This window comes from Desulfomicrobium apsheronum (assembly GCF_900114115.1).
Classification (GTDB): domain Bacteria; phylum Desulfobacterota; class Desulfovibrionia; order Desulfovibrionales; family Desulfomicrobiaceae; genus Desulfomicrobium; species Desulfomicrobium apsheronum.
In genome coordinates, this window is record NZ_FORX01000013.1 from 1 (window position 1) to 115,343 (window position 115,343).

A 115,343-nucleotide genomic window follows, 5' to 3' on the forward strand; every position below is an offset into this window, starting at 1 on the left:
GCTTCAATGAGGCCGGGGCATCGGAGCCCCGGAAATGAGATGTCTCGTCAGCCAAGAATCCACGAGCCTCGAAAGGCTGATTTTCGAGCGTCCATCTGAAGGAACCGGCGGACCGGCCACGAAATCCATAAACAAATATTTCTGCATTCTCAACTTTATGATTTTCAAGGAACTGTCCCATTCGAGCGCCGACGGCATTTGAGACGCCACCTCACCTCTCGCGCTTCGACGGCGGGGTCAAACCACGATGGACTCCGTGGATACCGGTTTGAACGGCAACCCCAGGCTTTGGATTTTCGGCTTGATGGTCCCGGCAACCCCCAAGTCCATGATCAACACATGGTCCTCGTCATGCTTGATCTCCTGCTCCAACGCTCCGCGCAATCGCACCAAGCGCATTTTCGACAGCTGGCACTGAAATATGGAGAACTGCAGCCATTCACCATATCCCTTCATAATCTTGAACACCTTGCGCCATCTGCGGCCGCTGCGGATGTCGTAACTGACAATATACAGGTGCTCGTCCATGATCACCTCGTCATGAAGCAGGGATATTCGTTGATCTCCCCACTCAGATAACGCACCAGAAGTCTGGCCTGAACCTCAAGCAACCGCCTGTACGAAATGCGATACTTGAATATCGGATGCGTCACTTCCTGATTCATGCGGCGTTCAAAGGCGCGGATGAACGATTTGCGCCCCTTGTCGGTCAGATTGCAGCTGCCGGCCGCTTGGACGAAATCACCGGTCTGAACCTCACCGTTGTTGACGACGGTAATGACGACAGAGTCCGCAACGAGGGGGCGAAATGGCTCCATCATGTCCAGGGCGAGGGCCGGCCGCCCGAACCTGGGTTGGTGATAAAAACCCCGATACGGATCAAGGCCTACGGCCGACAGGGCTACGCTCAATTCGCGCACCAGCATGGCGTAGGCAAAGGAGAGCATGGCGTTGACCGGATCCTTGGGCGGTCTTCTGTTGCGGCTGACGAAGTCGAATCGCCACGAGTCGGGCCCATCCGATTTGAACATTGCCGCAAACAGGCCGAAGTACCGGCTCGCCGCCGTGCCCTCATGTCCGAGCAGACTTTCCAGATTCGATGCGGTCCGGGCCATGCGGACATCCCGCCCCAGCCCCTCCAGCGCATCCTTCGGAGCGCCCTCCCCCCGATGATTCCGGCGCAACAGGGTCCGGCTGTTCGCGATCTTGGCCGCCACCAGGGACCGCGCCAAGCCCAGACACATGGCCTGATCGAAACTCGCGCGGTATTGCGCCGTCCGCGTCTCAACGTTTCGGTGTCCGGTTCCAACGGTATGTCCAAGAAACCAACCGCCATAGCTCAGGTACGTGACCGGAATTTCCCTTCGGAAGCACTCGTGCAAGGCCGGCGTGGTCAGCATGGAGCTGCCGAACACGGCCAACTGGCTGACCTCTTCCAGACGCGCTTCGGCCACGATCTCCCTGTTTTCCTCCACCAACAGACGCATGCCGTTCTTGCGGATATACGCCTTGGGCGACTGCACATAGAGCGGCGAGGCCTGTTCCACTCCGGCGAAAATGGGACGGATCGCCATCTCCCTGCCCCGAAGGAAGCCGGTCTCGTCGGGGAGGCAGATGCCCACGAGTGAACAATGCGGACATTTCGGACTGTCAATCAACGGTTCCGGAGCCATGGCCTGCCCGGCCAGCAAGGCGAGTTCGGCTATGGATCTGCGGGTCAGGGCTTCGAGGTCATCGTCGAATTCCACCCGTACCCGCTCCTTGGATGCGACAAAATACAACACACCGCCGTCGCAGTGAAAACCATGTTCGCGGAGCAGGAGCCCTTGGGCGCACAGCTGCACCCGCTCCGGGTCATAGGCGCCCTTGGACGTGTGCGGACGTTTGCCGCGCTTGTAATCCACCGGGACGACATCGCTGCCCCTGCCTTCGACCAGATCCATCTTGGCCGTGATGCCGAGGGATTCGCTCGACAGACTCACGGACCGGGCATGGATGGTTTGCTCCTCAGTCAGCGGCTCGTGGAGCGGCTTGCCCGGAGTATCGACGCGTCTATGCTTGATGACGCCGTCCGTCGTGAATTCGTTGTGGGCGAATTCCGCCTGAACCCACATGAGATGGGCGAGTCGGGGGCAGTACACGTATTCGTTGAGCATGCGGACGGGGATGAGAGGTTGTTCGATCATATGTGTTTCCTGAATACGCAGAGAAGGTTTGACACGCGCTGCGAGCATGCGTACATGTTTTCTGTACAACTTAACGGGAGGAGTCCCATGCTGCAAACCACCTACACCGACGCCCGCGCCAATCTGGCCAGCCTGTGCGACGAGGTCACCGAAAACCAGGAAATCGTCGTCATCCGCCGCCGCAAGGGGAAAAGCGTGGCCATGATAGACGCGGCGGAGTTGCAAAGCCTGGTCGAAAGCGCGCACCTCATGCGCTCGCCCAAAAACGCCGAGCGCCTACTTGCGGCCCTGGACAGAGCCCTCAAGGGCCAGGGCGAGGCGTCGGACATCAACCGGCTGAAGACGGAGACGGGCCTTGCGGAATAAGGACCGGATAGCGGTCTTCCAGTCCGAGTTCCGCGAAGACCTGCGCCACTGGGTGCAGACCGACCGCCGCGTGGCCCTGCGCGTCCTGGAACTGGTCGAAGCCGTCATGCGCGACCCATTCCAGGGCATCGGCAAACCCGAACCCCTCAAATACCTCGCCCCCGGCGTCTGGTCCCGCCGCATCACACAGGAGCACCGGTTGGTGTATCTGGTGCGGGATGATCGGGTGGATTTTGTGCAGGGGCGGTATCATTATTGAAGGCAACAGCGCTCAATACAGAGGAGAAAACAAACCCAGACCAAAATGACTCCCGTAGCCCAAACAAATCGGACCACGAACCGGTTCATTGAACTGAATCCGAACCGAAAAACTGCAATCCACCGGCGGTTGAGGGCCGAATTTCCTTTTACGCGAAAAATGTCTTTGCCTGAGCAGTATGGGGTGACCACGCGGATCAAGCAGTTCTATTTCCACTGGAACAGGTAGCCCCCTCGAATCGCACTCTGCCATAATTTGCCCTTGCAAAGTGTTCCTGCCAGATTTTTTCAAATAACGTGGCGGTACAAAAGGCGTATGAGACATCCAATCGCAAGAGGGCTGGAGCCCCAGACGCATCTGTAAAGCTTCTCCATATTCGCCGGGAAGTCCGATAAGCTCTTCCACCTCACGGCAGGTTGCTGCTATGGCAATATGCAATGACTTCAAGCCTTTTGAGAAGGAATTACGCAGAGTTGCAAAAGCCCTTTCCGCCTGTGCGTCCAAACCCGCTGGAGCCCAGATTGTGAAGTGATCCAAGTGCCCATCATCATCCAGGTCAAGAGGTAGGATATGGGCATGCTCATGCATCCCTTTTAATGGTGAGGCGTTTTCATCACATCCAGACAGGACGGTGTGATGCTGGCCAATTTTGCCAAGCACGAGTTTGTGCAACCGTTCCCCATGAATGAGCGTGTGGACCACTGGCGGCAAGGCATGCTTGTTTCCCTGTGCCGTTGCCATGGCTAGAACTATGATTTTGACGGAAGGACTTGAACACGCCTTGGATGTGACCATGGGCTGAATCTGCAAGGCATCGCTCTTCCGCCAATACAGCACGCGTTTACTGCCAGGGGCTTGGATCCATCTGTACTGCTTCCAGTCCGCAGTATCCCAGTGCAGAGCGTCAAAAAGACTCTTAGGGTACGGCTTCATGGCCTTTTCCAGTGCAGATTGCCGTGCTTTCTGGATTTTCTTCTCTTCCTTTGATAGCTTTGGCTTGGTTTCATCAACAAAATCGAAATGCCGAATGACATCGTCACGGGCCTGATTTATCCAATTCTCATAATCGTCAAACGAAAGTGGCACGAAAACGGAAACCTGCTCCCAGCCAAATCCAGGAGCACTATCATTGGGATAACAATTTGGCATCCACATGACTGGACTGGTTTTTTCAAGACGAGCTTCAACCCAGCTTTCAGCACGCCCCAGATACCCAAGATGGTCGGCAAGCGCGGCGAGCAACTGAATTTCTTCCTCAGTCAACTCCACGTCCCAGCTTACAGCCAAGCACCCGGCGTCAATCTGCGCCCATGTATCGAAGACCAATGTGCGTTTTTCCGCACGGCCTTCATTCACAGGCATGTAATGCCGAGTATGAGCACCAGTCGCAGCAGGCAGCATATATGTAGGCATCACGCTGGCCAATTTTTCAAACAAAGAACGAACCGCGTCAGGAAGACTTTCGTAACTCCATCCGCATTTCGTGTACCCGACGCTAAGAAGCGCTCGTAGCAAACGCCAGGGTGACGGTGGCCATTCAATCAGCCCTTCGTTGACGTGATGCCCCCAAGGCGTGGCGTGGTAACGCCTGCCGGGGAAAGTCATAATTATTGTTGGCATGGCTAGTTCTCGTCAGGTTCAGTTTGCTCGCCGCCTGCGCTTTCACCTTTGTCTTTACCCTTTTTGAGTTCATCATTGAATGTGACGACTGTTATCTTCATGTTATCTTTGCATGCAGCAATGGCCTTAGTGAGTTCGCTTTCTATTTCTTCGACATTTGGTAGAATAAAACCGGATGGCTTTGTCGCCGCAATAACATCGTTCACAACTCGCAAATCACAAGCCGTGCGTAATCGAAGGTCGCTATTAAGCAAAACTCTAATTTTATACAAAGCAAGTGTGATCAAGAGCTTTGTGACATCTTCGCCAAGCCCATATCCACGGATCTGCGCTAAATCGACCTTTGCATATAGGGTAATAAAATCTGCAGTATATTCATCGCGTGCAAATGGAACGTTACCAAATCCACTTTTAGTATCTCCAGAAGGATTGACATGGTCATTTTTTACCCCACCAGATGCTGCAACCCGTACGCCGTCTGCTTCTATAAATGCCTCGACAGATCGAGATAAACGCAACCTTCCCCCTGCAAGTTCTTTCTTCGCCAAAAAGACACCGTGCAGAAGGGAACAAATATCATACTTGAGCAACAGCTTGGAAAGCTTGCTACGATTGATCGGGCCTGTTTCCAAGACATCCAATTCACTCTTGATTTGGTTAAAAAATGTTTTGTCGGAACCTTCGAGAATATATGGACTGTTGATACGATGAGATTCAAGAAGCGAGTCCGTCAAAAATTCTTCGCCTCGTTTAACGCGGATATGCGACAGGCCAAGCAAAGCTGTCTTCACATCATTTTTGGTTTCGTCCCAGATCGTCAATTCCAGTCTATTGGCCATGCTTTGTGCACTTTCAACAAGCAGCGACGGACCATATTTGGTTGAAAACGTGGCCGCACCCAAGGCAGGAAAGCCCGTAGGCTGGAAGCGATGCCCCTGCAGTGGTTCAAGGGGAATCGAGAACAGCAGACGATTCACGCCATCAAGAGCAGAAAGATCCAAAGTCATGACATGTACTCCTTATCAGATGAAGTGTTGGGATCAATTCGAGACACGAAATTTGCCAAGTAATTCTTTGATACCGGAAACGCCAAAGCCGCCGCCCAGAGTCGAGCTGTTTGTGGTGAAACAGTTGCAAATTGGGCAATTGTATGCACACCAGCTGCCCGCAGTCGCCTTTGGGCAATAGAGAATGCAGATGTTGCATCGCCGCTTTCCAGCCTTCGAATGATGGCCGGATCAGCTCCAACAACCTGACCATTCGGCAAGACCCAAGGACTGTGGGCAACTCGAATGGCTAGCCACGTATCACTAGGGTAGTCCAATGGAAACATTGAAATGGACGGATGAAATGCGTTCCACATGCGAAGATCTAACGCCATAAATGCACGAGCCAGCAACATCGTCCTTTGCAGGTCAACTTCTCCGGCCAGCACGCGGCACAAGTCCGCTGGTTGCGCTGAAGCGCCCCGCGTAGGAATCAGAGGAAAGAGCCGCCCACCGTTTTGTGCAGATTCGACCATGCGCCTCTTCATAACCGCGATGGCGTCATCAACAGCGTCCCGTCCAAATGCAACCACGTCAGGCTTCTTATCCAAACGGGGATTCATGGTATCACCGTTCGTGGCAAACCGTGTTTGCGTTTTGAGTGGCAACCAGTGGCGACGAACCCCATCAAAATTACTGGACGAATTTTGAAACGAACCTTGGAGAGCAAAGGCCAAAGCAAGCCTAAATTCTGGAGAATTATCATTGGCAGCACTGACCCATTCCGGCCGTAATGGCGGAATTGGGCCAGAATGAAAGCCATTTCCGGTTGCCATGACAGTTTCAAGATCCGTCATGGCGATAAGTACTTGCTGCCAGAGAGAGGGGTCTGATGGACGCGCAGATAGATCAAATAGTTTGTGTCCGAGATTCTGCTCAATTTGAAGCAATCTTGACGCAGCCTTTTTTTGGTGCGCATTCTTTCTTAATTTGGAAATCCAGTTGTTCTTTTCTAGGTCATCAGTGCATGCAAGGATGGGCAAATGTTTTTCAGGAACCCTATAGCGCCCCAATGGTACTGCAAAATGCGTCGCAAGATTATTTCTTTGAAGATATCCATAGCGGATAAATTCAGAGATTCCCTGACGAATTCCGCGGTCTGTGATCGCACGGACCATGGCCCATCCGTCGTCCGCTCTACGCCGTTTGGAAGCGGCCCTCCCTTCAACAAAAATATGAGCCAGCTCTTGGTAAGTCATGGGAGATGGCCAGAGTGGAAACCACTGCTCTCCATTTCCAGGAAGTTCTTTGCCCTTATTCATCTTTATTTCATCAATTCGCGATTCGCCAGCGTATCCATATGCTGATCCAGATATGTAAAATGGAGATGACATCCAGCGAACACTGTCAGTCGTATTCCTAGAAGTTATTCCAGAACGAATCAAACATGCGCCTTCAAAAGAAAGAAGAATGTCCCATGGATTAATGATTCCCTCAGGAACAAACTGTCCAACATTTTGATCCCAACTGCTATTACATAAGTTGTGCCCAAAAAGCACTTGCTCTAGGGAAGCGTCCAATTTTGGATCTAAAATACATTTTTTGATGGCGGCCATATAAGCAGAAGTATAGCTACCGCTCCCTTCATTTCCTCCTGTTCCAAAAATTGCAGGATGCATAATATCAATACGATCACCCGAACCGACTATTGATGATACCGTGTCCATCCAAAGAATTGATTTTCCACGAACAGAATTTCTTAGAGACAAAATAAATTTGCCTTTCAATTCATCTTTTGGCTTTTGTTCACCTGCAACATCCCGAATTATTTTTTGAATAAGAATTATTGTATTTCTGTATGTTTCGAAACGAGGCGAATCTGAAGCAACTATAGAATCGAGTACTTCACGTGCTGATTTTTCAGAACTTCCATTATAAAAACCAGATCTTCCTCCCCAAGGATTGAAAATTGGAGTCGGCTCATATTTTTCACGGAAAAATGAAATGATCGCATTCATATCAAACGTTGTTGAAATGGAAAAACAATTCCCTACCCACCAGCCTCGCACATTTATATCAAGCTGTTCAGCTAAAAGACGTAATATACCCAAAGCCTTCAAATAATTTATTAGAGGAGTAGGCGCACACCCATCAAGCTTATACACATGTATCATTGTCCACCTCCCAACAACGGATCCTTAATGACTCGTGTAGAAGCTCTTTGATCAGCAGCCCGCATAATCGCCTCCAACCAAGCCATGTTAAAGTGCCCGATGGTGACTAAAAGATTCAAAATTCTCTCAGTCCATCCAAGTCCAGTATGCGGATTCAAGCCAGCAGCAGACGGAGCCAGATCAAGGCAACATTCCCTCACTTCGGAAAGTTCTTGTTCCTTGGTGTAAAGAGGAATTGAAGGTAGGGTCGCCCCGTCCATAACACCCCGGATCCAAACTTTGCCGTCTTTGTGTTTTTGATCAGCGGGGCAGGGATGCCACACAAGGCGAATTTTGCCGTGATGAGCACAGACCAAATAGAGAAGCAGATTAAAATCCTCGGCATCCAAATCAAGAATTTCCCGTTCTATATCAGTTGGTGGCAGCTGTACCTCAGGCACAGGGGCGACAGTCATGCCCGCAGCATCAAGCAACTCTTTCCATGGTCCCAACAACGCCTCATGATTTTGATCATGCCGTTGGAGTATCGCAAACAAAGCGAGTGTGCTTGCCAGTTCATGCCGCAGGCCTCGCGGGCGCTGTCTTGTATTCCAGTATAATTTTGGAGCCTTAGCGATGTCAGTCCGGGCATGGAAGATACTATCCCTTGCGCGTTGAATCTGAAGCTGGAAGTCAGGATAGGCTTTTCCGATGTCATGAACTCGTCCAGCCAAGTGAAAGATATGGGCCAATTCTGAAACCAGCATTTGGGCAATATCACGGGCCTCTTCTGCGACCGCCAAGCTGTGACCAGCGATGGTTTGCCAGCCTGTTTGACTCAAAGAGTCATCATCCTGAGCAGAATCGGCCTTATTTGCATCCGTGACGGGTTGGCCTGCAAGCGAAACAACATGCTTCATTGATGCAGGAGACCACCCGCATGCTGTGTCGTAACCACCACAGTTCGCTGCAACCAGTACTGTTTGACCGGGATATAAGTATGTACTTCGAGCTGTCCGCCATACTCCCTCCTGCCAGTCCCAGACCCAGGCACGATTTCCAGCAGCAAGCCTTTGCGTTTTGCCGCACAACCATTCCCTGGCACGCATAAACGGCACGGCGCATAATTCTTTTCGTGTCGGTTGAATGCTATCGGCGGGTTGCTCTTTTGGAGGTATGTCTACCCAAAATACGTACAGATCCCGCTCATCACCCGAGCGGATGAAGCGACTGATGTCGATGTCGGCACCACTCAAATCCGGAGAAGTGTCAAATAACTCCTCGATTTCATGGCGGAGCAGGAGGTGTGACGGTTCGTAAGGATAAAGATCGCGAATATTGGCGTACGCTTCTTCAAATTCTTCGAGGCTCTTAGGTGACACGTCTTGAAGATCGCTCAAAGCTGTCCGAGCTGCGGCCAATTCTTCGGGACCATACGGCAGTGCCTTTTTGATATCGTCAGGTTTATCTGCGTTAAAATCTACAACAACAACCTGTGCTGCACCTCCCCAACGAGCGCAGCGTCCAAAACGCTGTACAAGACTGGACCAAGGTGCGAGTTCCGTGAAAAGCAGAGTCGATGACATATCCACGCCAGCTTCAATGACCTGAGTTGCCACAATGATGCGGTCCGTTCCGGGAGTGCAAGCAGCCTTATTCAAAAATTCTTCGCGCCATGATTCGCGTTCACTAGGACGAAAACGGCTGTGCACCAAACGAAGAGTTTCTGATGCGACGTTACCCAACAGCTCTTGGTATACCTCCACGGCTCGATCCACAGTGTTCATAACGACAAGCGTTGGCGCGCTTCTACTCTTATCGCGTTCAACATGTGCCTTGTGGACGCTTCTTGCCAGTTCCTTGGCTGATTTCATAGATATCGTGCGGCATGTTTTGCGAACATCCCAAAGGTTCCCGCTACGCTCAGGAGCAGGTATTGTTGATACTGGCATGCCCAGCATCAGATCTTTGGTATCCGGGCTGGTGCAAAACCAATCGGGTTGCAGCGTTGCGCTCATCCACCAGCTAAACGTCGGGCGCAACATTTTTGCTTCACAATCGTCATCGTTGCGAAATGCCTGAAGCTGAAAAGAAGTCGCCAAGCCGACATCCATGAGTTGCACTTCGTCCATGATCCAGAGTGTATCACTATTGAGAAGGCCGAATTCCATGGGCCATCGAGCTCGCGAAGCTGCATAGCCTCGGTTTAATGCGCGTGACAGAAGCATATCCTGCGTACCGATCAGCACGGCACATTCTTCGGGATAAAGCGCCCAATCGCCACAGTCTGTGCCGCCCATGAGCACGTGAACTCCGACCTTGCCCTCATGGGAACCAGTTCCATTCCAGTAAATGCCAAGACGTTTCAGAGCATTCCGAACTTCCATTTCCGTCTGTTCCACCAGAACACGCATTGGCAGACACCAGACCAAACGACATGGACAACTCCATTCTTCTTTCTCAAAACGATTCCACAACCACGCACCCAATACTCCGACTGTTTTCCCAAGGCCGGTAGGGATACGGATCAGGCGATTTCCAAAGGCATCATCTAGTGCCAATTTTATTTGCCACGACCAAGGATCAACTTGGTCGGAGCCGTACATTTTTTGAAAAAATTCTTTGAACTCCATGTGATATTCCACCTTGTATCGTTTGCTATTCGGTCACTGCGATGCTTTTGGATTCTCGCCCCCCCATCCCATACCTCCCCACCATCCCCCTCACCTTCTCCATCGCCTCTTCCCTGAGCCACTCCGGCTCCAGCACCTCGAAATCCGCTCCCCAGCGCATGGCCCACCACAGCACTTCCCTGGGTTCCGTCGCCCGTACCTCGTAGACCAGCGAGTCGTCGGGGTTGTCTGTCAGGAGCTGGCTGGGGTTGTGGTACTCCTCTCGGATGTACGGCGCCGCGAAGGGTGAAAACCAGATGCGTACGGTCTCTGGCTCGCGTTCGGTGGCGAAGACGCGAAACGAGCTCAGGCGGCGCTCGTGGTAGGCGTAGTCGCGGTTGTTGGTGAAGGTGATTTCCGTCAGCCGTGCCCGGCGGATGCGGCATGCCTTGAAGCATCGCACTGCCCTGCGACCCCAGTGGTAGCCGTCCAGGTACAGCGCCCCATCCAGTACGTAGAGCTGGTAGGGGTCGACCTCGAACTCCTCGGGCTCGGCATGCGGTTTGGCGTAGGAGACCGCAATCCGCCTACGCTCGGTGACCGCCCTGAACAGCGTGTCCACGACCTGGCCCCGGCCGCCGACGTGCGCCGGCATTTCCGGCCCGCTCAAGAGCGCCGAACAGGCGGCGGCGACCGAGGCCTCGTTCACGGCCAGGAGCTTGGTGGCCGCCTTTCTCGCCCGCGAGGCCAGGAAGGATTCCTGCAGACCGCCCAGCCGACCCATGGCCAGGATGATGGCCAGGCGCTCGTCAAGGGTCAGATCCGGCGCTGTCAGGAAGGCGTCCTTCTCGATGACGTGCCGACGGGCCTTCCTGTCGAAACGAAAATCCATCCCGAGCCCCTTGAGCAGCGCACAGTACCTGCCGTAGGTCGACGTCCCGACGCCGAGTTCCTGCCGAAGCTCGCCCGGTGATTTTCCTGGTGTCGCCTTGATGGCCATGTACAGATACAAAACCCGCTCCAGCTTCGAAGAATCAAAACCATTTGCTCCCATCTCCTCGCTCTCCGTCCGGTTTCGCGGCAAGCACAAAAAAACAGATCTTCCCAGGCAGTGGGGATGATCCGTAAATCACAATGCATCGACAATAAAATATTCCTGAATTTGTTGCCGAATACTGTAGGGAATAACAAGAACAAAATTATGTATGACACAACTACAATACATAATACGTATCTAATTGATTACGGCCTGATATACATACTTAAAAATATTTAATCATTTAAAACTAATAACATAAACAAGATTTGATAGTATACAACGTCACAGAAATTTATCCGAAAGTTACGCACAATGCGGACTCCCTCCAGAAAGACATTCAATCGGAATCATCGTATCCACGAGTTTATCAGCATACGCAATCAAATGCTTACGAATATCGACCAGTATTGAATCTCTATAATACCGATCAATACTTAGTATATTTTGTATAAAAATACGGACAATGCAGTACTGGCGGAGGATTTAGCCGATAAGTGGTCGTTCTATCAGGCAATCCTCGAAAGGACAGACAGGTCTTGCGGGAGGAAGCGAGTCTGATCGTGGAAACAAAAAAGACCCCCCTGGAAACGACTTCCAGGGGGGTACAAGGAGGGGGAGGGACTTCTTTTTTCTCTACTTCAGGACGCTCAAGGTGGCCTTGGCTATGGCCAGTTCCTCGTTAGTGGGGATAACGAGGATGGCGACCTTGCTTCCGTCCGCCTGCACTGCCGTCGCGACTTTCTTGCGACCGGCGTTGAGGGCGGGATCAATGCTGATGCCGAGATGTTCGAGATTCGCGCAGACGCGGGCGCGGACGATTTCGTCATTCTCGCCGATGCCGGCGGTGAAGACCAGGGCGTCCAGAGGACCGGTCACGGCGTAATAGGCGCCGATATATTTCTTGATGCGGTAGACGAACATGTCCACGGCCAGGGCGGCCTTCTTGTCGCCCTTATCCGCCGCGGAATGAATGTCGCGCATGTCGTTCATGCCGCAGATGCCCTTGAGGCCGCTCTGCTTGTTCAAAATGGAGTCAACCTCATCCATGGAGAGGCCCTTTTCCTTCATGAGGAAAGGCAGGATGGCGGGATCGATGTCGCCGCTGCGGGTGCCCATCATTACGCCGGCCAGAGGGGTCAGACCCATGGAGGTGTCGATGCACTTGCCGCCGCGCACGGCTGCCATGCTGCAGCCGTTGCCCAAGTGCAGAGTGACCAGGTTCACTTCGTCCTCGGCCTTGCCGAGCATGGCCGCCGCCTGCTGCGCGACATAGCGGTGCGAGGTGCCGTGGAATCCGTAACGGCGGATCTTGAGCTCTTCGTACAGCTCGTAGGGGATCGGATACATGAAGGCTTCGGCGGGCATGGTCTGGTGGAATTCCGTGTCGAACACGGCCACCTGCGGCACACCGGCGAAAAGCTCGCGGGCGACCTCGATGCCGACCAGGTTGGCCGGGTTGTGCAGAGGCGAAAGATGACAGTTCTCGCGGATCTTCTCCACCACGTCGTCATCGATGAGCGTGCTCTGAAACAGAGTCTCGCCGCCCTGAACGACACGATGCCCGATGGCGTTGATTTCGGCGGAAGAGGCGATGACGCCGGTGTCCGCGCCCGTGACCAGATCGACCACGGTGTGCATGGCCGCGCGATGGTCAGGGAAGGCCACTTCACGCTCGACCTCGGCCTCGCGATCCGTGCCCGGCCAGGACTTCTGGCTGACCTTGCCCATGGTGTCGCCGATGCGCTCGACCAGGCCGGTGGTCATGACCGCGCCGTTATCCATGTCCAGAAGCTGGTATTTGAGGGAAGAACTCCCTGAATTGACTACAAATATCTTCATAATATCCTCTCTATATTAAACCTTTTTCGGCCTGGGCCTGAATGGCCGTGATGGCCACGGTGTTGACGATATCGGCGACGGTGCAACCGCGGCTCAGGTCATTGACGGGCTTGTTGAGGCCCTGCAGGACCGGCCCGATGGCCACGGCGTTGGCGGCGCGCTGCACTGCCTTGTAGGTGTTGTTGCCGGTGTTCAGATCCGGGAAGATGAAGACCGTGGCCCGGCCGGCGACCTGGCTGCCCGGCAGCTTCTTGGCGCCGACTTCCGGATCGATGGCCGCGTCATACTGGAGCGGACCTTCAAGGAGCAGGTCCGGAGCCTTTTCGCGAGCGATGCGGGTGGCCTCGATGACCACGTCCACGTCTCCGCCCGCACCGGAATCGCCGGTGGAATAGGACAGCATGGCGACACGCGGTTCAACGCCGAAAATACGGGCCGTCTCGGCGGAGTTCATGGCGATCTCGGCCAGCTGCGGCGCGGTGGGATTGGGGTTCACGGCGCAGTCGCCGAAAACCAGCACGCGGTCTTTAAGACACATCAGGAACACGCTCGACACGATGGAAGCGCCGGGCTTGGTCTTGATGATCTGAAATGCGGGACGGATGGTATGGGCCGTGGTGTTGATGGCGCCGGAAACCATGCCGTCGGCCTGGCCCTTGAAGACCATCATGGTGCCGTAATAGGTCGGGTCGACCATGCAGTCGCAGGCCACTTCCTTGGAGACGCCCTTCTTCTTGCGCAGGTCCATGAAGGTGGAGACGTAATCGCCGTAGTCGGGGGAAGCGGCCGGATCGATGATGTTCACGCCGGTCAGGCTGAGTCCCAGCTGGGAAGTCATGGATGCGATGGCCTTGGGATCGCCAAGGATGGTCAAATCGACCACGCCGCGTCGCAGCAGGATGTCGGCGGCACGCAGGATGCGGTCATCGCCGCCTTCGGGCAGGACGATATGCTGCTTGTTGCGCTTGGCCTTTTCGATGAGACCGTACTCGAACATCTGCGGAGTGACCTTGGTCGATTTCCGGGTATCGAGACGCTGCCGAAGCTCGTCCGTGGCCACGTTCTCCTCGAACACGCCAAGGGCGGAAGCGATCTTCTTCTGATCGCCCGGCTCGATCTTGCCGTACATGTTGTACAGGCGGCGCGCGGTCTGGAAGGTGGCCTCCTTGCCGAGCAATACGGGCACGGGCACGCCGGTCCAGCCGTCGATGAGCCGGGCCACGCTCTTGCCGGGGGCGATGCCGCCGGTGAGCAGGATTCCGGAGATGTCGGGATATGAGGACGACTGCCGGGATGCCAGGCTGCTGACGATGATGTCCGAGCGGTCGCCAGGAGTGACCACCAGGCTGCCGCGCTCAATGTAATTGAGAAAATTTTCGATCTGCATGGCGGCAACGACGATGTCGTCGACCTGGGTGCCCAGATTTTCCTTGCCGTAAAGCACTTCCGCCCCAACCCACTTCATGACGTCGCCCACCGTGGGCTTGCCCAGAATGGCCACCTCGGGGATGATGTAGAGCAGCATGTCGGGCTTGTTCATGGACTTCTTGAGCGCGATGCGCAGGGCTTCGCGATCCGGGACGTCGGTGCGGTTTATGACCACGCCGAGAATGTCCACGGCCTTGTCGGCAAAAGATTCCACCGCAAGCTTGGTCGTGCTTATGATCTCGTGTTCGGTCTTCTGGCAGGCGTTGGAGATGACCAGAAGCGGGCTGCCCAGGTTGGCGGCGATGTCGGCGTTGATGTCGAACTCGAACGCGGGGCTGGTGCCCTCGAAATCCGTGCCTTCAAGCAGAACGAAATCGCACTTGCTCTCCAGCTCTTTATATTTATTGATGATTTTTTCGATCAGAAGAGAATGCTGACCCGCGTTGACCAGTTCCTTGGCCTGCTGCATGGTCAGGGCGTAGGTCTCGCTGTACTGCAGGCCCAGGTAGAACTGGGACAGTACGAGGTCGATGTCGTGGTCCTTGCGGTCAGGCACATCGTTGATGATGGGTCTGAAAAAACCGACACGCCGAATGTCGCGCAGGAGCATTTGCATGACGCCCAGAACGATGGCTGATTTTCCGCTTCGAGATTCCGTTGCCGTAATGTATAGATTTCTGGCCATAGTGCTTCCCTTGAAAGCCGGTTTCTTCTGGGACGCGCACCGTGAATGATTCGTGGCGACCCGTCAAATTGGTTGGTTACACAATCCGGTTGTTTGTGAAAAAAAGAGAACGATTAGTCAATGCCTTTTTTTCGACGGAATTTCAACCAACTGCATTATTAATTGAAAAGGCGTCGACACCGGGGTCAAAACCCCGCGCGCCGACGCCGTGTCTCATTAAAGCGTTTCCGCGTAGATTTCCATGACGTGTTTGACCGCGACATTGTCCTTGTTCTGGGAGAGCATGTCGGAGATCTGCATCATGCACGCAGGACAACCAGTGGCCACAATCTGGGCTCCGGAAGCGACGATGTTGTCGCGCTTCTGGGTCCCGATATCCTTGGAGACCTTGTAGTGCTGCAGGTTGAAGCTGCCGCCGCAACCGCAGCAGCGGTCGGCGTCGGCCATTTCAACGAATTCCACGTTCGGGTTGGTCTTCAAAAGCTGCCGGGGCTGCTCGGAGACCTTCATGGACTTCTTCAGGTGACAGGGGTCATGGTAGGTGATCTTGGCCCCATGACCTTCGACGGGCATGGCCACCTTCAGCACATCTACCATGAACTGGTTCACGTCCATGACCTTGGCGGACATGGCCGCGATGCGATCCTGCATGCTCTGGGTCTTGTCCCCGGACATGAGCGGCCACAGCTCGTGCATGGTCGCCGTGCAGGTGGCGCAGGCAGTGAGCAGGTAATCGAAGTTCTCCTTCTCAAAGACCTCAAGGTTGCGCTTGACCAGCTTGTCGAAGGACTCCTTGTCCCCGGAAGCCAGGGCCGGAATGCCACAGCAGGCCTGACCGGAAGGCATGTAGATGCCGACCTCGTGGTGTGTCAGGGCCTTGAGCACGGCCTGACCGACCCGGGGGTAGATCTTGTCGATGACGCAACCGGGGAAGAAGGCCACGCGGTACCCGCTCTTTCCGGGGCGGGTATTGCGGGTCGGCTCCAGCTTGCGCAGGGGCTTCGGGGCCAGGGGCATGAAATGCCGCTCGCCGATGACCGGAGCGTTGACGATGCGCGAACAGGAAGACCCGATGACATCATTGGCCGTCTTGGTGAACACGCCCTGGAACTTGGAGGCCACGTCCAGCACGGAGTTGAAGAGCGCCGGCTTGGTCAGAAGACCCTGGAAGATAACCTTCTTGACGGTGGGCAAACCCATGTACGTGTTCACGATGACGCGGGCTTTCAGGAAAATGTCCAGCACCTTCACGCCGCTGGGACAGTTGGCCGCGCATGAGCCGCACAGCAGGCACATGTTCAGCTTGTCCTGCACTCCCTCGGGATCCTTGATCATTTCATGCGACAGGTTTTCCAGGAGCGCGATCTTGCCCCGGGCCACGTCGCCCTCATTCATGGTTTCGGCAAACACCGGACAAACCGCCTGGCACAAGCCGCACTTCATGCACGCGACCATCTGGTCGTCGAGTTCATGCAGCATTTTGGCCAGTTGATGAACGTCTGCAGTCATGACTAGCCTCCGATGATTTTGCCGGGATTGAGCAGGTAATTGGGATCCACTGCTTTCTTGAGCCTGCGCGAGTAAATGATGGTCGCCTTGGAAGTTTCCTTCTCCAGCCACTTGGACTTGGCCGTACCGATGCCGTGCTCGCCGGACAGGGTGCCACCAAGGGACAGGGCCACGTCGAAGATCTCGTCAACGGCCTGCTCCACGCGATGGAATTCTTCCTTGTCGCGCCTGTCGGTCAGGATGGTCGGATGCAGATTGCCGTCACCGGCATGGCCGAAGGTGCCGATCTGCAGCTTGTACTTGGCGCCGATGTTGTTGATGGCCGTGATCATGGCCGGAATCTGGCTGCGCGGCACGGTGGCGTCTTCGAGCACGGTGGTCGGACGGGCGCGCGCCAGGGCAGGCAACGCGTTGCGGCGGGCTTCCCAGAGCTTGTTCTTCTCGGCGGCGTCCTTGGCCATCTGAACGCGTTTGGCGCCGTGCTTCTTGCAGATATCAAGAACCTTTTGAGCGTCGTCCTCGACCAGGGCGATGTGGCCGCCGTCGACCTCGATCAGCAGAATGGCGGCGGCGTCACGCGGCAGGCCGGCCTTGGTGAAATCCTCGACGTAGTTGATGGTCGCGTTGTCGAGCAGTTCCAGGGTGCAGGGGACGATCTTGTTGGCGATGATGGCAGCGACGGTCTCGGAAGCCTTGGCGATGTCGTCGAATTCGGCGAGCATGGCCTTGGAGGCGACTGGCGGCGGAACGAGCTTCAGGATGATCTCGTCGAAAACGCCAAGGGTCCCTTCGGAACCGACCATGAGCTGGGCGATATTGAGGCCTGTTACGCATTTGACGGTCTTGCCGCCGGACTTGATGTATTCGCCCTCGGCGTTCCAGAAATTGACGCCCATGACGTAGTCTTTGGTCACGCCGTACTTGAGGCCGCGCAGGCCGCCTGCGTTCTCGGCGACGTTGCCGCCCAGGGTGGACACGGCCTGTGAGCCCGGATCGGGCGGATAGAAAAGGCCACGCTTGGCCACTTCGGCCGCGAACTTGGCGGTAACTGCGCCGGGCTGGACCACGGCGTAGAGGTCCTGTTCGTTGATTTCCAAAATTTTGTTGAGACCGTTGGTCAGGATGACGACGCCATGTTCCTTGGTGGGGATGGTGCCGCCGCTCAGATTGGTACCGGCGCCGCGAACGGTCATGGGCAGCTTGTTCTCGTTGCACAGGGCCACGGTTCTGCCCAGCTGCTCGCTGTTTGTCGGACGCAGGACCAGCTCGGGGATGACCGCGTCAAGCACTGCGGCATCATAGGAATAGGAGTGCCGGTCGGACTCGCTATCGAGGACATTATCTTTGCCCAGCAGGGTCTTGAACTCAGTGAGCAGACTCGTCGATATCATTATTCTCTCCTTGCGTGAGATTCTTATGGATTCTCATTAAATGCGGTCCCGAAAGCCTTGCGCGAACCTTCGGGACCGCCAGGTAACTTAGAACAGATGCGGCAGGAAGACGAAGCTCATCAAACTGGCAACGATGCCTACGACAATGCCGTAGATCAGGAAGGGCCAGAAGGTGCGCTTCAGGATCATGCCTTCGCGGCCGATGAGGCCGGTCACGGCGCAGACAGCCACGATGTTGTGGATGCAGACCATGTTGCCCATGCCGCCACCGACGACCTGAGCGGCGACGATGATCTGACGGGGCAGTTCAAGCTGCTGAGCGACGCCCCACTGGAATTCAGCGAACAGAAGGTCGGAGACCGTGTTCGATCCGGTGATGAACGCTCCCAGACCGCCTACAAAAGAAGCCAGCATCGGCCAGGCGTTGCCAGCCATGGCGGCAACAGTCTTGGCCATGGCCAGGGGCATGGAGGGATAGCTGTTGGGGTTCAGGGCGATATCGGCCACACCGGAACCGCGGAAGATGGAAACCAGGGCCACTGCGGCGAAGAGCGCGATGGTCGGGGCCTTCATCTTGAAAAAGGACTCAGTCCAGGCCTGCTTGACGGCGGAACCCTTCATGCCGTGGATCAGGATGGTCAGCAATGCGACCAGCATGAAAGGAATGGTGCCGGGCAGGTACAGGTACTGGATGGATGCGGAAACACCCTCGTAACCAAGGATGTGGTTGAAGGGAATCTTCTGGGCGGCCAGGATGCCCTTGAGGCCCAGTTCGGGGATACGGGTCACGACCAGGATGGCGCCGATCAGGATGTAGGGCAGCCATGCCTTGAACTGACTCATGTGGGGCTTGAATTCAGTGTTGGTGCTGGTGGCGATGGTGCCGGTCCATTCAGCGTCCCATGTGGACTGAGGACCGAAATCCCAGCTTTCCTTGGGCACGCAGAATCCAGCCTTGGCGCCGGCGACGATGATGCCGAGACCGACAAGACCACCGATCAGGGACGGGAATTCAGGGCCGACCAGCCATGCAAAGATCAGGTAAGGTACAAGGAAGGCCACGGACGCGAAAACACAGAACTGCCAGGCAGCAAAGCCTTCGCTCCAGGACTTGTTCTTGCCGAAGAAGCGGGTCAAAAAGCCGAGCATGAAGATGGGCAGAATGAAAATCATAGGGCCATGCATGACGGTCGCCCACTGGCCGATGACCTTACAGAAGGTGCCGAAATCGGCAAAATTCAGACCGACCACACCGGAAGTGACAGTCATTTCGACCAACTGCTTGAGCGGAGTCAGGCCGAGTAAAACAGGCGTTCCGACCGCGCCGAAAGATACGGGGAAGGAGTTGAAGACCAGACAGATGACTGCGGCGGCCAGGGGCGGGAAGCCCAGGGACAGGAGCAGCGGAGCGGCCAACGCGGCGGGCGTGCCGAATCCGGCCGCACCTTCGATGAAGGCCGCGAACATGAAGCCGATGATGATGGCCTGGATACGTTTGTCACGGCTGATGCCCTGCATGCCGTACTGAATGGTTTCCATGCCGCCTGAATATTGCAGTGTGTACAGAATGATGATCGCGCCAAAGACGATGATCAAAACGCCGATGGCGACCACGATACCCTGAAGCGACAGAGCCGCGACATAGCCTACCGGCAGATTCCAGGCGAGAATTGCGCCAAGGGCACACACAAGCCACGCAAGGGGCATGGCTTTGGTAGACGGCCAGCGCATGCCGACCATCAAGACAAGAGCCACCAAAATGGGCAACAGAGCCACCATTGCCAAAGCAGTAATTGACATATCTCCCTCCAATAAAACTGATGAATGGACCGCCGGTCCGAAAGGGACCCCACCCTCTCGGACCGGCAGCTTGCCTTTACCTATTTGCCGGCGCGGCCGTCATCGCAGGGCTCGGCAGGCTTGTTGGCCCCCGCATGCTCCGCCGTCGCCGTCAATGTACAACCCTCGCCCGCCGCAGGCGCGGCGACGGGAGCGGAAGCCGCCTGGCCCGTCGTGGGCACCTGCTTGGCAAGGTACTCGTACATTTCAAAACGCTGCAGATAATCCTGCTCGATCTGGGTCCGCAGTCTCTTGGAGTCTTCGGGCGCAATCTTTTCGAGCAAGGCGTATCTGTTTTCGCCAGCCAGGAATTCCTGGATGCTTCCGTCCGGAGCCTTGGAATCCAGGATGAACGGATTCTTGCCTTCATCCGCGAGCAGGGGGTTGTAGCGATACAGCGGCCAGTAGCCGGACTGTACTGCAAGCTTCGATTCGAGCTGGGTCTTGCCCATGCCCTTGCGAAGTCCCTGGTTGATGCACGGAGCGTAGGCAATGATCAGGGACGGTCCGGGATAGGCTTCCGCCTCACGCAGGGCCTTCAGAAGCTGCTGCTTGTCGTAGCCCATGGAAACCGTGGCTACATAGACATAGCCGTAGCTCATGACCATGCGTCCGAGATCCTTCTTCCCTGTCCGCTTTCCTGCGGCAGCGAATTTGGCGATGGAACCAAGCGGCGTTGCCTTGGAGGACTGTCCGCCAGTGTTGGAGTACACTTCCGTGTCCATCACCAAAACGTTGATGTCTTCGCCAGAGGCCAGAACATGGTCCAGCCCGCCATAGCCGATATCGTAGGCCCATCCGTCACCGCCGAAGATCCAGAAGGAGTTCTTGGCGAACAGCTCTTCGCGCTCATAGATGGCGTCAAGCAGTTCGTCGCGGTTCATGAAGGCCAGGATGTCACGAATGTTGTCGCCGTATTCCTTGCATTTTTCGGCGTTGGCGCGATTTTCGAGCCAACCCTTGAAGGCTTCGGCCAGATCTTCAGGCAGCTCGCCTTCCAGGGCCTTGACGACCAGGTCGGCCAGCTTGGCCTGACGCTGGGCATAAGCCATCTGGATACCGTAGCCGAATTCGGCCGCATCCTCGAACAGGGAGTTACCCCAGGCAGGACCATGACCGTCGGCGTTGACCGTGTACGGAGTGGTCGGAGCGGAAGCGCCCCAGATGGAGGAGCAGCCCGTGGCGTTGGCGATGATCATGCGCTCACCGAAGAGCTGGGTCATGACCTTGACGTACGGGGTCTCGCCGCAACCGGCGCAGGCGCCGGAGAATTCCATCAGCGGCTTCTGGAACTGACTGCCCTTGACGGTGTCGCGGCGGGTCAGGTTATCCTTGAAAGGAACGGTGACCGAGAAGTCGTAGTTGGGCACTTCGCGTCCGGTCTGAGTCTCCAGGGGCTTCATGACCAGGGCGGTGGTCTTGGCCGGACAGATGTCGGCGCAGTTACCGCAACCCATGCAGTCCAGGGCGTTGACCTGCATGCGGAACTTCATGCCCTTGAATTCCTTGCCCATGGCGTCGAGGGTCTCGAAGGTCTCGGGAGCGTCGGCCATCTCTTCTTCGGTCAGCAGCACGGGGATGATGGCCGCGTGCGGGCAGACAAAGGAGCACTGGTTGCACTGGATGCAGTTGGCCGCGATCCACTCGGGCACGTTGATGGCCACGCCGCGCTTTTCGAACTGGGAGGTAGCCACGGGGAAGAGTCCGTCGGGCTCGAAGGCGGAGACAGGCAGGCTGTCGCCCTTCTGGGCCAGGATGGGACGCATGACGTTCTTGACGAAATCAGGAACATCCTGCTCGGTGGCGCAGTCGCAAGCCGCGTCGGCCCAGGCGGCCGGTACCTTGATCTCGATCAGATTGGCGGAAGCCTGATCCACGGCGGCGACGTTCATATTGACGATCTTGTCGCCCTTCTTGCCATAGGCCTTCTTGATGGCCTTCTTCAAGAGAGCAACGGCCTCTTCGAAGGGCATGACGCTGGCCAGTTTGAAGAAGGCGGTCTGCATGACCATGTTGATGCGGTTGCCAAGACCCACTTCCGCAGCGATCTTGACCGCGTCGATGTTGTAGAACTTGAGATTCTTCTTGGCGATGGTGCGGCGCATGGATGCGGGCAGTTCCTTCTCCATGTCCTCAGCGGTCCAATTGGAATTGAGCACGAAGGTGCCGCCGTCCTTGATGCCTTCGAGCACATCATAGGTGTGGACATAGCTGGCCTTGTGACAGGCGATGTAGTCGGCGGCGTTGACCAGATAGGTGGACTGGATGGGCTCCTTGCCGAAACGCAGGTGGGAAACGGTGATGCCGCCGGACTTCTTGGAGTCGTAGGCAAAGTAACCCTGTGCGTACATGTCGGTGTTGTCGCCGATGATCTTGATGGCTTCCTTGTTGGCGCCGACGGTTCCGTCGGATCCCAGGCCCCAGAACTTGCACTGCACGGTGCCGGCCGGAGTGGTGTCGGCGAAGACCGGCACGTCGAGGGAAGTATGGGTGACGTCGTCCTCGATGCCCACATTGAAGTGATGCTTGGGCTGGGCGAACATCATGTTGTCATACACGGCCTTGACCATGGCCGGGGTGAACTCCTTGGAGCCCAGGCCATAACGGCCGGCGACGATCTCGGGCATTTCACCGCGTTCCATGTAGGCGGTGCAGATATCCTTATAAAGCGGATCGCCCTTGGCGCCGGGCTCCTTGGTGCGGTCGAGCACGGTGATGACGGAAGCCGTGGCGGGCAGAACCTGCAGGAAGTACTCAGGCAGGAACGGACGATACAGGCGGACCTTGACCAGGCCGACCTTCTCGCCCTTGGCCAGGAGGTGACGCACCACTTCCTCGATGGTTTCACAGGAAGAACCCATGGCCACGATGACACGCTCGGCCTGAGGATGACCGACATAGTCGAAAGGCTTGTAGGACCGGCCGGTGATGGACGTGACCTTCTTCATCTGCTCGACCACGATGGAAGAGAGCTGATCGTAGTAGACATTGGAAGCTTCGCGGCCCTGATAATAAATATCGGGATTCTGGGCGGTGCCGCGAATGGACGGATTGGCCGGGCTCATGGCGCGTTCACGGAATTCGGCGATGGCCTCGTGATTGACGACCTTCTTGATGTCTTCGTAGTCGATGACTTCGATCTTCTGAATTTCATGGGAAGAGCGGAAGCCGTCAAAGAAGTGCAGGAAGGGGATGCTCGATTCAATGGAGGACAGATGCGCGACCAGGGCCAAATCCATGCATTCCTGCACGGAGCTGGAAGCCAGCATGGCGAAACCGGTCTGGCGACAGGCCATGACGTCCTGATGATCGCCGAAGATGGACAGAGCATGCGCGGCAACGGCGCGTGCGCTGACATGGAAGACGCCGGGAAGCAATTCACCGGAAATCTTGTACATGTTCGGGATCATGAGCAAAAGGCCCTGGGAACAGGTAAAGGTGGAGGTCAGCGCCCCACCGGCCAAGGAACCGTGCACAGCACCGGCAGCGCCAGCTTCGGACTGCATCTGGCGGACCATGACCTTCTGATCGAAAATATTCAATCGCCCTTGCGCGGCCCACTCATCAGCGATCTCGCCCATGGTGGAGGAAGGGGTAATCGGATAAATTGCCGCCGTATCGCTCATCGCATAGGCGATATGAGTGACTGCGGTATTTCCATCCATGGTTTTCATATTTTTTGCCATGTATCTTCTCCTAAAAGCCAAGTTGTTGTTTTCAAGCAATATCGCAACTTTTCTCGTGCTTCAGATCGCTTTAAACAAGTTTTGTGCCACATAACCAAAAACACCTAAACAACTGAAATAAAAAAAACTTATGAGACAGTGATCGTATTTGTCATAGCCCCCCTTCCGGTTTGTCTGAAAAAAAAGACAATATGTATTTTTCCTTGGAAATAGCACGTTAGTTCGGGAATGCAAACATACAACTTCAATCCGGTTAACGCGCTTAATTGGCTGGTTAATGGTCAAAAACGCACTTTTGGACAGGCGTCCGTTTTTTCGGACAAAAGTTTCGACAACTTCCTCAAATAATCTCCGACAAAGGAAGATTGACGCTCAACCCCGAAAATCCCCATGCCCGCCGGGCCCTGTCAGACGCGCAGCATTAATGATCAGAGCCAAGCCGCCGTCCGATTTTCCGGACACGAATTGATCCCGAAAGTGTAATACAATTTGGTTGACTAAACAACCATTTTTCTTCAGTCTCGCTTCAGATTCGCCCTGCGGGACCTTGAACGACCAATCCCATGGACCAGCGAATGTTTCAAATTTGCAATAATCGTATCATCCTGACGCGCCCGGTGTTTCAAATTTGCACAAAAATTCTTATGAAATATTGCATCCCGGGAGCGAAATCAAAAATAACATCCGCGACAATATCCTGAAAAAACAGCTTTATTTGGATGTCACGGAAGAATGATACGCGATACCGTAAAGTCGTTGGCAGCAATTTTGCACAAAAAATGAAACAGGCGGCTTGCCATGAAGGCAAAAGCTGCTTTATATATGGTTATCTGGAGGTTTAACATGAAAGGAAAAAGCATAACAAAAAATGGCGTGATTCGAGGATTGTCGCGAAACGAAACAATGCAGCTGTCACAACTGCTGACCTCGATGCAAAAACAGCGCATCAACGACGGCGACAGCGTCTTGGTCAAGACTGAATATATCGTTGATTCCTGGAAAGAATACTGGCTCGGCAAAGAGCAGGACGAAGAACAGGATTATTAGGCTTCGATATCGTGCTTTTTGAGCATGGCATAAAGGTGCGACCGTGAAAGCCCCGAGACTGCCAGCATCTTCTGAATATCCTTGCCGTGGCTGCCCACGAGCCTGAGCAGATATTCCCTCTCTTTGGACGTTTTGAAGTCCTTCAATGTGGGCAGGGCCTCCTCCACTTCCTCTAGCGCTTCCTCCGGCCCCGCTTCCCCATCCGCTCTTACCTTGCCCAATATGGTCTTGGCGACCCGAATGCGCACCGCCTGAGGCAGGTGCTGGGCATAGACCGTTTTCTCGGCTCCCGACAGCACAAAGGCCTGTTCAATGGTATTGAAAAGCTCGCGCACGTTGCCGGGCCAATCGTAACGCTTGAGCATCTCGACCAGTTCCGGATCCATCTCCTTGATCGGAATGTTGCGTTGCCGGCACAATTTGTCGATATGGTGACGGGCCAGAATGATCACGTCCTCCTCGCGATCACGCAGGGCGGGCAGATGCAACTGGATGGTATTGATGCGATAGAAGAGGTCCTGTCTGAACTCACCGGCCTTGACCATGGCCGCAAGGTCCCGGTTGGTGGCCGAGATGAGCCTGAAATCACTCTCCAGTTCCTGATTCGACCCCACCGGCCTGAAGCTGTGCTCCTGCAGGACGCGCAGGAAGGTCTTCTGTGCCGAGAGCGGCAACTCCCCTATTTCATCCAGAAAAAGCGTGCCCTGATCGGCAAGCTTGACCAGTCCTATCCTGTCCCGTGCGGCGCCGGTGAAGGAGCCCTTGGTATGGCCGAAGAGAATGCTCTCAAGCAGGGACTCGGTCAGGGAAGCGCAATCCACGACCACAAAAGCGCGCTCCGAGCGCAGGCTGTTGCGGTGGATGGTGCGGGCCAGCAACTCCTTGCCGGTTCCCGTCTCGCCGGTGACCAGCACTGTGGAATCCGATCCACTGGCCTGCGCGATGCGCTCGTAGCACTGGCGCATGACGCTGCTCTCCCCCACCACGTCTTTCAGATCCAGGGCCAGGGACTGGCCCATGGCACTTTTCTCCTGACGGTAGGCAAGGGCGCGGTTCAAGGTTTCCTTGATCTGCTTGATGGGCGAAGGCTTGACCAGATAGTCCCAAACCCCGCCCTGGATGGCCAGTTCGGCACCGTCTGGATCTCCCTGACCGGTCAACACGATGACGTCGGGAGGAGCCTCGTGGTTGCGAATCTGCCCCAGGGCCTCAAGCCCGTTGCCGTCAGGAAGGCGCACGTCAAGAAAGACCAGATCGAACTCCATGCCGGCCAGCCGCGCCAGCCCGTCTTTAAGCGTATGGGCGGCATGACATTCGTGACCAAGGCGAAAAATGAGGCTCTCAAGCGTCTCGCAAACCTGCGGGTCATCGTCGATAATGAGTATCCTGGCCATCATACATCCTTGTCCAGGACATCGCGGATGGCTCGTCCGACCATGTCCCTGTTGTACGGTTTACCGAGAAAAAACTTGATGTTGTCGGCCTGGCCCAGGAATTCCTCTGCCTGTTTTCTCCCCGACACCATGATCACCGGCAAGTCGGGACGCCGCTCCTGCAGAATCCCTGCAACATCGAAGCCGTTCATGCCGGGCATGTCGTAGTCGGTAATGACCAGATCAAAGGGCAACTCTTCGTCGCAAATGGCGAAAATGGCTTCGGCTGGATTCTGAAAGGAATGCACTTCATAGCCGAGCTGCTCAAGAACACGAGGGATGAGCATCAACTGATCCTCGTCGTCCTCGATGAATGCCAGCCGCTCGTTGCCCATGACCAGGGCACCCGCGCACTCGCCGGGCAGGAGGCACAGGTCGTTCATGGTCGGCAGGAGGATGTCGAAGCGGGTGAATCCGGGGGTGCTTGAAAGCCTGATTTCCCCGCCGTGGTTGCGCACTATGCCGTGCACCACGGCCAGTCCGAGGCCCGTGCCCTCGCCCTTGCCCTTGGTGGTGAAAAAGGGATCGTAGATCTTGTCCTGGATGTTCTCGTCGATGCCCGGACCGTCGTCTTCGATGCACAGCCTGCTGTAGATGCCCGGGGCAAGGTTGCCGAGCTGCGTGTCGTCGCGGTCCAGCGTCATCCGGCTCAGGTGGATGGAAATATTGCCGCCGCCCTCGCCCAGCGCCTGAAACGCGTTGGTGGCGAGGTTCATGACGATCTGATGAACCTGGGTCGGATCGGCAAGGCAAAGCGGCAAGTCATCGTCAATTTCGGACAGGACCGTGATGTTGCGCGGCATGGAGACGCGAATCAGCGCCACGGCCTCGCTGACAACCTCGCGCAGGTCCGTGGGCAGAAATCCTTCCTGGGTCGGACGGCTGAAGGTCAGGATCTGCTTGATCAGACCGCTGCCGCGAACGGCGGCCTTGAGGGAGCGCTCCAGATCCTTCCAGTTCAGGCTGTCTTCGGGGATATCCTCCATGGCGAGCTCGGTGGAATTCATGATGGATGTCAATATATTATTGAAATCATGAGCGATTCCACCAGCCAAGGTGCCAATTGCCTCCATCTTCTGGGATTGCAGCAGCTGCTTTTCCAGATTCATGGTCTGGGTGATGTCCTCGGCCGTGCTGAGGATGCCCACCACCTCCCCGCGTGGCCCGTGCAGGGGCACCTTGTTGACCAGCAGCCACATGTTCTCGCCGTCCCGGTTGCGGGTCTCCAGGCGCAGCCTGAAGCGTGGCCCGTCGGTCTCGACCACTTCCTCGTCGAGCCTGGAAATCTGTTCAACTTCATGGGGATAGCTCACAACCTCGGCGTACTTTCTGCCATAGATGGCCGAGAGCTCGGTCTGGCCGACATGGGCCAGAAAATTTCGATTCGCGCCGATGATCCTGAGTTCCCGATCCTTCCAGTGCACAAGCTGGGGAATGGTATCAAGGACCAGCTGCAACATGGCCTCGGAAGCGGCCAGGGCCAGCTCTGCGGCCTTGCGGTCCGTGATGTCCTCGACGAAACCCTCGAAATGACAGAAATCATCGTTGCATCCGCGCACGGCACGGGCGTTCAGATTGGCGGTGATGATATCCCCCGCGCGGGTGCGGAAAAGGACCTCGAACTCCACGCTGCCCCTGTTCTGCTGGTACAGGTCGACGACCCTCTTCCGGTCGCTCTGCTGAAAATACAGGGAGGATATATTCGGATTGTCCGCGATCAGATCCTCGGGGCTTGGGTACCCGAGCATCCTGGCCAGGGCGGGGTTCGCGACCATCCAGGAGCCGTCGGGGGTGGTCTGAAAAATGCCCAGGGCGGAGTTTTCGAAGATGGTGCGGTATTTCTCCTCGGCCGCGCGCAGGTCGTCCTCGGCCTTCTTGCGATCCGAAATGTCGTAGATGACGCCCACTATCCCGGCGTTCTCGCCCTGGGCGTCGGCGTAGGTGGCCTTGTGCAGCACCGCCGAGCGCAAGGAGCCGTCACCGTGCCGGACCTGGGCCTCGTAGGAATCCATGCGCAGGTCGAGCAGGGGTGCGAAACGCGTCTCGGCCAGGGCCAGTTCCTGGGACTCGAAACCCTTGTCGTGCTCCCAACTCACCCCGAACCAGTGCTCGAACGCCCGATTGATGCCGGCGATGGCCCCGCCCCGATCGGTGAAATAGATGGGGATGGGCAAGGTATCCATGAGGGTGCGCAAAAACGAGAGCTGGTTCTTGATCCGCACCTCGATCTGCTTGCGTTCCCAGATGTTGATCACCAGCAGGATCAGCACCAGCGACAGGATGACAAGGCTGATGATGATGGTCCAGAACTGGTGCCTGTTGATGGAATAGAACGGCGAAGGCTGGTTGATGAGGATGCTCCCCGCGGGCAGGAGCTTCTGATTGATCCCAAGCCGCATGAGCACGCGGTAGTCGAACTTGGGCGGATCGTCGGGGCTGACGGATATCTCGATGTCGGCCGGGGATTCGCCGTCCAGAATGCGCAGCCCCATCTCGGCCACGGCCTGGCCGTGACTGTAGCCGCTGATCATCTTTCCGCCCACCATGCCGTGGCCAAGCAGAAACTCCCATGCGCTGTAGAGCGGCACGCTCGTCTCCCGCCAGACGATTTCAAGCAGATCCTGGGCCGAATACACGGCCTCGCCCACATCCTTGTAAAAAGGGATGAAGAAGAAAATGCTGTCCGGCGAGGCGAAACGCACCTTTGATATCAGTTCGTCGAGGGTGAACTCGTCCAGAAACTCAACTTCAATTTCAGAGGGCAGGCCGGGAACCTGCGCCCGGACCTGATTGGCGATGGCCACCCCGGTCATGCTCTGATCGCCGATGACCACCAGGCGTTTCTTGCCCGGATGAAATTTGAGAGCCAGCTCGATGTTCCACGGGACTTCGAATTCTTCCAGCACTCCGGTCATGCGTGAGCGCATGGGCACCTCTCCGGCCTCCACGTCATTGATCCCGCAAAAAACTATGGGCACTTCGGGAAACAGGTCCTCGCCGTGCTCTGAAATAAACTCATAGGCATTGTTGTCAGACGTGACTATGAGATCAAAATGTGTCGTCTTGAATTTGAATTTATAATAATTAAAGAGTATTTCATTTATCTTCTCTCCAGAATATCTTTTGGAATCCATATATTCTATCTGAAGATATATATTGAATGCGGACATTTCATCATAACCCAGGAAGCGATGGGCATCATGCTGACCAAGATCGAACAGCTGTCGCAAAAAGCCACCATATCCTATCACAGGTGCAGATGGCCCAAGTCCCAGCTTCTCGACGAACAGGCCCAGCAGGATGTCGAAATTCAGGTCGCCGCGGAACTCGTGGAAACAATCAACAAAAGTTCGCGTAAATAGCACTTCGCGATTCCATCGAAAAAAGCCGCACTTCGCGGCTTTTTTTTGGACTTGCCTCCGACTAAAGTCAAACCCCCCACGCCGCCGATCCCGGCGGTATTTTTTTGCCCCCGCATACATTTATCAGTGCATTTTTCTCTCCAAGAGTAAGGTACGTATCCGTAACGGTATTCTGAAGGATGTCTGCTTCATCCGCATATTCCCTTAGTCAACATACGTATTCATCCCGATAGACAAAATTGATTTATTACGGCCGTATTCGGCCCTTCCCAAATTCCAAAAATCCAAAATTAAGCACGAAAAACCCTTAGCATGTATAAGTAAAAAATACTGCACAATGTATATTAAAAGAGTGGGTAAAACTATTTATTAACTCTTACAAATGACAAGGGCAATGGTCGGATTTCATTAATTTGGGTGGTTGAAGCAAGAAGGAAATAGCACGGAACTCCCCGGATAGTTCAAGCCTTGGAGGCCAAAACCGGCAAAAGCTCCTGCCCGGTTCGTGCAACAAAGACCAAGAAAGCTGAATCAAATGCCACCGGTTCTGCCCAGACAAAAAAACAAAGAGAAACGCCCATGACAAAAAAAAGGATTCTGCTGGTCGAGGATGACAGCCTGCTGCGGATGGGTCTCAAATCCATGATCGACATGCACGGCGAATACACGATCGACGATGATGTCGCCACCGGGAAAGAGGCGCTGAGGTCATTTCAAATGAAAAAGCAGGATGTGATTCTGCTTGATTTGCGGCTCCCGGACATTCCGGGTACGGAGGTTCTGCAAAGAATCAGACAAATCGAGCCGAACGTGAAGATCATCGTACTCACGGCCAGCGACGACAACGATTTCATCTTCGACGCCCTGGAGCATGGGGCCAACGCCTATGTCCTTAAGGGATCGAATCCGGACGAACTGTTCCTGGCCGTGCAATATGCCCTGGACGATGACTTGTTCATAAGCCCCCACCTGGCCAAGGTCATCGTCAGGGACTACCTCCTTGTGAACAGGCAACGCAAGGCGCTGCCCCCCATGCAAAACCTCACCACCCGCGAAAAGGAAATCGTGAGACTCATCATAGACGGCTGGAAAAGCAAGGAGATCGCCGAATCACTCTTCATCAGCATCAAGACGGTGGACAAACACCGCTCCAACATCCTCGGCAAGCTCGGCATCAACAGCTGCAACGAGTTGCGCCACGGCAGCCTGTTCCTGCCGGACGACGAAATCGATACGGGCAGACAGTTGAAACGGACCGGATCCTCCAACAAACTTTAAGAAGCCGAGTCCCAAAAAACCAATCGCACAGCAAAAAGTCGAGGGACTTGCGAACACAAAGGAGTGCAGGATGATGGAAAGCAAATTGCGCTCTCCGCAAAAATCGGTTCTCGTGGTCGACGATGACGAAATCTGCCGCTGCGTCACCTCCGAAGTCCTGGAGAATCTCGGCTTAAAGGTTGACCTGGCCGAAAACGCCGATCAGGCGACAAGCCTTGCCAAGGCGAACAGCTACGACCTGATCCTGCTCGACTTTCACATGCCCGTCATGAATGGAATAGACCTCGCGCGACACCTGCAGGACAACGGCGCAGCCACGAAAGACAAGATCTTTCTGCTGACCGGCGAGGAACCGGAAATCATTTTGAAAAAAATGCATGCGGGAAGCTCGCTTCGTATTTTCCACAAGCCTCTGGAACGCACCGAAGTCATGGCTTTCTTCTCCCCCCAGGAAAGCGAAGACCCGATCGGAGCGGCCACGGATCATCCCCTGAAGATCAGAGGGTTTGACATGTCCCACGCCTTGTCGAATTTCCTGGGGAACGAATCCGCGTTTTTCAACATATTGCGCGAGTTCCCCGCTTACGGAGCAAAATTCATCTCCGAATATTCAACGCATCTGAAGAACAGGAACATAAAGGAATGCATGCGCCTTGCCCACAGCCTCAAGGGATCCTCGCTCATGATCGGCGCCACGGAGATGAACATGCTGGCAAAGGCTCTCGAATCGGCATGCCATGGCGCATCGGACATGCTACGTGCCGAGGAGATTTTTGAAAAAATGGAAGCAAAAATCCTTGAAGCCTCGGAAAGTATCAAAAAACATCTTCAAGACCACAACGCGTAACCATTCATAAAAAAGAGGGCCGGCCAAACAGCCGTTTGGTCAGCCCCACTCCATCAACACCTCGCTGACCCTCGGGTCCGCCTGCATTTTCATGCCCCGCCCAAGATAAGATCCAAAACAGCTAAACCGAGCGCCCCATTCGAAAAAGGCGCACTCCCGCAGGATGATCCTCAAGCCTGAGGCCCATGGCGGCCAATTTTTCGCGCAGCGCATCAGCCAGGACAAAATCCTTTGCCTTGCGGGCTTCCTCGCGACGGCCGACCAGATCCGTGGCCTCCAGCGGCCAGGATTTTTCAGCCAACGGCAGGCGCGAATGATCCAGAAAGCCGAGCACCCGGTCGCAGGCCAGAAGCTGTTCGGCCACCAGCTTGGCTTCGTTCGAGCTCATCTTTCCGGCGCGGGCGTTGACGGACTTGGCGAAGGCGAAAAGTGTCGGCCAGAAATGGGCCAGATCGAGGTTGTCGTCGAGCGCCGTGGCAAAAGCGGTTTTCAGATCGTAAATGGCCTGCTCAAGCTGTGGGGAAACACCCGTCCCGGAACCGCCGAGGGAAGCCGATACGTAGGCGTCCTGCAGCCGGTTCTGGTTCTTGACCCACATGACAAGACTTTCCGGCGAATAGGCCAGGGATTTGAGGTAGGAGGCGGATAAAAGCCACAGCCGCAGGGCAGGTCCGGTGCCCGCGACGGCGAGGGCCTCGGTAAGCGACGGCACCGTATCGCCCTGTTCGCGCGGGGTCACGGGCTGGGATACCATCCAGGCCATGGGCCGCACTCCGGCCCCGGCGCTCCAGATGGCGCAGAAATTGTCCATATGCGGAAAACGGTGCGACTCGGCGGCAAACATGACCGTGACGGTACCCAGCGCGTCCAGGGCCGTGGCGGCCAGCTGCAAAAACCAGCTCGGGCGGACCTTGCCCCATTCGGTTTCGATCACGTCCCCCAGCTTGAGATCCTGCAGGGTGGCCCGCTTGAGGAGCGTGAAGTCGGCGGGATTGTCTTTCACATAGTCGGCCAGATCCACAGTGTAGCCAAGATTCATGCCCGCCGTATCCACGCACGAAATCTGCCCGTAGGTCTTGTCCCGGGTCACGTCGAAATAGACGGACCTGAGCTTCTCGTAGGCCTGGCCCTTGGCCAGCAGCTTGCGAGCAAGGCCCAGGACGCGTTCTTGACTGGCTCCGGCCAGGGGAAAGAGCACGGTATCGGACACGCCCAAGGCTTTGGCTTGGGCGAGCATGAACTCCCGCGCTTTTTGCACGAAATCCTGCAAGCCGACCTTGGCCTCCCGGGCCGCCGCCAGAGCGCGATCGTCCATGTCCGCGAGGCCCACGGCCAGACGCACGGTCTGCCCACGCTCGATCAGGGCCTTGGCCAACACGTCCAGCCAGACAATACGCCGCCAGACATCCAGCTCACCCAGGTCGTCAAGGCTCGGCCCCGGCGTGAACAACGCGTGTCCGCCTGCCGGACTGCCCAGGCATTCGAGGCATCCGGTGGCCACGCTGCGCACCCCCAGGCCATGCCGCGCCAGCGGTGAAAAAAGCGTGGTCGAGAGATAGCGCTCTCCCGTATCCGGGCAGATGAAGACAATGAGCCCCTCTTTTCCGGCCTCGTCCAGCTCTCTGGCGATGCGCAAGGCTCCGGCCAGGGCTGCGCCCGCGCTCATTCCGGACAATATCCCCTCTTCCCGCGCCAGTTGCCGCGAACAGGCGAAGGCCTCCTCGTCCTCGACGTGAATGATCCGGTCCAGGGCGCGCTTGTCGTAAATTCCGGGAGGATAGGATTCCTGCATGTTCTTGAGGCCCTGGATCTTGTGCCCGGCGTAGGGTTCGACCGCGACAACCTCAACGCCGGGAGCGCTCTCTTTCATGCGCTTGGCGATGCCCATGGCCGTACCCGAGGTGCCAAGGCTGATGACCACATGAGTGGCCCGGCCTTCGGTCTGCTCGATGATTTCCCGGCCCGTGCCCATGTAATGAGCAGCTATGCTGGCCGGGTTGTTGAACTGGTCCATGAGCACATAGGTCTGCGGCTCTTCGCGCGCCAGCCGGTACGCTTCCTCGATGGCACCGTCGGTGCCGAGACGGCCGGGAGTCAGACGCAGCTCCGCTCCGAAGGCGCGCATGATGCGCTTTCGTTCCTCGGAAGCGGAATCGGGCATGAGCAGGGTCAACTTGTAGCCCTTGACCGCGCAGACCATGGCCAGCCCGACCCCGGTGTTCCCGCTGGTGGCCTCGATGACGATCTTGTCCGGGGTCAGTTCCCCCGACGCCTCGGCCGCCTCGATCATGGCCAGAGCCACGCGGTCCTTGATGGACCCGCCGACGTTCTGGGCTTCGAGCTTGGTCGCCAGGCGAATGCGCGGATGAGGAAAGACGCGGTTCAGATAAACTATGGGAGTGGCCCCGATAAGAGAGAGAATGGTCGGATGAATCATGGAAAAACCCTGCTGATGGATTGAACGCAAGGGCGCAAACCTAGGGTAAAACCCGTTTCCGGGCAAGGGGCGGAACATGCCCGGGCCGCTCTCCCCGTCTCACCGGTGACTGATTCGCGCGGCAGCGCCGACACTCCCCTTTTTAAAATAATCCCAATGATTTTAAACCATTGTCAATCTCCCCTCGACAATATTGCATTTTTGCGGCCTCGGCATGGTGGCACGACGGACCGGAATAATGGAAAAGATAGACCTGCTATGGCTACTCATCACTGAGTTACCTGCGCCAATTCCCCATGGACATCCTAAAAATCGACCGCTCCTTCATCAGCGGCACGGACACGCCCAAGGAAAACGCCGAGATCGTCCGCTCCATCGTGGACATGGCCCACAGCCTGGGCCTCAGAGTGACCGCCGAAGGCGTGGAGACGCAGGAACAGCTTGACCGACTGCAGTCCATCAACTGCGATCGAGCCCAAGGCTATATGTTCTCGAAACCCATGATTCCAGAAGACGCCGGGGAGATGATTCGCACGGCGATTTTGGAGGGGGGCTCGAACTGAAGTCGGGAAAGAAAGAGGGATTGAATCCTTTAATCGCTTCCACCAACTCTCAACAAACGCGCTCCTCCGGGGCGTCACACCCATGGTCACGGCCGACGGCTTACCGGTTCATCCTCCTACAGGGCAGGACAACTACCTACGTAGCTGCAACCCCTTGAAATTATATCTTGTGTCATCTTCGCTCTGTGCGCTACAGGCTTGAAAATTTTATCGCCAAGAGATCAGCGCATTGTGCCGCCCCATGACGTTTTGCTCCATATCGTTAAAAATTATTAACCAAGTAGGTTAATCATAATTGACGGAGGATGATTTTGGATATATTTTTCAAAAACAAAAAGCTTGCAAAGGAATTTAGCGAAGGGGCGCGACTTGAAAGACTACACGGAGTTCAACGAGCTCGAAAAATTCGTCTGCGAATGGGCGAGTTTCGAGCTGCGGCTTGTCTCATGGATTTCTGGCCGCCCAAAAGTGGCCCCGGTCGATGCCACGAACTGGCGCAGGGCAAACGTAACGGTCAGCTTTCCGTAGATTTGGATCATCCCTATCGTCTGATTTTTTCTCCTGCCCATGATCCGATACCCACGCACGACGATGGCGGTCTGGACTGGTCAAAGGTGACCGCCATCGTAATTTTGGGAGTGGAGGATACCCATGAATAACGTACAAAATAACAAATTTATACCGGACTATCTGGTTACGCCTGGAGAGGTGCTGGCAGATTACCTTGATGATTTGGGCATGACCCAGGCCGAGCTTGCGGATCGAACAGGCTTGACCAAAAAAACCATCAACGAAATCATCAAGGCCAAGGCGCCCATAACTCCTGAAACGGCCTTGAAATTCGAACGCACTCTGGGGCGCCCGGCCCACTTTTGGAGCAACCTGGAACGCCACTATCAAGACGACCTGACGCGACTTGCCGAGCAGCGACGCATGGCGTCGTATCTAGAGTGGCTCAAGCGGGTGCCGGTTTCCGCCATGGCAAAGCTGGGCTGGATTCCCAAGCTCAAGAATACGTTCGAGCAGCTCGACGCGGTGCTGTGCTATTACGGCGTGGCATCTCCAACGCAATGGCAAACAGTCTGGAGCGAATATCAGGTTGCCTATCGGCAGACTGCCAGATTCGAAGGATGCGCGGAGGCCGTATCCGCGTGGCTCCGGCAAGGGGAAATCCAGGCTCAACGCATCGAGTGCGCCCCTTTTGATCGCAAGCGTTTTCTGGAGGTTCTTGACCTCATTCGCGCCCTGACCACCGCCCCTCCCAATGTTTTCACGCCCCAACTAATTTCCCTTTGCGCTTCTGCCGGAGTGGCCGTGGTTTTCGTCCCGGAACTGCCGAAGACAGGCACTTGGGGGGCCACCAGGTGGCTCGGAGATCGCGCGGTAATCCAACTCAGCCTACGCTATAAAAGCGATGACCATCTCTGGTTCACCTTTTTCCACGAAGCCGGACATATCCTCAAGCATGGCCGCAAGACGGTGATTATAGAAGGCAATGGGCTCGATGACGAGAAAGAAAGGGAAGCTGACGCCTTTGCCAGGGACAGACTCATCCCACCGGCCGAGATGCGACGGCTCGTCAAGGCTGACGGTCTGTCGGCATCGGATATCAAAACCTTTGCCGCAGAAATCGGGATCGCTCCCGGCATTGTCCTTGGACGCCTGCAACACGACGGGATCATTCCCTATAAGACGCATCTTAACAGCCTGAAGATGTTTTATCGGTGGAAAAGCGCGGACGATGAGTGATGGATCAGGAAGTGGGGTTCAGGAAGAAATTGAAATCCAAGGCCAGACATTGGTTCTTGGATTATTTAGCCCTGACCATTCCAGACAAAATGGTGTTTATCGTTTAACTGACTCTAAAAATTCAAGATTCAAGGTTTGATCCCAGTTTCAATACCGAAAACGCCCTGCTGCACGTGGTGCGCAAAGTTCTGGCCAAGGAAGCCGTGTACGAAAAGGAAATGGTGACTCTGCGCGAACTGGGCTGGAAGGACAGCGACATCCGTGAAGCATACGCCCAAGGCAACGCCATCATCGGTATGTCGTACCTGATCAAGGCGGTTGCAAAGTAGACCAAAGCCCGGCGGAGTCGGGCTACTATTCCTCCTGCTCCACGCCGAGCCGCTCCCACTGCTCCCTCGCCTCGGCCTCGGCGACGGCGATGCGCTCGGCATCCCACGGTTCGATGACCAGGGCCTCGGCCACCAGCTGCCAGATGTATTTCACCTCGTAGGTGCAATCGGGGTAGAATTTGGGGATGCGGCGCATGATCTGGTCGCGGCAGTTGGAGCAGCCCACGACCACCACGTCCGCGCCCGAATCCTTGATCTGCTGATACTTGTAGCGCGCGTGCCAGGCCGACTCCTGTTCGAAGGGCATGGGCCACATGCCGCCGCCCGCTCCGCAGCAAAAATTCTTCTCGCGGGTCGGGGTCAATTCCACGAAATCATCAACGCAGGCTGCCACGATCTCGCGCGGCTCCTCGAAATAACCCTTGCCGTAATGCGCCGCCAGTTCCCGTCCGTGTTTGCACGAATCGTGAAAGGTGAATCGCCGTCCCTTGTGCACGCTTTTGTCCAGACGAATGCGGCCCTCACGGATCAGCTTCAAAAGGTAGTCATAGAGATAGACAAAATCCACGGCATTGTCCGGGTTCTCCGCCACAAGCGAGGACATGCCCTTGCGACAGCCATACGAACCGCCACCGCAGTCGGGCATGATCATGGTCTTTATGGCGTTTGAGCGCATGTATTCGATCTTGCGGCGGGCAAGCTCGCGATTGCCGTCGTAGTTACCGGTGAAGAGCGCCCAGTCCACGGCTTCCCAGCCGGTGGACGGCACGGTCCAGTTTTCGCGGGCGGCGTAGAAAATCTTCCACCACCAGAACTGGTCCTCGAAATCACCGTAGACTTCCTTTGAATTGGGAAAAAAGAGGATGTCCGCGCCCTTCTTGTCCACAGGCACATGAAAACCCGGACATTCTTCCGCAAGGTCCCGGCCCAAATCGTACATGCCGCCGAGGTATTCCTCACGGCTGATGGCCAGGTTGTTGCCCGTGGCCAGGTTGTTGGCCATGCCCTTGTGCAGGGAGCCGGGAACCGCCTCGCGCGGCCGCAGGCTCTTCATGTGGGCCATGACCGACGGGATGTCGATGCCCGCCGGACAGACTCCCGCGCAGCGGCCGCAACCCGTGCATAGCCAAGGAAAATTGGAAGCCACGACTTCATCCGTCATCCCGTTGGCCAGAAGACGCATGACCTTGCGCGTATCCCATCCCGCCATGCCCGGCGTGCCCGTGATCGGACAGCCATTGGCGCAGGATCCGCAGACCATGCAGGCTGAAAAATCGAACCGTTCCAAAAAGGAGCGCAATTCCGGATTCATGAAACAAGATGGAGTGCTCATGGCTACCCTTGCCCAAAAAAATTATCCCACACAATTTTGTGGCTAAAATTATCTTTCAGATATTTTCACAAGTCAACACAATATGTTCGTTTTCGAAAATGGCAATGTATCACGCAAATCTTGAAATCCGCCAACATTGGAGAATTATCAGGCTTGAATAAAACTAATTACTATAACCAAAAGAACAAAAATGAAAATACGTATAAATAAGTATCCCCCTCTTCGCACTCTTGAATTTTTAAGTATTTCAAGCTAGACGCGCAAAAAAAGAACGTCCACCACCAAATCCAAGGACCGTCTATGCGCATCGGACTCGCCACTGCCCCTGTTCCCATGTCGCTGGAGCATTCGCTCCGGAACATCCTCGATTTCATGGACCAGGCCGCTTCTTTCGACGTGGACCTGCTCTGTTTTCCCGAAGCGTATCTGCCCGGAATGCGCGGCCAGCATTTTTCCATTCCCCTGTGTGAACAAGCCGAGCTGCGCGAAGCGTTGGATATCGTGTGCAAGGCCTCGGCCGAGCATGGAATGGGGGTCATCCTGCCCATGGAATGGCCTTCGGAGCAAGGGCGCTACAACCTTGTTCAGGTCATTTCACCCGAAGGCAAGATCATGGGCCGCCAGTGCAAGACCCAACTCGATCCAGACGAAGAAGGAATTTATGTCCCCGGCCGGGGACGGCAGATTTTCGAAATGAACGGAGTCAAGTTTGGAGTGGTCATATGCCATGAAGGGTGGCGCTATCCGGAAACCGTTCGCTGGTCGGCCTGCCGGGGAGCACAGATCGTCTTTCATCCCCAATGCACCGGCAGCAACACGGCCGGACGCACGTCCCAGGCCTGGGGAGACCCGGATGGTCCCTATTACGAAATGGCCATGGTCTGCCGCAGCGTTGAAAACGGCATCTTTTTCGCCAGCGTGAACTACGCCCTCGATTACCAGGACTCGGCCACCAGCCTGGTCGCGCCCGACGGCTCATGCCTGGCTCATCAGCCCTACGGGCAGCCGGGACTTCTGGTACAGCAACTGGAATTGGAACTGGCCACGGGCCTGCCCGCCAGGCGCTACTCGCCGGACCGCTACTAGATCGCGTCCTTCACGAATCGAGCCCGAACTTCTTCATCTTGCTGCGCAGGGTGACCCTGGTCACCCCCAGCACGCGCGCGGCCTCGCTCTTGTTGTTGCCCACCTGTTCCAGGGTGCGCGCGATTGCCTCGCGCTCCGCATCCTCCAGTGATTGGCCGCCAGACGGACCCGTGGCCGACTTCTCGGACCCGCGCAGAGTCGCGGGCAGGTCATTCTCCGTGACGAATTCGCCGGGCGAAAGGATGACTGCGCGCTCCACCACGTTTTCCAGCTCGCGCACGTTGCCCGGCCAGTCGTAATGAAGCATCAGATCCATGACCCTGGGCGAAAAGCCGCGATAGCTCTTGCGGTTGCGTTCAGCGAAGCGGTGCAGGAAATGCCGTGCCAAAAGAGGGATGTCCTCGGGCCTCTCCCTGAGCGCGGGGACGCGCAGGGCAATGACGTTCAGGCGGTAGTACAAATCCTCACGAAAGCCACCGTCCCGAACTTCCGCCTCAAGGTCGCGGTTGGTCGCGGCGAGAACCCTCACATCCACGCGGATGGATCTGTCGCTCCCGAGGCGCTGCACTTCCCCCTGCTGCAAGGCGCGCAGGAGTTTGGCCTGCAACGCGGGAGCCATTTCACCGATCTCGTCCAGGAAGAGGGTGCCGCCGTCGGCCTGCACGAACCGTCCGTCCCGCTGCCGCTGCGCCCCGGTGTACGCGCCCTTTTCATGCCCGAAGAGCTCGCTCTCGAGCAGATTTTCCGCCAGGGCCGCGCAGTTGACCGTGATCATGGGCCTGGCCTTGCGCGGACTCCCCTCGTGCAGCGCCTTGGCCACCAGCTCCTTGCCCGTACCGGATTCGCCCAGAATCAGCACGGATGCTTCGGATGGGGCCACGGCCCGGATCATGGCCGCAAGCTCGCGCATGGGGGGCGAGTCGCCGATCATCTCCGACAACGGATCCGCCTCGCCGCCAACCTGCGCTGAACGCTGCGCCCCGCCCTGCTCCAGCGCCCGCTCAAGGCCCATGCGCAGCTCCCCGAAATCAAGGGGTTTGTGCAGATAGTCCAGCGCTCCGGCTTTCAGGGCCTGGACCGCGACATCCACGGAAGAATAGGCGGTCATGATCAGCACGGGCAGGTAGGGGTTGTAGCTCTTTATTTGGCGCAAGGCTTCGATCCCGTCCACCTCGGCCATGCGCACGTCGGTCAGAACCACGTCGTAGGCGCGCTCGCGCACCCTGGTCACGGCCATGGCCCCGTCATCCGCCGTATCGACCTCGTACCCCCAGCTGCCGAGCATGGCCACGAGCATGGTCATGTGGGCCCGGTCATCGTCAACCACCAGAATTCGCGCCTTCATCGATTTTCTCCCTTTACAGGCAGATCAAGAGTCACTTGCGTGCCCTGCCCCGGCTCGGACGCAATCCGCACCTGCCCGCCGTGGGCCTCCACCATGGTTCTAACCGTGGCCAGCCCAAGGCCGGTCCCCTGATTCTTGGTGGTGAAGTACGGATCGAAGATTCTGTCCAGATCCTGCGCCGGGATTCCGTGACCGGTGTCGCTCACGCGCAGTTCCAGCCGGTCCTTCACGCGCTGCGCGGAAACGGTCAGCACGCCTCCGTGGGGCATGGCCTGGATGGCGTTCAGGAACAGATTCAGCAGGACTTGCAGCATGCGGTCCGGGTCGAGAGTCTGTTTCTCAAGCTTTGCGATCCGGGTCTGCACGGCGATGCCCTTGCCCTGGCAATCATCTTCCACGAGTCTCAGGGCATGCCGGACAAGATCGGACACGTCGGTGGGCGCAAGGCGCGGCTGCGCAGGGTGGGTCAGTTCAAGCAGCTCGGTCACGACGCGGTTCAGGCGGTCGACCTCGCCGATCATGACCTCGGCCAGTTCCCGATCCTGCGTCCCGGCTTCGAACTTGGCGCCGAAATAGGTGGCAAAGCCCTTGATGGAGCTCAATGGATTGCGGATCTCGTGGGCCACTCCGGCGGCCAGGGTGCCAAGCGCGGCCAGCCGCTCCTGCCGGGCCACCTCTCTTTCAAGCCCTGCCACCTTGCGTCGCCAGAAAAGCGTGACCGCCCCGGCAAAGGCCAAGGCTAGACCAAGACCACCGGCCATGGCCAGGGTCAGGACATCCTTGCGCACGGCGCGCAGGTAGAGCGAGGCGTCAAGGCCCACGGCAATGAGCGTGCGCTCATCGATTGAATTCGGGACGGTCTCGTGCATCATGCCTCCGTGCATTGTGCGCCGGGGCGGACGGGAATAGCGATAGACCACGAAGAGCGGATCGTCGCCGGGCCGGATGATGGCCCACGCGGGCTCCGTGGATGCGGGCAGGGCGGACAGCGCCTCCGCCGTGACGCCGCTGCCCGGCTCGGCCTCGCTCAGGGCCTCGAAGCGCCCTGCCGCGTCGATCAGCCCCAAAAAGCGCAGGTCCCCCTGCCGGATCATCTCGTCCATGAGAAAGCGCAGGCGAAACTGCCGCCCATCCTGCCCGCGCATGCCCATGCGCCGGGCGGCCTCCACGGACCGGATCAGGGTCTCGCCCTGGGTGGTTAGAATGCGGGCGATGGTGCGCTGCTCCCGCGCGCGTCCCTCCACGGCGAGCCAGATCAGAATCGCGGCCGTAAGCACTGCGGGCACAAGCAGGATAAGGCCGCGCCGCCGCCAGAAGATGGATGTCGAAAGAGGTGCCTGATTGATCATTGCCCGTGCCGTCCTTGAAGCAAGGCATGCCCGGCACGCCTCGCGGTCTGATTGTCATCCTTGAACATGGAAACTACCAACGAAGCCCTCTTCTAGCAAATATCCTGCCTGCCCGGTCATGGCAGGCCCCATTACAAATCGCTGTTTCATTTGACGGTGACGGACTTCAAAACTCATCGGTCACGCGCACATTGCCACGCAGGAAAGGATTTCGTAGGCAGGCCGAAAAGGAGCGCATCATGAGCCTTAACGAACTGCAGGAAGATGTCGATGCCTGGGTGAAAACAATCGGGGTCCGCTATTTTTCCGAACTGACCAACCTCGGCATTCTCATGGAAGAAGTCGGCGAAGTGGCCCGCATCATGACCCGCCGTTACGGAGACCAGAGTTTCAAGGACAACGAAAAAAACGATCTGGGCGACGAACTGGCCGATGTCCTTTTTGTTTTGACCTGCATCGCCAACCAAACCGGGGTCGATCTGACGGAAGCCATGCGCCGCAACCTGGAAAAGAAAACACTGCGCGACAAAAATCGCCACAAAAACAATCCAAAGCTGCATTCGGCCTGAACCTGGTCAGATTCTGACCGAAAGCTTCAGGCAGGTGGTCAGATTCTATCCGCCTGCACGAGGGCAGAAGCGAAACAATCGACAATCACGGCTTAAAAAGCTCAATAAAACAGATAGTTGAGAAATAAAACCCACTCTGGCACGCCCCTTGATATCCTCTCTGGTACATTCGCTAATCAAAACCATTTGGAGGATCTCATGAAAAGAACGACAAGCATCGCAATCCTGGCCATTTTCGGCATCGTCGTACTCAGCACCCTGACTTTCGCCGGCCCCATGCGTGGCATGGGCGGCATGGGTGGCGCCGGGGACTGCACGGGCCGGAACATGAACCCTGCCATCCAGCAATTGCCCCAGGAAAAGCAGGACCAGCTCAAAAGCATTCTGGACGAACATCGCAAGGAAATGACCCCCATGCGCAATGCCATGTGGGAGAAGCACACCCTGCTCAAGGCCCTGTCCGGCAACCCCAACACCAAGCCTGAAACCATCACCGCCCTGGTCGGCGAATTGAGCGACCTGCGCGCCCAGATGCAGACCAAGCGCGAAGCCCTGCAGGCCCGGGTGAGCAAGGAAATCGGCATCGACCTGCCCATGGGCTTTGGCATGCATGACCGCCGGGGCAAGGGCGGACATGGCCGCGGCCACGGTGAATTCGGCCAGCGTGGCATGGGCCGGGGCATGAATCCTGGCATGAATCCTGGCACGGGTCCGGGCATGGTGCCAGCCCCGAACGCCGCTCCCGCCACTCCGGGCGCATAAGGCACATTAAGAAAACCCCTTCGCACTCAGGGCGACATCGCCTGCCGGGCGGCCTTCGGGCCGCCTTTTTTTGTTCTTGCCCACTCGGGCGCGGGGGCCTATAGGCCCGAACCATGAGCCTTTTTTCCAGCAAATCCCTTCCCCAGCCCAAATTTCTGCCCATGACCCGCCATGAGATGGACCAGCTTGGCTGGGACGAACTCGATGTGCTTCTGGTCAGCGGCGATGCTTACGTGGACCACCCTTCCTTCGCCATGGCCCTTCTGGGCCGGACGCTGGTGGCGCAGGGACTGCGCACCGGCATCATCACCCAGCCGCGCTGGAACGATCCCGAGGACTTGCTCGTCATGGGCCGCCCGCGTCTTTTCGCCGGGGTCTCGGCCGGAGCCATCGACTCCATGCTGGCCCACTACACCGCCTTTCGCAAAAAACGCTCCGAAGACGCCTACACGCCCGGCGGCAGGGCCGGAGCCAGGCCCAACCGGGCCTGCATCGTCTACACCAACCTGCTGCGACGCGCCTTTCCGGGATTGACCGTGGTTCTGGGCGGCATCGAGGCTTCGCTGCGGCGCATCACGCATTACGATTTCTGGACCGATGCCCTGCGCAAGCCCATCCTCCTTGATGCCAAGGCCGACGCCGTGGTTTACGGCATGGGCGAACGAGCCATCCTGGACATCGCGACCCGGTTGCAGGCAGACCGGGATTTAAGGGGCATCCCCGGCACCGTCATCGCCGACGGAGATCTCCCCGCAGATATCAAGCTTCCCAGCCACGAAGACATGCTTGCCGACCCCAAGGAATTGATGCGGGCCACACTCCTGCTCGAAAAGCAGGTCCACGACGGTACGCAGTGGGCCGTGCAGCGCGTCGCAAACCGATCCATCCTGATCGCGCCGCCGGCCACTCCGCTGACCACGGCGGAAATGGACAGGGTCTACGCCCTGCCCTACGCCCGCAAGGCTCACCCCGCCTACAACCAGCCCATTCCGGCCGAGGAGATGATCCGCGACTCCGTGACCAGCCATCGCGGCTGCGGCGGGGGCTGCTCGTTTTGCACCCTGGCCCTGCACCAGGGCCGACGCATCGCCTCGCGCAGCCGGGATTCCATTCTGGACGAGGTCCGCCGCATGGCGGCAAGCCCTGACTTCAAGGGCCATGTCTCCGACGTCGGCGGCCCCAGCGCCAACATGTGGGGCGCGTATTGCGACAAGGAAGGCCAGCCCTGCAAACGGGCAAGCTGCATGACGCCCACCGTCTGCCCGCATTTCAGCATGGACCAGAAGGCCCACCTCGATCTGCTGCGCACCCTGCGCCGCACTCCTGGCGTGCGCGGCGTGCGCGTGGCCAGCGGAGTTCGCTTCGATCTGGCCCTTAAGGACATGGTTGCCCTTGGCGGCTATCTGCGCGAATTCGTGGGCGGACAGCTCAAAATCGCGCCCGAGCATGTATGCGACCACGTCCTGCGGCTGATGCGCAAACCAGGCAACCGCGTTTTCGAAGAATTTCTGACGATCTTCGCCCGCGAATCGAAACAGGCGGGCAAGGAACAATACGTCATCCCCTACCTGATGAGCGCCTTCCCGGGCACCACCGACGACGACATGCGCGCCTTGGCAGGATGGCTCGGCGCCCGCGGCTGGAAGCCAAGACAGGTGCAGTGCTTCATCCCCATCCCCGGAGCCGTGGCCACGGCCATGTATCATGCTGGCATCACGCCGGAAGGCAAACCCGTCCATGTGCCCCGCACAGACGAAGAACGGCTGCGCCAGCATCGCATCCTGCTCCCGCCTGAAGACAGGGCTCCCGGGCGTCCCATGGACGCAAGGCGCGAACCTCGCCCGAAAAGCTGCGCGAACCGTTGTGCAGCGCCCGCGCGAAGTGCTGGCCCCGCAAAGAAAAAATCGGGCCGCAAAAAGAAATAAAAAACTCCCTGTCTTCGGGCCATTGCCCGCCTTACGCCCGTCCTTCCCTGATGCGCAGGGCGTGGCGGACATTTTTTGTCCTTTGATTTTTATGCACATTTTTCAAGAAGGGAATTGTCTTTTTCTAGATTTGACTGTAATATCAGATAGAAGAAGATTTTTACCGGAAGCCCGAGCCTGATCTGCAATCGGTCGAGGGCCAAACGTGGCCGAGAGCCCGGCGGAAGATAATTTTTTTTTAAGAACATGAAGAGAATAACTTCCCATAGTTCTTGATTTTTATTATGAAGTTCTGAATTTTCATGATGGACCGTATCTTTTGCCCCAAGCTATTGCCTTGGACATTGGCCGGTCTGCCTTGAACAAATGCCCCGGCGTCCATGAACCATCCCTTGAGGATCATGAGTTTTCCCGAATCGCAATCTGGAGCGAACAATGAACAAAAGCGAACTTATTCAGTCCCTTGCCGAAAAAATCAAGATTTCCAACGATGAAGCTTCCACCATCGTGGACAGCTTTTTCGACTCCATGCGCGACGCCTTGCTGCGCGGAGACCGGATTGAAATCAGGGGGTTCGGCAGTTTCAAGATCAAGCAGTACGAAGGCTATGTCGGCCGCAACCCCAAGACCGGGGAGTCGGTGCAGGTCAAGCCCAAGAAAATGCCTTTTTTCAAGGCCGGCAAAGGGCTGCTGGACTATCTCAACGGTTAGGCCGTTGACATGAGGGGCCGTTTTGACGCAATTGCTCGCGGCACACCTTAAAGAAAGACTGCAACCTGTTCGTCCCGGACGGGTTGAACGTCTTTTCATGGAGCTTCGGCATTGCATTCCGTGATCCAACGCGTCGCTGCGATTCATGATCTTTCCGGGTTCGGAGGGGGGTCACTCTCGGCTGTGATCCCCATTCTTTCAGCCCTTGGAATTCAGGTCTGCAGCCTGCCCACAGCCATACTTTCCACCCACACGGGCGGTTTCGCCAACTTCCATTTCCGCGACCTGACCTCGGACATGCGCTACATCATTGACCATTGGCGCCAATTGTCGCTGTCCTTTGCCGGCATCTACTCCGGATTTCTGGGTTCGCCGGAACAGATCGACATCGTCAGTGATTTCATAAGGACATTCCGCGCCGATTCCACCCTGGTCGTGGTCGATCCGGTGCTTGGCGACGACGGTAAGCTTTACGACACCATGGACAGGTGCATGGTCGACGGCATGCGCAGTCTTGTCGCCTCCGCCGACGTGATCACACCGAACATCACAGAGGCGGCCCTGCTGCTGGGCAAGGCAGGCCCCCCGGTCATCTCGGGAACCAAGGAGATAAAGATCTGGGCCCGCGCCCTGGCTGATCTCGGGCCCCGCTGCGTCATCATCACCAGTGTTCCCGAAGAGCACGGCCGGGGAACGTCTGTCGTGGCCTTCGACAAGGACGCCAGCCGCTTCTGGAAGGTTGCATGCCCATATATTCCTGCGTGTTACCCCGGCACTGGAGATATTTTCGCCAGCGTGATAACAGGTTCCCTGTTGCAGGGCGATTCCCTGCCCCTGTCCCTGGACCGGGCCGTGCAGTTCGTCTCCATGGCCATCCGAGCCACCTTCGGCCACAATTTTCCGGAACGCGAGGGAGTCTTTCTGGAACGGGTGCTCCCGAGTCTGAACGCCCCCGTGTCCATGAGCAGCTTTGAACTGATATGACCGATCGATACCGTGGAATATTCGTCAGTGACCTCGACGGGACATTGCTGCGGGACGGCCAGATCTCCGATGGCGATCTGCGGGCCTTCAGGGAGCTTCGCGATCAGGGGATCATGCGCGTCATCGCCACGGGGCGGTCGCTGTATTCGGCCAGGGCCTGTCTTGCGGATGATTTTCCGGCCGATTATCTGATCCTTTCGACCGGAAACCAGATCGTGAACTGGCCGACGCAGGAGGTCATGCGTTCGTCCTTCATGACGGGGCCGGAAGTGCAGGATATCTGCCGTTTCCTGTCCGGACTCGGACTGAGTTTCATGGTGCACGAGGAATTTCCGCACAGCCATCGTTTCGAGTACCACCGGGGGCACAGGAACGTCGCGGATTTTGATCGACGCCTGGCCCTGTACGCAGACCACGGACGGGAAAACACAGGCTCACGCGACATGCGCGCCGCATCCCAGATCGTGGCTATCGTTGACGGAAACGACGCGGCAATGCATGACCGCATCAACCGGGAACTGGGGAATCACAGCGTGATCAGGGCCACGTCCCCGCTGGATGGACAGTCCATGTGGATCGAAATCTTCGCGGCGGATGTCTCCAAGGCCTCCGGAATCATGCATCTGGTCAATCATCACGATCTGCACGGGGCGCCCAGTGCGGCCATCGGCAACGATCACAACGACAAAGACATGCTTGAACTGGTACAGATGTCTTTCAAAGTCGCGGATGCATTCCTGGATAAGGAAGGCAAATACATTACAACCCCGGAAAACAGCGACGCAGTGGCATTCGCCATCGCGCACTACATGGAAAGATTCCATGCCGGCATGACGGAAGCATGAAAAAAATATTGGCCATCCCCGCACTGCTCGGGGCAACATCGCTTGATATCGTCAAGAACGTGGGACAGTGGGGAGTCTTCTCCCTGACTGCTGTTCTGGGCATGATCCACATGCGCCGACTTCTGCCCAAGATTCTCCACGACATATATTTCATCGGCTTCAAGTCCCTGAACATCATCATTCTCGTGGCCTTCTTCACGGGCATGGTCCTTGGACTGCAAGGCTACTACACCCTGATCAAGTTCAGCGCCGAGGGCATGCTCGGCGTGGCCGTGGCCCTGTCCCTGGTGCGCGAACTCGGGCCGGTGCTGACGGCGATCATGCTCATCGGCCGAGCCGGTTCGAGCATCAGCGCCGAGATCGGGATCATGCGCATCTCCGAGCAGATCGACGCCCTCTCGACCATGGACGTGGACCCTGTCCGCTATCTGGTCACGCCCAAGATCATCGCTTCGCTGATCTGTTTTCCGCTCCTGACCGCGATCTTCGATTGCGTGGGCATCCTGGGCGGTTATTTCTCCTCCGTGCTCCTAAGCTCCCGCTCGGGGATCTTCTTCAGCAAGATCCAGTCGAGCCTGCTCCTGTCCGACGTGACCGGCGGGTTCGTCAAATCCTTTGTCTTTGCCTTCATCGTCATCACCATATCCTGCTACTGCGGATATTACACGCACCAGAACCAATCCAGCGCCGGTGCGGAAGGCGTCAGCAACTCAACGACATCCGCCGTTGTCCAGTCATGCGTTTACGTATTGGTCTCCGACTACGTCATAACGTCTTTTTTGATGTGAGCACATGAGCAGCACAACACCTCTCATTCAACTGCGCAATATTTCGAAGGCGTTCGGCGGCAGGGAAATCCTGCGGGGCGCAACCCTCGATATCCAGCGAAACGAGATCACCGCCATCATTGGAAAGAGCGGCGGCGGCAAGAGCGTCCTGGTCAAGCACATCATCGGCCTGATCACCGCCGACAGCGGGGAGATCATCTTCGACGGGATCCCCTATTCGAACATGAAGCGAAAGGATTTCTCGGCGATCAAGAACCGTTGCAGCTACATGTTTCAGAACAACGCGCTCTTCGATTCCATGACCGTGTTCGAGAACATCGCCCTGCCCCTGCGGGAAAAATTCAAGCTCGGGAAAAAGGATCTGGAAGACAAGGTCCGCGCCCGCATCGAACAGCTCGAACTGACCGAAGTCGCGCAGATGTATCCGAAGCAGATTTCCGGCGGCATGCAGAAACGCGTGGCCCTGGCGCGGGCGCTGGTCACGGAACCCGAGATCATCTTTTTCGACGAACCGACCACGGGTCTCGACCCCATCCGCAAGAAGACGGTCTTCTCCATGATCCACCGCTACCATGAAAAGCTCAATTTCACGGCGGTGATCATCACCCATGACATCCCCGACATTTTCTACATCGCGCACACCGTGAACATTCTCGACGAAGGCCGGATCATCTTTTCCGGATCGCCCGTGGCCCTGGAACAGTCCTCGGACCCGGGGCTTTACACCTACACGCACGGCCACGAGATGCTCATCGACGAATTGACAGGCCTGCACAACAGGCTCTCGCTCATGCGCAAGATCGAGGCCTTCGGGGCCGAAGTCCAAGGCTCCGAGCAACTTGTTCTGGCCACGGTCAGGCTTCTGGGCATGAGAACCATGATGGACTACAAGGGAGACCTTCTGGCCCACGCCTTCATCAGAAACCTGGCCAAATTCGTGAACTCCTTTCTGCCCGAGGGTGCCTGCGCGGGCATGTTTTCCAAGGAAATTCTGGTCATTGCGGCCAAAACCAAGGACGAATCAACCCTTGAGCTGTTTCTAAGCCAGCTTGAGGCCTTCTTCACCAACCTGACCATTGAAACATATTGTCACAAGCACAGACTTCAGGTCGAGATCGGCGGCGCGCTGGTAACCACAGGATTGAGCGCCTATTCGGCCATTCAGGAAGCACTTGCAACATCCAAGAAGTACGTATGAAGACCAACAACTCCTCCCTGCATCTTTCCATCGGCCTTTTTGTCATCGTGGGCCTCGCCTGCACGGCCTATCTGGCCATGACCCTCGCGAACACGACGTTTTTCGCCGGTGACTCCTACGAGGTCACGGCCAAATTCACGGCCGTGAACGGACTCAGGGCCGGCAGCAACGTGGAAATTTCCGGCGTGTCGGTGGGCAAGGTTTCAAGCATCTCCTTGGACCAGACCCTTTACCAGGCCGTAATTACCATGAACATCGACAATTCCGTGGGCATTCCCGTCGACTCCACGGCCGCAATCAAGACAAGCGGACTCATCGGTGACAAGTACGTGAGCATCATCCCCGGTGCCGACGACTCGCTCCTGAAAGACAAGGAGATCCTCATGGATACACAGGCGGCCCTCGATATTGAGGAAATGATTTCAAAATATGTATTTGGAAGTGTCGACAAATGAGAATTCTGTTCCTTTTCCTTATCATGCTTCTTCCTGCTCCGGCCGTGTCGCAGGACAACCCGACAAGCTACATCCGCGCCAACGTCGACAAGGTGGTAAACATCCTGACGTCTCCGGAATACGAGGCGGAAACAAACAAAACCGAGCAATTGCGTCAGATCGAAGCCGTGGTCGACAATTTTTTTGACGCCGAAGAGCTCTCCAAGCGCTCTCTTGGTCAATACTGGAGAATCTTCACTCCCGAACAGAAGCAGGAGTTTCAGCCCCTGTTCCTGAAACTCATCAAGCAGGTCTACCTCAAGAAATCCATCACCTACAATGACGAGGTCGTGAATTACAACCAGGAGATCATCAAGTCGGACACCCTGGCCGAAGTCCATACCACCGTTACTTCCCCCGACCTGAACATTCCGATCATCTACTACATGATCAGAAAAGACGTTTCATGGAAGGTCTACGACGTCTCGGTTGAGAATGTGAGCCTCATCAAAAACTACCGCTCCCAATTCCGGAGCATCCTGCAAAACAATTCGCCCGACAAACTCATTGCCACTTTGAGGGACAAAACCAATGAATAAGCGCCTTCTCCTGCTCTGTCTGGCCTTGTGCATGATCCTGCTCCAGGGATGCGCCGGCAAGAAATCCAGCCCTTCCATGAACCAAGACGTAGCGGCAGGTCAGGAATACGAAGAAACTTACGGGGAAGAAGAAAACGGCCCTTACCCCGACCAGCTGGAAGGCTTCAACCGTGGAGTATTTTCCTTCAACGACGGTTTCATCACCTACGTGTTCACACCCATCGACACGGTCTACACCGGATTTTTCCCGCCGGACATCCGCGCCGGGTTCGGCAACTTCTACCGCAATCTCGGGTACCCCGTGCGTCTCATCAACGCCCTCTTGCAGTTCAAGTTCGACAAGATGGCCAAGGAGACCGCGTCCTTTGCCCTGAACACGTTTTTCGGCGTGGGCGGCCTTTTCAACATCACCCACAACATGCCGAGCCTGCAATCATCCCCCGAGGATTTCAGCCAGACCCTGGCCTTTTACGGCCTGGACTCCGGCACGTATCTGGTGCTGCCAATCCTTGGGCCGACCACTCTGCGTGATGCAGTGGGCTCCGTCGCGGACTCCTTTGCTCATCCCCTCTCCTTCGTGACCCCGGACAGCGCGAAATACGCACTGATCGGACATGACAGGGCCAACTCGGCCTCGGCCAAGCTCCCAGCCTACAAGAGCATCAAGGAGGAATCCTTCGACCACTACACGAGCATGAAGGATGTCTATTTCCAGTACAGAATAGGCCTGGAGAAAGAATAAAGTCGGCTCTCATGTGACAATGAGGTCACACGTCACGCGTGACCTTGACTTTCACGGGTCCGGAATATCTTGATTGAGATGATCAATTGACCATAAATCCCGACACGAACCTGGAGGAAACATGTCCGACAAGAAAAAACTCGTTAGCGTAGAAGAAACCCGCCTGGCCTACATGGCCGGGATGCTGCTCAAGGAAATCGCGGACGGCCTGTCCAAACGCAAGTTCGAATTCAAGACCGCTGACGGCCCCGTTACGGTGACCGTGCCCAAGGATGTGGATATCGAGTACAGCGTGGTGCAGAAAGACAAGGAAGGCGAAACCAAGACCAAGCTTGAAATCGAGATTTCCTGGTAATCCTGAACGAAACAAGCGTTCGGATAAATGACCTGACTCAAGAACTTTGCCCCCCGCCGAAGATTTCGGTGGGGGGGCTTTGCTTTTGCTGCCTGCGCGATCCGGGACCTTGTGCCCGTTCGACCAAGACCGCGTGACCTCCCTTGACGAGGTCAACGCGGTGTGGAGGGACGCTGCTTCCCGAGCGTCACATGAGCGATGGCAGGAAGGTCACTATCTGGGGGATGAAAAACAGGATGGCGATGCCGATGACCGTGGCCACCAGGAAGGGATAGATGCCGCGAAAAATGGATTCCAGGCTGATGTTCTGTTTCATGGCCGTGGTCACGCCGTAGACCACGTAGACGTTGATGCCCACGGGCGGCGTGATGACCCCCATTTCCGTGACCAGCACGATGATGACCCCGAACCAGATGGGATCGTAGCCAAGGTTCATGACCACTGGATAGAAGACCGGGACGGTCAGCATGATCATGGCCAGGGAGTCCATGAAGCATCCGCCGAGAAAATAGATGAACACGATGATGGCCATGACCGCCAGCGCGGGAATTTCAAGACCGCCGATGTAGCTCGCCGTGGTGAAGGGGATGCGGGTCACGGCCAGGAATTTCCCGAAAACCACGGCTCCGGCAACCAGGAAAAGAATCATGCACGAGGTGCGCAAAGTCTCTTCCAGGGACTTGAAAATCAGCCGCACGTTCAGCTGACGCCGTACCAGTCCCAGCACCAACACGCTAAAAGCGCCCACGGACGCAGCTTCGGTGGGGGTGAACCAGCCCTTGAAAAGCCCGGCCAGGACAACGGCGAAAATGATGATCGTATCGATGAGACCGGTCAATGATTTGATTCGTCTGCGCCATGAAAAGTGCTCGGCTGCGGGCCCGAAATCAGGATGGCGGCGGCACGTGATCCAAATCGCACACAGAAACAGCCCAGTCAGTATGAAGGCAGGCAGGATGCCGGCGACGAAAAGCCGTCCGATGGATTGTTCCGTGAGCACGCCGTAAATGATCAGCACCACGCTCGGCGGCATGATCATTCCAAGCCCACCACCCGCAGCCACCGCTCCCGCCGCCAGGCGATCGCGATACCCAAAACGCTTCATTTCCGGGATGGCCACAGTGGCCATGGTCGCGGCCGTGGCCGGACTGGATCCGCAAACTGCGCCAAAGGCGGTGCAGGCCGAAACCGTGGCCATGGCCAGTCCGCCTCGGATGTGTCCGAAAAAATGGTAGGTAGTCGTGAAAAGACGCCTGCTTATGCCTGCGTTGAAGGCCAGTTGCCCCATGAGAATGAAAAGGGGAATGGTCGTCAGGTCGTAGGAGACAAAAACCTCGTACATGCTGCGGCTGAGCATGTTCAACCCGCCCTGAACGGAAGTCAGCACGGAAAATCCCACAAAGCCGACCACACCCATGACAAAAGCCACGGGCATGCGCGTGGCGAAAAGCAGGAGCATGATCGCTATGCCCAAAAATCCGATTCCGGCCGGGCTCATGAGTTTCTCCTTTGCAGCACGAATTGCAGAAGGTCGACGAACATGGTCAGGGTTGCCACGGCGAAGCATGCGCCAAGCGCGTACAGGAAGAGATACTCGGGCAAACCCAGATTCATGGAAACCTCACCGGAAAGATGTTTGTCCCGGGCATACGCCAACATCATAACCGTAACTGTGGCGAAAAAAATGACGGACAGGGTTTCGCGGAACAGTTTGAGCCGACGGCGCACCTTGGTGGACATGAGCTGCACGAAGACCTCCACCCCGATGTGCGAGCGATGTGAATGCGCGTACGGCAGGGAGAGCCCCAACGCCAGAACGGCCAGAAAGGTGACGATCTCCTCGGAGCCGAAAATGGGGCTGCGATTCAACCTGCCTGTAATATCGGCCACGGTCAGCAGCGCCATTCCCAGAAGACACAGGCATCCGCCGATGCGCATCACGCTTCCGATACGTGCCAGAATTTTTTCAACGATCTCCACAAGCATTCTCCAGACTACATGACGCAGGGGCAGGAGCCTTGCGGCTCGTGCCCCTGCAACACCTTGATATTTTGAAGACTATTTCAAGTTGGCGCGCATGAAATCAAGCACGGCCTTGCCGTCCGCTCCGGCCTTGGCGCATTCGGCCTCGTATTCACCGAAGATGGGCTCCATGGCCTTGGTCCAGCGTTCGGCCTCGGCCGGTTCCAGGGTGACCACGGCGTTGCCCTCCTGGGCCAGGAAAAATTCCAGGCCTTCCTTGTCGCTGTCATCCCAGGCTTTTCCGTGCCTTGGAATCCAGTCCTGGCTGACCTCGGTCATCGCTTTTTGCACCTCGGGGGAGAGTGAAACCCAGACATCCTTGTTGATGACCACAAAAAAAGTGGTCGTGTAGGCCACGGCGGTGGTGTCCGTTAAATAGTCGACGACTTCGCCCATCTTCCAGCCCTTGTTGGTCTCGACGGGATAGATTCCACCATTGACGACGCCCTTCTGGATGGACTGGTAGGAGTCGGGCATGGACATGGCCACCGGATTGCCGCCCAGGGCGGAGATGACGCTTGCGCTGTTGCCGGTGGCGCGGATCTTCATGCCCTTCAGCTCTTCCATGGAGATCACGGCCTTGCCGGCGGTATGCAATTTGCCCGGTCCATGCGCATGAAAATAAAGGACATGCACGTCGTCGAATTCCTTGGGCTTGAACTGGTCGTACACTGCGTTGGCCAGCGCCGTGGCTTGCACGCCGGTCGTGTAGCCCATGGGCAGATCCACTCCGGACAGGACCGGGAAACGCCCCTTGGTGTAACCGAGGGCGGACAGACCGATATCCGAGATGCGCTGCACCACGCCGTCATAGCAATCCTTGGGCTTGGTCAGGGTGCCTGCCGGATAGTAGTCGATGACGACCTGACCGTTCGAGCGGGCCTCGACCTCGCGGCACCACTCCTCGGCCAGAATCGACTGGATGTGGGTCGGCGGGAAGAAGTTGCTGTAGGACAGCTTGGCGGGTCCCGCGGCGATGGCCTGCGCCGAAAATCCCAGAACGACGAAAGCCAGGGTCGCGACTCGTAAGAACAGCCTCATGACAATAATCCTCCGTGTGAAAAGTAAGACCGCGCACCATGCGCGAGCCTGATTATTCCTGGGTATCCAGGGCGTTGGCCAGAGCGAGTTTCATGGCTGCCCGGCGAAAATCCTTGCGGTCGATGGTCCCCGTCCCGAGCAGGGAATGGATCAGAAATCCCTCGAACAGGGCCGTGTTCAGGGCGCCGATCTTGCGCGCCGGATAACCGCTGCGCACATACGGCGCGACAATGTCATCAAAAATTTCGTTGGAGAGACGATACAGGGACTGGTTGAGCTGCGCGCGCAGATCCTCGTTGCGGGAGGCATGGATGGTGAATTCGAGAAAGATCGAACTCCAGTTGCGGTCATCGATCATGGTCACCAGAAAATCGAGGATACGGTCCATGACCTCTTCAAGGCTGCGCGCATCCTGCAACGCGGCATCGCGCATGGCGCGGTAGGACTGCATCTTGATGGCGATGATGGCCAGCATGATCTCGTCCTTGCTTTGCCAGTGCCGATAGAAATTACCCTTGGCATAGCCTGCGTCCGAAGTGATCTCGGCCACAGTGGTAGCGACAAAGCCCTTGGCGGCGAAAAGTTTTTCCGCCGAATCGAGCAGCTCGCGCTGGGTCTGGAGTGATTTTTCCTGCTGTTTTCTGGCCACTAGGCTTCCTTTTTTGGACAATGGTCATAAAGTGACCCAAAGTCATTTTGTGACCAAGTATTCTTGTAGCCCGAATCTGTCAAGCGCCCACCACCGAGGAGGATTTCTTGACAGCCCCCTGGGCCCCGACTAGCGTCTTTTCCACTTCGGATACCTTAGGGTGTAAAAGGGAATCCCGTGCAAATCGGGAGCGGACCCGCCGCCGTAAGTTTCAAAAGCCATCCTCCACGCTGTCCACTGGGATCAATCCTGGGAAGGACGAGGATTGGTGAAACGAGCCGGAAGACCTGTCCGAGGTCCAACCACAGTTTGTGCTGCCTGCAACGGGGGATTTTTGCGGGCCGCGCCCTTGGACGTCAGTCCTTTTCTCTTCTCACTGCCCCCGCCAAACCTGGAGGTCTCATGTTCAAAGCCTCGCATGTTTGCGGACTCTTTCTGTTCATTTTTCTGCTCGCCCTGTGCGGCCCGGCCCTGGCCGGACACAGGGAGCGGCCGCCCAAAAAGGGAATCCTGCTGGTGGCCTTCGGCACGACCGTGCCCGAAGCGCGCAGCGCCCTGGATCACCTCGGAGAGAAAGCGCGGCTGCGCTTTCCCGGCATTGAAATCCGCTGGGCCTATTCTTCGCGCATCGTGCGCGAGAAACTTGCCGCCCAGGGTCAGGACTTCGATTCTCCGGCCATGGCCCTGGCGCGGATGATGGACGACGGCTTCACGCACGTGGCGGTACAGTCCCTGCACACCATCCCGGGAGAGGAATTCCACGGCCTGCAACGCACGGTACAGGCTTTTTCCGGCCTGCCCAAGGGCATGGACAGCGTGGTCCTGGGCCTGCCGCTGCTGGCCGAACCCGCCGACGTCGAAGCCTGCGCCTCGGCCATCATGGCCAGTCTCCCGGCGGAACGAAACGCGGGCGAAGCCGTCGTCCTGCTGGGCCACGGCACCCACCACCCGGCAAACATCTATTATCCAGGCCTCCAGTACTCCCTGAACCGACACGACCCGCTGGTCCTGATCGGCACCGTCGAAGGCACGCCGTCCCTGGACGACGTGCGGCAGGTTCTGAAAGACCGCAAGATCTCAACTGTCTATCTTGCGCCCTTCATGGCCGTGGCTGGGGACCATGCACTGAACGACATGGCCGGAGACGAGGAAGACTCCTGGAAATCCGTGCTCACCTCCGACGGCCTGACCTGCATTCCGGTCCTGCGCGGAACGGCCCAGATCCCGGCCTTCGTCGACATCTGGCTGGACCATCTACAGGCGGCGCTGGAGCGCCTGCCCTAGCCCCATGAACGACAGGCGACACACAAGGGCATGGCTGGCCATGGCGGCGGCCGTGCCCCTTTCCATCTATGCAGCCCTTTTTTTCGGGTCCTACCCCCTGCCCGCCGAGGCCATCCACAACGCCCTCGCGGCCATGCTCCATGGCCAGATCGAGAGTCAGGAACTGGTCATCGTGCGCGACATCCGTCTGGGCCGCATCCTGCTTTCGTTCCTGACCGGCGCTGCATTGGCCGTATCCGGCGGCGTTTTCCAGGGCCTGCTGCGCAACCCTCTGGCCGACCCGTTCACCCTCGGGATATCCAGCGGCGCGGCCTGCGGCGCGGCCCTGGCTCTGGGCATGGGATGGACCGTGGCGGGGCTTTCGACCCTCCCGCTGGCCGCGCTTGGCGGAGCGTTCGCGGCCATGACCCTGGTCCTGGCCATGAGCAGACTGGCCGGAGACTTCTCCCGCGAGAGCCTTGTTCTGGGTGGGATCGTCGTCTCCACTTTTCTCGGCGCAGCCATCGCCCTCATCAAGTCATTGAACGAAGAGTCGGTGGCGGCCATCGTGTTCTGGATCATGGGCAGCTTCCAGGGGCGGGGGTTCGAGCACGTGGGGCTCATGCTGCCGTACATGATCGCAGGCTCCGCCCTGGTCCTTTTTCTGGCCCGGGAGCTCGACATCCTGGGCCTCGGGTCCGAGCAGGCGGCACAGGTCGGCGTGTCCGTGGGACGGGCGCGCATCGGCCTGCTCATCGGTGCCGGAATGCTGACCGCCGCGGCAGTCAGCGTCTCCGGCATCATCGGCTTCGTCGGCCTTGTGGTGCCCCATCTGGTGCGCATGCTCATCGGACCGGACTCAAGGCCCCTGCTTCTTTTTTCGGCCCTGGGCGGAGGAATCCTGCTGCTCTGGTCCGACGTTCTGGCCCGCACCATTCTCTCCCACGGAGCGGAATTGCCCGTGGGCGTGGTCACAGCCCTGTTCGGAGGCCCCTTCTTCTGCCTGATCATGGCCAGGGGACGCAGGCCGTGAGCACACCAATGATCGACATCCGGAACCTGAGCGCAGGCTACAAGGGACAACCCGTGCTGCGCGGCATCTCCCTTAACGTCGGGGAAGGCGAGTTCACGGGCATTCTCGGTCCCAACGGCAGCGGCAAGACGACCCTCATCCGCGCCCTGTCCGGAGTCCTGCCTTACGCTTCCGGCAGCATCCACATCGCGGGCCATGACGTACGTGCCCTTTCGGCCAAGGCCCGGGCCCGGCATTGCGCCACCGTGGCCCAGAAAAACCCGGGACTTTCCGGGGTGCGCGCCATGTCACTGGTGCTCATGGGGCGCTACCCTCATATTTCATTCCTTGGCGGCTACTCCAGGCACGACTACCTGCGCGTGCAGGCGGCCATGGAGGAGACAAGCTGTCTCGATCTTGCCGAGCGCAGCACCGAAGCGCTCTCCGGCGGAGAGCTGCAGCGAGTCATCACGGCCAAGGCCCTGGCCCAGGACACCAGACTCCTGCTGCTGGACGAGGCCGCGTCCAACCTCGACGTGGCCCGGACCATGGATCTCTACGAGCTGCTGCGAATCAAAAATGCCGCCGGACTGACAATCCTGACCGTGGCCCACGACCTGAATCTTGCCGCCCTCTATTGCCAGCGACTGGTCTTTCTGAAAAACGGTTCCGTCGCGGCCGATGGACCGACCCGCGAAATTTTCACGGCCCAAACCTTGAGTGACATATATGAAACACCCCTCGCCGTGGCGGAGCATCCCCTCACCGGGACTCCCCAAGCTTATCTGGTGCCTCGTGCTTAACCTTTTCCTGTTTCAGGCGGCAGCGGGCGCAACCTCCCTGGACGGGATCTCCGTCATGGACGATGAAGGCCGCCGGATACGCCTCGATGCGCCCGCGACCCGGATCATCGCCCTCTACGGCGCGTTCAACGAGATCCTGGCCGACATGGGCCGCGAAAACCTGCTCATCGCCCGCACCGCCAGTGACGACCTGCCCCCGTCCATCGCCGGCAAGCCGTCCATCGGAACACATTTGCGGCCCAACGCGGAGCTGATCATCGGCCTTGCGCCGGATCTTGTCCTGCAGCTCGGCGGCCGGGGCGAGGCCATGGAGCCGGTGCGCTTTCTGGAAAAACGGGGCCTCAAGGTCGCGGTCTTCGATCTTGAGAATTTCGACCAGCTATTTTCCGTCATGGAGCGCCTCGGCACTCTGACCGCGAGCACGGATCAGGCCACGGAACGCATCCACTTCATGCGCTCGGAACTTGCGCGCATCGAAGCCCAAAACCGCCCACCCCGACCTAAAATCTTCTTCGAGGCTCGCTACCCCACGCTCCTGGCGGCAGGACAGGGCTCCATGGCGTCGGAGATAATTTTCAAGGCCGGCGGGGAAAACTGCGTCGCCGCCCCGGACAAGCTCGTGCGCCTGGGTGAAGAGGAGCTCCTGCGCCTCGCCCCCGACATCTACCTCATGCAGGCGGGGCCCATGAACCCGAGCCCCGTACCCATGACCGATCGCAGCCTCTTTCGCACCCTGGACTGCGTGAACTCCGGCCAGGTCCATGTCGTGGATCAGAAGGTCTTTTCCCGACCCGGCCCGCGCAGCCTTGAGGCCGTGCGCCAACTCTCAAACATCATTTCAAACTGGAAAAAGGAGGTCCGACCATGAGCGGCCATCTCTACGGCATCGGCGTTGGACCAGGAGACCCGGAACTCTTGACCATCAAAGCGGCGGGAATCCTTGGCCGCGTGGACGTCATCCTCGCGGCGTCCTCGACCAAGAACGACGACTCACTGGCGCTGGACATCGCACGTCCCCATTTGAAGCCGGACGCGCGCGTCATCCGCCTGGGCTTTCCCATGAGCCGCGACGAGGGCACCCTGCAATCCGCCTGGGAGGAAAACGCCCGTCTGGTTCTCCATGAACTTGCCGAAGGACACGACGCGGCCTTTTTGACCCTGGGCGACCCGCTGCTCTATTCGACCTTCGCCTACCTGCTGCGCACCCTGCGCGGCCTGGCCCCGGAGCAGGCCGTGACGGTAGTTCCCGGCATAACATCCTTTCAGGCCGTGGCGGCGGCCACTGAGACCGTGCTGGCCGAAAGCGCCCAGAACCTGCTCATCCTGCCCGGCATCCGCGACGCCGCCGATCTGCGCAGGAGCCTGGAGAGTGCTGACAATGCCGTCATCCTCAAGGCCTACACGAACTTTTCTGCCATCCGCGAAGAACTGCGCAATTTTCCGACCCCGACCCATTGCGTTTTTGCGTCAAGAATGGGCATGAAGGAACAGTTCATTACGCGCAGCCTGGACGAGGCGCCGGACAATCCGACCTATCTCTCGCTCATGCTGCTGACCAAAAACGACTCACTTTGAACCAAGGATAAGTTTATGCCCAAAGCCATCGTCATTGCCGGAACTTCCAGCGGGTGCGGAAAAACTTCCGTCACTCTCGGCCTGATGAAAGCTTTCGCCCGCAAGGGCCTGGTGGTGCAGGGCTTCAAGTCCGGCCCGGATTTCATCGATCCCGGACTGCACCGCCTGGCCTCGGGCCTGCCCAGCCACAACCTGGACGGCTGGATGCTCTCGGCCGATGAGATCCATCGCATCTTCCGACGCAACCACGAAGGTTGCGACATCTCCATCATCGAAGGAGCCATGGGCCTCTTCGACGGCATCGGTGCCGTCAGCGAGGAAGGCTCGGCCGCGCAGCTGGCCAAGATTCTGGGCGTGCCCGTGATGCTGGTGGTCAACGCCCGGGGCATGGCCCGATCGGCGGCGGCCCTGGTCAAGGGCTACGCCCAGTTCGACCCGGACCTGCGCCTCGACTCCGTGCTCTTCAACATGACCGGCAGCCCCACCCACGGACAGATTCTGGCCCAGGCCATGGATAACCAGGGCGTGCGGGTGCTGGGCAGCCTGCAACGCCAGGCCGATCTGCCCCTGCCCTCGCGGCATCTCGGGCTGGTCACCGCCGAAGACCTGGACCGCCGCGAGGAGCGCCTGAACGCACTGGCCGACTGGGTCGAAAAATCCATTGATCTGGACGCCTTGCTGGAGGCCCTGCCCGAATATTCGCTGCCGTCCCTTAGCGATGGCGGGGTCAGGATGCCGGAAATCCGCATCGGATACGCCCGCGACCGCGCCTTCTGCTTCTACTATGAGGAAAACCTGCGCATGCTGCGTCAGGCCGGGGCCGAGCTGGTGCCCTTCTCGCCGCTGCACGACACGAACCTGCCCCCGGCCCTCAAAGGGTTGTATCTGGGCGGAGGCTATCCGGAACTGCACGCGGCGGAGCTTGCCGCCAACACGGTCATGCTCGGCAAAGTCCGCGATTTCTGCGCCAGCGGCAAACCGGTCTACGCGGAATGCGGCGGCTTCATGTACCTGATGCGCTCCCTGCGCACTCGCTCGGGACAGGAACATGACATGGCCGAGGTCTTTGATTTTTCCTGCTCCATGGAAAACCGTCATCAGGCGCTGGGATACCGCGAAATCAGGCTCACCGCCCCCACTGCGCTGGGCGCTCCCGGAGCACAGGCCAGAGGTCATGAATTCCACTATTCGCACATGAGCGGCAGCGACCCGGCCGCCGCCCAAGTCTACGAGGTTCATGACCGCTGCGGAAAGACCAATGCAAGCGGCGGATACCAAAAGGGCAACTGCCTCGGATCCTACGTGCATCTGCATTTCGGCTCCAATCCGGACATGGCCGCCCATTTCGCCGGAGTCTGCGGGGCATGACCCTGCGCCATGGCTTCACCACTGGCACGGCGGCTTCCGCTGCCGCCAAGGCTGCGGCCACGCATCTGCTCACGGGCCGCGCCCTTGAGCGTGTCGAGGTGCCGCTGCCCATTGGCGAACGCATGAGCATCGCCATCCTTGAGAGCCGGATCGACGGAGACGCTGTCATGGCCGCCGTGGTCAAGGACGCAGGCGACGACCCGGACGTGACGCACCGCGCCGTGATCCGCGCGCGGGTGCAACGCGGCGCAGGATCAGGCGTGACCTTGCGCGGCGGGTCCGGCGTGGGCGTCGTAACCCGGCCCGGCCTGCCCGTTGCCATCGGCATGCCAGCCATCAATCCCGTGCCCCGCGAGCAGATCACCAAGTCCGTGACCGAGGCGCTGGACGACGCCCTTGCCCCGGGCGCCAGCGAAAGCATTGGCCTTGAGGTCGAAATCCGCGTGGACCGAGGGGAAGAATTGGCCCGCAAGACCTTCAATCCGCGCCTGGGCATTATCGGGGGAATCTCCATCCTCGGCACCCGGGGCACGGTCAAGCCTTTCAGTAACGCGGCCTATCAGGCCACCATCCGCCAATGTCTGGATGTCATGCAAGCCTGCGGGGTGACCACACCCTGTCTGACCACGGGCGGACGCAGCGAACGCTTCCTGCGTCAGGCCCGCCCGCAGACACCGGAAACGGCCTGTGTCCAGGTGGCCGATTTTTTTTCCTACAGCATGCGCGAAGTCGGTCGGCGCGGATTTGGCTCCGTGCTCTGGGGCGTCTTTTTCGGCAAGCTGGTCAAACAGGCCCAGGGACACCGCTACACCCACGCCCGCAGCGCGGAGCTTGACCTTGGCATTCTGGCGAGCTGGTGCGCGGATTGCGGCTTCGACCAACATGTCTGCCGGGAGGTCGCAGGCGCCAACACGGCCATGCAGGCCCTGGAACTGCTGTCCCCCATGCCCCGGAGCAAGGCGCTCTTCACTCTGCTTACAAACAAGGCCGCCGACGCCGCCCGCACCTTTTGCGGCCGCGATCTGCGCGTGGACTACATGCTCTTCGATTTCACCGGTCAAATCCTGCACCAAACCCGGGAGGCCGCATGATCCACGTCATCGGTCTGGGTTTGTCCAGCGAGCAGCGCTGCCCCCGAATCATGGAACTGATCCGGGAGGCGGACCTTGTGGCTTCGGGAAAACGTCTTCTGGATGACTTGGAAATCGCCGAAAATCGCCGTCTGCTCCTGACCGGCATGGACGCATTCGCAGCCGCCATCCGCGCACGGGCTGAAAGTGCAAGCGTCTGCGTGCTGGCCGACGGCGACCCCCTGCTCTACGGCCTTGGCGCGAGCCTGCTGCGCTACTTCGCCCCTGGCGAGCTGACATTTCATCCCAATGTCTCGGCCATGCAGACAGCATGCGCCCGTTTCGGCCTGCCCTGGCACAACTGCCGGACCTTGTCCCTGCACGGCCGCGAAGACCTGACCCCGCTCTTTGCGGCCCTGACGCACGACAACCTGATGGCTCTGTACACGGACCAGAAGCACAGCCCCGACGCCATCGCCAGACTTTTGCTGGAACGCGGCGTCACGGGCTGGCGCATGAACGTGGCCGAGGCTCTGGGCGGCCCCGAAGAAAAGCTGAGCACCCTCGCCCTGACCGAGGCCGCTCAATGTACCTGGCACGCCCTGAGCATTGTTGTCCTCGAACGCACGGGGAACCCTGCCCTACCCCTCAGGCTGGGTCTTGATGAAGACGCGCTGACCCACAACGACGGGCTCATGACCAAGCAGCCCGTGCGCGCCTTTGCCCTGTCCCTGTTGCGCCTGCCTCCGGACGCCTTCATGTGGGATCTGGGAGCAGGCAGCGGAGCCGTAAGCCTGGAGGCCGCGCGGCTCCTTGGCAAGGGGCGCGTGGTTGCGGTGGAGCGTCAGGCGGAACGGGTGCGGCACATCAGGGAAAATGTGGAACGCACAGGGGCTTGGCTGGTGGAGGTGGTACACGGCAGTTTGGAGGAGTTTTTGGGGAATGGGAATTTTGGGGATTATGGGAAGAATAGGAATTATAGGACCTATGGGTCGTATGGGACCTATGAAAAGGCAGCCGAAGCGCAGGATGGCCATGCAGCGTGCCCTAAACATACGTCCTATAGGCCCCATATGTCCCATTCTTCCTATTCTTCCCATTCTTCCCATTCTTCCGCCCCCACCCACATTTTCATCGGTGGCGGGGCCTCGGCCCCCGTTCTTGCGCAGTGCGCCGCCCTGCTTTCTTCCGGCGGGCGCATGGTGATCGCCGCAGTGTTGCTCTCCACCCTGGAGACCGCACGCACTGTCTTTCAAGAACTGGGCTGGCCCTTGAAGGTGCATCAGCTCATGCACCACGCCGGGTCCCCCCTGGCTGGCGACCTGCGGCTTACCCCGTCCAACCCCGTATTTCTTCTGGAAACCCAAAAACCTTCAAGCGACACATGAATATTTCCCCTCAGGTTTATTTTATCGGCGCAGGTCCCGGAGATCCGGACCTGATCACGGTGCGCGGCCGGGACCTTGTCGAACGGGCGGATCTGGTGCTCTATGCCGGTTCTCTTGTGCCCGCCGAGGTGGTGGGCTGCGCCCGGCCCGGAGCCGTGGTCGCGGATTCGGCGGGCATGAGCCTCGAACAGACCCATTCCCTGATGCTTGAGACGGCGCGCAAGGGCGGAATCGTGGCGCGGGTGCACACCGGCGATCCGTCCCTTTTCGGCTCCGTGCGCGAACAGATCGCGCTGCTGGACCGTGACGGCGTGCCCTGGACCATCATCCCCGGCGTGACCGCCGCCTTTGCCGCAGCGGCCAGGGCCGGAGTGTCGTTCACCGTGCCCGAGACCACTCAGAGCCTCATCATCACCCGCCTGCACGGCCGCACCCCGGTCCCGGAATCAGAAAGGCTGAGCGAACTGGCGCGGCACGGCTCGTCCGTGGCCGTGTATCTTTCAGCGGACAAGGCCGGGGATCTGGCCGATCAATTGCGTCAAGCCGGATCGCCGGAGAACACGGTCATCGTCATCGGGCACAAGGTTGGCCATCCCGGGGAAAAAATCATCCGCACCACCCTTTCGGAACTCGAAGAAAGCGTACAGGCTGCCAACATCACCCGTCAGGCCGTATTTCTGGTCCTGCCCGGAGAGACCGCGCCGCAGATCCAGTCCAGGCTCTATGACGCCTCGTTCGGCCACGGATTTCGCGAGGCCCGGCGCCCCCGAACCTGGCCACGCATGGCCATCTACGCCATGACCAGCCAGGGCCTTAGCCTGGCCCGGCGCATCGCCGCCATGGCCCCGGCCGATCTTTTCGCCACCGTCCGTCTGGTCGAAGACCGCCCCGGCCATGACCGGGTGCAGGGCTTTGAACGCATCGCCGATCAGGTTCGGGTCAATTTCCCTCTCTACCACGCCCACGTTTTCGTTGCCGCCACCGGCATCGTGGTGCGAAGCATCGCACCCCTGCTCCAGTCCAAGACAACAGACCCGGCCGTGGTCGTCTGCGACCAGAACGGCGAACACGTGGTCAGCCTCCTGTCCGGCCATCTCGGCGGGGCCAACGACCTGGCCCGGCGCATCGCCGCCCACGTCGCGGGCCGTCCCGTCATCACCACCGCTACGGACACAGCCGGCAAGCCCGCCATCGACACCCTGGCCCAGGCCCGCGACTGCGCCATCGCGGATCCTTCCCGCCTGGCGGGGCTGAACAGCTTATTGGCCGAGGGCGGACGCGTCACGGTGCATGACCCGGAAAATCGTCTGGGCCTGTCCGGAAACGAGGATTTGAAAGATTCCTTCGAACTGGTGGAGGAAGCACAGGCGCAGGTGCTGGTCAGCTGGAAAAACGCCAAGGCCTCGGGCCTGGTCCTGCACCCGCGTTGCCTCTGCGCCGGAATCGGCTGTCGTCGGGGCGTCTCCCGCGAGGAAATCCTGGGGGCCCTGAACCACGTCATGACTCTGCATGGCCTGGCTTTAGACAGTCTGGCCGCGCTGGCCAGCGTTGAACTTAAAGCGGACGAAGAGGGGCTGCTGGAAGCGGCGCAGGAGCTCGGCCTGCCCCTTGAATTCTTTGAAGCGTCGATTCTCGATGAAACAGAAGTCCCCAACCCCTCGGAGCGGGTGCGGGAAAAAATAGGAGTGGGGAGCGTATGCGAAGCAGCAGCCATCCAGGCCGCCCTGAAATCAAGCCCGGCGGCGCGTCTCATAGTGCCGAAGACAATAAGCGGAAACGTGACGGTGGCCATATGCCTGGCCGGTTGACCGTGATCGGCCTTGGGCCCGGCAGCTCGGCGCTGCTCGCCCCCATGGCCCTGTCCTGTCTGATCCAGGCCGGAGCGGTTGTCGGCTATGACCGCTATATGGAGCTGGTCGATCCTGACCTGCTCAAGGGCAAGACCCTTTTTTCAAGCCCCATGAAGAAGGAAATGGAACGCACGGCCAAGGCCGTGGAATTCGCCCTGGCCGGACTCGACACGGTCGTGGTCTCCTCCGGGGACAGCGGCATCTACGGCATGGCCGGACTGGTCCTTGAATTTCTGGAACGCGAGGGGCTCCTGGACGTCGTCGAGCTTGAAGTCGTACCGGGCATCCCGGCCCTGTGTGCGGCGGCTGCGCTGCTCGGCGCCCCCCTCATGCACGACTTCGCCTCCATCTCCCTGTCCGATCTTTTGACTCCGCTGCCGACCATCATGAAGCGCATCCGCTGCGCGGTCGAAGGCGATTTCGTCATCGCCCTCTACAACCCCAAATCCCGCAAGCGCGATTCCTATCTTGGACAGGCTCTGGCCATCGCGACCGAGCATCGCGGCGAGGGCACTCCCGTTGGCTTCGTGCGCAACGCCTACCGCCCGGATCAGGACGTACGCGTCGCGACCCTTGGCACCTGCGATCCCGAGTGGGCCGACATGCTGACCACCGTCGTCATCGGCAACAGCGCGAGCCGCCTGGCCGGAAAGAAGATCCTCACCCCACGCGGCTATTTCGAAAAATACGGATAGCTGACTGTTGAAAAATTCAATATTCGCAGGCGTTCAAAAATGGTGAGATGCAAGGAAGCGAAAAAATTCAGGACGCGCGGTGTATTGCGCATTCATAAGCGGTCTGGATTTTTTCGCTGACGCAGCAGATCGCCGTTTTGGAGCGGCCTGATAGCGCGTCGTTCATCCTTCGGACTCAGGCTTCCGGCCCCGCCGAGACGCGCAAAAGGTCCCCCTTGAGCATCCACATCACGGTCGAGACCAGAAGATCCGCCGCCTCGGCCTTCTCGCGCAGGGCCGTCCAAGGTAGCGGACGCCGGGCCCAGACCAGCACCTTGCGCATGAGCTCAAGGTCGATCCTGTCTTCGATACCCGCATAGACCACGGGAAAATCCTGCCCCCTGTACACGGCCTGGCCAAGCTCCGTGGCCTCCAGCACATCCCCTTCCGCCAGACGCCGCGTCGGGTATCCGGCAAAAATCCGTCCGTGGCGCATGAGCAGCGGATGGCCGTCCCCGTCCGGCCTGGACGCGGGCGCTGCCGCCAGCCGCTCCCACAATTCCAGATAGCGCCCGATGATCCGGGACCAGTCAAAACCCAGGGCATGCTCCCGGGCCGCCCGACCCATGCCCTCACGCACGTCTTTGCTCAGCATGGCGTGCAGATGCCCGGCCAATTCGCCCACATCCACGGCCACGTCCTGAGCCAGCCACAGGTGATAGGTGCTGTCGTAGAGAAGCGGCGCCAGAAGCGAAATGTCGTCCACCTCGCCGCTGTCCAGAGTCGAAACCAGAAATCCCGTGAGCCCGTGACGAACCAGATCCCGGTAGCCGTCATAGTCCGAAGCGATGACGGGTTTTGAGGCGGCGGCCGCTTCCAGGATCGTTAGCCCGAAAGTCTCCTGCGGATTGTCGGCCAGGGACACGACCACGTCGGCGCGATGCAAGAGGGCCGTCCTGGTCGCGTCGTCGGGACAGCGCACGACAACAAGCTCAAGTCCGATATTGGCCGCCAGATTGGTCAGGGTGTGCGGCAGGGATGCGCCCTCGTCCGGGCTTCCGGCCAGGACCAGACAGACGTCCTCAAGCTTGGCCCCGCCTTGGCGCACACGCTGGAAAGCACGCAGCAAGGGCAAGAGATCCATCTTGGAATACGGGCTGATCCGTCCCGGCACCAGAAAAATGGTCTTCGACTCCGGCACGGCGGGCACGGCACCCGGTCCGGGAGCGTCAAATTCAGAGCACCACACGCCAAGGGGCACGACAGCCACCTGGGGCACCGGAGCGCCGAACGCCTCGCCGAGCATCGCCAGTTCCTCCCGCACGACATCGGCCCCGGCGCTTGAGGTAGCCACAATGCAGTCCCGCGACGTGTTTCCGCTCCAGACGTGCTGGGCGAAGGACTGGCCGTAACGCGCGTAGGACAGGGAGTGGGTCACGCCGGTGATGGGGAAGATTTCAAGGGCCAGCCTGTTCCTGGCCGCAGCCAGAAAACCCTGTGAGGTCAGACAGTCGGAAAGATGAAACACGTGGTATGGCGTCCGGGCCAGATGCTCGGGCAAGGCGGTGCGCGGCAGGATGCGGACTTTGCCAAGCGCCTGCGGACAGACGGACTGCACGTAGGTTTGCAGCGCCTCGCCGCTTTGCCGGTCCGCCAGAAAAAAATGATAGGCCGCGAAAGGATCGGCTTCAAGCAGGGCCCGCAGGAAACCGGTATTGGCAACCTTGCGTCCGATGATGGGACCGCCTTCGACAAATGGATCTAGTGTGCCCCAGACAGGGCCTAAGTGTTGCGCCATGCACAGCCAGAGCAATATCCGGGCCTGATGAACGTACTTTGAAAAGGGGGCAAGAGCAGGCGGAAAAATGAGTCGGAACACAAGACGGAGCCGTAGCGGCCACCTTTCGTCAGGCTTGGCAGCAAACTTGCTAAGTTCCAGGAAATCGTCAATTTTTCGTTCCCCTGGAGGACTTCATGGACACCCCGACCCGCCCTTGCCTGGGCCTGGCTTTAAGCCCCGAGCTTGCCTCCCAGCTGAAAGGGCACCTGCCCCGGACAAGCGTTCTTGAGAACCGCCTGCCCGGTTCGGCGCTGGAATTCATGAGCGAAAGAAGCCAGGGGGGGCTTGTCTTCGTGTCCGTTTCCACCTGGAAAGACCTGCCCGCGCAGGACAGGGAACGGTTGACCGCGCACAAGTCCTGGCAGTTCCTGCTCATCGCCGACAGACATGACCCGGAAGCTCTGGAGTTCATGTCTTCCGGGATATTCCTCACGCTCATGACCTGCCCCCTTGATGGGGAAAAAATTGCCCGCGCCCTGGAACAGGCGGAAGAAGTATCCAGCATGTATCAGGATATTTTCCTCATGGCGCGCGAAATCAGCCTCGAACGGGAACTCCTGGCCCGCAAGAACGAACAGCTGGCATTCCTCAACCAGCTGCTGACCAAGGCCAGCCAGACCCTTGATCCATCCGTCATCCTCTCCAACAGCGCCGAGGATCTGGCGCTGCTCCTCGATGTCCGTTCCGTGCTCGGCATCTTCTGGAGCGAGAACAAGGGCCAGACCGAGGCGGAACTCTTTCTGCCGGAAAACCTCACGAACACGAGCCAGGCGGAATGGATCAACCATCTGCTGAGCCTGGCCACCCGCCTCGGCAAGCACGAGGTGCGCGGCTATCAGGTCTCGCTCCTGCAACACAAGGACGACGCTGAGGAGAGCCAGCCAGAGCTCGACCAGCTCATCACCCTGCCTCTGTCCCTGGGGCCGGAACCCTTTGGCGCCCTGGTCATCTGTTCGCGCGAGGCGTCGGCCCTCGGGCAGGATCGTCTGCGCATCCTCGGCTCGGCCGCCAACCATCTGGCCCTGGCCATGCGCAACAGCCTCGAATTTCGCAAGACCAAGGCCCGGGCTGACCATGACGGTCTGACGCGCATCTCCAATCGTCATCATTTTGACACTCGTCTGCGCGAAGAAATGAAACGCCACCAGCGCCATCAGGACGAACTCAGCCTGATGATGATCGATCTCGATTATTTCAAGTCCGTCAACGACACCTACGGACATCAGGCCGGAGACTTGGTGCTGCGGGAAGTGGGCAAGATACTGCACAATACCCTGCGCGAATCCGATTTCCCCGCCCGCTACGGCGGCGAGGAGTTCGTTGTGATTCTGCCGCAGACCCGGGAAGAGCAGGCCTGGATTCTGGCCGAACGTCTGCGCGCCCAGATCGGCCAGACCGTGTTCCGCTTCCAGAAGAAGCGCTTCCGGGTCACGGTGTCCATCGGCATCGCGGGGCTCAAGCCCGGCGCCCTGACCCCGCCGGAGGGCCTGATCCACAACGCCGACCTGGCCTTGTATCTGGCCAAAACCAGCGGCCGCAACATGGTCTGCTGCTCGGCCATCGAAGAATGCGAGGCTGATCAACTGGGCTGAAACCGCTGGCGCCGACCTCGGCAACACCAACAGAAAAACCGCATGAGGCAGCCCCCATGCGGTTTTTTTATTGTGCGAGAATCCCCGGCTATTTCAGAGCGAAAGGCAGCCAGGTGGAGATGACCGGGATATAGGTAACCATGAGCAGGCAGACGAAGAGCAACAGCAGAAAAGGCATGACCGCCCGGGCGATATAGGTCAGGGGCTTCTTGGTGATGCCCATGGCCACGAACAGGTTCAGGCCGAAGGGAAAGGTCAGGAATCCGATCTCCACGTTGACGATCATCATGATTCCCCAGGCCACGGGATCGATGTCGAAGTGGGCCAGCATGGGCAGAAAGATGGGCGTCAGGACCAGGATCGAGGTCACGATGTCCATGACGCACCCGACCGCAAGCAACAGAATGTTGACCAGAAACAGAAACACGTACTTGTTGCTGATGTGTGCGCCGATGAACTCGGCGGCCTGCACCGGAAGCTGCTCCCGGGTCAGCAGCCAGATGAAGGGCATGGCGCAGGCGATGATGAAGAGCAGAGCCGATGAGAGCACGGCGCTCTTGACCAGGATGACCCGCAACTTTTCCCAGGTCAGGGACCTGTAGATGAAGGTCTCGACCAGCAGGGCGTAGACCACGGACACGCCCGCCGCCTCCGTGGGCGTGAAGATGCCGGAATAGATGCCCCCGAGCACGATGAGCGGCATGGCCAGCCCCCAGGACGCCCGCCCGAGGATGCGCAGGGTTTCGCCCAAAGAATGCGATGATGTCGCGCCCCAGTTGAAACGCCTGGCCATGTACACGGCAAAGGCCCCGAAAATGATCACCCGAATCACGCCCGGAACAACGCCGGCCATGAACATGTCGCTGACCGAGGTGTTGCCCACCAGGGAATAGAGGACCATGGGGATGGACGGTGGAATGAGAATGCCGAGGGTCCCGGCGCTGGTGATGAGGCCGATGCTGAATTTTTCGCTGTAGCCCGAACGGATCAGGGCCGGAATCATGATGCTGCCCACGGCGATGACCGTGGCCGGGCTCGACCCCGAGATGGCCGCGAAAAACATGCAGGTCAGAATCCCGGCCAGGGCCAGCCCGCCGCGAAAGCGCCCGACGCAGGCGTCCATGGACTGGACCAGATAATGGGCGATGCGCCCCTCGGCCATGATGTTTCCGGCCAGAATGAAAAAAGGAATGGACAGCAGCAGAAAATTGTCCAGCCCGCGAAAAAGCTGCTGCACCAGCGCGGTCAGGGGAACGTTCAGAAAGAAACTGACGGCCCCGGCCGTGGTCGCAAGGACGACAATGGCGATGGGCGTCGAAAGCAGCAGCAGGCCCAAAAAAGTGCAAACGATGAACCAGACCATCAGTCACGCTCCTGTGCGGTCTGTCCGAACATGATGCGCGCCTGCTCGAAGGCCCGGGCCAGAAAACGCAGGGCGATGCCCACCCCGAAAACGGGGATGGGCAGATAGGCCACCCACATGGGCATGCCCAGCGATGCCGTGGTCATCCCGTAGCGGGCCAGCAGCGCCGTCTGCTCCCAACCGTACCAGGCGATGACCAGCATCACCGCCGCGCTCAGCAGGGCGGCAAGGGTCCGCAGGGCTGCGGCGATACGCGGCGGGGCATACTGGGTCACGGCCTCCATGGAGAAATGCGCTCCGTATTTGACGGCCATGCCTGCTCCGGCAAAGGTCACGAAAACGAGCAGATACCGACTGCCCTCGTCGAACCAATCAAAGGTCATGCCCAGAAAATAGCGGGTCATGACCTGGATGGTGGTACCCACGGCCAGCAGCAGAAGCAGCCCACCCACGGTCAATTCCTCGATATGCCCGAGGATACGCAGAAAATTCTTCATCATTCTCTCAAAAAAGGCAGGACCAAAAGGCCCTGCCGTTCTGTTTTAAGGCTTGCCTTGGCTCGCGGCACCCGCATCCGGGTCGGGGTCGCCGCGAACAGAATCTAGTTGCTGTACTGGTTCACCTTTTCCACGATCATGTCGTAATAGCGCTTGCCTGCGTACTTTCCAAACTTGGGGTCGTCTGGAATATTGCCGACCTGATTCGCGAATTTCTCATGCACGGGCAGCACGGCATCATGAAAGGCCTTGCGTTCTTCGGGGGTCAGGTCCGCGATGGTCGCGCCAAACTTTTCCTGCGCCAGTTTTTCGAGCTCGTTGCGCATGTTCGTGTTTTCGGTGCGGTTGATGTCCTCGGCGATCTTGGCGGCATCAAGAAAGATCCGCTGCTGCTCCGGAGTCAGGCTCTCCCAGACCGGACGGCTGACCATCTTGTAGAGGCAGGTCAGGGAGTGGGAGGAACGGGTCAGGTACTTGGCCACTTCCGTGAACTTCATCATGACCGAGGTCGGAATGGGGTTTTCCTGCATGTCCACGGCGCCCTGCTGCAAGGCGGTGTACAGTTCCGGGAACGGGATGCCCACGGGGTTGGCGCCGAGCGCCCGGAAACTTTCCAGGAACACGGGCGAATCCATGACCCGCACGCGCACGCCCTTCATCTGTTCGGGCGAGGTGATGGTCTTGTCGCGCACGCCGAAATCGCGCATCTCGTTTTCGGCATAGCCAATGGGGATCAGGCCCATGCCGGGCATCAGCGCGTCCATGACGGTCTTGAATTCCTCGTCGGCCAGCACCTTGTAGGCGACTTCCTTGCTCGGAAAGAGAAAGAAGAGGTCCAAAAGGCCCACCTGGGGAATGAGATTCGACATGACGGCCGTGGTGCAGTCCATCATGTCCAGGGTGCCGAACTGGACCTGCTCCAGCATGGAGCGCTCGTTGCCGAGCTGGCCCAGCGGAAAGACCTCGATCCTGATCTCGCCTTTCGTTTCCTTTTCCACGTGCTCGGCAAAGGCCAGGGCCGCCTTGTGCATGGGAAAATCCTTGTTCTCGATCTTGGTGGGCGCGATGTGCCCGAACTTGAGAACCCGCTCCGCCTGGGCCGACGCGGCGCAGAACATGGTCATGGCCAGAAAGATCGCCACCGAAACCTTCATCTTCATCGATGCCTCCGGGCTGTGCAGACGCCACTCGGAGCGAATGACACAAACCTTTGTTTTTATTAAAATTTCAAAAAAGAGGACACAAAGCATAAACAATTATCGATCAGCAAGAAGCTTTGCAACCCTTTTCTGAGTATCGGGCCCCCCTTCCATTCAAACCAGCTCGTTTCGGTGCATCCCGTCACATTGACTTCGACACTGCACCCCCCTAGTGATTTTGTCCTTCACGAGCACGCCCCGTTCCGTCCGTCACGGTCCAGGGGCACCGACCCCACGGAGCGCCCAATGCCATTGCCGTCTTCCCTTGCCGCCGCCCTGGCCCGTATCGTCCCGGCGGAACGCCTGCATCTGGATGCCGTGCGGGCGCGCGTCTTCGCCCTCGACGCCAGCATCTACCAGCCTCGCGCCAAGGCCGTCATCGACCTGGAAAATGAAACCGAAATTCAGAACCTGCTGGCGACACTGCGCGAGCACGGCAGCGGCGTGACCTTTCGCGGAGCGGGCACGAGCCTCAACGGCCAGGCCACCGGCGAGGAGATCGTGGCGCGCATCCGGGGTCCGTTCTGGCGCAGGCATGAGATCCTGTACGAAGGACGCACCATCCGGCTGCATTGCGGCCTGACAGGCGGAGAGGCCGACGCGGCCCTGGCCCCCCTCGGTCGCCGCATCGGACCTGATCCGGCCTCTGCATCGGCCGCTTCCATCGGCGGCATGGTCGCCAACAACGCCGCCGGCATGTGCTGCACCGTGGACCAGAACACCTTTGCGACCATGCGCCACATGCGCCTCATCCTGGCCGACGGCACGATCCTGGACACCGAAGATCCGGACAGCGTGGCCGCGCTGCGCATCAATCATGCGCATGTGCTTGAGCGCCTCCGGGAGCTGCGTGGCAGGATCATGGCTGACCCGGCCATGGTGGAACGCATCCGGCGCAAGTATTCCATCAAGAACACCACGGGCTATGCCATCAACGCCCTGACCGAATTTGACGATCCCTTGGACATGCTGACCCACCTCATGATCGGCTCCGAAGGGACCCTCGGCTTTGTCAGTTCCGTGACCCTGGCCACGGTGCCGGTCCATCCCCTGCGGGCCACGGCGCTCATGATCTTTCCGGACCTGAACGCGGCGGCGCGAGCGGTCATGGCCCTGCGCGGAGGCTGTCCGGTGCAGGCGGCGGAACTTCTTGACCGCACCTCCATCCGCGCCGTGGAAGGCCTGCCCTCGGCGCCGCCCATCCTGCGCGAACTGGGCGACGAGGCCTGCGCCGTGCTCATGGAGACCCGCGCCGAGAGCAGCGACACCCTCGCGCGCAATACCGAGGCGATCCTCTCGGCCCTGGCCGATATCGAACAGGTTGTACCGCCCCGCTTCACCACCGACCCGGCCGAATGCGAACGCCTGTGGGCCGTCCGGCGCGGCCTCTTCTCGGCGGTGACCAGCTTTCGCGCCGCCGACGAATTCGTCATCACCGAAGACATCAACATTCCGGTGGAACGCCTGGCCGAAGGCTGCGCCGCCTTCCAGCGCCTCTTCAAGCGCCACGGCTATGATGCCGGAATCATGGGGCACGCCTTTCACGGCAATTTCCACTTCACCCTGCCCACGCGCATAAGTGACCCTGCGGAACTGAGGCGCCTGCACGGATTTCTGGATGACCTGGCAACCCTCATCACACAGGACTTCGACGGCTCCCTCAAAGCCGAACACGGCACAGGCCGGGCCATAGCCCCCTACGTGCGCCAGGAATGGGGAGATCCAATCCACGCCATCATGAGGGAGATCAAGAAGCTGCTCGACCCGCACGGCATCCTGAACCCGGGCGTCATGTTCAACGAGGACCCAAACGCGCATCTTGAAGGCCTCAAGCTCCCCCTGACCAGCCATCAAAAAATCGACATGTGCGTGGACTGCGGATTCTGCGAGCCGGTCTGCCCCTCGCGGCACATCGCCTTCACGCCGCGCCAGCGCATCGCGGCCTGGCGGGAAATCACGCGCCTGGAACAGGATGGGCGTGACGACGAGGCACGGCAATGGCGCGCGGCCTTCACGGAATTGGGCGAATCCACCTGCGCCACGGACGGGCTGTGCACCACCCGCTGCCCCTTGAGCATCGACGTGGCCTCCTTCATCCGGGACCTGCGCCATGATGCGGCCACTCCCATCGCACGCACCGCGGCCGGCAGCGTCGCCGCACATTTCACCGCCGCCACATCCCTTGTGCGTGGAGTGCTGGGCGCAGCCGACCTCGCGCACCTGGCCCTCGGCGATCAGAAAATGGAGGCCGTGAGCCGCATCCTGACGAGGCTGAGCGGCAACAGGCTGCCCCTGTGGCAAAAACACCTGCCCCGCGCGGCGGCATCGATACCCGGCAAGCCCGGCTGCGCCACCGATCGGGACGTGGTCGTCTATCTGCCGTCCTGCGCCACGCGGACCATGGGCGACACCCGTGAGGACCATCTGCCCCCCTTGCCCGAAGTCACACGGCTTCTGCTCGAACGGGCCGGGTTCACGGTGCGCATCCCGGGTAACGTGAACGAACTCTGCTGCGGCAAGGCATTTGAAACCAAGGGACTCTTCGATCAGGCCCGATCGAAGATCCTGGAGCTTGAAAGCGCGCTGCGCGAGGCGTCCGAAAACGGCCGCCATCCCATTCTCTGCGACACCAGCCCGTGTCTTGCGCGCATGAAAAAAGAGCTCAAGGGCCTTGCCCTCTTCGAGCCCATCGAATTCGCCCAGATCTTCCTGCTTCCACGCCTGCGACTCAAACCGGCGCGGCGCGCCATCGCCCTGCACCCGACCTGCTCCACCCGTCTCATGGGCCTGACAGAAGCCTTCACGGACCTGGCGCACCGCCTGGCCGCGCGTGTCGTCCTCCCCGAGGGCATCCTCTGTTGCGGGTTCTCCGGCGACAAGGGCTTTCATCGACCGGACCTGAACGCCTCGGCCCTGGCCGGGCTTGCCGCGCAGGTCGCGCAGTGCGGCGAGGGATATTCCACATCCCGCACATGCGAAATCGGCCTGAGCCTGCACGGGGGCATCCCGTACCGTAACATCCTGTATCTGCTGGAGGAATGCTCCAGGCCGGATGAATGAGCCAATTTTTCCGTGCCGTGCGAAAACGGATGCAATGAAATTTCAAACAGCATAAGCGCTCCGAATGATCCTTTCACCATTTCAAAAACAGGCGGTACCATGAAGAAAACCTCGCTCCTCCTTGCGGCCATGTCCTTTTTGCTCATCCTTCAGACCGGCTGCGCGGCGCGGCAAAAAGAGCACGATGCGCACGCCGGTCCCGCCGTCGTCAGGGAGCTCGTCAAGACCAGCGCAAGCTGGAACAAGAAAACCTTGCCCGCATATCCAGGGGGGCAACCCGAGATCACCATCCTGCACATCGCCATCCCGGCGGGAACCCGCCTGAAGACGCACACCCATCCGGTCATCAATGCCGGAGTGCTGCTCAGCGGTCAGCTCACGGTCGTAGCCGCCAACGGCGAGAAGCTGCTTCTCAAGGCCGGAGATCCCATCGTCGAACTGGTCGATACCGAGCATTACGGCGTGAATGAAGGCGACGAACCGGCGGAGATCATCGTCTTTTATGCAGGTACCAGCGGCGCTCCGATCACGCTTTCCGCACCCGAGTGATTGAAGGATAGGCGTCCTACATACCTGGATGAATCGGCTCTGAACTTTACGCGGGACTTTTCCCCGAATCGTGCTTAACAGTAGATGTTAATCAGGCACAATTCACCACGGGAACGATCATGAACGCTGAAGAATCAGGGCTCGCAGAAATACCGGCCCTCATGGCCATGCTGGCTCACAAGGACGGGCTGATCCGCAAAAAAGGGCGGGAAGGCCTGGAGGCGCTTGGAAAACCGGCGGTGGCGCCCCTGTGCGCGGCCCTGCTCACCGCCAAGGACCACCATGTGCGCTGGGCTGCGGCCAAGGCCCTCGGGACGCTGCGCGATCCGGACTCCGCACCGGCGCTGGTCGATGCGCTTGAAGACCGAAACTCAGATGTTACCTGGCTCGCGGCCGTGGCGCTGGAAAATCTCGGGCAGGAAGCGTGGAGACCCCTTTTGCAGGCCCTGATCGACCGAGGAGTCGAGTCCGTGGCCCTGCGCGAGGGAGCGCACCATGTCTTCTCCAAGCAGAAGGCTCCCGAATTCGACGATCTGCTGGACACAATCCGCGAAGCTCTTGAATTTGGCGAACTGACGGAGACCGGGGGCATCGCCGCATCGGAAATGCTCAAACGCTTGCGGGACAAGGCCGCCTCACGATGACCAGACTGCGCCAATCCCCCCATCCATGCTGGGTGAAATCACGCAATCCAGCACAAACAAAATTTGCGGCGAAGCATCAATTACAATCAATACTTTGGAATAATTGAATTAAATTACGCAGGATGAGCTGGCACGCATCCTGCCTATAGAATGCCAAATGAATTCACCCAGGAGGACATATGGGACCAACCCCAGAGGTTTTGGAAAAGTTTCGGAAAAAAGCGGAAATCGTCTCGGCCATTGTCTCGGAAGTGGACTCCATGGCGCAGGCCATTGCCTATACTGTTGATCTGTGCGCCCAGAAGGAAGCCTGTCAGCTGCTCATGAGCGGCTGTGAGGAAACCCTGTCCGACAAGGGCAAGGATCTGTGCGAACTCAAAGAATGGGGCAAGATCATCGCCGCCCCCGCCCTGAACGATGCTGACATGGCCGAACTGCTCAAGCAGGCCGCAGAGCGCCAGATCTCCGTCATCAAGGACGGAATGCGCAGCCACCTGGCCGGCATCGACATCGGATTCACGGTCGCGGACTACGGCATCGGCGAGACCGGCAGCCTGGTCATCAATTCCTCCAGCGAGGAATTGCGTCTGGCCACCATGGTCAGCGAAATCCACGTCGCGGTCATCCCCAAATCACGCATCCGCGCCACGGCCGAGGACATGTACGCCGAACTCAAAGGCTTTATGAGCCAGAAGCCCAATTATCTGGCCTTTGTCACCGGCGCGAGCCGCACCGCTGACATCGAACGCGTTCTGGCCCTGGGCGTGCACGGACCCCTGGAACTGCACATCCTGATTCTGGAGGACAAATAATGCAGAAGGCCAAAAATCTTTCCGAATATAACGAGGAACTGCGCGAAGCTCTGGACAACACCTTCCTGCGCGGAGCCATGGACAAATTCGCCACGGCCTACCCCGTGGGCCGGGCCAATGCCTTTCGCGAATACGACGTGGAGGCCCTGATCGAGGAAGTGGTCAAGGCCAAGGATGCAGGCCTGACCCGCCTGGACGAGCTTTATGCCGAATTCAAGGCCAAGGCCGAAGCCAACGGCGTGAAAGTGCACATGGCCAAGGACGGCGACGAGGCCAACGAGATCGTGGCCCGCATCGCGGCCGAGAACAAGTGCAAGATCATCGTCAAATCCAAGTCCATGACGGCCGAGGAAACCCTTTTGAACCACCGTCTGGAAAAAGACGGACTCGAAGTGGTCGAGACCGACCTTGGCGAATGGATCATCCAGCTGCGGCACGAAGGGCCCAGCCACATGGTCATGCCGGCCATTCACCTGTCCCGCTATCAGGTTGCGGAACTCTTCTCGCAGGTCACCAAGCATGACCAGTCATCGGACATTCAGCGTCTGGTCAAGGTCGCCCGCCGCGAGCTGCGCCAGAAATACGCCGATGCGGACATGGGCGTCAGCGGAGTCAATTTCGCCATCGCCGAAACCGGCACCATCGGCCTCATGACCAACGAGGGCAACGCTCGACTGGTCACCACCCTGCCCCGCGTGCATGTGGCCATCACCGGCATCGACAAGCTCTGCGGCAGTCTTGAGGACGCCCTCAAGATCCTGCGCGTTGTTCCCAAGAACGCAACGGGTCAGGCCATCACCTCCTACGTGACCTGGATCAGCGGTGCCAACGAGTGTCAGCCCGCGCCCGGCGGCAAGAAAGAGATGCACATCATCTTCCTGGACAACGGCAGAAGCGAGATGGCCAAGGATCCTCTCTTCGCCCAGGTGCTTCGTTGCGTGCGCTGCGGCGCCTGCGCCAACGTCTGTCCGGTTTACCGCATGGTCGGCGGCCACCAGATGGGACACATCTACATCGGCGCCATCGGCCTCATCCTGACCTACTTCTTCCACGGCAAGGACAAGGCCAAGAACCTGGTTCAGAACTGCATCAACTGTCAGGCGTGCAAGCACATCTGCGCGGCGGGCATTGATCTGCCCCTGCTGATCAAGGAAATCCACGCCCGCATCCTGGACGAAGACGGCCACCCGCTGCCTTCCATGCTGCTCGGCAAGCTGCTCAAGAACCGCAAGCTCTTCCACGCCTTCCTGCGCACGGCCAAGATGGCCCAGCGTCCGCTGACCGGGGGTACGCAGTACATCCGCCATCTGCCGCACATCTTCTCCAAGGATCACGGCTTCAAGGCGCTGCCGGCCATTGCCGCCAAGCCCTTCCGGGATCGCTTCGCGGCGCTGAAACCCACTGTTTCCGCACCCAAGTACCGCATCGCCCTGTTCTCGGGTTGCGTGCAGGACTTCGTCTATCCGGAACAGCTGGAAGCCGCGGTGAAAGTTCTGGCCGCCCACAACGTGGCGGTGGACTTCCCCATGGACCAGTCCTGCTGCGGCCTGCCGCTGCAGATGATGGGCGAGAAGAAAGCGGGTGTCGATGTGGCCAAGCAGAACATCGCGGCCATGAGCGGCGACTACGATTACATCATCACCCTGTGCGCCTCCTGCGCATCGCACCTCAAGCACAACTACCCGTTCCTGCTTGGTGAAAACGACGCCGAGGCCAAGGCCTTTGCCGAAAAGGTCATCCCCTTCTCGGCCTTCATGACCGATGTGCTGGGCGTGACCGCCGACGGCTTCAAGCAGACCCAGGAACGCGCCACTCTGCATGCCCCCTGTCACCTCTGCCGTGGCCTGGACGTGGTCGAACAGCCCCGTCAGCTTCTTGCCCTGGGCGGCTATGAATACGCCCAGGCGGAGCAGGAGCAGGTCTGCTGCGGATTCGGCGGCACCTACTCGGCCAAGTTCCCGGGGATTTCCGAACAGATCCTCAAGAACAAGCTGACCGACGCGGGCCGCACCGGAGCGGAAGTGCTGGTCACCGAATGCCCGGGCTGCATCATGCAGCTGCGCGGCGGTGCTGAAGTGAACAAGTCCGGCTTCGCCGTGCGGCACATCGCCGAAGTGCTGGCCGACCATCTGAAATAACAAACGGGCCGGGTTTTCCCGGCCCGAACTTTTCTCTCCTTGCGCACCGGGAGTCTTCCACTGGAAGGCTCCCGGTATTTTTTTCAAGAATAGGTTCTATGGGTCGTATGGGACCTATGGGACCTATTCTTGCAGTCAGAAAACTTCATCCAAAGAAATAGGCTCTTCCGGTCCTTGCTTCGTGTGCGCAAACCTCTTAAAAGTAACAGTTCGAAGGCGCATTGCCGACTACACTTCAACCCCCAAGAGACAATGATATTTCAGTCCAGGTTTTTCCTGATTTGCCTCGTGCTTCTGACCTTGGCCTCTCCAGCCGGAGCGCGGGCCGATGAACCGTATCGGATTTCACTACAGGCCTACCGCACAGACAACGTAATGGCTCCCGTGCTCGCCGTGCTGACCCTTACACCCAGTCCCGAATGGCACGCCTACGGAAACATTCAGGGGCCTTCCGGATTTCCCACGGAAATTTGGGCGACACGGGACGGGCAGGTCCTGTCGCCTCTGTACCCGACGCCGACACCGGGGCCGGACCCCCTTGATCCCAGCCTGATCGTTGAACTCTACGACGGCCCGACGCCCTTTTTCATTCCCTTGCCCGACGGACCCGCTACGGTCGTGGTCGGGATAAAGGCCCTGCTCTGTTCCTCGACCACCTGTCAGCCGATCAAAGAAGAGCTGGAGCTTGTGATCGCGACGGCAACAGCCTTGCCGCCCGCCGAGGAACAGGATTGGTGGCCCCGCTTTCTGCAGGCCGCCCCGGGGCCGGACTCGGGCCTTGACCTTGAGCCTGTCACCTCCGGCGACGTGGCACAAACACCCACCGCACGGGATTTCTCACCCCGCTATTTTGCTCCGGGCCTTGAAGTCCACACCCTCTCCAAGGCCGCCGCGCTGGCCTTTCTGGCCGGTCTGATCCTCAACTTCATGCCCTGCGTGCTCCCCGTCATCACCCTGAAGCTGCGCTCCTTCATTCCGGCGGCGGACAGCGTGCCCAAAAGCCAGCGCCTCGCCTTTCGCACTCACAACCTGTTCTTCGCCCTCGGGATGATGCTCTATTTTCTGATCCTGGCCGGGATCATCGCCGTCACCGGCATGGCCTGGGGACAGATTTTCCAGGAACCGGCCGCCATCATCACCCTGACGGCCATTGTCTTCGCGCTTTGCCTGAGCCTGTTCGGCGTCTACGATCTGCCGCTCATCGACCTCAAAGGCAAGGCCAAGGGAGTCGTGCACCATCCGCGCCTGGAATCTTTCACCACGGGCATCCTGGCCACGATCCTGGCCACCCCGTGCAGCGGTCCGTTTCTGGGCGGAGTCCTGGCCTGGGCCCTGATCCAGCCCCCGGACATCATCGCCCTGGTGCTGAGCTGCATCGGACTGGGCATGGCCTCGCCCTACCTGGCCATGGCGCTCTTCCCCGGCCTGTACCGCTTCCTGCCCAAACCCGGCGCCTGGACCCTGCATCTGGAGCGCATCCTCGGCTTTCTATTGGCCGCTACCTGCGTATATCTCTTCGGTCTTTTGCCGACCTCGGAGTACGTGAACGTACTCATTCTGCTGTGGACCATCGCCCTTTCGGCCTGGATCTGGGGAAATTGGACCAATCTGAGCCAGGACCGTACGCGCAGATGGTCCATTCGCGGCATCGCCATCGCCCTAGTCGTTCTTGCCGCCGCATTCCTCTTCCGCCAGGAAGGACATCCGGACCCCTGGAAAAACTTCGACATGCAACAGTTTGAAACCCTGCGCGGACAGGAAAACCTGATCCTGGACTTCACGGCGGACTGGTGCCCCAACTGCAAGTTCCTGGAAAAGACCGTGCTCACTCCGGAAAAAAGCGCCGCGTTCGCCAAGGAACATGACGCCATCCTGATGCGCGTGGACCTGACCCGCCACGATCCCGAACTGATGGCATTGCTTGAAAGCCTGGGCTCCAAATCCATCCCCATCCTGGCCATCTTCCCCAAGGCCAATCCAGACAGTCCGCTTGTGCTGCGGGACCTCTTCACCGGCGGTCAGCTCAAGGAAGCCCTGAACGCAGAGCTCAAACCATGAACGGGGCGCACCCGCGCCCCGTTCCCCCGCGGCTTCTCCAGGGAGCCGTCTCTGACCTGCCTTCGTAATTTCCCCGGCCCCAGGCCCTCCCCAACATTATCCTGGCTCTCATCGTGCAAAACGTGGTAGATTTCTCATAAAGATCGATTACGCGCGGCGTATCGCTGTTAGAAATTATCCCGACCGTTTCTGAACATGACCCGGTGCAGCATGAAAAAAAGGCAATATCTCCTTGTACTGCTGCTATTCAGCGTCTTCTTCCTCTGCTTCGCCAACCCGCGAAGCGGCCTCGACGTCTATCTCTTTTACGGAGACGGATGTCCGCACTGCAAAAAAGAAGAAAAATATCTCAAGATGTATGAGGAGAAGTACGCCGATCTGAACATGCACCGCTTCGAAGTCTATTTCAGCGACGAAAACATGAAACTTTTCGGCAGGGTGGCGGAGAGCATGGGAGCCGACGTGAGCGGCATCCCTTTTTTGATCATCGGAGACGAATACATCGTAGGGTTCGATGAAACCCTGACCCCAGGCAGGATTCAAAGCAGGATCGAGGAATGCCTGACCCGCAAATGCCCCGATCCGTCCCGAAGAATCATCTTCGAGCACTCCCGGGACATGCTGACCGACGAGGAGTCAGGATCGGTGGGAAACGAAACGGAGCAGGCGGCAGGAGAACGCGAAAGGATCATCACCCTCCCCCTGCTCGGCGACATCGACGTCCGCACCTTCTCCCTGCCTGTCCTGACCGTGGTCATGGGCTTTCTGGACGGCTTCAACCCATGCGCCATGTGGGCGCTCATCTTCCTCATCGGCCTGCTGCTGGGCATGAAGGACAGGAAGAGGATGTGGACTCTGGGCATGGCCTTCATCGCCGCGTCGGCTTTTGTCTACTTTCTGTTCATGGCCGCCTGGCTGAACCTGATCCTGCTCTTCGGGCTTGTGCTCTGGATCAGGATAGGCATCGGAATCCTGGCCCTTCTGAGCGGCGCCTACAGCATTCGGGACGCCCTGACGACCAGGTCTCTTGAATGCACGCTGGCAGGTAGCGAGAAGCGGCAGGCATTCCGCGAGAAACTTAAAAATATCATCAGCCGGAACAGCCTGATCCTCTCCCTGTGCGGGATCATCGTCCTGGCCTTCATGGTCAACCTCATCGAGATCGTCTGCTCGGCAGGGTTCCCGGCAATCTACACCCAGGTCCTATCCCTGAGCCACCTGCCCTCATGGCAGTATTATTCCTACATACTGCTCTACATCCTGTTTTTCATGCTCGACGACATGTTCGTCTTCGTGGCCGCCATGCTCACGTTCGAGATCACCGGGATGACCACCAAATACGTACGCATTGCACGACTGGTGGGGGGACTGCTCATGCTGCTGATCGGCACGCTGCTGATCTTCAAGCCGCAATGGCTGATGTTCGGATGAGAGGCCGCAGGCGTCCCGCGCCGATGCGCAGTCAGCTCAGCCCTGCCCAGGCCACAAGAGCAAACCGGTGACGAACAGTTCCTTGCGCCGCTTCGGCAACCTCTTGATCCACCCTTCCAGCGACAAAGCTGCTGACTTGCCGCCCACCGGAACCGAAAAGGCAAGTTCCAGCGGCCCGCGCCCGCGCAAATATTTGGCCGCCCTGGGGCCGCCGGAGGCGTGTTCGGCCAGGCGGCGGGCCACGTCGGTAGTGATGCCGGTGTAGAGGCTCCCGTCGCCGCAGCGCAGTACGTACACGAACCAATCGGACACGGACTATGACGGCAGGGTGTTAAGAACCGAGAAGAAATGCATGGTACTGCCCGTGATGACAAAAAGGTGCCAGATAGCGTGATTGTAGGGCAGACGATCCCATACATAGAAAATGACACCCAGCGTATAGGCCAGTCCGCCCAAGGCCAGAAAGACCAAGCTGGTGCCGGACAGGGTCGCGTACATATCCCGCCCGATGAGAACGCAGAGCCAGCCCATGCCGAGATAGATGGTCAGAGACAGGCGCTTGAAACGATACACGAAGCAGCACTTGAGCACGACTCCGGCCACCGCAAGAAGCCACACCACCCCGAACACGGTCCAGCCCACGGTTTCACGCAGATTGACCAGCATGAAGGGCGTGTAGGTGCCGGCGATGAGCAGGAAAATGGCGCTGTGATCCAGGGTCTTCAGAATGCGTTTTGCCCGTGGCAACGGGATGGCGTGATACAGGGTGGACGCCATGTAGAGCAGGATGAGCGTGGTGCCGAAAATGGAAAAACTGACCACGTGCCAGGCGTCGCCCTGGGACACGGCCCGAGCGATGAGCACCACCAGAGCGGCGATGGACATCCCGGCCGCAATGGCGTGGGTAATGCTGTTGGCGATTTCTTCGCCCTGGGAATACTGAGAAACGGACCTGTCCATGTTCATATACTCCTCCATCCCCAGGCCTTGGCCCTCAGGGGTTGTCACCGTCTCCTCCCGCATCGCGAAAGGAATTGTCCACTTCGGACGCGAAATCGTTTATCCAGTAAATCCGGTCGGCCCGGCATTGCAATTCCGAGGAAACCCCGTCCCTGAAAACCACGAGCTCTATGCTCTTGCCCTGCTCCGAGAGGTGCTCAACGGCGTCAAGTAGATCAGAATCGCCGGAGGACAGCATGAGCGTATCGTAATTGCGCTGATGAATGAGCGACAGGGTGGCGATGGCCACATCCACGCCCTTCTGGATCTCGTTGAAGACCCGATGGGTGAAATCCCCGGTCTGATTCTGGCACCTGAGCGACACCTTCTGGCCGCACTCCTCGCAATAGGCCTTGTCAGCGCGCTGCTGCTTGAGCGTATAGAACTTGGTGATGATCTTGGGCCCAAACGGCGGCCCGCTGCGCAGCCAGCGATGAAAATTGTCCTGCCCGTCCGAAGGCGGATTGGGCGTGGAGTTGAGATAGTAGGCCCTCCAGATGAGGCCGTCCTGCTCCAAATGGTTTCTAAGGCGCAAATAGCTGAATTCATAGCCGCTACGCACGCTATGCCGAGCGTTGAAAAGATAACCTGCGTCGATAAGCCAGAGTCTACGTTTTTGGGTCATGAATCCTCGTACTTATGTTCCAAAATATGCTTATAAAAATACCTAGCATACTATAAAAACGTTCGCCACATGCGTTAAGCCGGAAAAGTCGGGCCGAAACGCTCGCCGGTCAGGCATTCGCCGCCCTTTGGCGTAACAACGAAAGTATTTTCCACCCCGACCATGCCAAGCCCCTTGATGCCGATCTTGGGCTCCAAGGCCAGGACCATGTTCTCTTCCAGGGGGCGGTCGAAGGTTGGGGCGATGACCGGCCACTCGTCGATGGCAAGGCCAATGCCGTGCCCCAGAAATCCGACCTTGTTGCGACCAAGGCCCATGAAGCCCTCGCCCATGTTATTGGCCAGCACGATGCGGATGCAGTCGCGGTAAAGGTCCGCCGGGATGGCGCCGGGCACCAGGCGGCTGCTCAGGTGTTCCTGGATCTGCAGGCAGAAATCCTGGGCGCGATCCGCCTCTTCGGGGATCACCGACTCTTCCGCCCAGTACACCTGGGTCTTGTCCGTGTGGTAGCCTTCAAGGCAAAATCCGCAGTCGAGGGCCAGTGGCTCCCCGCGCTGCCAGACCTTACCGGCATAGCCCAGGAAAGGGAGCACCGGATGCGCCCCGCGAAGGCCCAGGGGACCGTTGAACACACTGGGATAATTGGCGGAATCTCCGGCCGCGACATGCCCCAAAAAAATCTCCTCACCCGCGTTCTGCATGCGCATCATGCCCTGGTGGCCGTGCCGGTAAAAGGCGTCCCACACGGCCAGGGCAATTTCCCGCTCGGTCATGCCGGGACGGATAAGGTCGGGCAGAGTGTCGTTCAGCGCCTGGTCGTGGCGCGCTCCGGCCAGGCGCAGCTTGGCCAGCTCCCAATCGGTCTTGACGGCGCGGGTCCAGGCCAGGGCCCTGTCACCGGGAACCAGCCTGACCCCCGGCAGCTTCGATCGCAAAAGCTCCCCCATGGACCAGCTCAGCCCCGTCATTTCAACGGCCGCCATATCGCCAAGAGGAGCTTCGGCCTCTCGCAGCAGACCGGGCAACTGCGAATACGACTTGAACTCCATGATGCGCTCGAGCGGCGAATCGAGACGGGCACGCTCCACGCCTTTGCGGCACAGCAGCACGGGCTCGCCGGTCATGGGCACCCACAACGCGCCGCTGGCCCAGGCTCCGCTCAGATGGTAGATGCCAAGACGCGAAAAGACCAGAATTCCCGACGCTTCGGGGCAAGCCTCAGCCATGTGAACCCGCAGGCGCGAGACGCGTTCCCGGGTCTCGGACAGGGGCATTTGCTCAAGGGAAACAAAGCTCATGCGACCTCCTCGCACAGGGTGTAGTCCATGGTCCTCCGCCGGGGAGTGAATCCGGCGCGCTCGACCAGCCCGCGCAGTCGATCCTCGGGCAGCAGAAAATGCACGCCCGTGGCCGCGACGACATTCTCTTCGAGCATGGTCGAGCCGAAATCATTGGCGCCCCAAAAGAGGGCCAACTGGCCGATCATGGGCCCTTGAGTGACCCAGGAGGCCTGGATGTTGTCAATATTGTCCAGATACAGTCGGCACAGGGCCAGAAATTTGAGATACTCGTGCGACGAGGTTTCGGGCATGACCATGCGCGTGTTGCGGGGCTGAAAAGTCCAGGGGATGAAGGCCGTGAATCCGCCGGTGCGGTCCTGCAGGTCGCGCAGCCGATCAAGGTGCTCCATGCGCTGCGCAAAGGTCTCTCCCTGCCCGAACATCATGGTCGCCGTGGTGCGCATGCCAAGGCCGTGGGCTGTCTCCATGACATCGATCCACTGATCCGCCGTGCACTTGCGCGGAGAAACGCGATCCCTGACCTCGTCATTGAGAATCTCGGCTCCGCCGCCGGGCATGGAATCAAGACCCGCGCGGCGCAGCTCCGTCAGGATGTCGGCCACGGAGCGCCCTTCCTTCTCACTCAGGTACCAGACCTCGGAAGGCGAAAAGCCATGCACGGCCACGCCCGGAAAATGGCTCTTGAGCGTGCCCAGAAGATCGGTGTAATACCCTAGGGGCAGATCAGGATTCATCCCCCCTTGCAGCAGAATCTGATAACCGCCCACGTCCACTGTTTCCCTGACCTTGGACAGAATCTCCTCCGTGGGCAGGACGTAACCGCCCTCCTCGCCCGGGCCCTTGAAAAACGCGCAGAATTTGCAGGCGGACACGCAGACGTTGGTGTAATTGATGTTGCGATCGACAATATAGGTGACGATTCCCTCCGGATGCATTTCCATGCGACGCTGGTGGGCGAGCTTTCCGAGGGAAAAGACATCGTTCATGTCCCAGACGTAGCGGGCCTCGTTCTTGTTCAGGCGGGTGTTCATAGGCATTCCTTGGATGATGGTGGGATGGCGAAGTGCTAGCTTTTGGCCGGGCGGAAGGTCAAGGGTTTGCAGAGCGCCACGGCGTCACGCGACCCCTTTTCGGAGCCCGGCGAGCCCGTCCCCGAAGCCCTTGCCAAACTCCGCGCCTTGTGGTTCAAGTCGGGCCCAAGCAAGAGGTGACAATGACCGAATCCGTATTTGACTGCCGCATGTGCGGGCACTGCTGCCAAGGCCAGGGAGGCATCGTCGCCTCGGCCCCGGAACGTGAACGCTTGGCCGCACATCTGGGCATGGCGGTCGAGGAATTTTGCTCCCGCTACACCGAGCCCCAGGGAAAAAAACTGGTCCTGCGCTGTGGCGAGGACGGCTACTGCGTCTTTTTCGACCCCAAAACCGCCTGCACCGTACACCCGGCCAAGCCGGACGTGTGCCGCGCCTGGCCCTTCTTCCGCGGTAATCTGGTCGATCCCGTAAGCTGGGAACTGGCCCAGGAATACTGCCCGGGCATCCGTCCCGAATGCGGCCACACCGAATTCGCCCGTCTGGGCATCGCCTATGTAAGGGACAACCACCTGGCCAAGACGGGCCGCGAGGACGAGGCCAACGCCCTGCGCATCGCGGACCTGATGGACAAAATCTGATGCGTCTGTCCGAGTGCTATTCTCTGCTGGAAGTCTCCCCCGGGGCAACCCTGGACGAGATAAAGGCCAGCTACCGCAAACTGGCCTTCAAGTACCATCCGGACCTGAATCCCGGCGATGCGCGCGCGGCCCAAAGTTTCAGCCGCCTGAACGAAGCCTACGTGCTGCTCAAGAAAAATCTGGAGACCGAACCTTCTGACAAGCGGCGCTTCAATGCCGAGACCATCCGTCAGGAAGAGGAAGCCAGGGTCAAGCGCGGCGGAAAACCCTCCGGCGGATTCTCCGCCAAGCAGGAAGAGGTGCTCCGGGACATACTCAATGACCCCTTCGCCAAGCAGGTCTTCGAGGATATTTTCAGCAAGCTCAAACGCGGGGTCCAGCCTGAAGAAGCCAGCTCACAGCCGGTCACGACAAAAAAGCTGGACCTCAAGTGGGGAGAACGCGCCCTCAGCATCGATCTCGGCAAGGGCATTGTCCAAAGCATCAAGGACTGGGCCTCCGGGCAACTCGACGACCGCCAGACCGTGCGCATGCCCGCCCGCGACCTCATCCCCGGCACCACCCTGCGAGTCCAAATCCGGCACCGCTTCACAGCCGAACCCCGCACCATAGACGTAACCCTGCCCCCGGACTTCGTGGTCGGGCGGCCCATCCGTCTCAAGGGCATGGGCCGACGACTCGGCCCATGGCGGGGCGATCTTTATCTGCGCTTGCTGGCTGTTTAAAAAGAAATGGGTCGTATGGGACCCATGGGACGCATAAAAAACACGCGCCCCTGCCTTCCCACGGACATGGGCCAGCGACCCGGGGCATTGCGGGGCTATATTTACCTGCGATCACTGGCTGTCCAAGAAAATGGGGCGCATGGGCCCCATGGAACGCACAAAAAACACGCACCCCTGCCTTTCCCATAGGTCCTATAGGTCCCATAAGACCCATACTCCCATAAGCCCCATTCTTTTCACTCCCCGACCAACCCCTCAATAACTTCCGTGCCCTTGGGCGGATCCAGGGTGAATTCCTTGTCCGACACCTCCACATCAAGCTCGATACCGGTCAGTTCAAGTTCGTTCACGTTTCCAAAGAAATCCACAAGCTTGATCTTCTCAAGCATGTCCTGTCCGGGCCGGACCCAGAGTTCTCCCTCGACCAGATTGGGCTCGGGTTCACGGGGGATGATCTTGAGGTGCCTGAATTCCCCGTCCGCGCCCAGGTCCTGAACGATGAAGTCGTCCTTCAGGTTGGCTTCGCCTGACAGAAAACGGATCATGGTCTTGGAACTCAAGACCTGCTCAACCGAATAACGGTAAACAGTCTCCTCGGCAGGGAAATATTCCCAGACCGTATCCTGGCCGATGATGAGCAGCTCGTTTTCGGGACTGGTCGTTTCCCAGCGGATGAAGCGGGGGCGTTTGAAGGTGATGCTGCCCAGCCGTTCCTGCACCTCTCGGCTGGAGGCGTTGGTCAGTTTCTGCAGAAAAAAGCCCCGAAAAGACTGCAAAGTATCATATCGCTTTTGGATCTGATCGCTCAAATCCGCAGCCTGTGCGCACCAGACGCTGGTCAGGACGATAAAAAGCCCCATAAAAAAGCGCGGCACACGAACCTCCTGGTTGATGTTGCTTTCACGATTCAATGGACGTATCGGATGATCCCTTTACGCCACTTGGGCAAATACAGAGTTTCCTCACGGTTGTTAAGCGATGAACCCAGACCAGAAAAAAAATTCCCCCGCGCCATTCGCCCCGGCCCTGCCTGCCCTGGCGCTGCTGACAACGGTCTTCCTCGCCAATTTTCTGGCGCGGACCATGTTCGGCCCCCTGCTGCTCCCAATCAGCGAACATCTTGGCCGCAGCCTTGCCGCCAGCGCCAACCTCTTTGTCTGTCTCGCAGGCGGATACAGCGCCTCCGTCCTCTGCGCGGGATTCGTATCCCAACGCATCGGGCACAAGGGCACCATCGTCGCATCGGTGGCCGGCATCGGCATTGGCCTTCTGGGACTGGCGGGAAGCGACTCGTTCACCGGCTTTTCGATCTGGATCACCCTCATGGGCATTGGAGCGGGGCTGTACATGCCATCAGGCGTGGTGACCATCACCGAGATCACCCCAGCGGCCTATTGGGGCCAAGCCTTCTCCATTCATGAACTGGCTCCAAACCTGGCCTTCATCGCCGCACCTTTCATCAGCGAACTGTTCCTTGGATTCCTTGGCTACCCGGCCCTTTTCCGCCTGCTCGGAGCCGCGTGCCTGATCCTGGCCGTGGTCTATGCCAAGCGCGGACCGCGAACCGTGCGACCGGGCATGGCGCCCGTGCTCGGCAATATAAAAACCATCGTGACCAGGCCGGCTTTCTGGATCATGGCCCTGCTCTTTGTCCTGGCCGTGGGTGTGGAAATGGGAATCTACAATCTGGTGCCCGCATTCCTGGTCATGGAAAAGGGAACTACCCGTGAAATGGCGAACATCATACTTGGCTGTTCGCGCACCGCGTCCCTTGTCTTTCTACCCGCCACGGGATGGATCATCCGGCGCATCGGCTATCGCCGCACCCTGGCCCTTTGCCTGCTGGGCACGGGGTTTACGACGTTCCTGTCCGGATTCGGCCCGCTGTGGTGGACAGTGACCATGCTGACCCTGCAACCGATATTCGTGGTCTGCTTCTTCCCGGTGGGATTTGCGGTCCTGGCCCTGGTCTGCCCCAAGGCCACCGGCGATCTGTCCGTGTCCCTGACCGTCACGTGCACGTCCATCATCGGAGCCGGGCTCATCCCCGCCGTGCTGGCCTGGACCGGGGAACGGTTCAGCTTCGCACTGTCCTTCTCTCTTTTTGGCGCGGCCTTGTTCGCCGTGAGCCTCATCGCCATCCTGAAACTACGCATCCCCGAATCCTGAATAATTCCGCACCCCCTGAAATGAAAAAGGCCCTCAGTTGGGGCCTTATTCGTATCTGGTCCAAAGCAGGGGTTCCTCGTACTGGATTCCGATGGCGTACCCTCCTGTACTGGACGGTACGCACCATTTGACCCTGGCCTTCACATCCCGGGCCAGACCGACCAGATCCTGCGGCAGGCGGACCATGATCCCGCCCCCCTTTTCCAGAGGTTCGGGATGGACGAAGCATAGCCCCCCGCGACTGAAATTGAACACGGTGGCCGGACTGAAACCGCTTTGCAGGGACGTGGCTATCTGCACCAGATATTTCTTTTCGTGGCGCGGCCACTGCCGCCGATTGATATTGGGGCGGATGATGTTTGGCATGCGGACCTCCTCGCGGCTGATCTCGAATCTCTTCACCACGCGCGTCATCTAGCAGAAAAAAAGAACACCGAACAGAACCGAATGTCAGTCCTCGTGATCGCCGTAAATCTTTTGCAACTGCTCTTCATTCATGGAAAAGGAATGCGCGACGTCAGGAAAGGCGCCAGAGCGGACTTCGGCGGCGTAAGCACCCAGAGCGTCCTTGGCTTTTGCTCCCAACGTCTCGAACTGCTTCACGAATTTTGGCACGAAACGCTCAAAGAGCCCCAGGGTGTCGTGAAAGACCAGCACCTGTCCGTCACAGGCCGCGCCGCCGCCGATACCAATGGTGGGTATGGAGAGGCGTTTGCTGATCAGTTCCGCGACCTGCGCAGGAATGCATTCCAACACGATCATGAACGCCCCGGCCGCTTCAAGCGCCAGTGCGTCGTGCAGCAGTTTTTTGGCCGCCTCGGCGGTGCGTCCCTGGACCTTGTAACCGCTCAGCGCAGTGGCCGACTGCGGGGTCAGGCCGATGTGCCCGCAGACGGGAATTCCGGCATTGACCAGAGCCCGAACCTGCGGCGCGATCTCTTCGCCACCCTCGATCTTGATGCCCTCGCATCCCCCTTCCTGCACCAGACGGGCAGCGTTCTCCATGGCCTGGGCCGTGGATATCTGATAGGTCAGATACGGCATGTCCGTGAGCATGAAGGTATTCTTGGCCCCGCGCCGGGCGGCGCGGGTGTGGTGGATCATGTCGGCCATGGTCACGGGCACGGTGGAGTCGTAACCGAGCACGACCATCCCCAGGGAATCACCGACCAGAACGACGTCGATACCGGCCTCCTCGGCCAGACGGCCCGAGGGATAATCGTAGGCCGTGAGCATGACTATCTTCTCGCCGTTCTTCTTCATCTGGATGAAATCGTTCAAGGTTTTCATGCTTTTCTCCGCTAGGATCTGATGATTTCGTTGTCTGCTCCAACCAGGACCACGGTGGGCTGATGGCCGGGGATCTCTTCTGGGGTCAGTTGCACATAGGAGGCGATAATGACTTTCTGGCCACGGCTGCCCTTGTGCGCGGCGGCCCCGTTCAGACAGATCTCGCCCTTCTCGCCGAGAATGACATAGGTGGAGAGACGCTCTCCATTATCCACATTGTAGATATCGACGCGTTCGTTCAAATGAAAACCGGCGGCGCGGATGAGGTCGGGACAGATGGCCACGGAGCCCTCGTAGTCGACCTCGGCCCCGGTGATGATGGCGCGGTGCAGTTTGGCCTGCAAAAATGTACGTAAAGGCATTTATTTCTCTAGGTTGATTCGTTTGTTGTCAATGAGCCGCGCCTTGCCGAGTCGCAGGGCCACGGCGGCCAGAAAATCGGAGTGAACGTGATCCACGGTCTCGATGGTCTCGGGATCGACCAGTTCAAGGTAATCAAGCACTCCGGAAGGAATCCACGCCGCGTAATAATCCCGAACCGCCTTGCGCAGCGCGCCACAATCCCGTTCCCCGGCCCTGACCATGCCTTCGAGCAGGCAGAGTCCCTTCTGGATATGCGGGGCCACGGCTCTTTCCTCGGCAGTCAGATAAACATTGCGGGAGCTCATGGCCAGCCCATCGGCTTCGCGAACGATGGGACGACCCTCGACGCGCACCGGAATGTCCAGCTCACGCGTCATCTTGCGGATCACGGCCACCTGCTGCCAATCCTTCTCGCCAAAGGCGGCAAAGGTCGGCTGCACGAGATTGAAAAGTTTGCAGACCACCGTGGCCACGCCCTGAAAATGTCCGGGACGCGAACGCCCGCAGAGATTTTTCGTGAGCTCCGGGACATTGACCCAGGTGCCGTGACCCGGGAGATACATCTCGGCCTTGTAGGGCGTGAAGAGCACATCGACGCCACACTCGGCGGCCAGGGCGGAGTCGCGCTCGATGTCCGAGGGGTAGTTCTCCAGATCCTCTCCCGGACCGAACTGGGTCGGATTGACGAAGATGGAGGCCACCAGCAGATCGCAGTGCTCGCGGGCCCAGCGCATCAGGCTCAGATGCCCCTCGTGCCAGTAGCCCATGGTCGGCACCAGGCCGACGCAAATCCCCTGCCTGCGCCACTCGAGCCCCAACTCCTGCATGGACCGGGGGCTTTGGATTCGCTTCATCCCGCTCATTTGCCCCTCTTGGAATGCACCTGCATGTCGAAAAATTCGCACCCGCAATCACACACGATCTGATCTCCCTTGCGTCGTCCGTCCGGATCGTCGATCACGTCATAAAGAATGCCCGTGGTCTGGTCGTACACGAACTCCATGCCGATGACATCGACCATCCCGTACAAGCCGCATTTTCTGCAAATGAAATCCCGAAAGTCACCAAAATCAGCGTGCATCGCTTTCCTCCTGCGAGAGGCTCAGGCTCTCCAGTTGGATGTTCAGGGCCTGTGTGGAAATGTGGATCTCACGCGTGGACAGACCAAGGGAGACCAACAAGGCCAAAAGGCTCAGTCCGAAAAGGAACTTGCCCAGGGTCACAAGCCCGGCAAAAAGACAAAACATGCACAGGACGCACAAAAAAAGGCTCACCACTCCGTAGAGCTGCATCAGCCGGATCAGGTTCACCCGCAGGCGCATGTTTTCGATCTGGGCCAAGAGGGACGAACCGTGGTTGTCCTGATAGCGGTCATACAGGGTTCTGATCCTGCTGCCCAAGGCCAGAAAACGGTTGGTAAAGGCCAGCAGGATGAGTGAAATGGTCGAAAAGAGCAGGGCCGGAGTGGTCAGGGTGATTTCCATGTGTATCCTTTATGAGGACTCGCACACCATGCGCAGCTCTTCAAGCTCGTCCCAGCGGGTCAACAGGGAGTCCAGCTCCGCCTCCAGGACCTCGAGCCGGACGGCTGCGGCCGCGACGACAGTGTGATCGTTGGTGTAAAATTGAGGATCGTTCATCTGTTCCTGCAGGGCCGCGATGTCAGCTTCAAGCGCCTCGATGCGTCCGGGCAAGGCGTCGAGTTCCATATTTTCCTTGTAAGTCAGCTTGCGGGCCTTGGCCACCCTGGGCTTTGCCGCCTTGGGCAGGACCGGCTCGGGCTCCGCGACCTGTGGCCGCTGCGAAAGCCAGTCGTCATAGCCGCCGGCGTACTCGACCACCCGCCCCTGGCCTTCGAAAACCAGGCAGGAGGTGACCGTGTTGTTCAGGAATTCGCGGTCATGGCTGACCACGAGCACGGTGCCCGGAAAATCGCCGATAAGTTCTTCCAGAAGCTCAAGGGTCTCCTGGTCCAAGTCATTGGTCGGTTCGTCCAGAACGAGCACGTTGCAGGGCCGGGTGAAGAGCTTGGCCAGAAGCAGCCGGTTGCGCTCCCCGCCGGACAGAAGCCCTACGGGGGTCTGGGCGCGGTCCGGGGTGAAGAGAAAATCCTTCAGGTAGCCGATGACGTGGCGGCGGTTTTCGTTCACGTCGATGTAGTCCGCACCCTCGCCGACGATCTCGCGCGCGGTCTTGGTCTCGTCGAGCAGGGAGCGCATCTGGTCCGAATAGGCGACCTCAAGGTGCGTGCCCTGCCGGACCTTGCCGCTCTGGGGGGCAAGAGCTCCAAGGAGCAGCTTCAGAAGCGTGGTCTTGCCCGCGCCGTTGGGACCGACGATGCCGACCTTGTCGCCGCGCATGATGTTGGCCGAAAAATCGCGAATGACCGGCTCGTCACCCCAGGCGTAGGAAATGTTCGTGACCTCCAGGACCAGACCTCCGGTCTTGCGGCCCTCCTGGATCTGCATGGACACCGTGCCGGTCCGCTCGCGGCGCTGACTGCGCTCGGCGCGCATGGCCTGCAAGGCGCGCACGCGCCCTTCATTGCGCGTACGGCGGGCCTTGATGCCCTTTCTGATCCAGATCTCCTCTTCCTTGAGCTTCTGGTCGAACTTGCGCCACAGGGTCTCCTCCGTGGCCAGCACGTCCTCCTTGCGCTGCAGAAAAGTGTCGTAATCGCAGGCCCAGTCCACCAGCACCCCGCGATCCAGCTCCAGAATGCGATTGGCCACGTGACGCAGGAACATGCGGTCATGGGTGACGAAAAAGAGGGTTCGGGACTGCTTGACCAGAAAATCCTCCAGCCACCGGATGGCATCCACATCCAGATGGTTGGTCGGTTCGTCGAGAAAAAGGATGTCCGGCTCCCCGGCCAGGGCCCGGGCCAGAAGGGTCTTGCGCTTCACGCCGCCGGACAGGGAGGTGAACTGCGCCTCGGGGTCCAGCCCCAGATGGGTGATGACCGTATCGATCTTGCGGGTCAGGCTCCAGCCGGCCTGCTCGTCAAGCAGGCGGTGTGCCCGGGCAAGCAGCGCCGGGTCGATGCAGGCGTCGTCATGCCCTTCGTGCCGCAAGGCCGCCAGACAAAGCCCGGCCTCACCGGCCCCGGAAGCGACCACGTCATAGACCGTGCCCGTGAGGTCCGAGGGAACCTCCTGCGGCAGGGAGGCCGTGACCAGCCCCTTGCCAAGCCCCACCTCTCCCGAATCGGGGGTGATTTCGCGGGACAGGATGCGCATGAGCGTGGACTTGCCCTCGCCGTTGCGGCCAAGGAGACAGATACGTTCACCCGCATGGATCTGCAGGCTGATGTTGTCCAACAAAAGCGGACCGGAAAAAGAGAGGGATATGTTGCTTGCGCTGATGAGTGCCATGAATTGGGGGAAAGCGGGTTGGTTGTTCGGACGCCCCGACTACTAGGAAGAATCAACCGGATTGTCCAGAAGGGAATCTATCGCCTGAAAAGCCTGATCCAGCGCAGGATGTTGAACATGCTGGCCAGGGCCTGCGCCAGGTAGGTCAGGGCGCAGGCCGTCAATATCCGACGGGCCGCCCTCTCGTCCTCGGGCGGGATGTATCTTCCGGCCTTGAGCAATGGAAGGGCACGATTGAAGCTCGCATCCAGCTCCACGGGCAGGGTCACCAGATGAACGATGACCGGGATGCCGAGCACAAGGACCGCGCTGACCAGCAGCAGGCGGCCGATCAGAGGCACTTGCAGGGCCGCGCCCAAAAGCGGAGCGACCATGATCGCTGCGGCTCCGATGCGTTCGGCCCAGATCCCGAACCTGACCAGCCCCGTGCGAAAACGCAGCAATCCGTCCCCGGATTGATCCTGCAGGGCGTGCCCCACTTCGTGCGCGGCCACGACCACGGCGGTGAGCGAGCGCTTGCCGGTACTCACGGGATTGAGCCGCACCACCTTCTCGGCGGGGTCGTAATGATCGCCGAGCTCCGTGGTCTCCACTCGCACACCGTCGAGACTCAGGTCACGGACCAAAATTCCGGCCAGGTCTATGCCGGTCCCTGAAAAGTATTCATCCCGGCCATACCGTTCGAGGACGTGCCGGGCCCACAGCCCAGGCAGGGCTATAAGCGCAACCAGCACCAGCAGCCCGGCAACATAGGGCATCAGATCTTGCCCACGGGAGCCAGGTACAGAGCGAACTCGTCTTCTCCGTCCACGCCCAGGAGCGCGTCCAGGGCCTGCTGGTGAAAGGCCGCCACCGCGCAGGTGCCGCAACCCACCGCCTGCGCCGCCAGATACAGATTCTGGCAGACATGCCCGGCATCAAGAGCGATGACCCGGTGAGCGGCGGCCATGTAGCGCCACTCCATCCGGTAGGGGATGGTCGCCCAGACCAGCACCACGGGCGCCTTGGCCACGAAGCCCTGCATGAGTACGGCCTCGTGCTGACGAGCGCTGAAATCAGCCCCGGCTGGGGCTTCCAGCACCAGGGCGTGCTCAAGGGGCAGGTAACGGTACACACCCCGCTCAAGAGATTCGCAGTTGTTGACCAGCACGTATGTTTCCAGAGCATGCCTGCATCCGGCCGAAGGGACGGTGCGGAACACGCTGGCCGCCCCCTTCTTCCCGCGCACCCCCTGCACGGCCCAGAGCAGAAAGCCAAGTTCTTCGGAACCCAGCGGCTCATCGCGCCAGGCCCGGTGGCTCTTGCGATCGGCCAGGGCGCGGACCAGATCGACGCGCCCGGCAAAGGCCGTGGCCGGGTCGCCCGGCAGCGCAATCCGCGTCTGATCCGCCCGGACAGGCTTCTCCACCGGAGGCGGCGCGATGCCTCGATTCTGGTCCGAGCGTGAAAAATCGAGCTGCAACCGCAAATCATCCTTCAAAAAATCGCGCATGGTCCGCATGTTCATGAGCCGCCCTCCCCTGCCGGTTTTACAATCAGCTCAGGCGTGGCAGGCGCCAGCACCAGACGGCGATAATAGGCCAGCGCCAGACAAGTCATGGGCAGGGCGATCAACAGGCCGAGCAACCCAAGAAGCTTGCCCCAGATCGAAAGCGACAGGAGCATCACGGCCGGGGACAGGCCCATGGCCTTGCCCAGAATGCGCGGCACGAGCACCGCGTCCTGGATGATCTGCACGACCACGAAAACAAGGCCGGTCATGCCCATGACCACCCAGAAGGACTGGCCGGTCTCAAGAGCGTGAATGGCGGCCAGCACCACGGCTGGAATGAGCCCAAGCAACTGAAGATAAGGAACCAGATTGAGCAGCCCGACGAATAATCCGAGCAGGATGCCCATGGGCAGGCCGACCAGGGAGAAGCCGGTGGCGAAAAAAATTCCGAGAATGCCCGCGATGGTCGTCTGGCCGCGAAAATAGCGGTTCATGGCCAGATCGAATTCCTCGACGAAAGACACGACGCCCTCGCGGTACTGGGGTGGAATCAGCTCCTTCCAGGCAACCCTAACCTTCTGAAAATCCATGAGCAGAAAGATGAGGTACAAGAGAACCACGGCCGGCACGACCAGGGCCATGAGCACGCTGTAGGTGCCGCTGATGATCCCCATGAGTCCGGGAAGGACCCGGCGCAGGGTGGCCTGGGCCATGGATATGAAGCTGTCGGTGCGGAAAAAGTCCCGCACCTCGGGCGTGTTGAAATAATCCCGCAGGGCCTGCCACACATCGGGAGGCAGACGGTTGGCGGCTTCCTCGGCCAGCTTGGAGTTGCTGACCAGGTCGGAAATGAGCCGACCCATGTGCGCCACCTCGCGCCCCATGAGCGGAATGATGATCCAGCATAGCCCGCCGACCGCGACAAAGAAAAAAAACAGGGTCAGACCTATGGCCAGCCCTCTGCTCTTCACGAACATCTGCACGCGGTGCACCAGTGGATTGAGAATGTAGGCCAGGAGCAGGGCCACGGCAAAGGGGATGAGCACATCGCTGAGGTAACCAAGGGTCGTGATGACGCCCCAGAGCAGGCCTGCCGCCAGGGCCATGCGCACGACGCGGTCGAAGGAATACGGAGTGTTGTCGAGAATCATCAGCCCTCCCGAGGCTTGGCGGAGCGAAAAATACACAGGAACCCGCCTGTCACGACTGCGGATAGCAGAGTAGGGAATGCCTTGGAAGCCCCGGATTCGCAGGCTTGATTTGATACAAAGCTTGTCATACATTACAAGGCTTATTCGACGCTTCTTGCCTCGTGATCATGGCGCCTTCTCCCGTATTGCGTGACCGTCATCGGAGAAGTTTTTATCGACCGGATTCATTTCCTTACCGGGAGAACCTCGAAATGGCCTTTGCACCCACGTTTTTCCACACTTTTCTGGAAACTTGCGACCGGCACCGCGACAATCTCGCCTTCATCTATCGCGTGGGCGAGGACGAATTCAGAGTCACCTATGAAAAGTTCTTCGAAGATGTGCTCATTCTTGCCCGGGCCTTCAAGGCCAACAAGGTTCGCAAAGGCGACAAGGTCTTCATCCTCTCCGACAACCGCTATTCCTGGATTGTCACGGACCTGGCCCTGCAAGCCCTGGGCGCGGTCAGCGTTCCGCGCGGAACCGACACTCCTCCGAGCGAAGTCGAATTCATCGTCAACCATTCGGACGCCGAATTCCTGATTGTCGAGACGGACAAGAACTACAAGGATTGCCAGGCGCTGATCAAAAGCCTCAAGCTCAAGGGCGTATTCATTGCCGCCGGCTCCGAAAAACACTCCTGGTTCGACAAGGCCACGTCATACGCGGAGCTGCTCGAAAACCGTTCCATCGAACCCAAGGACATCGAATGGTTCAGGGGGCTGGCCGACAAGATCACCCCGGAAGACCTGCTGACCATCATCTACACCTCCGGCACCACCGGAACCCCCAAGGGGGTCATGCTCAACCATGCCAACATCATGCACAACGTGCGCACCCTGCCGCCGCTCATCAGGCTGCAGGCCGATGATGTGTGGGTGTCCATCCTACCGACCTGGCACATCTTCGAGCGAACCGCAGAATACATAGGCATCGCCACCGGCAGCTGTCTGGTCTACTCATCCATCCGCACTTTCGCCGCTGATCTGGAATCCTACAAGCCCACCCTGGTCGCAACCGTGCCGCGCATCTGGGAATCCCTGTATTCCAAGATCACGACGGGGCTGAAGAAAAAGGATCCCAAGAAAGCCAAGATCTTCAATCTGCTGGTCCGGGTCTCCGCTGCCTACCGCCGCAATGCGCGCGTGCTGCGCGATCAGCTGCCCGTCTTCAAGAAGAGGGCCTTTCCCCTGCGCCTTGCGGACAAGGTGCAGGCCCTGGTTTCAAACATGTTTCTCTTTCTGCCCAACCTCTTGGCCAAAAAGAAACTCGTGCTCGTACAGGAAAAATTCGGCGGTCGTCTCAAGGGCGCCATCAGCGGCGGTGGCAGCCTGCCACCCTATCTGGATGAATGGATCGACGCCATCGGCATCCGCATCATCAACGCCTACGGCATGACCGAGTGCTCGCCCGGCATCGCCGGACGCGGATTCAACTGTGACATCTTCGGCACCATCGGGCCCCCCGTTGGCGAGACCGAACTGCGCATCGTCAACGATCTGGGAGAGCCGGTGCCAAAGGGCGTCGAAGGCGAAATTCAGGTTCGCGGCGCGCAGGTCTTCAAGGGCTACTACAAAAACGACGAGGCCAACGAGAACGCATTCTCCCTCGACGGGTTCCTGCGCACCGGAGACCTTGGACGACTGACCCTCACCGGGGAACTGGTCATTACCGGCCGGGCCAAGGAAATCATTGTCCTGGCCAGCGGCGAGAATGTCGATCCAACCAACATCGAGGCCACGCTGTCCATGTTCCCCTTCGTGCAGGACGCGGTGCTCGTAGGCCAGGACAAGAAGGGCCTGGGCGCGCTCATCGTCCCGGATCTGGAGAAGCTACGTGAATTCGTGCTGGAAAAGTACAATCAGGTGCTCGAAGAGACCGAAGGAGCTCTGCGCGACAAGCAGCTCCTCGATCGTCTGCGCGAAGAAATGAACAAACTCCTGAACGCCAAGAAGGGCTTCAAACCCTACGAAAAACTCCAGAACATCCACTTTCTCGATAAGGAGTTCACCCTCGGCGAAGAGTTGACCAATTCCTTCAAGAAAAAACGCCACGTCATAGAAAAGAAGTACAAGGATATCATAAACCGGCTCCTCAAATAACGCGCCGCGCTACCGGCGCATGCCTTCCTGGAACAAATCGGGCACGCGGCACAGACAGCACGATTCTGTGCACGCGCCCCTCCTGCAGCTAGGAATAAGAGAACACTCATGACCTCTTTCGAGAAGTTGTGGCGTCCAGGACCAGCAAAACTCAAAGCACAAACCGCGCCCGGAAGTGACTCCGCGAGCGGGGACAAGTTCCTTTACCTTTTGATCCTTTGTCCTCTCGCGGCGCTGATCTTTTTTTTCGGGGGAGCCAGACCGTGGATCTGGCAAGGCGTGACCGGACTTTTCTTTCTTTGCCTTGGGGCGTGGCATTTTCGATTCAGAGTCTCGCCGCCCGACAAGAGGCTGCGGGGATTGCTGATCATCGGCCTGTGTTTTCTTCTGGTGCCGCTTTTGCAAATCATCCCCCTGCCTCTCGCCCTGCTTGAAACCCTATCTCCCGTCCGGGGACAATGGGCCAGGACGCTCCTTGAACTGGGAAACATCTCCAGCACCACCATCAGCTACGAACCGCTGGCGACATGGATGCGTCTTGCGTGGTGGCTCTTTCTTCTCACTTTCGCCGTGCTCCTGGCCCAGGCCCTGAACTCCGGCCGAGCAAAATACCCTGTCTGGCTCCTGCATTCCCTCTTTGTCTTGGCTGGCCTCGAAGCGATCTATGGCATCCTGCAGGCGCTGCTGCCCGGTCTGGGCGTCCTGTGGAACATGGATCCTCAGACCGGCCTCGCCTACAAAGGTTCCGCTCGCGGCACGTTCATCAATCGCAACCACTATGCAGCTTTTCTCGGACTGCTTTGGCCCGTGCTGCTGGCCTATGTCCTCATACTCAAATCTCCACGCAAGATGGAACATGTCCTCGGCAAGCGGGCGCAAGCTCAAGTCCTCGTGCAGCAGAAAGTCTTTGCCGTCTTCTGTCTTGCCCTGGTCATCCTTGGCCTCGTGCTCAGCCAGTCCCGGGGAGGGATTCTGGGGGCCCTGCTGTCCTTCACCCTGCTCTATCTTTTTGCCGGACTCCGTCAAAAACGAGTTACCGCGGCCCTCTTCGCATGCTGGATCATCATGCTCGGTTATGGGACAATCATCGGTTTCGACGACATCTCGAACCGCTTTTCTCAAATCGGCCAGGGTGCAACGGTAAGAGTTGAAATCTGGAAGGACGGATGGAACGCGGTCCGGGATCACCCTCTGACCGGCACCGGACTCGGCACCTATCCATCCGTAGGCCGGGCCTACCAAAATGCATTCAGCCCGCAACTGCGGGCCCACCATGCCCACAATGACTACCTCGAAGCAGTCGTGGAGATGGGCCTGCCTGCCGCCGGCATTCTGATCCTCGGCATCTGGGCGCTGTGGTGCAGCCGGGCCTTTTTTCTATGGCGAAAACGCCAAACCATGGACCCGGATCGCCTTGTTCTGGCAGCCGGCTCCCTGGCCGCCCTTGGTGGATATCTCCTGCACTCTTGGGTGGAATTCAACAATGCCATCCCCGCGAACCAGCTGACGGCTATCATGGTGGCAATTTTTCACATTCACATTTCGCGGGAAAACACTGACCAGGCCGGGCAGACGGACTGAAAAAACGCCACTGCCTGCAAACGACGGCTCCGATTCCGACAAACCATCCATGCAGCGGACCTAAAAACAAAAGTGAGTAAGGTTCATAGCGAGTAAGTGCTGATCTTGGTGATCGACAGGATTAATCTCTGTCTAGCGGCCGGCTGCGCTTTTCAATCAGCGTCACGGCATCAAACCAAACATTTCCCGCAATTTTGTTGTCGAATTTCAAACTCTCGTTGCGACGCAATCCGATTCGAGCCATCTGACAACCCCAAGGCGTCCGGAAAGAAAGCACTTCCTCGGTCCAATCCCGGCTCGCGAGAATTGCAGGGCTCTGAACACGCAATTCATCGCAATCCAGGCCTCGAAGCTCCACGAACACGCCCTGATCCGTGGTCAATTGATCCGCCTTCCAGGAAAAGCGAAGTTCATAGTCGATCCCGGGACGAAGCGGCACGTACTGCCAAAAATTATCATAGCGCGGATTGTTTGTCCCTAGAAAATGGAGGTGCAAAGCCGATCCCTCGTCTTTTCCGCGAAATGGCTCGATTTTCACGTCCACGCCCTCGACACTTTTCCGACGCCATCCTAAAACCTCCTGCGTCAAAGGTTTTTGAAACTGTCCATTGATGACAAGAGAGTCCTGGAACATGCCCGACCGACGCATAAGATCAGCCGCCTCAGGCCAACTCCGGTTCTCAAGCAGAAATTCGATGAACCTGTAGCTCCTTTCAGTATTCAACAAATCAGGCTGATCCTTTTCCAGGACCACGTATAACTCCATGCATGTGTCAACGAGCTTTCGCGCCATGCACTCCTGGAGCACGAACCATCTGTTTTCGGGCAAGGTTCGGGGCAAAATCTCAATCCATCCTCCCCAAAAATCCAGGGCCAACATTACAGCCTCCTGGCGATGCCTTGGGAGTCGGCTCAGTACATAATTGAAGCCTTCTTTAAACGTGGCTTCATCCTTTATGTCGGCGGCGAGCATCAATTGGTGCCACCGCCACGGGGTCGAGGAAGGAACGTGCGCAAGCAGAACATCGTGAAGAGATTCCGCTTTGGCCTCCTCATCAAGTCGAGGCAGCAATCGAGCCAGCGCAAACCATGCACCGAGCAGAAGCGGATTGCGGGCAACGCCCTGCCAATACGCTTCAACTGCGCCGTCTGTATCCATGTTTTCAAAACGGGCCGTATCGCCCCTTCGAATCCAGGTCCGAGCCCAGGGATCCATCCAGGAACTTTGCAGCACAAACTCCCAATCCTTGGCGACGAAACGTGACGAACAATACGCCCCGAACAGCAAACAACAGCCCATTACAAGACAGACGGTCGTCGTCAGGATACGCAGCGCTCCTTGAGCGGCGCTACCCTTTATCATCTTGGTGTTTCTTGCCATGCCCTGTAAAAATGATGCCCCGTTCCGAAGGTGTCCGACTCGCGACACAGCTGAGTGCGTCGGCTCAGGAAGCGGCTGACGACTTCGGACCTTCCAAGGAGGCCTCGGTTCCACGTTCGGGGCTACGGTTTTCGTAGCCGTATGATTGGTAGTAATATTTGGAATAAAACCCGCCGAAGCGGCTCTGGACATTTAACCGATTGACAATGCTACCGAGAAAGCGGGCATTGATGTTGGCCAGGGAACTTCGGAACAGCGACAACGCCTGCCGGTGCGTCTTGCCCAGGGTGCTGATCAGTATGACGCCATTAACCAGGCTGCTCAACACCAACACGTCTGCAAAACCGACAGAAGGAGGTCCGTCGATGATAATTCGGTCGAAGGTCTTGCCCAACTCTTCCAAACACTGGTGCATGCGCTTCGAGGCCAAAAGCTCGGCGGGATTGGGCGGCAACAAGCCCGCAGGAATGAAATAGAGATTTTTCATGTCGGTCGCTCTCAATACATCTTCCAGACTCCTGGTTTCGACCAAAAGCTCACTGAGCCCGCCTCCGCCCGGAACAGCTTGGGAAAAGACCTTGTGCAGCCGTGGACGTCGCAAATCAGCGTCGATAATGAGAACCTTTTCCCCTGCGGCAGTAAAAGCCTTTGCCATGTTCACGGCTATGGTCGATTTGCCCTCCCCTTCCGTAGTGCTGGTGATGAGCAGCTTCTGAGTGCTTCCGACACCGGTGGTGGATAGTTGGATGGATACCCGGGTGGTGCGGATGGCTTCGGAAAAACCCGCCCGAGGATCACAGACGACCAGATCATCAAGTTTGTCCTTGAGACCGTCCTCAACCTCGGGAAGCACCCCGAGGATAGTTATCCCGAAGCGATCGGACAGCTCGTCCACGCTCTTGATTGTATTGTCCATAAATTCGAGCAGAAATGCAGCGGCCAAGCCAAGCATGAGGCCGATGCCCATGGACAGGAACAAATTGAGCTTGATGCGCGGCCTGTCGGCGATGACAGGCAACAGGGCGTTATCCACAACCTGGATGTTGCTGATATCCGCACCCATCGTAGCGTCGATCTCCTTGGCGCGTTGCAGCAACGATTGGTGAATATCCTTGTTGGCCGTCACTTCGCGGTTGAGAATATTGTACTGCGTAGCTCTGTCATTGAGGTCCATGGCCTGCGCCTTGGCCTTCTCGGCCTGCACACGGAGGCCATCCTCGTTTTTGACGGCCGCGAGGTAATCGTTGCGGATGGCCTGCAGGATACGGTCTTCCTCATCAGCGATTTTCGCGGCCACATCGTCGATCTTGGCCTTGAGGCGTTTGGCTTCCGGATAATCCGGCTTGAAGACGACAAGCATATCCTCGTACTCCGAGACGAGTACGACGTGATGCTGTCGCAAGTGCTGGATGAGTAGGTTGGCGATGACCATGGGCATGCCGGAAATTCCGGCCTCACGCGCCTGCATGTCCAGGGCCTCTTTCGACAATCGTTCGGCGTGAGCCGCGGCCAGCGCGGTGTTGATGGCCTCAAGCTGTTTGTAGATCAGATTCATGCGGCTATCGAGAGACACGATGCCCGCTTTTTGCGCAAACCGATTCAACTCGGCCTCGGACTTCTCCAGCCTGATCCGAGCCAGATCGATCTGCTTCCCCAACTGTTCATTGGCCAGGCTCGCGGACTGAACCTTCTTGTCCATCTGCCAGAAGATGAAGCTCCGAATGAGAGTATTCACCACATCCCGCGCCACCGCAGGATTCTCGGAGGAAAAAGCCAGGTTCAGAATAGTGGTGTCGCGCTCCGCTTTGACTTCCAGGCTTTTCATGAACGATTTGAGCAGTCGCTGCTGGACTTCGGCCTCGTGCCTTTCCAACTCCGATGGATCCACTTCGGAAGAGTGTCCGACAAGCCTCTTCAGCAAACTGCCAATACCGCTCATCAGTCCTGAACCATTTTCGGTTTCGATGTCCGTATTGAAACTTGGGTTGTTGACCAGATCCAAGGTTTCTATGACGCGCCAGGCAAGAGAATCCGAAATCAGCAGCTTACTTTGCGTATTCATGAACTCGCGTGTCTGGGTCTGGGGAACCGTCATGTCCTCGAACTTGGTAACCTTGGGCGACTGAAGGGTGAATTCGAGTCTGCCCGTGGCCTTGTAGATCGGCGTCATGGCCAGGGTGATGATGGCCGTGGTCACGAAGACTGCGAACAATATCGAGCCGATGAGCCATTTGCGTCTGAGGAGCACATCTAGGTAATCACGTAGGTTCACCTCGATTTCCACATCATGCGGCGATTCCCGAAATTCCGTCGAGGAGAACGGCGCCCGGCTTGCGTGCAGAGGAGTGAAAAATGTTGCGCCGTCCCTTTGGAGAGCCTCGAAATGTTCTTTTTCAGCCATGATAAAAGCCTTTTTGAACCTTAAAAAATTTCAGTTGGTTGGATCTCAAACCAATTAACAGCGCGGTGAAACTTTTCTCTATTCAAAAAAATACGGGCTATTTTAAATATCTAATTATAATAGTATTTGTAACTTTATCATAAATATATACACGTATATATAAAAACACTCATGTACTTATATATCCCGCTATTCGTTAAAGATAAAAAAAACTAAGCGACATTCCCATATAAAAAATTCACGGCCACAATTCATTTTTTTCTAAGAATTCCTGAATAAACGATTCACACAGAAAAATCATGGAAGAAGAGAGTCTTGATCAAAAAACCACCCTGGTTTTAATCCAAGCAACAGCAGTAAAGGCGACACTGCAAAAAGTCGCGCAAGAACCTGAGTTTCAATGCCGCGAACGTGTGCCTGGCATGGGTATGCGGCCCATGTCGAAAAATGAAACATAATAAACTTTTTCAGTTAGTTAGAAAGGCACAAATCCTCTTCTTCAAGGGAATGACAACTTTTTACAGTGTCGTAAGTAAAGGAATTTTTCAAAAATAATCGCCACAGGAGCAGAAAAGGGATGTTGACCAAGCCCCGGGACGGTTGGGCCATCTTACGGCACGGTCTGTGAGTTTCTTTTCCCACGCAGTGACATGTCGGTCGAAGAACAAAATTCAAACGGGATCATAAATGAAAATAGCTTCTCACAAAATTGCAGGATTCGGCCGAACAAATCAGTCCATCATCTTTTCGATCCTTAAAATTTCGACTCTTCTCTTCGCGAGCCTCTGCCTGGCTTGCGCGGCGAGAGGCCCCAAGGCCACGACCGACATCACAAAACTGACAAGCTTCGCCCAGGGAGCGGAAAAACCCTTGGACGTGGCCGAACTCAACAAAAAAATTTCTGCGGCCTTCACCGCGACTCCAAGTTACGAGGACTATGTCCTGGACGGTGGAGATCTCATTCAAGTCAGTATCTTCGAAGCTCCCGACCTCAATACCGAAGCGCGGGTCAGCGCCCGTGGCGAGGTCTCTCTCCCGCTACTGAACACAGTGCGGATTGCCGGTCTGGCCGTCCGTGACGCCGAACTGCGTATTGAGGAACTGTATCGCGAAAATTACCTTCAGGATCCGCACATCACCATTTTTATCAAAGAGCAGTTCGGCTCCAAAGTCACCATGATGGGAGCGCTCAACAAGCCCGGGACCTATGATTATTTCTCCCGAATGAACCTCATGGATTTCCTCGCGATAGCCGAAGGTCTCAGCGACACCGCCGGACGTGTCGTGCAGGTCCGGCGCAAGGGACGACAAGGCGAGACTCCCCAATCCCTGCTCATAGATCTTGACCAGATGGTCAAGGAAGGCAGCGAAGAGCTCAATGTGGCCATCAATGGCGGAGATGTGATTTATGTGCCTGAAGCTGGCTCGGTTTATGTGGATGGAGCCGTCCGCAAGGCAGGATCATACCCCATACGCAAAGAAATGTCCGTCCAGGAGGCCATTATTTCCGCAGGCGGATTGCAGGCCTTCGCCGACGCTGGAAACGTCAAGCTGGTCCGCTACCTCGACAATGGACGAAGGGAAGTGGCGAAACTGTCCCTCGATGAGCTGCAACGAGGCGAAACTGACAAATTCAGGATTCAGGACCGGGATGTCATCTTTGTGGAATCAAGCGCCATCGGCACTTTTTTCCAGGGGGTGCGCCTGTCGCTTGGAACCGGCATGTTGGGTGTCGGCTATACGCCTCCGGCCCGCTAATAGGCCACTGAAAAACAGGTGCCGATCAGACACTTGACGAACCAACCTACAGCAAAATCGAATTGCCTGAAAAAACGCAAACCCGTGAAGACACTCGGGTTCTTTCGCAACTTTGTGCAGTGCCGCCCGATATAACATACACCTAAATCATACCCATAATAATAAAAATTCAACGTACTTAGTTATACCCATTACTAAAATTAACGCATTAACACATGTAAGTATTGACTTTAGTTCGAGATATTGCTCAACAATTAAGTGATATATCACATGCATTTTATACTTTTAAGCACACAGTCATATAATACGAGTATATTAGAAAAAAAATAAATACACCAAACTTGAATCAAACAATTTTTAAACCAAAAGGCACAAAAATGTTCAGAAAACAATTTTTCCCAGTCCTGCTCGCCACCATGATGCTTTTTCAACCACTAATGGCGAGCGCAGCCTCAATATCCAGATTGGTTCCCAACGGGACCGTCACGTTATTGGAAAGCGGCACTGTCGTGGACAAGGAAATACCCGTTCCCAACGGAATACTCATGTCCAGCAACGGACAAAGCTTGATAGAGAATGAGGGATTGCATCTTGTCAGCGCTGACAAAACAGTATTCGCAATTCAGGAAGAAAGCACTCATTTCAACCTGATGGTAATGGAAGGCAGTGTAGACTTTGCCATGAGCCCTGGCTCCAAACCTCTGGGATTCAGGCCTTTTTTTCAAGACTCCGCAGGAACGAATCCATATCTCATTCCGGCAAATTCCGAAAATGTATTCCGGGGCACTCTTCAGGTCACCAAAGACAAAGCCACCCTGACCATGTCCGAAGGATCACTCAAAGTCGTTTCCGTAGATGGACAAACAGTGGTTAATCGCGGCGACACCATTGTCCTGGCTCAACTCACTCCAGGCGCCACGTCGAACATTACCGGAAATCCCTCTCGCCCAACTGCAGAAACAGGCTGGGGAGGAATCGCCGTAGGCGCTGCCTCAGTGGGAATCCTGGGCGCTGCCATAGCAGCCCTTGCAGCAGGAAGTGGCGGAGGAGACGGAGGTGGCGATGAAGGCAGTCCATATTAATCCTTAGGCAAACATAATCCGGCATATGGCCCGCTTTGAATATTTCGACAAATTATTGGCAAAACTTCATATATCCGCGACCCAATAATCAAACAAAAGAAGGACACATGCTAACAAACAAAACCATCATCCAATTGTTCTTAGTCATGTTGTTGTCCCAGCCACTCTTGGCAGGCAACTTTCCTGAGGAATCCGTAAAACTCACGAATGGCGGCATTATTGCCCGTGACAATAGTTCCTTTTACGCAAAAACGTCCACTGACGGCGTGGCCCCTTCCGCCACAATAACCCCCATGGGCTCTATAGAGCTTCTGGAGAGTAACATTGTCGTGGACAAAGAAATTCCTGCCCCCAAGGGAATGTTCATGGCGTGCCAGGACCAAGTCTATGTTGAAGCCAAAGGGCTGCAACTCCTCTGTTCCGACAAAACCGTATTTGCGATTATCGAAGAATCCTCCCATTTCTCCATCATGATCGAAAAAGGAAACGTGGATTTTGCCTTGCAAGCAAACAGCAAGCCCATTGAATTCAAAACCCCTTTTGATACGATACGCGCAAAGCCCTATCTGATTCCAGCCAGTTCCAACAGCTTGCTCCGCGGCAGTCTTCATGTCTCGGAGGAAAAAGCATTGCTGACTATAACGCAGGGATCTCTTGAAATAATGTCTGCAAGCGGACGCAAGTTGATCCATGCCGGAAACGCCATCGTTCTGGCCCAAGCGACAACATCCACCGGCGACACCCAAGAACCGTCGGGCACTACCGGGGCAACGGGAACCGGCACTGCAAGCATCGGAACGAATCTGGTCGTAGGCTTAACCACGTTAACAGCCTTGTCAGCCGGGGCATTGATTATTGCCAATAACAATGACGACGGAGACTCCGGGGAATCCAGCCCCTTCTGAACCGTCGAATAACAAGCGTAACTACAGGACAGAAAAAAACATTAACAACGCTCATCACCAAAAATTAAACCAGAACCGCCTTTTTTTCGAAATGGGCATCGGAGCGAAATCAGTCAACGAAAGGGGTTTGTTCATAACGACCGCGTTTGGGTGCCGCTCGACCAATCGCAAGGCATCCTCTCTGCCCATGATGTCGGTTGCGACATCAAGAGCCTCGCGAAGTTGTGGACGGCGAGAGTGTTCGCCATGGCTGTCGCTAGCCAAGAAATGCACAAGGCGGTGCTCCAGCAGAAGTTGTGAAAGGGACAAGATTTCCGGCCCAAGCCGACCAAGCAGACTGGCGGAGGTGAGTTGCACAGTCACTCCCATTTCGACCCAGGCATGCAACTGTCCCGGGTCACGAAGCACGTAAGAATAGCGTTCAGGATGAGCCAGGATCACTTGGTAGCCCAACTGGAGTAGCCGCCACAGATAATCATCGATTCTGCGAGGCAAAAAACTTCCTGGCAACTCCAGCAGCAACCAGGAACCGCTGTTGAGGGAGCCCAAGCGGCCTTCAGCGAGCATGGATGGCAACTCGGCATCCAAATGAAGTTCACTTCCAGGCCAGATTTGCAAAGGAATGGCTTCCTCCTGCAATCGTGAGCGGAATTCATCTACGGCCAAAGAAATGTCGCTTCGTTCGTTGGGCCACATCGGAGGATTCCAATGTGGCGTACAAATAACGCCATGGATTCCATCGTCGACAGCCATTCGAGCCATGGCAACTGACTCTTCCAAGTTCCGGGAGCCGTCATCTAGACCGGGCAGTATGTGAGAATGAATATCTATCATGGCAAGGCAACACTTACTTGTGTTTAAAAAAAGATCAAGAAAACAAATTACATAAATATTAACGATAATTTAGAAAATAAAAATCAAACTAAAAATTAAATTATTATGCACTTATAAAATTCCATTTAAACAACTTGGTGAAAGTAAAAAAGAGAGTCTCGCATGCCAAACAAAATGAGCCATGATGCTGTATTAATCCTGAGCCTTCTCAAAGGATTTGACGCGTTATCAGGAGTCCTCATCCTTGGTCTTTGTCAGATAGCCTACCAGAACACCATGTTTGTCACCAGAGAATACCAGACCCTGGCTTTTCTGATCCTGTTTCTCGCTCCAATCTGCCTCAATCTTGCCGGAACCTACCGTCCATGGTTCGCGGCAAAGTGGCAACTTGAAGCAAGACGCCTGCTCCTAGGTTGCGTCTTGGCTTATTCCTGCCTGCTCGTCATCGGATATGTCCTCAAAAGCAGTTCCGACTTCTCGCGTGTCATCATCACGACATGGATGATCATTTGGCCTATATTTCTCTTTGTGTTTAGGGCCACGTTAAGCTGTTTTCTGCGCCATTTTGGTCGCAAGAAACAGTTCACCCGTACAGCGGTCATTGTCGGAGCCGGAGCACTTGGCGTCTCCGTATCCAACTATCTTACAAATAACGTCTGGCTCGGTATTGGAGTCCAGGGTCTTTTCGACGACAAGAAAGAGGGACGCTTGGAGAACCACGGCATGATTCTGGGCAGGACAGACATGGTTGCCGACCATGTGCGCGAACAAGGAACAGATATCGTATACATCACGCTGCCAATGCGGGCAGAAAAAAAAATAAAACGCATCGTCAACGAGCTGACAGACTCAACATCCACTGTCTATTTTGTTCCAGACATCTTTCAATTTAAAATGATGCTTTCCGGAATTGTGGACTACCTCGGAGATATCCCAGCAATTGCACTCTGGGAATCACCATTTTTTGGATTCTACGCTGTATTAAAACGCACGCTGGATCTCATCTTGGGCACGCTAATCCTGATTTTATCGGCCCCGATAATGCTCACCATTGCCATTGCCATAAAATTTGATTCCCCTGGACCGATATTTTTCGCTCAGCAGCGATATGGACTGGATGGCACACCAATCATGGTTCTGAAGTTCAGAACCATGAACGTCTGCGAAAACGGACATAATTTCACCCAGTGCGTAAAATTTGATTCCAGAGTGACAAAGATCGGCGCATTTCTACGACGATACTCTCTGGATGAACTGCCACAATTTCTAAACGTACTCCAAGGTTCCATGTCCATTGTCGGACCACGCCCTCACGCCGTGGCCATGAACGAGGAGTACCGCAAACTCGTGGCAGGATACATGCTCCGTCACAAAGTCAAACCCGGCATTACCGGCCTGGCCCAAGTCAACGGATTCCGCGGGCCAACCGACACTCTGGACAAAATGGAAGGCAGGATACGCATGGATCTGGAATACATTCGAACATGGACCCCGCTTCTAGATTTCAAAATCATCCTTCAAACCATCGCAGGCGGCTTCACAGGAACTAACGCGTGCTGATGTCACGCCTTCCTTTTCCGTGCGCTGTCAACTCCATGATGATTTCACACATACAGTCTTTGGCTTTTGAAGTTACAATCGCAGGACAACCGATAAATTCAATCAGTTATCGCTGGATGAACCTAAAAATCAATATGATGAACGCACTCTGTGATAAATAGAGTACGCGAAGTTTTGGAGCGACTTCTCAACCTCGTGCTTCGTGGCACCACTCTTGTCAGCAAATTCGCCCTCCTCTTTGTTCTGGCCAAATTTCTCGAGCCTCTGGAGGTAGGGCTTTACGGACTTTTCAGTGCAACCATTTTTTATTGCCTAATGGCTTTAGGGTTCGACTTTTATACATACTCTACTCGGGAACTCATTGTTACAGACAAAAAAAAATGGGCGGCAATGCTTCGTGACCAAGGTATTTTCTATACAATCACATACACAATATTGATCCCAGCGAGTTTTTTGATTTTTTGGATTGGATTTTTACCTTGGGAACTTGTTTTTTGGTTTTTTCCATTGTTGGCACTGGAACATGTCGCCCAGGAAATTAACAGACTGCTTGTAGCAATCTCAGAACCTCTCTGGGCTAGCGTTATTCTATTTATTCGGCATGGATGCTGGGCATTCATGACGGCAGTCATATTGTGGATCTTTCCAGAGCAGAGGCATCTCACGTTTGTCCTCGCTGCATGGACACTAGGCGTATCCAGCGCATGCATCCTGGGCTTTATCCGATTGCGCAATCTGGATTCGATTTCCCTGAAGCTGCCTGTCGATTGGAAGTGGATCAAAAAAGGGATAAAAGTGGCTTTTCCCTTTTTACTGGCTACACTTTCACTACGAGCTCTTTACACTTTTGATCGATATTGGGTTGAAGCTATAAGCGGTCTTGAAGTTCTTGCAGCGTATGTTTTTTTTGCCGGAATCGCCAATGCCATCATGAGCTTTCTTGATGCGGCGGTTTTTTCATTCACCTATCCAGAGTTGATTGCTGCGGTCGGAAGAAAGGATACAAAAGGATTCAAAGCTCAATTGCGACGTATGGGTATTCAAACTACCTTATTGGCATTCACAGTTTCTGCAGCAGCCATAATTTTAACAGGGCCAATAATCCATTGGATAAAAAGGGATGTGTACTCCCAACACTTACCACTGCTTTTTTGGACAATATTCGCCACAGCGATATCAGCAATAAGCATGATTCCACACTATGGACTTTACGCACTGCGCCAGGATAGAAGCATTATAGTCAGCCATCTTTTTTCGCTACCAATTTTTTTTATTGCAACAATTGCATTATCACAATTTTACGACACAATATCCATACCAATATCACTTGCGATCACATTTTCATTCCTTTTTATATTTAAATATACAATGCTCAAACGCAGTAACACACTCGCTGCATAACAATTGTTTCAATTTATTAACAACAGGGCTAACATATGCTCAAAGAATCAACTATCCTGGTGACTGGCGGAACTGGATCTTTTGGAAATGCCTTTGTGCCTATGACATTAAGCAAATTCAATCCTAAAAAAATCATAATATTGTCTCGCGATGAAATGAAACAGTGGGACATGGCAAAAAAATTTCATCATGATTCACGAGTTCGATTTTTCATAGGCGACGTCAGGGACCGTGAACGGCTGTACCGGGCGCTCGATGGCGTCGACTACGTGGTCCACGCTGCCGCAACCAAGATAGTACCAACGGCCGAATACAACCCCTTCGAGTGCGTCAAGACGAACATCAACGGTGCCACGAACCTCATAGATGCCTGCATCGACAAAGGGGTCAAACGGGTGGTCGCCCTTTCGACGGACAAGGCCAGCAGCCCTGTGAACCTCTACGGTGCCACTAAACTAGCTTCGGACAAGCTCTTTGTAGCCGGCAACTCCTATTCCGGAAGCAAAACGACGAGATTCGCCGTGGTCCGCTATGGCAATGTCATGGGCTCAAGAGGTTCGGTCATTCCTTTCTTCCTTTCCATCAAGGACAAGGGCGTGCTGCCTATTACCGACGAGCGCATGACACGGTTCATGATCTCCCTTGAGCAAGGCGTCGAGCTTGTCTGGCATGCTTTCGAGGACATGCAGGGCGGAGAAATCTATGTCAAAAAAATTCCCTCCATGAAGGTCACAGACCTCGCCCAGACCATTGCTCCCAACGCCAAGCTCGAATTCATCGGTATCCGCCCCGGAGAAAAGCTGCACGAACAGATGATCGGAGAGGATGACTCCTACTACACATACGAGTATCCGGAGCATTACAAGATCCTCCCCGCCATCAACGGCTGGGCGAATTGCAGCAAACGGATCAAGGACGGAAAGAAGGTGCCCGAAGGCTTCAGCTACACCAGCAACAACAATACTGAGTGGATGGCCCCGGCTGAGTTGGGAGCGTGGATCGTTAGCAACAGAGACAAGATAGGAAACATCTGATCATGATCCCCTACGGTCGCCAGGAAATAACCCAGTCGGACATTGACGCGGTCGTTGACGTCCTGCGGTCGGACTTCCTGACGCAGGGCCCCATGGTGGCGCATTTCGAGGAAACGGTCGCCAGACATGTCGGGTCTACCCACGCTGTCGCGGTCAACAGCGCCACATCAGCTCTGCACATAGCCTGCCTGGCGCTTGGGCTTGGGCAGGATGATTGGCTTTGGACCAGCCCGATCACGTTCGTGGCGTCGGCCAATTGCGGACTGTACTGCGGGGCCGGGGTGGACTTCGTCGACATCGACCCGCGCACTTACAACCTCTGCCCGAAAGCCTTGGCGCGCAAGCTCGAACAGGCCGAGCGCGAGGGCCGCCTGCCCAAAATCGTGGCCCCTGTCCATCTCTGCGGCCAGCCCTGCGACATGGCAGCCATCCATGCCTTGGGGAAACGCTACGGGTTCAGGATTATCGAGGACGCATCCCATGCCATCGGCGGCAAATACCGAGACGAATTCATCGGCAATTGCCGGTACAGCGACAT

101 protein-coding genes and 1 riboswitch (1 of these 102 running past the window's edge) are annotated in these 115,343 nt (G+C 57.8%); of the genes, 54 read left to right on the plus strand and 47 right to left on the minus strand.

The features are described from left to right. The 3 genes from BMZ40_RS19805 to BMZ40_RS12205 form a co-directional block, all read right to left on the minus strand. Window positions 1–181, minus strand: a 181-nt coding sequence (locus tag BMZ40_RS19805; protein ID WP_218143769.1) for a hypothetical protein, incomplete at its 3' end; no start/stop codon positions are given. Window positions 182–237: 56 nt separating this feature from the next. After that, window positions 238–528, minus strand: coding sequence for a CRISPR-associated endonuclease Cas2 (gene cas2, locus BMZ40_RS12200; RefSeq protein ID WP_092376082.1), 291 nt, complete (start codon window positions 526–528; stop codon window positions 238–240). A gap of 2 nt (window positions 529–530) precedes the next feature. Then, on the minus strand, window positions 531–2,186 hold the full coding sequence (locus BMZ40_RS12205; protein WP_092376085.1) for a CRISPR-associated endonuclease Cas4/Cas1: 1,656 nt from the start codon (window positions 2,184–2,186) through the stop codon (window positions 531–533). Window positions 2,187–2,273: 87 nt separating this feature from the next. Between BMZ40_RS12205 and BMZ40_RS12210 the strand changes: the two genes are divergently transcribed. Both BMZ40_RS12210 and BMZ40_RS12215 read left to right on the plus strand, forming a co-directional pair. Then, window positions 2,274–2,552, plus strand: a complete 279-nt coding sequence (locus tag BMZ40_RS12210; RefSeq protein ID WP_092376088.1) for a type II toxin-antitoxin system Phd/YefM family antitoxin — start codon at window positions 2,274–2,276, stop codon at window positions 2,550–2,552. Continuing rightward, window positions 2,542–2,811, plus strand: a complete 270-nt coding sequence (locus BMZ40_RS12215; RefSeq protein WP_092376090.1) for a Txe/YoeB family addiction module toxin — start codon at window positions 2,542–2,544, stop codon at window positions 2,809–2,811. The genes BMZ40_RS12210 and BMZ40_RS12215 overlap by 11 nt, the downstream gene beginning before the upstream one ends. Window positions 2,812–2,823: 12 nt before the next feature. Here the strand turns inward: BMZ40_RS12215 and csb2 are convergent, their stop codons facing one another. From csb2 to nifJ, 11 genes are all read right to left on the minus strand, one after another. Next, entirely contained in the window at window positions 2,824–4,431 is a 1,608-nt protein-coding gene (gene csb2, locus BMZ40_RS12220) for a type I-G CRISPR-associated protein Csb2 (RefSeq protein WP_092376093.1), read from the minus strand. Between the two features lie 2 nt (window positions 4,432–4,433). After that, a complete protein-coding gene (cas7g, locus tag BMZ40_RS12225; RefSeq protein ID WP_092376096.1) occupies window positions 4,434–5,438 on the minus strand; it encodes a type I-G CRISPR-associated RAMP protein Csb1/Cas7g in 1,005 nt (334 codons plus the stop codon). Further along, window positions 5,435–7,591: a type I-G CRISPR-associated protein Cas8g1/Csx17 gene (gene cas8g1, locus BMZ40_RS12230; RefSeq protein WP_092376099.1), complete on the minus strand. Its 2,157-nt coding sequence runs from the start codon at window positions 7,589–7,591 to the stop codon at window positions 5,435–5,437. Before cas8g1 ends, cas7g begins: the two co-directional genes overlap by 4 nt. Further along, window positions 7,588–10,203, minus strand: coding sequence for a CRISPR-associated helicase/endonuclease Cas3 (locus tag BMZ40_RS12235; protein WP_092376102.1), 2,616 nt, complete (start codon window positions 10,201–10,203; stop codon window positions 7,588–7,590). Before BMZ40_RS12235 ends, cas8g1 begins: the two co-directional genes overlap by 4 nt. Before the next feature lie 25 nt (window positions 10,204–10,228). Beyond that, on the minus strand, window positions 10,229–11,236 hold the full coding sequence (locus BMZ40_RS12240; protein ID WP_092376105.1) for a helix-turn-helix transcriptional regulator: 1,008 nt from the start codon (window positions 11,234–11,236) through the stop codon (window positions 10,229–10,231). A 618-nt stretch (window positions 11,237–11,854) separates the two neighbouring features. Continuing rightward, window positions 11,855–13,060 (minus strand): acetate kinase, encoded by a 1,206-nt coding sequence (locus tag BMZ40_RS12245; RefSeq protein WP_092376108.1) that lies wholly within the window; start codon window positions 13,058–13,060, stop codon window positions 11,855–11,857. A 10-nt stretch (window positions 13,061–13,070) separates the two neighbouring features. Continuing rightward, window positions 13,071–15,173: a phosphate acetyltransferase gene (pta, locus tag BMZ40_RS12250; RefSeq protein WP_092376111.1), complete on the minus strand. Its 2,103-nt coding sequence runs from the start codon at window positions 15,171–15,173 to the stop codon at window positions 13,071–13,073. 216 nt (window positions 15,174–15,389) lie between these two features. Beyond that, window positions 15,390–16,682 (minus strand): (Fe-S)-binding protein, encoded by a 1,293-nt coding sequence (locus BMZ40_RS12255; protein ID WP_092376114.1) that lies wholly within the window; start codon window positions 16,680–16,682, stop codon window positions 15,390–15,392. A 2-nt stretch (window positions 16,683–16,684) separates the two neighbouring features. Continuing rightward, entirely contained in the window at window positions 16,685–18,073 is a 1,389-nt protein-coding gene (locus BMZ40_RS12260; protein WP_092376117.1) for an FAD-binding oxidoreductase, read from the minus strand. 87 nt (window positions 18,074–18,160) lie between these two features. Beyond that, entirely contained in the window at window positions 18,161–19,873 is a 1,713-nt protein-coding gene (locus BMZ40_RS12265; RefSeq protein ID WP_092376120.1) for an L-lactate permease, read from the minus strand. 80 nt (window positions 19,874–19,953) lie between these two features. Then, on the minus strand, window positions 19,954–23,598 hold the full coding sequence (nifJ, locus tag BMZ40_RS12270) for a pyruvate:ferredoxin (flavodoxin) oxidoreductase (RefSeq protein WP_092376123.1): 3,645 nt from the start codon (window positions 23,596–23,598) through the stop codon (window positions 19,954–19,956). Between the two features lie 843 nt (window positions 23,599–24,441). Here nifJ and BMZ40_RS12275 point away from each other — a divergent pair. Further along, on the plus strand, window positions 24,442–24,645 hold the full coding sequence (locus tag BMZ40_RS12275; protein ID WP_092376126.1) for a hypothetical protein: 204 nt from the start codon (window positions 24,442–24,444) through the stop codon (window positions 24,643–24,645). Here the strand turns inward: BMZ40_RS12275 and BMZ40_RS12280 are convergent. Both BMZ40_RS12280 and BMZ40_RS12285 read right to left on the minus strand, forming a co-directional pair. After that, window positions 24,642–26,039: a sigma-54-dependent transcriptional regulator gene (locus BMZ40_RS12280; protein WP_092376129.1), complete on the minus strand. Its 1,398-nt coding sequence runs from the start codon at window positions 26,037–26,039 to the stop codon at window positions 24,642–24,644. The two genes, BMZ40_RS12275 and BMZ40_RS12280, sit on opposite strands and share 4 nt — an antisense overlap. After that, on the minus strand, window positions 26,039–29,056 hold the full coding sequence (locus tag BMZ40_RS12285; protein WP_177193152.1) for a hybrid sensor histidine kinase/response regulator: 3,018 nt from the start codon (window positions 29,054–29,056) through the stop codon (window positions 26,039–26,041). The genes BMZ40_RS12280 and BMZ40_RS12285 overlap by 1 nt, the downstream gene beginning before the upstream one ends. Before the next feature lie 213 nt (window positions 29,057–29,269). Between BMZ40_RS12285 and BMZ40_RS19620 the strand changes: the two genes are divergently transcribed. From BMZ40_RS19620 to BMZ40_RS12295, 3 genes are all read left to right on the plus strand, one after another. Then, window positions 29,270–29,440, plus strand: coding sequence for a hypothetical protein (locus tag BMZ40_RS19620; protein WP_177193153.1), 171 nt, complete (start codon window positions 29,270–29,272; stop codon window positions 29,438–29,440). Between the two features lie 579 nt (window positions 29,441–30,019). Beyond that, entirely contained in the window at window positions 30,020–30,718 is a 699-nt protein-coding gene (locus tag BMZ40_RS12290; RefSeq protein WP_092376357.1) for a response regulator, read from the plus strand. Between the two features lie 70 nt (window positions 30,719–30,788). Further along, window positions 30,789–31,565, plus strand: coding sequence for a response regulator (locus BMZ40_RS12295; protein ID WP_092376135.1), 777 nt, complete (start codon window positions 30,789–30,791; stop codon window positions 31,563–31,565). A gap of 121 nt (window positions 31,566–31,686) precedes the next feature. Here BMZ40_RS12295 and BMZ40_RS12300 read toward each other — a convergent pair whose 3' ends face one another. Continuing rightward, window positions 31,687–34,002, minus strand: a complete 2,316-nt coding sequence (locus BMZ40_RS12300; RefSeq protein WP_092376359.1) for a cysteine synthase — start codon at window positions 34,000–34,002, stop codon at window positions 31,687–31,689. 272 nt (window positions 34,003–34,274) lie between these two features. Between BMZ40_RS12300 and BMZ40_RS12305 the strand changes: the two genes are divergently transcribed. From BMZ40_RS12305 to BMZ40_RS19625, 4 genes are all read left to right on the plus strand, one after another. Further along, the gene (locus BMZ40_RS12305; protein WP_342707896.1) at window positions 34,275–34,565 is read left to right on the plus strand and encodes an EAL domain-containing protein; all 291 of its coding nucleotides are present in this window, start codon (window positions 34,275–34,277) and stop codon (window positions 34,563–34,565) included. Between the two features lie 311 nt (window positions 34,566–34,876). After that, on the plus strand, window positions 34,877–35,224 hold the full coding sequence (locus BMZ40_RS12310) for a type II toxin-antitoxin system RelE/ParE family toxin (protein WP_092376362.1): 348 nt from the start codon (window positions 34,877–34,879) through the stop codon (window positions 35,222–35,224). Continuing rightward, window positions 35,217–36,314 (plus strand): HigA family addiction module antitoxin, encoded by a 1,098-nt coding sequence (locus tag BMZ40_RS12315; protein ID WP_092376138.1) that lies wholly within the window; start codon window positions 35,217–35,219, stop codon window positions 36,312–36,314. Before BMZ40_RS12310 ends, BMZ40_RS12315 begins: the two co-directional genes overlap by 8 nt. A 176-nt stretch (window positions 36,315–36,490) precedes the next feature. Then, the gene (locus tag BMZ40_RS19625; protein ID WP_177193154.1) at window positions 36,491–36,643 is read left to right on the plus strand and encodes a hypothetical protein; all 153 of its coding nucleotides are present in this window, start codon (window positions 36,491–36,493) and stop codon (window positions 36,641–36,643) included. 25 nt (window positions 36,644–36,668) lie between these two features. Here BMZ40_RS19625 and BMZ40_RS12320 read toward each other — a convergent pair whose 3' ends face one another. Next, complete coding sequence (locus BMZ40_RS12320; RefSeq protein ID WP_092376141.1) at window positions 36,669–37,976, minus strand: (Fe-S)-binding protein; 1,308 nt, start codon at window positions 37,974–37,976, stop codon at window positions 36,669–36,671. 300 nt (window positions 37,977–38,276) lie between these two features. Between BMZ40_RS12320 and BMZ40_RS12325 the strand changes: the two genes are divergently transcribed. Continuing rightward, window positions 38,277–39,062, plus strand: coding sequence for a carbon-nitrogen hydrolase family protein (locus BMZ40_RS12325; protein ID WP_092376144.1), 786 nt, complete (start codon window positions 38,277–38,279; stop codon window positions 39,060–39,062). Between the two features lie 10 nt (window positions 39,063–39,072). Here BMZ40_RS12325 and BMZ40_RS12330 read toward each other — a convergent pair whose 3' ends face one another. Beyond that, complete coding sequence (locus BMZ40_RS12330; RefSeq protein ID WP_092376147.1) at window positions 39,073–40,407, minus strand: sigma-54-dependent transcriptional regulator; 1,335 nt, start codon at window positions 40,405–40,407, stop codon at window positions 39,073–39,075. After that, on the minus strand, window positions 40,404–41,756 hold the full coding sequence (gene zraS, locus BMZ40_RS12335; RefSeq protein WP_092376150.1) for a two-component system sensor histidine kinase ZraS: 1,353 nt from the start codon (window positions 41,754–41,756) through the stop codon (window positions 40,404–40,406). Before zraS ends, BMZ40_RS12330 begins: the two co-directional genes overlap by 4 nt. 239 nt (window positions 41,757–41,995) lie before the next feature. On the opposite strand from zraS, the gene BMZ40_RS12340 reads away from it, so the two are divergent. From BMZ40_RS12340 to BMZ40_RS12395, 12 genes are all read left to right on the plus strand, one after another. Further along, entirely contained in the window at window positions 41,996–42,325 is a 330-nt protein-coding gene (locus BMZ40_RS12340; protein ID WP_092376153.1) for a nucleotide pyrophosphohydrolase, read from the plus strand. Between the two features lie 198 nt (window positions 42,326–42,523). Then, window positions 42,524–43,087 carry a periplasmic heavy metal sensor gene (locus tag BMZ40_RS12345; RefSeq protein WP_092376156.1) on the plus strand — a complete coding sequence of 188 codons (564 nt, stop codon included), beginning with the start codon at window positions 42,524–42,526 and terminating at the stop codon, window positions 43,085–43,087. 113 nt (window positions 43,088–43,200) lie between these two features. Next, complete coding sequence (locus BMZ40_RS12350; RefSeq protein ID WP_092376159.1) at window positions 43,201–45,012, plus strand: YgiQ family radical SAM protein; 1,812 nt, start codon at window positions 43,201–43,203, stop codon at window positions 45,010–45,012. Window positions 45,013–45,447: 435 nt separating this feature from the next. Next, window positions 45,448–45,723: an HU family DNA-binding protein gene (locus BMZ40_RS12355; protein WP_092193878.1), complete on the plus strand. Its 276-nt coding sequence runs from the start codon at window positions 45,448–45,450 to the stop codon at window positions 45,721–45,723. A gap of 111 nt (window positions 45,724–45,834) precedes the next feature. Further along, the gene (locus tag BMZ40_RS12360; protein WP_092376163.1) at window positions 45,835–46,707 is read left to right on the plus strand and encodes a pyridoxamine kinase; all 873 of its coding nucleotides are present in this window, start codon (window positions 45,835–45,837) and stop codon (window positions 46,705–46,707) included. After that, window positions 46,704–47,552 (plus strand): HAD-IIB family hydrolase, encoded by an 849-nt coding sequence (locus BMZ40_RS12365; RefSeq protein ID WP_092376166.1) that lies wholly within the window; start codon window positions 46,704–46,706, stop codon window positions 47,550–47,552. Before BMZ40_RS12360 ends, BMZ40_RS12365 begins: the two co-directional genes overlap by 4 nt. Continuing rightward, a complete protein-coding gene (locus BMZ40_RS12370; RefSeq protein ID WP_092376169.1) occupies window positions 47,549–48,340 on the plus strand; it encodes an MlaE family ABC transporter permease in 792 nt (263 codons plus the stop codon). Before BMZ40_RS12365 ends, BMZ40_RS12370 begins: the two co-directional genes overlap by 4 nt. Before the next feature lie 4 nt (window positions 48,341–48,344). After that, window positions 48,345–49,538 (plus strand): ATP-binding cassette domain-containing protein, encoded by a 1,194-nt coding sequence (locus BMZ40_RS12375; RefSeq protein ID WP_092376172.1) that lies wholly within the window; start codon window positions 48,345–48,347, stop codon window positions 49,536–49,538. After that, window positions 49,535–49,993 carry an outer membrane lipid asymmetry maintenance protein MlaD gene (gene mlaD, locus BMZ40_RS12380; RefSeq protein ID WP_092376175.1) on the plus strand — a complete coding sequence of 153 codons (459 nt, stop codon included), beginning with the start codon at window positions 49,535–49,537 and terminating at the stop codon, window positions 49,991–49,993. The genes BMZ40_RS12375 and mlaD overlap by 4 nt, the downstream gene beginning before the upstream one ends. Further along, a complete protein-coding gene (locus BMZ40_RS12385; RefSeq protein WP_092376178.1) occupies window positions 49,990–50,571 on the plus strand; it encodes an MlaC/ttg2D family ABC transporter substrate-binding protein in 582 nt (193 codons plus the stop codon). The genes mlaD and BMZ40_RS12385 overlap by 4 nt, the downstream gene beginning before the upstream one ends. Next, on the plus strand, window positions 50,564–51,313 hold the full coding sequence (locus BMZ40_RS12390; RefSeq protein ID WP_092376181.1) for an MlaA family lipoprotein: 750 nt from the start codon (window positions 50,564–50,566) through the stop codon (window positions 51,311–51,313). Before BMZ40_RS12385 ends, BMZ40_RS12390 begins: the two co-directional genes overlap by 8 nt. Window positions 51,314–51,434: 121 nt before the next feature. Beyond that, the gene (locus BMZ40_RS12395) at window positions 51,435–51,668 is read left to right on the plus strand and encodes an amphi-Trp domain-containing protein (RefSeq protein WP_092376184.1); all 234 of its coding nucleotides are present in this window, start codon (window positions 51,435–51,437) and stop codon (window positions 51,666–51,668) included. 187 nt (window positions 51,669–51,855) lie between these two features. On the opposite strand, the gene BMZ40_RS12400 is transcribed toward BMZ40_RS12395, so the two are convergent. The 4 genes from BMZ40_RS12400 to BMZ40_RS12415 form a co-directional block, all read right to left on the minus strand. Beyond that, window positions 51,856–53,166, minus strand: a complete 1,311-nt coding sequence (locus BMZ40_RS12400; RefSeq protein ID WP_092376187.1) for a TRAP transporter large permease — start codon at window positions 53,164–53,166, stop codon at window positions 51,856–51,858. Then, window positions 53,163–53,648 carry a TRAP transporter small permease gene (locus BMZ40_RS12405; RefSeq protein ID WP_177193155.1) on the minus strand — a complete coding sequence of 162 codons (486 nt, stop codon included), beginning with the start codon at window positions 53,646–53,648 and terminating at the stop codon, window positions 53,163–53,165. The genes BMZ40_RS12400 and BMZ40_RS12405 overlap by 4 nt, the downstream gene beginning before the upstream one ends. A 78-nt stretch (window positions 53,649–53,726) precedes the next feature. Next, window positions 53,727–54,731, minus strand: a complete 1,005-nt coding sequence (locus BMZ40_RS12410; protein ID WP_092376192.1) for a TRAP transporter substrate-binding protein — start codon at window positions 54,729–54,731, stop codon at window positions 53,727–53,729. A 52-nt stretch (window positions 54,732–54,783) separates the two neighbouring features. Continuing rightward, complete coding sequence (locus BMZ40_RS12415; RefSeq protein WP_092376195.1) at window positions 54,784–55,380, minus strand: TetR/AcrR family transcriptional regulator; 597 nt, start codon at window positions 55,378–55,380, stop codon at window positions 54,784–54,786. A gap of 131 nt (window positions 55,381–55,511) precedes the next feature. After that, window positions 55,512–55,689: riboswitch (cobalamin riboswitch) on the plus strand. A 93-nt stretch (window positions 55,690–55,782) separates the two neighbouring features. Between BMZ40_RS12415 and BMZ40_RS12420 the strand changes: the two genes are divergently transcribed. The 10 genes from BMZ40_RS12420 to cobJ are packed head-to-tail and all read left to right on the plus strand — an operon-like array spanning window position 55,783 to window position 66,404. Next, entirely contained in the window at window positions 55,783–56,664 is an 882-nt protein-coding gene (locus tag BMZ40_RS12420; protein ID WP_092376198.1) for a sirohydrochlorin cobaltochelatase, read from the plus strand. Between the two features lie 4 nt (window positions 56,665–56,668). Continuing rightward, on the plus strand, window positions 56,669–57,676 hold the full coding sequence (locus tag BMZ40_RS12425; protein WP_092376201.1) for a FecCD family ABC transporter permease: 1,008 nt from the start codon (window positions 56,669–56,671) through the stop codon (window positions 57,674–57,676). Beyond that, window positions 57,673–58,458, plus strand: coding sequence for an ABC transporter ATP-binding protein (locus BMZ40_RS12430; RefSeq protein WP_245751105.1), 786 nt, complete (start codon window positions 57,673–57,675; stop codon window positions 58,456–58,458). Before BMZ40_RS12425 ends, BMZ40_RS12430 begins: the two co-directional genes overlap by 4 nt. Continuing rightward, window positions 58,451–59,326 (plus strand): ABC transporter substrate-binding protein, encoded by an 876-nt coding sequence (locus BMZ40_RS12435; protein WP_092376207.1) that lies wholly within the window; start codon window positions 58,451–58,453, stop codon window positions 59,324–59,326. Before BMZ40_RS12430 ends, BMZ40_RS12435 begins: the two co-directional genes overlap by 8 nt. Next, window positions 59,323–60,033 (plus strand): precorrin-2 C(20)-methyltransferase, encoded by a 711-nt coding sequence (cobI, locus tag BMZ40_RS12440; protein ID WP_092376210.1) that lies wholly within the window; start codon window positions 59,323–59,325, stop codon window positions 60,031–60,033. Before BMZ40_RS12435 ends, cobI begins: the two co-directional genes overlap by 4 nt. 15 nt (window positions 60,034–60,048) lie before the next feature. Beyond that, window positions 60,049–61,401 (plus strand): cobyrinic acid a,c-diamide synthase CobB, encoded by a 1,353-nt coding sequence (locus tag BMZ40_RS12445; RefSeq protein ID WP_092376213.1) that lies wholly within the window; start codon window positions 60,049–60,051, stop codon window positions 61,399–61,401. Next, window positions 61,398–62,492 (plus strand): cobalt-precorrin-5B (C(1))-methyltransferase, encoded by a 1,095-nt coding sequence (locus BMZ40_RS12450; protein ID WP_092376216.1) that lies wholly within the window; start codon window positions 61,398–61,400, stop codon window positions 62,490–62,492. Before BMZ40_RS12445 ends, BMZ40_RS12450 begins: the two co-directional genes overlap by 4 nt. Further along, window positions 62,489–63,859 carry a precorrin-6y C5,15-methyltransferase (decarboxylating) subunit CbiE gene (cbiE, locus tag BMZ40_RS12455; RefSeq protein ID WP_092376219.1) on the plus strand — a complete coding sequence of 457 codons (1,371 nt, stop codon included), beginning with the start codon at window positions 62,489–62,491 and terminating at the stop codon, window positions 63,857–63,859. Before BMZ40_RS12450 ends, cbiE begins: the two co-directional genes overlap by 4 nt. Beyond that, entirely contained in the window at window positions 63,856–65,667 is a 1,812-nt protein-coding gene (gene cobM / locus BMZ40_RS20115) for a precorrin-4 C(11)-methyltransferase (RefSeq protein ID WP_092376222.1), read from the plus strand. The genes cbiE and cobM overlap by 4 nt, the downstream gene beginning before the upstream one ends. Further along, window positions 65,652–66,404: a precorrin-3B C(17)-methyltransferase gene (cobJ, locus tag BMZ40_RS12465; RefSeq protein ID WP_092376225.1), complete on the plus strand. Its 753-nt coding sequence runs from the start codon at window positions 65,652–65,654 to the stop codon at window positions 66,402–66,404. The genes cobM and cobJ overlap by 16 nt, the downstream gene beginning before the upstream one ends. Window positions 66,405–66,579: 175 nt before the next feature. Here cobJ and BMZ40_RS12470 read toward each other — a convergent pair whose 3' ends face one another. Beyond that, entirely contained in the window at window positions 66,580–68,181 is a 1,602-nt protein-coding gene (locus BMZ40_RS12470) for a glycosyltransferase family 4 protein (RefSeq protein WP_092376229.1), read from the minus strand. A gap of 176 nt (window positions 68,182–68,357) precedes the next feature. Between BMZ40_RS12470 and BMZ40_RS12475 the strand changes: the two genes are divergently transcribed. Continuing rightward, window positions 68,358–69,815 carry a GGDEF domain-containing protein gene (locus BMZ40_RS12475; protein WP_092376232.1) on the plus strand — a complete coding sequence of 486 codons (1,458 nt, stop codon included), beginning with the start codon at window positions 68,358–68,360 and terminating at the stop codon, window positions 69,813–69,815. 88 nt (window positions 69,816–69,903) lie between these two features. Here the strand turns inward: BMZ40_RS12475 and BMZ40_RS12480 are convergent, their stop codons facing one another. The 3 genes from BMZ40_RS12480 to BMZ40_RS12490 all read right to left on the minus strand — a co-directional run bounded on the left by BMZ40_RS12480 (window position 69,904) and on the right by BMZ40_RS12490 (window position 72,835). Then, a complete protein-coding gene (locus tag BMZ40_RS12480) occupies window positions 69,904–71,178 on the minus strand; it encodes a TRAP transporter large permease (RefSeq protein ID WP_092376235.1) in 1,275 nt (424 codons plus the stop codon). Further along, window positions 71,178–71,675 carry a TRAP transporter small permease gene (locus BMZ40_RS12485; RefSeq protein ID WP_177193156.1) on the minus strand — a complete coding sequence of 166 codons (498 nt, stop codon included), beginning with the start codon at window positions 71,673–71,675 and terminating at the stop codon, window positions 71,178–71,180. The genes BMZ40_RS12480 and BMZ40_RS12485 overlap by 1 nt, the downstream gene beginning before the upstream one ends. Before the next feature lie 104 nt (window positions 71,676–71,779). Continuing rightward, complete coding sequence (locus BMZ40_RS12490) at window positions 71,780–72,835, minus strand: DctP family TRAP transporter solute-binding subunit (RefSeq protein WP_161949209.1); 1,056 nt, start codon at window positions 72,833–72,835, stop codon at window positions 71,780–71,782. Window positions 72,836–73,120: 285 nt separating this feature from the next. Here BMZ40_RS12490 and BMZ40_RS12495 point away from each other — a divergent pair, with 285 nt between their 5' ends. From BMZ40_RS12495 to BMZ40_RS12525, 7 genes are all read left to right on the plus strand, one after another. Then, complete coding sequence (locus BMZ40_RS12495) at window positions 73,121–75,934, plus strand: FAD-binding and (Fe-S)-binding domain-containing protein (RefSeq protein WP_092376242.1); 2,814 nt, start codon at window positions 73,121–73,123, stop codon at window positions 75,932–75,934. A 99-nt stretch (window positions 75,935–76,033) separates the two neighbouring features. Further along, a complete protein-coding gene (locus tag BMZ40_RS12500; protein ID WP_092376245.1) occupies window positions 76,034–76,483 on the plus strand; it encodes a cupin domain-containing protein in 450 nt (149 codons plus the stop codon). A 119-nt stretch (window positions 76,484–76,602) separates the two neighbouring features. After that, complete coding sequence (locus BMZ40_RS12505) at window positions 76,603–77,127, plus strand: HEAT repeat domain-containing protein (protein ID WP_092376248.1); 525 nt, start codon at window positions 76,603–76,605, stop codon at window positions 77,125–77,127. Between the two features lie 179 nt (window positions 77,128–77,306). After that, a complete protein-coding gene (locus BMZ40_RS12510; protein ID WP_092376250.1) occupies window positions 77,307–77,939 on the plus strand; it encodes a LutC/YkgG family protein in 633 nt (210 codons plus the stop codon). Continuing rightward, window positions 77,939–80,077, plus strand: coding sequence for an L-lactate dehydrogenase (quinone) large subunit LdhH (gene ldhH / locus BMZ40_RS12515; RefSeq protein ID WP_092376253.1), 2,139 nt, complete (start codon window positions 77,939–77,941; stop codon window positions 80,075–80,077). The genes BMZ40_RS12510 and ldhH overlap by 1 nt, the downstream gene beginning before the upstream one ends. A 252-nt stretch (window positions 80,078–80,329) precedes the next feature. Further along, a complete protein-coding gene (locus BMZ40_RS12520) occupies window positions 80,330–82,135 on the plus strand; it encodes a protein-disulfide reductase DsbD family protein (protein WP_092376256.1) in 1,806 nt (601 codons plus the stop codon). Between the two features lie 210 nt (window positions 82,136–82,345). Continuing rightward, window positions 82,346–83,566, plus strand: coding sequence for a glutaredoxin family protein (locus BMZ40_RS12525; protein ID WP_092376259.1), 1,221 nt, complete (start codon window positions 82,346–82,348; stop codon window positions 83,564–83,566). Window positions 83,567–83,602: 36 nt separating this feature from the next. Here the strand turns inward: BMZ40_RS12525 and BMZ40_RS12530 are convergent, their stop codons facing one another. The 5 genes from BMZ40_RS12530 to mqnC form a co-directional block, all read right to left on the minus strand. Next, on the minus strand, window positions 83,603–83,863 hold the full coding sequence (locus BMZ40_RS12530; RefSeq protein ID WP_245751106.1) for a GIY-YIG nuclease family protein: 261 nt from the start codon (window positions 83,861–83,863) through the stop codon (window positions 83,603–83,605). 18 nt (window positions 83,864–83,881) lie between these two features. After that, complete coding sequence (gene trhA, locus BMZ40_RS12535) at window positions 83,882–84,532, minus strand: PAQR family membrane homeostasis protein TrhA (protein ID WP_245751107.1); 651 nt, start codon at window positions 84,530–84,532, stop codon at window positions 83,882–83,884. A 28-nt stretch (window positions 84,533–84,560) separates the two neighbouring features. After that, on the minus strand, window positions 84,561–85,190 hold the full coding sequence (locus BMZ40_RS12540; RefSeq protein ID WP_092376265.1) for an NYN domain-containing protein: 630 nt from the start codon (window positions 85,188–85,190) through the stop codon (window positions 84,561–84,563). A gap of 74 nt (window positions 85,191–85,264) precedes the next feature. After that, complete coding sequence (locus tag BMZ40_RS12545) at window positions 85,265–86,488, minus strand: M24 family metallopeptidase (protein ID WP_092376268.1); 1,224 nt, start codon at window positions 86,486–86,488, stop codon at window positions 85,265–85,267. Then, a complete protein-coding gene (gene mqnC, locus BMZ40_RS12550; RefSeq protein WP_092376271.1) occupies window positions 86,485–87,522 on the minus strand; it encodes a cyclic dehypoxanthinyl futalosine synthase in 1,038 nt (345 codons plus the stop codon). The genes BMZ40_RS12545 and mqnC overlap by 4 nt, the downstream gene beginning before the upstream one ends. Window positions 87,523–87,704: 182 nt before the next feature. On the opposite strand from mqnC, the gene BMZ40_RS12555 reads away from it, so the two are divergent. Together BMZ40_RS12555 and BMZ40_RS12560 are read left to right on the plus strand one after the other, a co-directional pair. Continuing rightward, window positions 87,705–88,163 (plus strand): YkgJ family cysteine cluster protein, encoded by a 459-nt coding sequence (locus BMZ40_RS12555; protein ID WP_092376273.1) that lies wholly within the window; start codon window positions 87,705–87,707, stop codon window positions 88,161–88,163. Further along, entirely contained in the window at window positions 88,163–88,888 is a 726-nt protein-coding gene (locus BMZ40_RS12560; RefSeq protein ID WP_092376276.1) for a J domain-containing protein, read from the plus strand. Before BMZ40_RS12555 ends, BMZ40_RS12560 begins: the two co-directional genes overlap by 1 nt. Window positions 88,889–89,124: 236 nt before the next feature. On the opposite strand, the gene lolA is transcribed toward BMZ40_RS12560, so the two are convergent. After that, complete coding sequence (lolA, locus tag BMZ40_RS12565) at window positions 89,125–89,763, minus strand: outer membrane lipoprotein periplasmic chaperone LolA (RefSeq protein WP_092376279.1); 639 nt, start codon at window positions 89,761–89,763, stop codon at window positions 89,125–89,127. A 103-nt stretch (window positions 89,764–89,866) separates the two neighbouring features. Between lolA and BMZ40_RS12570 the strand changes: the two genes are divergently transcribed. Continuing rightward, entirely contained in the window at window positions 89,867–91,057 is a 1,191-nt protein-coding gene (locus BMZ40_RS12570; protein WP_092376282.1) for an MFS transporter, read from the plus strand. A gap of 45 nt (window positions 91,058–91,102) precedes the next feature. On the opposite strand, the gene BMZ40_RS12575 is transcribed toward BMZ40_RS12570, so the two are convergent. From BMZ40_RS12575 to BMZ40_RS12620, 10 genes are all read right to left on the minus strand, one after another. Further along, entirely contained in the window at window positions 91,103–91,423 is a 321-nt protein-coding gene (locus tag BMZ40_RS12575) for a PilZ domain-containing protein (protein WP_177193157.1), read from the minus strand. Between the two features lie 84 nt (window positions 91,424–91,507). After that, entirely contained in the window at window positions 91,508–92,347 is an 840-nt protein-coding gene (gene panB, locus BMZ40_RS12580; protein WP_092376287.1) for a 3-methyl-2-oxobutanoate hydroxymethyltransferase, read from the minus strand. Window positions 92,348–92,358: 11 nt separating this feature from the next. Next, window positions 92,359–92,709, minus strand: coding sequence for an aspartate 1-decarboxylase (gene panD, locus BMZ40_RS12585; RefSeq protein ID WP_092376289.1), 351 nt, complete (start codon window positions 92,707–92,709; stop codon window positions 92,359–92,361). Next, entirely contained in the window at window positions 92,710–93,564 is an 855-nt protein-coding gene (gene panC, locus BMZ40_RS12590) for a pantoate--beta-alanine ligase (RefSeq protein WP_092376370.1), read from the minus strand. A 5-nt stretch (window positions 93,565–93,569) separates the two neighbouring features. Next, the gene (locus BMZ40_RS12595) at window positions 93,570–93,791 is read right to left on the minus strand and encodes a hypothetical protein (protein ID WP_092192372.1); all 222 of its coding nucleotides are present in this window, start codon (window positions 93,789–93,791) and stop codon (window positions 93,570–93,572) included. Further along, window positions 93,781–94,194 carry a DUF2721 domain-containing protein gene (locus BMZ40_RS12600; protein WP_092376292.1) on the minus strand — a complete coding sequence of 138 codons (414 nt, stop codon included), beginning with the start codon at window positions 94,192–94,194 and terminating at the stop codon, window positions 93,781–93,783. Before BMZ40_RS12600 ends, BMZ40_RS12595 begins: the two co-directional genes overlap by 11 nt. 9 nt (window positions 94,195–94,203) lie before the next feature. Next, on the minus strand, window positions 94,204–96,084 hold the full coding sequence (locus BMZ40_RS12605; protein WP_092376295.1) for an ATP-binding cassette domain-containing protein: 1,881 nt from the start codon (window positions 96,082–96,084) through the stop codon (window positions 94,204–94,206). 77 nt (window positions 96,085–96,161) lie between these two features. Then, window positions 96,162–96,842, minus strand: coding sequence for a zinc metallopeptidase (locus BMZ40_RS12610; protein ID WP_092376298.1), 681 nt, complete (start codon window positions 96,840–96,842; stop codon window positions 96,162–96,164). Continuing rightward, the gene (locus BMZ40_RS12615; RefSeq protein ID WP_092376300.1) at window positions 96,842–97,591 is read right to left on the minus strand and encodes a SagB/ThcOx family dehydrogenase; all 750 of its coding nucleotides are present in this window, start codon (window positions 97,589–97,591) and stop codon (window positions 96,842–96,844) included. Before BMZ40_RS12615 ends, BMZ40_RS12610 begins: the two co-directional genes overlap by 1 nt. After that, on the minus strand, window positions 97,588–98,727 hold the full coding sequence (locus BMZ40_RS12620; protein ID WP_092376303.1) for an AI-2E family transporter: 1,140 nt from the start codon (window positions 98,725–98,727) through the stop codon (window positions 97,588–97,590). Before BMZ40_RS12620 ends, BMZ40_RS12615 begins: the two co-directional genes overlap by 4 nt. Before the next feature lie 251 nt (window positions 98,728–98,978). Between BMZ40_RS12620 and BMZ40_RS12625 the strand changes: the two genes are divergently transcribed. Further along, the gene (locus BMZ40_RS12625; protein WP_092376306.1) at window positions 98,979–100,868 is read left to right on the plus strand and encodes an AMP-dependent synthetase/ligase; all 1,890 of its coding nucleotides are present in this window, start codon (window positions 98,979–98,981) and stop codon (window positions 100,866–100,868) included. Window positions 100,869–101,228: 360 nt separating this feature from the next. Continuing rightward, a complete protein-coding gene (locus tag BMZ40_RS12630) occupies window positions 101,229–102,449 on the plus strand; it encodes an O-antigen ligase family protein (RefSeq protein ID WP_177193158.1) in 1,221 nt (406 codons plus the stop codon). Window positions 102,450–102,570: 121 nt separating this feature from the next. On the opposite strand, the gene BMZ40_RS12635 is transcribed toward BMZ40_RS12630, so the two are convergent. Then, window positions 102,571–103,830, minus strand: coding sequence for a tetratricopeptide repeat protein (locus BMZ40_RS12635; protein ID WP_092376312.1), 1,260 nt, complete (start codon window positions 103,828–103,830; stop codon window positions 102,571–102,573). Window positions 103,831–103,894: 64 nt separating this feature from the next. Continuing rightward, window positions 103,895–106,231: a GumC family protein gene (locus BMZ40_RS12640; RefSeq protein WP_092376316.1), complete on the minus strand. Its 2,337-nt coding sequence runs from the start codon at window positions 106,229–106,231 to the stop codon at window positions 103,895–103,897. Window positions 106,232–106,530: 299 nt separating this feature from the next. Here BMZ40_RS12640 and BMZ40_RS19630 point away from each other — a divergent pair, with 299 nt between their 5' ends. From BMZ40_RS19630 to BMZ40_RS12655, 4 genes are all read left to right on the plus strand, one after another. Next, window positions 106,531–106,689, plus strand: coding sequence for a hypothetical protein (locus BMZ40_RS19630; protein WP_177193159.1), 159 nt, complete (start codon window positions 106,531–106,533; stop codon window positions 106,687–106,689). Between the two features lie 229 nt (window positions 106,690–106,918). Then, a complete protein-coding gene (locus BMZ40_RS12645; protein WP_092376319.1) occupies window positions 106,919–107,989 on the plus strand; it encodes a polysaccharide biosynthesis/export family protein in 1,071 nt (356 codons plus the stop codon). A 377-nt stretch (window positions 107,990–108,366) separates the two neighbouring features. Next, on the plus strand, window positions 108,367–109,071 hold the full coding sequence (locus tag BMZ40_RS12650) for a hypothetical protein (protein WP_092376322.1): 705 nt from the start codon (window positions 108,367–108,369) through the stop codon (window positions 109,069–109,071). 107 nt (window positions 109,072–109,178) lie between these two features. Beyond that, window positions 109,179–109,976, plus strand: coding sequence for a hypothetical protein (locus BMZ40_RS12655; protein ID WP_092376325.1), 798 nt, complete (start codon window positions 109,179–109,181; stop codon window positions 109,974–109,976). Window positions 109,977–110,030: 54 nt separating this feature from the next. Here BMZ40_RS12655 and BMZ40_RS12660 read toward each other — a convergent pair whose 3' ends face one another. Next, the gene (locus BMZ40_RS12660) at window positions 110,031–110,810 is read right to left on the minus strand and encodes a tyrosine-protein phosphatase (RefSeq protein ID WP_245751108.1); all 780 of its coding nucleotides are present in this window, start codon (window positions 110,808–110,810) and stop codon (window positions 110,031–110,033) included. A 162-nt stretch (window positions 110,811–110,972) separates the two neighbouring features. Between BMZ40_RS12660 and BMZ40_RS12665 the strand changes: the two genes are divergently transcribed. The 4 genes from BMZ40_RS12665 to pseC all read left to right on the plus strand — a co-directional run. After that, complete coding sequence (locus tag BMZ40_RS12665; protein WP_092376331.1) at window positions 110,973–112,370, plus strand: undecaprenyl-phosphate glucose phosphotransferase; 1,398 nt, start codon at window positions 110,973–110,975, stop codon at window positions 112,368–112,370. A gap of 195 nt (window positions 112,371–112,565) precedes the next feature. Further along, window positions 112,566–113,771, plus strand: coding sequence for a lipopolysaccharide biosynthesis protein (locus BMZ40_RS12670; RefSeq protein ID WP_143075629.1), 1,206 nt, complete (start codon window positions 112,566–112,568; stop codon window positions 113,769–113,771). A 35-nt stretch (window positions 113,772–113,806) separates the two neighbouring features. After that, window positions 113,807–114,805 (plus strand): UDP-N-acetylglucosamine 4,6-dehydratase (inverting), encoded by a 999-nt coding sequence (pseB, locus tag BMZ40_RS12675; RefSeq protein ID WP_092376337.1) that lies wholly within the window; start codon window positions 113,807–113,809, stop codon window positions 114,803–114,805. Window positions 114,806–114,807: 2 nt separating this feature from the next. Continuing rightward, window positions 114,808–115,343, plus strand: partial view of a UDP-4-amino-4,6-dideoxy-N-acetyl-beta-L-altrosamine transaminase gene (gene pseC / locus BMZ40_RS12680; protein ID WP_092376340.1) — the start only. Its footprint extends 625 nt past the window's final position; the window shows 536 of its 1,161 coding nt (coding positions 1–536); the start codon lies at window positions 114,808–114,810; its stop codon lies off the right edge, out of view.

Coding starts and splice junctions, on each gene's coding strand:
- cas2 (WP_092376082.1), bottom strand. CDS start 528: ATGGACGAGCACCTGTATATTGTCAGTTACGACATCCGCAGCGGCCGC.
- BMZ40_RS12205 (WP_092376085.1), bottom strand. CDS start 2,186: ATGATCGAACAACCTCTCATCCCCGTCCGCATGCTCAACGAATACGTG.
- BMZ40_RS12210 (WP_092376088.1), top strand. CDS start 2,274: ATGCTGCAAACCACCTACACCGACGCCCGCGCCAATCTGGCCAGCCTG.
- csb2 (WP_092376093.1), bottom strand. CDS start 4,431: ATGCCAACAATAATTATGACTTTCCCCGGCAGGCGTTACCACGCCACG.
- cas7g (WP_092376096.1), bottom strand. CDS start 5,438: ATGACTTTGGATCTTTCTGCTCTTGATGGCGTGAATCGTCTGCTGTTC.
- cas8g1 (WP_092376099.1), bottom strand. CDS start 7,591: ATGATACATGTGTATAAGCTTGATGGGTGTGCGCCTACTCCTCTAATA.
- BMZ40_RS12235 (WP_092376102.1), bottom strand. CDS start 10,203: ATGGAGTTCAAAGAATTTTTTCAAAAAATGTACGGCTCCGACCAAGTT.
- BMZ40_RS12240 (WP_092376105.1), bottom strand. CDS start 11,236: ATGGGAGCAAATGGTTTTGATTCTTCGAAGCTGGAGCGGGTTTTGTAT.
- BMZ40_RS12245 (WP_092376108.1), bottom strand. CDS start 13,060: ATGAAGATATTTGTAGTCAATTCAGGGAGTTCTTCCCTCAAATACCAG.
- pta (WP_092376111.1), bottom strand. CDS start 15,173: ATGGCCAGAAATCTATACATTACGGCAACGGAATCTCGAAGCGGAAAA.
- BMZ40_RS12255 (WP_092376114.1), bottom strand. CDS start 16,682: ATGACTGCAGACGTTCATCAACTGGCCAAAATGCTGCATGAACTCGAC.
- BMZ40_RS12260 (WP_092376117.1), bottom strand. CDS start 18,073: ATGATATCGACGAGTCTGCTCACTGAGTTCAAGACCCTGCTGGGCAAA.
- BMZ40_RS12265 (WP_092376120.1), bottom strand. CDS start 19,873: ATGTCAATTACTGCTTTGGCAATGGTGGCTCTGTTGCCCATTTTGGTG.
- nifJ (WP_092376123.1), bottom strand. CDS start 23,598: ATGGCAAAAAATATGAAAACCATGGATGGAAATACCGCAGTCACTCAT.
- BMZ40_RS12275 (WP_092376126.1), top strand. CDS start 24,442: ATGAAAGGAAAAAGCATAACAAAAAATGGCGTGATTCGAGGATTGTCG.
- BMZ40_RS12280 (WP_092376129.1), bottom strand. CDS start 26,039: ATGGCCAGGATACTCATTATCGACGATGACCCGCAGGTTTGCGAGACG.
- BMZ40_RS19620 (WP_177193153.1), top strand. CDS start 29,270: ATGGGCATCATGCTGACCAAGATCGAACAGCTGTCGCAAAAAGCCACC.
- BMZ40_RS12290 (WP_092376357.1), top strand. CDS start 30,020: ATGACAAAAAAAAGGATTCTGCTGGTCGAGGATGACAGCCTGCTGCGG.
- BMZ40_RS12295 (WP_092376135.1), top strand. CDS start 30,789: ATGATGGAAAGCAAATTGCGCTCTCCGCAAAAATCGGTTCTCGTGGTC.
- BMZ40_RS12300 (WP_092376359.1), bottom strand. CDS start 34,002: ATGATTCATCCGACCATTCTCTCTCTTATCGGGGCCACTCCCATAGTT.
- BMZ40_RS12315 (WP_092376138.1), top strand. CDS start 35,217: ATGAATAACGTACAAAATAACAAATTTATACCGGACTATCTGGTTACG.
- BMZ40_RS12320 (WP_092376141.1), bottom strand. CDS start 37,976: ATGAGCACTCCATCTTGTTTCATGAATCCGGAATTGCGCTCCTTTTTG.
- BMZ40_RS12325 (WP_092376144.1), top strand. CDS start 38,277: ATGCGCATCGGACTCGCCACTGCCCCTGTTCCCATGTCGCTGGAGCAT.
- BMZ40_RS12330 (WP_092376147.1), bottom strand. CDS start 40,407: ATGAAGGCGCGAATTCTGGTGGTTGACGATGACCGGGCCCACATGACC.
- zraS (WP_092376150.1), bottom strand. CDS start 41,756: ATGATCAATCAGGCACCTCTTTCGACATCCATCTTCTGGCGGCGGCGC.
- BMZ40_RS12340 (WP_092376153.1), top strand. CDS start 41,996: ATGAGCCTTAACGAACTGCAGGAAGATGTCGATGCCTGGGTGAAAACA.
- BMZ40_RS12345 (WP_092376156.1), top strand. CDS start 42,524: ATGAAAAGAACGACAAGCATCGCAATCCTGGCCATTTTCGGCATCGTC.
- BMZ40_RS12350 (WP_092376159.1), top strand. CDS start 43,201: ATGAGCCTTTTTTCCAGCAAATCCCTTCCCCAGCCCAAATTTCTGCCC.
- BMZ40_RS12355 (WP_092193878.1), top strand. CDS start 45,448: ATGAACAAAAGCGAACTTATTCAGTCCCTTGCCGAAAAAATCAAGATT.
- BMZ40_RS12365 (WP_092376166.1), top strand. CDS start 46,704: ATGACCGATCGATACCGTGGAATATTCGTCAGTGACCTCGACGGGACA.
- BMZ40_RS12370 (WP_092376169.1), top strand. CDS start 47,549: ATGAAAAAAATATTGGCCATCCCCGCACTGCTCGGGGCAACATCGCTT.
- BMZ40_RS12375 (WP_092376172.1), top strand. CDS start 48,345: ATGAGCAGCACAACACCTCTCATTCAACTGCGCAATATTTCGAAGGCG.
- mlaD (WP_092376175.1), top strand. CDS start 49,535: ATGAAGACCAACAACTCCTCCCTGCATCTTTCCATCGGCCTTTTTGTC.
- BMZ40_RS12385 (WP_092376178.1), top strand. CDS start 49,990: ATGAGAATTCTGTTCCTTTTCCTTATCATGCTTCTTCCTGCTCCGGCC.
- BMZ40_RS12390 (WP_092376181.1), top strand. CDS start 50,564: ATGAATAAGCGCCTTCTCCTGCTCTGTCTGGCCTTGTGCATGATCCTG.
- BMZ40_RS12395 (WP_092376184.1), top strand. CDS start 51,435: ATGTCCGACAAGAAAAAACTCGTTAGCGTAGAAGAAACCCGCCTGGCC.
- BMZ40_RS12400 (WP_092376187.1), bottom strand. CDS start 53,166: ATGAGCCCGGCCGGAATCGGATTTTTGGGCATAGCGATCATGCTCCTG.
- BMZ40_RS12410 (WP_092376192.1), bottom strand. CDS start 54,731: ATGAGGCTGTTCTTACGAGTCGCGACCCTGGCTTTCGTCGTTCTGGGA.
- BMZ40_RS12420 (WP_092376198.1), top strand. CDS start 55,783: ATGTTCAAAGCCTCGCATGTTTGCGGACTCTTTCTGTTCATTTTTCTG.
- BMZ40_RS12425 (WP_092376201.1), top strand. CDS start 56,669: ATGAACGACAGGCGACACACAAGGGCATGGCTGGCCATGGCGGCGGCC.
- cobI (WP_092376210.1), top strand. CDS start 59,323: ATGAGCGGCCATCTCTACGGCATCGGCGTTGGACCAGGAGACCCGGAA.
- BMZ40_RS12445 (WP_092376213.1), top strand. CDS start 60,049: ATGCCCAAAGCCATCGTCATTGCCGGAACTTCCAGCGGGTGCGGAAAA.
- BMZ40_RS12450 (WP_092376216.1), top strand. CDS start 61,398: ATGACCCTGCGCCATGGCTTCACCACTGGCACGGCGGCTTCCGCTGCC.
- cbiE (WP_092376219.1), top strand. CDS start 62,489: ATGATCCACGTCATCGGTCTGGGTTTGTCCAGCGAGCAGCGCTGCCCC.
- cobM (WP_092376222.1), top strand. CDS start 63,856: ATGAATATTTCCCCTCAGGTTTATTTTATCGGCGCAGGTCCCGGAGAT.
- cobJ (WP_092376225.1), top strand. CDS start 65,652: ATGCCTGGCCGGTTGACCGTGATCGGCCTTGGGCCCGGCAGCTCGGCG.
- BMZ40_RS12470 (WP_092376229.1), bottom strand. CDS start 68,181: ATGGCGCAACACTTAGGCCCTGTCTGGGGCACACTAGATCCATTTGTC.
- BMZ40_RS12475 (WP_092376232.1), top strand. CDS start 68,358: ATGGACACCCCGACCCGCCCTTGCCTGGGCCTGGCTTTAAGCCCCGAG.
- BMZ40_RS12480 (WP_092376235.1), bottom strand. CDS start 71,178: ATGGTCTGGTTCATCGTTTGCACTTTTTTGGGCCTGCTGCTGCTTTCG.
- BMZ40_RS12485 (WP_177193156.1), bottom strand. CDS start 71,675: ATGAAGAATTTTCTGCGTATCCTCGGGCATATCGAGGAATTGACCGTG.
- BMZ40_RS12490 (WP_161949209.1), bottom strand. CDS start 72,835: ATGAAGATGAAGGTTTCGGTGGCGATCTTTCTGGCCATGACCATGTTC.
- BMZ40_RS12495 (WP_092376242.1), top strand. CDS start 73,121: ATGCCATTGCCGTCTTCCCTTGCCGCCGCCCTGGCCCGTATCGTCCCG.
- BMZ40_RS12500 (WP_092376245.1), top strand. CDS start 76,034: ATGAAGAAAACCTCGCTCCTCCTTGCGGCCATGTCCTTTTTGCTCATC.
- BMZ40_RS12505 (WP_092376248.1), top strand. CDS start 76,603: ATGAACGCTGAAGAATCAGGGCTCGCAGAAATACCGGCCCTCATGGCC.
- BMZ40_RS12510 (WP_092376250.1), top strand. CDS start 77,307: ATGGGACCAACCCCAGAGGTTTTGGAAAAGTTTCGGAAAAAAGCGGAA.
- ldhH (WP_092376253.1), top strand. CDS start 77,939: ATGCAGAAGGCCAAAAATCTTTCCGAATATAACGAGGAACTGCGCGAA.
- BMZ40_RS12520 (WP_092376256.1), top strand. CDS start 80,330: ATGATATTTCAGTCCAGGTTTTTCCTGATTTGCCTCGTGCTTCTGACC.
- BMZ40_RS12525 (WP_092376259.1), top strand. CDS start 82,346: ATGAAAAAAAGGCAATATCTCCTTGTACTGCTGCTATTCAGCGTCTTC.
- trhA (WP_245751107.1), bottom strand. CDS start 84,532: ATGAACATGGACAGGTCCGTTTCTCAGTATTCCCAGGGCGAAGAAATC.
- BMZ40_RS12540 (WP_092376265.1), bottom strand. CDS start 85,190: ATGACCCAAAAACGTAGACTCTGGCTTATCGACGCAGGTTATCTTTTC.
- BMZ40_RS12545 (WP_092376268.1), bottom strand. CDS start 86,488: ATGAGCTTTGTTTCCCTTGAGCAAATGCCCCTGTCCGAGACCCGGGAA.
- mqnC (WP_092376271.1), bottom strand. CDS start 87,522: ATGAACACCCGCCTGAACAAGAACGAGGCCCGCTACGTCTGGGACATG.
- BMZ40_RS12555 (WP_092376273.1), top strand. CDS start 87,705: ATGACCGAATCCGTATTTGACTGCCGCATGTGCGGGCACTGCTGCCAA.
- BMZ40_RS12560 (WP_092376276.1), top strand. CDS start 88,163: ATGCGTCTGTCCGAGTGCTATTCTCTGCTGGAAGTCTCCCCCGGGGCA.
- BMZ40_RS12570 (WP_092376282.1), top strand. CDS start 89,867: ATGAACCCAGACCAGAAAAAAAATTCCCCCGCGCCATTCGCCCCGGCC.
- BMZ40_RS12575 (WP_177193157.1), bottom strand. CDS start 91,423: ATGCCAAACATCATCCGCCCCAATATCAATCGGCGGCAGTGGCCGCGC.
- panB (WP_092376287.1), bottom strand. CDS start 92,347: ATGAAAACCTTGAACGATTTCATCCAGATGAAGAAGAACGGCGAGAAG.
- panD (WP_092376289.1), bottom strand. CDS start 92,709: ATGCCTTTACGTACATTTTTGCAGGCCAAACTGCACCGCGCCATCATC.
- panC (WP_092376370.1), bottom strand. CDS start 93,564: ATGAAGCGAATCCAAAGCCCCCGGTCCATGCAGGAGTTGGGGCTCGAG.
- BMZ40_RS12595 (WP_092192372.1), bottom strand. CDS start 93,791: ATGCACGCTGATTTTGGTGACTTTCGGGATTTCATTTGCAGAAAATGC.
- BMZ40_RS12600 (WP_092376292.1), bottom strand. CDS start 94,194: ATGGAAATCACCCTGACCACTCCGGCCCTGCTCTTTTCGACCATTTCA.
- BMZ40_RS12605 (WP_092376295.1), bottom strand. CDS start 96,084: ATGGCACTCATCAGCGCAAGCAACATATCCCTCTCTTTTTCCGGTCCG.
- BMZ40_RS12610 (WP_092376298.1), bottom strand. CDS start 96,842: ATGCCCTATGTTGCCGGGCTGCTGGTGCTGGTTGCGCTTATAGCCCTG.
- BMZ40_RS12615 (WP_092376300.1), bottom strand. CDS start 97,591: ATGAACATGCGGACCATGCGCGATTTTTTGAAGGATGATTTGCGGTTG.
- BMZ40_RS12620 (WP_092376303.1), bottom strand. CDS start 98,727: ATGATTCTCGACAACACTCCGTATTCCTTCGACCGCGTCGTGCGCATG.
- BMZ40_RS12625 (WP_092376306.1), top strand. CDS start 98,979: ATGGCCTTTGCACCCACGTTTTTCCACACTTTTCTGGAAACTTGCGAC.
- BMZ40_RS12635 (WP_092376312.1), bottom strand. CDS start 103,830: ATGGCAAGAAACACCAAGATGATAAAGGGTAGCGCCGCTCAAGGAGCG.
- BMZ40_RS12640 (WP_092376316.1), bottom strand. CDS start 106,231: ATGGCTGAAAAAGAACATTTCGAGGCTCTCCAAAGGGACGGCGCAACA.
- BMZ40_RS19630 (WP_177193159.1), top strand. CDS start 106,531: ATGGAAGAAGAGAGTCTTGATCAAAAAACCACCCTGGTTTTAATCCAA.
- BMZ40_RS12645 (WP_092376319.1), top strand. CDS start 106,919: ATGAAAATAGCTTCTCACAAAATTGCAGGATTCGGCCGAACAAATCAG.
- BMZ40_RS12650 (WP_092376322.1), top strand. CDS start 108,367: ATGTTCAGAAAACAATTTTTCCCAGTCCTGCTCGCCACCATGATGCTT.
- BMZ40_RS12655 (WP_092376325.1), top strand. CDS start 109,179: ATGCTAACAAACAAAACCATCATCCAATTGTTCTTAGTCATGTTGTTG.
- BMZ40_RS12660 (WP_245751108.1), bottom strand. CDS start 110,810: ATGATAGATATTCATTCTCACATACTGCCCGGTCTAGATGACGGCTCC.
- BMZ40_RS12665 (WP_092376331.1), top strand. CDS start 110,973: ATGCCAAACAAAATGAGCCATGATGCTGTATTAATCCTGAGCCTTCTC.
- pseB (WP_092376337.1), top strand. CDS start 113,807: ATGCTCAAAGAATCAACTATCCTGGTGACTGGCGGAACTGGATCTTTT.